Annotated in this window: 101 protein-coding genes, 6 tRNA genes and 2 pseudogenes (2 of these 109 cut by a window edge); 45 read left to right on the forward strand and 64 right to left on the reverse strand. The window is 55.4% G+C overall.

Annotated features, from left to right (window positions below):
- On the forward strand, nt 1-921 hold the 3' portion of the coding sequence (locus AC1RKG_RS18565) for an MFS transporter (protein WP_493183565.1). 318 nt of this gene lie to the left of the window's left edge; the window shows 921 of its 1,239 coding nt (coding positions 319-1,239); its start codon lies beyond the left edge, outside the window; its stop codon occupies nt 919-921.
- A gap of 618 nt (nt 922-1,539) precedes the next feature.
- Here the strand turns inward: AC1RKG_RS18565 and syd are convergent.
- The gene (syd, locus tag AC1RKG_RS18570) at nt 1,540-2,091 is read right to left on the reverse strand and encodes a SecY-interacting protein (protein WP_128865130.1); all 552 of its coding nucleotides are present in this window, start codon (nt 2,089-2,091) and stop codon (nt 1,540-1,542) included.
- Nucleotides 2,092-2,198: 107 nt separating this feature from the next.
- Here syd and queF point away from each other — a divergent pair.
- From queF to xni, 3 genes and pseudogenes are all read left to right on the forward strand, one after another.
- Nucleotides 2,199-2,309 (forward strand): annotated as a pseudogene (gene queF / locus AC1RKG_RS18575) (NADPH-dependent 7-cyano-7-deazaguanine reductase QueF); the annotation flags it as partial.
- A 190-nt stretch (nt 2,310-2,499) separates the two neighbouring features.
- Nucleotides 2,500-3,864, forward strand: a complete 1,365-nt coding sequence (ppnN, locus tag AC1RKG_RS18580) for a nucleotide 5'-monophosphate nucleosidase PpnN (protein ID WP_004952240.1) — start codon at nt 2,500-2,502, stop codon at nt 3,862-3,864.
- A 170-nt stretch (nt 3,865-4,034) separates the two neighbouring features.
- Nucleotides 4,035-4,790 carry a flap endonuclease Xni gene (gene xni / locus AC1RKG_RS18585; protein WP_409325455.1) on the forward strand — a complete coding sequence of 252 codons (756 nt, stop codon included), beginning with the start codon at nt 4,035-4,037 and terminating at the stop codon, nt 4,788-4,790.
- A 30-nt stretch (nt 4,791-4,820) separates the two neighbouring features.
- Here xni and rlmM read toward each other — a convergent pair whose 3' ends face one another.
- The 4 genes from rlmM to AC1RKG_RS18605 form a co-directional block, all read right to left on the reverse strand.
- Nucleotides 4,821-5,924, reverse strand: coding sequence for a 23S rRNA (cytidine(2498)-2'-O)-methyltransferase RlmM (gene rlmM, locus AC1RKG_RS18590; RefSeq protein ID WP_020828379.1), 1,104 nt, complete (start codon nt 5,922-5,924; stop codon nt 4,821-4,823).
- The gene (locus AC1RKG_RS18595) at nt 5,917-6,312 is read right to left on the reverse strand and encodes a DUF423 domain-containing protein (protein WP_020828380.1); all 396 of its coding nucleotides are present in this window, start codon (nt 6,310-6,312) and stop codon (nt 5,917-5,919) included. The genes rlmM and AC1RKG_RS18595 overlap by 8 nt, the downstream gene beginning before the upstream one ends.
- Before the next feature lie 52 nt (nt 6,313-6,364).
- Nucleotides 6,365-7,282, reverse strand: coding sequence for a transcriptional regulator GcvA (locus AC1RKG_RS18600; RefSeq protein WP_044553150.1), 918 nt, complete (start codon nt 7,280-7,282; stop codon nt 6,365-6,367).
- A gap of 383 nt (nt 7,283-7,665) precedes the next feature.
- Nucleotides 7,666-7,890, reverse strand: a complete 225-nt coding sequence (locus AC1RKG_RS18605; protein WP_004952250.1) for a YgdI/YgdR family lipoprotein — start codon at nt 7,888-7,890, stop codon at nt 7,666-7,668.
- A gap of 195 nt (nt 7,891-8,085) precedes the next feature.
- Between AC1RKG_RS18605 and csdA the strand changes: the two genes are divergently transcribed.
- Complete coding sequence (gene csdA / locus AC1RKG_RS18610; RefSeq protein WP_493183607.1) at nt 8,086-9,291, forward strand: cysteine desulfurase CsdA; 1,206 nt, start codon at nt 8,086-8,088, stop codon at nt 9,289-9,291.
- Between the two features lie 23 nt (nt 9,292-9,314).
- Nucleotides 9,315-9,749 carry a cysteine desulfurase sulfur acceptor subunit CsdE gene (gene csdE, locus AC1RKG_RS18615; protein ID WP_493183566.1) on the forward strand — a complete coding sequence of 145 codons (435 nt, stop codon included), beginning with the start codon at nt 9,315-9,317 and terminating at the stop codon, nt 9,747-9,749.
- On the opposite strand, the gene tcdA is transcribed toward csdE, so the two are convergent.
- Nucleotides 9,740-10,546 (reverse strand): tRNA cyclic N6-threonylcarbamoyladenosine(37) synthase TcdA, encoded by an 807-nt coding sequence (gene tcdA / locus AC1RKG_RS18620; RefSeq protein WP_020828384.1) that lies wholly within the window; start codon nt 10,544-10,546, stop codon nt 9,740-9,742. The two genes, csdE and tcdA, sit on opposite strands and share 10 nt — an antisense overlap.
- A gap of 302 nt (nt 10,547-10,848) precedes the next feature.
- Nucleotides 10,849-11,991 (reverse strand): murein transglycosylase A, encoded by a 1,143-nt coding sequence (mltA, locus tag AC1RKG_RS18625; RefSeq protein ID WP_128865132.1) that lies wholly within the window; start codon nt 11,989-11,991, stop codon nt 10,849-10,851.
- A gap of 213 nt (nt 11,992-12,204) precedes the next feature.
- Here mltA and AC1RKG_RS18630 point away from each other — a divergent pair.
- The 5 genes from AC1RKG_RS18630 to AC1RKG_RS18650 all read left to right on the forward strand — a co-directional run bounded on the left by AC1RKG_RS18630 (nt 12,205) and on the right by AC1RKG_RS18650 (nt 12,841).
- A tRNA-Met gene (locus AC1RKG_RS18630) sits at nt 12,205-12,281 on the forward strand.
- Between the two features lie 62 nt (nt 12,282-12,343).
- Nucleotides 12,344-12,420: transfer RNA gene (locus AC1RKG_RS18635), tRNA-Met, on the forward strand.
- A gap of 64 nt (nt 12,421-12,484) precedes the next feature.
- Nucleotides 12,485-12,561 (forward strand) — tRNA-Met (locus AC1RKG_RS18640).
- A gap of 62 nt (nt 12,562-12,623) precedes the next feature.
- Nucleotides 12,624-12,700, forward strand: a tRNA-Met gene (locus AC1RKG_RS18645).
- 64 nt (nt 12,701-12,764) lie between these two features.
- Nucleotides 12,765-12,841, forward strand: a tRNA-Met gene (locus tag AC1RKG_RS18650).
- Between the two features lie 127 nt (nt 12,842-12,968).
- Here the strand turns inward: AC1RKG_RS18650 and AC1RKG_RS18655 are convergent.
- Entirely contained in the window at nt 12,969-14,378 is a 1,410-nt protein-coding gene (locus AC1RKG_RS18655) for an MFS transporter (protein WP_413510702.1), read from the reverse strand.
- Nucleotides 14,379-14,693: 315 nt separating this feature from the next.
- Complete coding sequence (amiC, locus tag AC1RKG_RS18660; protein WP_122080090.1) at nt 14,694-15,950, reverse strand: N-acetylmuramoyl-L-alanine amidase AmiC; 1,257 nt, start codon at nt 15,948-15,950, stop codon at nt 14,694-14,696.
- A gap of 239 nt (nt 15,951-16,189) precedes the next feature.
- Here amiC and argA point away from each other — a divergent pair, with 239 nt between their 5' ends.
- Nucleotides 16,190-17,515 carry an amino-acid N-acetyltransferase gene (gene argA / locus AC1RKG_RS18665; protein ID WP_041414902.1) on the forward strand — a complete coding sequence of 442 codons (1,326 nt, stop codon included), beginning with the start codon at nt 16,190-16,192 and terminating at the stop codon, nt 17,513-17,515.
- A gap of 39 nt (nt 17,516-17,554) precedes the next feature.
- Here the strand turns inward: argA and recD are convergent, their stop codons facing one another.
- From recD to rppH, 12 genes are all read right to left on the reverse strand, one after another.
- Nucleotides 17,555-19,405 carry an exodeoxyribonuclease V subunit alpha gene (recD, locus tag AC1RKG_RS18670; protein WP_046372762.1) on the reverse strand — a complete coding sequence of 617 codons (1,851 nt, stop codon included), beginning with the start codon at nt 19,403-19,405 and terminating at the stop codon, nt 17,555-17,557.
- Nucleotides 19,402-22,953 carry an exodeoxyribonuclease V subunit beta gene (recB, locus tag AC1RKG_RS18675; RefSeq protein ID WP_493183567.1) on the reverse strand — a complete coding sequence of 1,184 codons (3,552 nt, stop codon included), beginning with the start codon at nt 22,951-22,953 and terminating at the stop codon, nt 19,402-19,404. The genes recD and recB overlap by 4 nt, the downstream gene beginning before the upstream one ends.
- Complete coding sequence (ptrA, locus tag AC1RKG_RS18680; protein ID WP_142816366.1) at nt 22,950-25,838, reverse strand: pitrilysin; 2,889 nt, start codon at nt 25,836-25,838, stop codon at nt 22,950-22,952. The genes recB and ptrA overlap by 4 nt, the downstream gene beginning before the upstream one ends.
- Before the next feature lie 189 nt (nt 25,839-26,027).
- Nucleotides 26,028-29,399, reverse strand: a complete 3,372-nt coding sequence (gene recC, locus AC1RKG_RS18685; RefSeq protein WP_493183568.1) for an exodeoxyribonuclease V subunit gamma — start codon at nt 29,397-29,399, stop codon at nt 26,028-26,030.
- A 33-nt stretch (nt 29,400-29,432) separates the two neighbouring features.
- The gene (locus AC1RKG_RS18690; protein WP_122080095.1) at nt 29,433-29,807 is read right to left on the reverse strand and encodes a prepilin-type N-terminal cleavage/methylation domain-containing protein; all 375 of its coding nucleotides are present in this window, start codon (nt 29,805-29,807) and stop codon (nt 29,433-29,435) included.
- Nucleotides 29,797-30,243 (reverse strand): YgdB family protein, encoded by a 447-nt coding sequence (locus AC1RKG_RS18695; RefSeq protein ID WP_046372757.1) that lies wholly within the window; start codon nt 30,241-30,243, stop codon nt 29,797-29,799. The genes AC1RKG_RS18690 and AC1RKG_RS18695 overlap by 11 nt, the downstream gene beginning before the upstream one ends.
- On the reverse strand, nt 30,240-30,818 hold the full coding sequence (locus AC1RKG_RS18700; protein WP_261159467.1) for a prepilin peptidase-dependent protein: 579 nt from the start codon (nt 30,816-30,818) through the stop codon (nt 30,240-30,242). The genes AC1RKG_RS18695 and AC1RKG_RS18700 overlap by 4 nt, the downstream gene beginning before the upstream one ends.
- Nucleotides 30,806-31,312 (reverse strand): prepilin peptidase-dependent protein, encoded by a 507-nt coding sequence (locus AC1RKG_RS18705; protein WP_130016961.1) that lies wholly within the window; start codon nt 31,310-31,312, stop codon nt 30,806-30,808. Before AC1RKG_RS18705 ends, AC1RKG_RS18700 begins: the two co-directional genes overlap by 13 nt.
- 188 nt (nt 31,313-31,500) lie before the next feature.
- A complete protein-coding gene (gene thyA, locus AC1RKG_RS18710; protein WP_020828397.1) occupies nt 31,501-32,295 on the reverse strand; it encodes a thymidylate synthase in 795 nt (264 codons plus the stop codon).
- 7 nt (nt 32,296-32,302) lie between these two features.
- On the reverse strand, nt 32,303-33,175 hold the full coding sequence (gene lgt / locus AC1RKG_RS18715; RefSeq protein WP_020828398.1) for a prolipoprotein diacylglyceryl transferase: 873 nt from the start codon (nt 33,173-33,175) through the stop codon (nt 32,303-32,305).
- A 190-nt stretch (nt 33,176-33,365) separates the two neighbouring features.
- Nucleotides 33,366-35,612, reverse strand: coding sequence for a phosphoenolpyruvate--protein phosphotransferase (gene ptsP, locus AC1RKG_RS18720; RefSeq protein ID WP_020828399.1), 2,247 nt, complete (start codon nt 35,610-35,612; stop codon nt 33,366-33,368).
- 12 nt (nt 35,613-35,624) lie between these two features.
- Nucleotides 35,625-36,152 (reverse strand): RNA pyrophosphohydrolase, encoded by a 528-nt coding sequence (gene rppH, locus AC1RKG_RS18725; RefSeq protein ID WP_012146527.1) that lies wholly within the window; start codon nt 36,150-36,152, stop codon nt 35,625-35,627.
- A 696-nt stretch (nt 36,153-36,848) separates the two neighbouring features.
- Here rppH and mutH point away from each other — a divergent pair.
- The 4 genes from mutH (at nt 36,849) to AC1RKG_RS18745 (ending at nt 39,960) form a co-directional block, all read left to right on the forward strand.
- Nucleotides 36,849-37,535, forward strand: a complete 687-nt coding sequence (gene mutH / locus AC1RKG_RS18730; protein WP_493183569.1) for a DNA mismatch repair endonuclease MutH — start codon at nt 36,849-36,851, stop codon at nt 37,533-37,535.
- A 95-nt stretch (nt 37,536-37,630) separates the two neighbouring features.
- Nucleotides 37,631-38,347 (forward strand): TerC family protein, encoded by a 717-nt coding sequence (locus AC1RKG_RS18735; RefSeq protein WP_020828401.1) that lies wholly within the window; start codon nt 37,631-37,633, stop codon nt 38,345-38,347.
- 173 nt (nt 38,348-38,520) lie between these two features.
- Nucleotides 38,521-38,739, forward strand: a complete 219-nt coding sequence (locus tag AC1RKG_RS18740; protein WP_020828402.1) for a YgdI/YgdR family lipoprotein — start codon at nt 38,521-38,523, stop codon at nt 38,737-38,739.
- Between the two features lie 180 nt (nt 38,740-38,919).
- On the forward strand, nt 38,920-39,960 hold the full coding sequence (locus AC1RKG_RS18745; protein WP_493183570.1) for an NADP(H)-dependent aldo-keto reductase: 1,041 nt from the start codon (nt 38,920-38,922) through the stop codon (nt 39,958-39,960).
- 33 nt (nt 39,961-39,993) lie between these two features.
- On the opposite strand, the gene lplT is transcribed toward AC1RKG_RS18745, so the two are convergent.
- The 3 genes from lplT to AC1RKG_RS18760 all read right to left on the reverse strand — a co-directional run bounded on the left by lplT (nt 39,994) and on the right by AC1RKG_RS18760 (nt 46,169).
- Nucleotides 39,994-41,190 carry a lysophospholipid transporter LplT gene (gene lplT, locus AC1RKG_RS18750; RefSeq protein ID WP_115058129.1) on the reverse strand — a complete coding sequence of 399 codons (1,197 nt, stop codon included), beginning with the start codon at nt 41,188-41,190 and terminating at the stop codon, nt 39,994-39,996.
- Nucleotides 41,190-43,343 carry a bifunctional acyl-ACP--phospholipid O-acyltransferase/long-chain-fatty-acid--ACP ligase gene (gene aas, locus AC1RKG_RS18755; RefSeq protein ID WP_046372752.1) on the reverse strand — a complete coding sequence of 718 codons (2,154 nt, stop codon included), beginning with the start codon at nt 43,341-43,343 and terminating at the stop codon, nt 41,190-41,192. Before aas ends, lplT begins: the two co-directional genes overlap by 1 nt.
- Nucleotides 43,344-43,910: 567 nt before the next feature.
- Nucleotides 43,911-46,169 carry a molybdopterin guanine dinucleotide-containing S/N-oxide reductase gene (locus AC1RKG_RS18760; protein ID WP_493183571.1) on the reverse strand — a complete coding sequence of 753 codons (2,259 nt, stop codon included), beginning with the start codon at nt 46,167-46,169 and terminating at the stop codon, nt 43,911-43,913.
- 219 nt (nt 46,170-46,388) lie between these two features.
- Here AC1RKG_RS18760 and galR point away from each other — a divergent pair, with 219 nt between their 5' ends.
- Complete coding sequence (galR, locus tag AC1RKG_RS18765; RefSeq protein ID WP_020828407.1) at nt 46,389-47,408, forward strand: HTH-type transcriptional regulator GalR; 1,020 nt, start codon at nt 46,389-46,391, stop codon at nt 47,406-47,408.
- On the opposite strand, the gene AC1RKG_RS18770 is transcribed toward galR, so the two are convergent.
- Nucleotides 47,405-47,860 (reverse strand): GNAT family N-acetyltransferase, encoded by a 456-nt coding sequence (locus AC1RKG_RS18770; protein WP_493183572.1) that lies wholly within the window; start codon nt 47,858-47,860, stop codon nt 47,405-47,407. The two genes, galR and AC1RKG_RS18770, sit on opposite strands and share 4 nt — an antisense overlap.
- A gap of 151 nt (nt 47,861-48,011) precedes the next feature.
- Between AC1RKG_RS18770 and AC1RKG_RS18775 the strand changes: the two genes are divergently transcribed.
- The 3 genes and pseudogenes from AC1RKG_RS18775 to AC1RKG_RS18785 all read left to right on the forward strand — a co-directional run bounded on the left by AC1RKG_RS18775 (nt 48,012) and on the right by AC1RKG_RS18785 (nt 49,815).
- Complete coding sequence (locus tag AC1RKG_RS18775) at nt 48,012-49,022, forward strand: LacI family DNA-binding transcriptional regulator (RefSeq protein WP_116691841.1); 1,011 nt, start codon at nt 48,012-48,014, stop codon at nt 49,020-49,022.
- A 139-nt stretch (nt 49,023-49,161) separates the two neighbouring features.
- Nucleotides 49,162-49,507 (forward strand): annotated as a pseudogene (locus AC1RKG_RS18780) (type II toxin-antitoxin system RelE/ParE family toxin).
- 5 nt (nt 49,508-49,512) lie between these two features.
- Nucleotides 49,513-49,815, forward strand: a complete 303-nt coding sequence (locus AC1RKG_RS18785) for a helix-turn-helix domain-containing protein (protein ID WP_149573996.1) — start codon at nt 49,513-49,515, stop codon at nt 49,813-49,815.
- Between the two features lie 30 nt (nt 49,816-49,845).
- On the opposite strand, the gene lysA is transcribed toward AC1RKG_RS18785, so the two are convergent.
- Nucleotides 49,846-51,108, reverse strand: a complete 1,263-nt coding sequence (lysA, locus tag AC1RKG_RS18790) for a diaminopimelate decarboxylase (RefSeq protein WP_046372748.1) — start codon at nt 51,106-51,108, stop codon at nt 49,846-49,848.
- A gap of 126 nt (nt 51,109-51,234) precedes the next feature.
- On the opposite strand from lysA, the gene AC1RKG_RS18795 reads away from it, so the two are divergent.
- The gene (locus AC1RKG_RS18795) at nt 51,235-52,158 is read left to right on the forward strand and encodes a LysR family transcriptional regulator (protein ID WP_493183573.1); all 924 of its coding nucleotides are present in this window, start codon (nt 51,235-51,237) and stop codon (nt 52,156-52,158) included.
- Here the strand turns inward: AC1RKG_RS18795 and AC1RKG_RS18800 are convergent.
- Together AC1RKG_RS18800 and AC1RKG_RS18805 are read right to left on the reverse strand one after the other, a co-directional pair.
- On the reverse strand, nt 52,148-53,302 hold the full coding sequence (locus tag AC1RKG_RS18800) for an MFS transporter (RefSeq protein ID WP_046372746.1): 1,155 nt from the start codon (nt 53,300-53,302) through the stop codon (nt 52,148-52,150). The two genes, AC1RKG_RS18795 and AC1RKG_RS18800, sit on opposite strands and share 11 nt — an antisense overlap.
- A gap of 317 nt (nt 53,303-53,619) precedes the next feature.
- Nucleotides 53,620-54,528, reverse strand: coding sequence for a LysR family transcriptional regulator (locus AC1RKG_RS18805; protein ID WP_142814505.1), 909 nt, complete (start codon nt 54,526-54,528; stop codon nt 53,620-53,622).
- 108 nt (nt 54,529-54,636) lie between these two features.
- Between AC1RKG_RS18805 and AC1RKG_RS18810 the strand changes: the two genes are divergently transcribed.
- Together AC1RKG_RS18810 and AC1RKG_RS18815 are read left to right on the forward strand one after the other, a co-directional pair.
- On the forward strand, nt 54,637-55,521 hold the full coding sequence (locus tag AC1RKG_RS18810; protein WP_020828416.1) for an MBL fold metallo-hydrolase: 885 nt from the start codon (nt 54,637-54,639) through the stop codon (nt 55,519-55,521).
- Nucleotides 55,522-55,598: 77 nt separating this feature from the next.
- Entirely contained in the window at nt 55,599-56,249 is a 651-nt protein-coding gene (locus tag AC1RKG_RS18815) for a DsbA family protein (RefSeq protein WP_116691837.1), read from the forward strand.
- Between the two features lie 49 nt (nt 56,250-56,298).
- Here the strand turns inward: AC1RKG_RS18815 and AC1RKG_RS18820 are convergent, their stop codons facing one another.
- Nucleotides 56,299-57,006, reverse strand: coding sequence for a tetratricopeptide repeat protein (locus tag AC1RKG_RS18820; protein WP_493183574.1), 708 nt, complete (start codon nt 57,004-57,006; stop codon nt 56,299-56,301).
- A gap of 191 nt (nt 57,007-57,197) precedes the next feature.
- Here AC1RKG_RS18820 and AC1RKG_RS18825 point away from each other — a divergent pair, with 191 nt between their 5' ends.
- On the forward strand, nt 57,198-58,934 hold the full coding sequence (locus AC1RKG_RS18825) for an ABC transporter ATP-binding protein/permease (protein ID WP_201896044.1): 1,737 nt from the start codon (nt 57,198-57,200) through the stop codon (nt 58,932-58,934).
- Nucleotides 58,935-58,973: 39 nt separating this feature from the next.
- Here the strand turns inward: AC1RKG_RS18825 and agaF are convergent, their stop codons facing one another.
- From agaF to agaR, 6 genes are read right to left on the reverse strand one after another with little or no spacing between them, the layout of a single operon-like run.
- Complete coding sequence (agaF, locus tag AC1RKG_RS18830) at nt 58,974-59,408, reverse strand: PTS galactosamine/N-acetylgalactosamine transporter subunit IIA (protein ID WP_129941029.1); 435 nt, start codon at nt 59,406-59,408, stop codon at nt 58,974-58,976.
- 10 nt (nt 59,409-59,418) lie between these two features.
- Nucleotides 59,419-60,312, reverse strand: coding sequence for a PTS system mannose/fructose/sorbose family transporter subunit IID (locus tag AC1RKG_RS18835; protein WP_046372743.1), 894 nt, complete (start codon nt 60,310-60,312; stop codon nt 59,419-59,421).
- Nucleotides 60,302-61,081, reverse strand: coding sequence for a PTS N-acetylgalactosamine transporter subunit IIC (agaW, locus tag AC1RKG_RS18840; protein ID WP_020828422.1), 780 nt, complete (start codon nt 61,079-61,081; stop codon nt 60,302-60,304). Before agaW ends, AC1RKG_RS18835 begins: the two co-directional genes overlap by 11 nt.
- Nucleotides 61,082-61,095: 14 nt before the next feature.
- Nucleotides 61,096-61,572 (reverse strand): PTS N-acetylgalactosamine transporter subunit IIB, encoded by a 477-nt coding sequence (agaV, locus tag AC1RKG_RS18845; protein ID WP_116691835.1) that lies wholly within the window; start codon nt 61,570-61,572, stop codon nt 61,096-61,098.
- Between the two features lies 1 nt (nt 61,573).
- Complete coding sequence (locus tag AC1RKG_RS18850) at nt 61,574-62,857, reverse strand: D-tagatose-bisphosphate aldolase, class II, non-catalytic subunit (protein WP_130016953.1); 1,284 nt, start codon at nt 62,855-62,857, stop codon at nt 61,574-61,576.
- Nucleotides 62,858-62,880: 23 nt separating this feature from the next.
- A complete protein-coding gene (gene agaR, locus AC1RKG_RS18855; protein WP_012146552.1) occupies nt 62,881-63,654 on the reverse strand; it encodes a transcriptional repressor AgaR in 774 nt (257 codons plus the stop codon).
- 513 nt (nt 63,655-64,167) lie between these two features.
- Here agaR and AC1RKG_RS18860 point away from each other — a divergent pair.
- Nucleotides 64,168-65,388 (forward strand): CynX/NimT family MFS transporter, encoded by a 1,221-nt coding sequence (locus AC1RKG_RS18860; RefSeq protein WP_493183575.1) that lies wholly within the window; start codon nt 64,168-64,170, stop codon nt 65,386-65,388.
- Here the strand turns inward: AC1RKG_RS18860 and AC1RKG_RS18865 are convergent.
- The 3 genes from AC1RKG_RS18865 to AC1RKG_RS18875 form a co-directional block, all read right to left on the reverse strand.
- Nucleotides 65,378-65,551 carry a YciX family protein gene (locus tag AC1RKG_RS18865; protein WP_187961860.1) on the reverse strand — a complete coding sequence of 58 codons (174 nt, stop codon included), beginning with the start codon at nt 65,549-65,551 and terminating at the stop codon, nt 65,378-65,380. The genes AC1RKG_RS18860 and AC1RKG_RS18865 overlap by 11 nt on opposite strands.
- Before the next feature lie 11 nt (nt 65,552-65,562).
- Nucleotides 65,563-65,676, reverse strand: coding sequence for a YmiA family putative membrane protein (locus tag AC1RKG_RS18870; RefSeq protein ID WP_122080111.1), 114 nt, complete (start codon nt 65,674-65,676; stop codon nt 65,563-65,565).
- A 391-nt stretch (nt 65,677-66,067) separates the two neighbouring features.
- Nucleotides 66,068-67,720, reverse strand: a complete 1,653-nt coding sequence (locus tag AC1RKG_RS18875) for a multidrug ABC transporter permease/ATP-binding protein (protein WP_493183576.1) — start codon at nt 67,718-67,720, stop codon at nt 66,068-66,070.
- A gap of 153 nt (nt 67,721-67,873) precedes the next feature.
- Here AC1RKG_RS18875 and AC1RKG_RS18880 point away from each other — a divergent pair, with 153 nt between their 5' ends.
- The 3 genes from AC1RKG_RS18880 to lldD all read left to right on the forward strand — a co-directional run bounded on the left by AC1RKG_RS18880 (nt 67,874) and on the right by lldD (nt 71,889).
- Entirely contained in the window at nt 67,874-68,794 is a 921-nt protein-coding gene (locus AC1RKG_RS18880; protein WP_201896043.1) for a LysR family transcriptional regulator, read from the forward strand.
- 336 nt (nt 68,795-69,130) lie between these two features.
- Nucleotides 69,131-70,714 (forward strand): L-lactate permease, encoded by a 1,584-nt coding sequence (locus tag AC1RKG_RS18885; protein WP_122080114.1) that lies wholly within the window; start codon nt 69,131-69,133, stop codon nt 70,712-70,714.
- Nucleotides 70,715-70,746: 32 nt separating this feature from the next.
- Nucleotides 70,747-71,889 carry an FMN-dependent L-lactate dehydrogenase LldD gene (gene lldD / locus AC1RKG_RS18890; RefSeq protein ID WP_493183577.1) on the forward strand — a complete coding sequence of 381 codons (1,143 nt, stop codon included), beginning with the start codon at nt 70,747-70,749 and terminating at the stop codon, nt 71,887-71,889.
- Between the two features lie 36 nt (nt 71,890-71,925).
- Here lldD and AC1RKG_RS18895 read toward each other — a convergent pair whose 3' ends face one another.
- The gene (locus AC1RKG_RS18895) at nt 71,926-72,870 is read right to left on the reverse strand and encodes a LysR family transcriptional regulator (RefSeq protein ID WP_130016950.1); all 945 of its coding nucleotides are present in this window, start codon (nt 72,868-72,870) and stop codon (nt 71,926-71,928) included.
- Nucleotides 72,871-73,018: 148 nt separating this feature from the next.
- On the opposite strand from AC1RKG_RS18895, the gene AC1RKG_RS18900 reads away from it, so the two are divergent.
- Entirely contained in the window at nt 73,019-73,408 is a 390-nt protein-coding gene (locus tag AC1RKG_RS18900; protein ID WP_128865150.1) for a tautomerase family protein, read from the forward strand.
- Between the two features lie 42 nt (nt 73,409-73,450).
- Here the strand turns inward: AC1RKG_RS18900 and AC1RKG_RS18905 are convergent, their stop codons facing one another.
- Both AC1RKG_RS18905 and AC1RKG_RS18910 read right to left on the reverse strand, forming a co-directional pair.
- Nucleotides 73,451-75,217: an ABCB family ABC transporter ATP-binding protein/permease gene (locus AC1RKG_RS18905; protein WP_493183578.1), complete on the reverse strand. Its 1,767-nt coding sequence runs from the start codon at nt 75,215-75,217 to the stop codon at nt 73,451-73,453.
- A gap of 254 nt (nt 75,218-75,471) precedes the next feature.
- On the reverse strand, nt 75,472-76,149 hold the full coding sequence (locus AC1RKG_RS18910) for a hydrolase (RefSeq protein ID WP_020828435.1): 678 nt from the start codon (nt 76,147-76,149) through the stop codon (nt 75,472-75,474).
- Nucleotides 76,150-76,393: 244 nt separating this feature from the next.
- Between AC1RKG_RS18910 and AC1RKG_RS18915 the strand changes: the two genes are divergently transcribed.
- The 5 genes from AC1RKG_RS18915 to AC1RKG_RS18935 all read left to right on the forward strand — a co-directional run bounded on the left by AC1RKG_RS18915 (nt 76,394) and on the right by AC1RKG_RS18935 (nt 80,451).
- Nucleotides 76,394-77,290, forward strand: coding sequence for a LysR substrate-binding domain-containing protein (locus AC1RKG_RS18915; protein ID WP_493183579.1), 897 nt, complete (start codon nt 76,394-76,396; stop codon nt 77,288-77,290).
- Between the two features lie 116 nt (nt 77,291-77,406).
- Nucleotides 77,407-77,976, forward strand: coding sequence for an HdeD family acid-resistance protein (locus AC1RKG_RS18920; protein ID WP_493183580.1), 570 nt, complete (start codon nt 77,407-77,409; stop codon nt 77,974-77,976).
- A 155-nt stretch (nt 77,977-78,131) separates the two neighbouring features.
- Complete coding sequence (cbpA, locus tag AC1RKG_RS18925) at nt 78,132-79,064, forward strand: curved DNA-binding protein (RefSeq protein WP_493183581.1); 933 nt, start codon at nt 78,132-78,134, stop codon at nt 79,062-79,064.
- Entirely contained in the window at nt 79,057-79,362 is a 306-nt protein-coding gene (gene cbpM / locus AC1RKG_RS18930) for a chaperone modulator CbpM (RefSeq protein ID WP_020828439.1), read from the forward strand. The genes cbpA and cbpM overlap by 8 nt, the downstream gene beginning before the upstream one ends.
- Nucleotides 79,363-80,322: 960 nt before the next feature.
- Nucleotides 80,323-80,451 (forward strand): hypothetical protein, encoded by a 129-nt coding sequence (locus tag AC1RKG_RS18935; protein WP_493183582.1) that lies wholly within the window; start codon nt 80,323-80,325, stop codon nt 80,449-80,451.
- 109 nt (nt 80,452-80,560) lie between these two features.
- On the opposite strand, the gene AC1RKG_RS18940 is transcribed toward AC1RKG_RS18935, so the two are convergent.
- The 3 genes from AC1RKG_RS18940 to AC1RKG_RS18950 all read right to left on the reverse strand — a co-directional run bounded on the left by AC1RKG_RS18940 (nt 80,561) and on the right by AC1RKG_RS18950 (nt 82,102).
- Complete coding sequence (locus tag AC1RKG_RS18940) at nt 80,561-80,866, reverse strand: type II toxin-antitoxin system RelB/DinJ family antitoxin (protein ID WP_122080120.1); 306 nt, start codon at nt 80,864-80,866, stop codon at nt 80,561-80,563.
- Between the two features lie 204 nt (nt 80,867-81,070).
- Entirely contained in the window at nt 81,071-81,430 is a 360-nt protein-coding gene (locus AC1RKG_RS18945) for an Hpt domain-containing protein (RefSeq protein WP_162302911.1), read from the reverse strand.
- A gap of 45 nt (nt 81,431-81,475) precedes the next feature.
- Entirely contained in the window at nt 81,476-82,102 is a 627-nt protein-coding gene (locus AC1RKG_RS18950) for a response regulator (protein WP_128865154.1), read from the reverse strand.
- Between the two features lie 803 nt (nt 82,103-82,905).
- Between AC1RKG_RS18950 and AC1RKG_RS18955 the strand changes: the two genes are divergently transcribed.
- From AC1RKG_RS18955 to AC1RKG_RS18975, 5 genes are all read left to right on the forward strand, one after another.
- The gene (locus AC1RKG_RS18955) at nt 82,906-87,153 is read left to right on the forward strand and encodes a transporter substrate-binding domain-containing protein (protein ID WP_493183583.1); all 4,248 of its coding nucleotides are present in this window, start codon (nt 82,906-82,908) and stop codon (nt 87,151-87,153) included.
- Between the two features lie 497 nt (nt 87,154-87,650).
- Nucleotides 87,651-88,964, forward strand: coding sequence for an MFS transporter (locus AC1RKG_RS18960; RefSeq protein WP_493183584.1), 1,314 nt, complete (start codon nt 87,651-87,653; stop codon nt 88,962-88,964).
- A gap of 9 nt (nt 88,965-88,973) precedes the next feature.
- On the forward strand, nt 88,974-89,912 hold the full coding sequence (locus tag AC1RKG_RS18965; protein WP_142814491.1) for a 2-hydroxyacid dehydrogenase: 939 nt from the start codon (nt 88,974-88,976) through the stop codon (nt 89,910-89,912).
- Nucleotides 89,913-90,411: 499 nt separating this feature from the next.
- A complete protein-coding gene (locus AC1RKG_RS18970; protein ID WP_493183585.1) occupies nt 90,412-91,041 on the forward strand; it encodes a LuxR family transcriptional regulator in 630 nt (209 codons plus the stop codon).
- 189 nt (nt 91,042-91,230) lie between these two features.
- Nucleotides 91,231-91,710, forward strand: a complete 480-nt coding sequence (locus tag AC1RKG_RS18975; RefSeq protein ID WP_493183586.1) for a hypothetical protein — start codon at nt 91,231-91,233, stop codon at nt 91,708-91,710.
- Between the two features lie 25 nt (nt 91,711-91,735).
- Here AC1RKG_RS18975 and AC1RKG_RS18980 read toward each other — a convergent pair.
- The 6 genes from AC1RKG_RS18980 to xerD form a co-directional block, all read right to left on the reverse strand.
- Nucleotides 91,736-91,809, reverse strand: a tRNA-Gly gene (locus AC1RKG_RS18980).
- 169 nt (nt 91,810-91,978) lie between these two features.
- Nucleotides 91,979-93,496: a lysine--tRNA ligase gene (lysS, locus tag AC1RKG_RS18985; RefSeq protein ID WP_020828465.1), complete on the reverse strand. Its 1,518-nt coding sequence runs from the start codon at nt 93,494-93,496 to the stop codon at nt 91,979-91,981.
- A gap of 9 nt (nt 93,497-93,505) precedes the next feature.
- A protein-coding gene (prfB, locus tag AC1RKG_RS18990; RefSeq protein WP_104410945.1) for a peptide chain release factor 2 occupies nt 93,506-94,604 on the reverse strand; the annotation gives its coding sequence in 2 pieces (ribosomal slippage) (nt 93,506-94,528 and nt 94,530-94,604; 1,098 coding nt in all).
- Between the two features lie 166 nt (nt 94,605-94,770).
- Complete coding sequence (gene recJ, locus AC1RKG_RS18995; RefSeq protein ID WP_493183587.1) at nt 94,771-96,504, reverse strand: single-stranded-DNA-specific exonuclease RecJ; 1,734 nt, start codon at nt 96,502-96,504, stop codon at nt 94,771-94,773.
- Between the two features lie 6 nt (nt 96,505-96,510).
- A complete protein-coding gene (gene dsbC / locus AC1RKG_RS19000) occupies nt 96,511-97,227 on the reverse strand; it encodes a bifunctional protein-disulfide isomerase/oxidoreductase DsbC (protein WP_115058103.1) in 717 nt (238 codons plus the stop codon).
- 27 nt (nt 97,228-97,254) lie between these two features.
- Nucleotides 97,255-98,154 carry a site-specific tyrosine recombinase XerD gene (gene xerD, locus AC1RKG_RS19005; RefSeq protein ID WP_020828470.1) on the reverse strand — a complete coding sequence of 300 codons (900 nt, stop codon included), beginning with the start codon at nt 98,152-98,154 and terminating at the stop codon, nt 97,255-97,257.
- A gap of 107 nt (nt 98,155-98,261) precedes the next feature.
- Between xerD and fldB the strand changes: the two genes are divergently transcribed.
- On the forward strand, nt 98,262-98,780 hold the full coding sequence (fldB, locus tag AC1RKG_RS19010) for a flavodoxin FldB (protein WP_020828471.1): 519 nt from the start codon (nt 98,262-98,264) through the stop codon (nt 98,778-98,780).
- 36 nt (nt 98,781-98,816) lie between these two features.
- Here fldB and creD read toward each other — a convergent pair whose 3' ends face one another.
- The 5 genes from creD to sdhE all read right to left on the reverse strand — a co-directional run bounded on the left by creD (nt 98,817) and on the right by sdhE (nt 103,068).
- Nucleotides 98,817-100,193 carry a cell envelope integrity protein CreD gene (gene creD, locus AC1RKG_RS19015; protein WP_493183588.1) on the reverse strand — a complete coding sequence of 459 codons (1,377 nt, stop codon included), beginning with the start codon at nt 100,191-100,193 and terminating at the stop codon, nt 98,817-98,819.
- 95 nt (nt 100,194-100,288) lie between these two features.
- Nucleotides 100,289-101,707 carry a two-component system sensor histidine kinase CreC gene (gene creC, locus AC1RKG_RS19020; protein WP_046372715.1) on the reverse strand — a complete coding sequence of 473 codons (1,419 nt, stop codon included), beginning with the start codon at nt 101,705-101,707 and terminating at the stop codon, nt 100,289-100,291.
- On the reverse strand, nt 101,704-102,399 hold the full coding sequence (gene creB / locus AC1RKG_RS19025; protein WP_115058100.1) for a two-component system response regulator CreB: 696 nt from the start codon (nt 102,397-102,399) through the stop codon (nt 101,704-101,706). The genes creC and creB overlap by 4 nt, the downstream gene beginning before the upstream one ends.
- Nucleotides 102,399-102,821 carry a protein YgfX gene (locus tag AC1RKG_RS19030; protein ID WP_020828475.1) on the reverse strand — a complete coding sequence of 141 codons (423 nt, stop codon included), beginning with the start codon at nt 102,819-102,821 and terminating at the stop codon, nt 102,399-102,401. Before AC1RKG_RS19030 ends, creB begins: the two co-directional genes overlap by 1 nt.
- Nucleotides 102,802-103,068, reverse strand: a complete 267-nt coding sequence (gene sdhE / locus AC1RKG_RS19035; protein ID WP_020828476.1) for an FAD assembly factor SdhE — start codon at nt 103,066-103,068, stop codon at nt 102,802-102,804. Before sdhE ends, AC1RKG_RS19030 begins: the two co-directional genes overlap by 20 nt.
- A gap of 322 nt (nt 103,069-103,390) precedes the next feature.
- On the opposite strand from sdhE, the gene ygfZ reads away from it, so the two are divergent.
- Entirely contained in the window at nt 103,391-104,377 is a 987-nt protein-coding gene (gene ygfZ / locus AC1RKG_RS19040; protein WP_020828477.1) for a tRNA-modifying protein YgfZ, read from the forward strand.
- Between the two features lie 57 nt (nt 104,378-104,434).
- On the opposite strand, the gene AC1RKG_RS19045 is transcribed toward ygfZ, so the two are convergent.
- Together AC1RKG_RS19045 and trhA are read right to left on the reverse strand one after the other, a co-directional pair.
- Nucleotides 104,435-104,932, reverse strand: coding sequence for a DUF2165 family protein (locus AC1RKG_RS19045; RefSeq protein WP_020828478.1), 498 nt, complete (start codon nt 104,930-104,932; stop codon nt 104,435-104,437).
- 164 nt (nt 104,933-105,096) lie between these two features.
- On the reverse strand, nt 105,097-105,771 hold the full coding sequence (gene trhA, locus AC1RKG_RS19050; RefSeq protein WP_020828479.1) for a PAQR family membrane homeostasis protein TrhA: 675 nt from the start codon (nt 105,769-105,771) through the stop codon (nt 105,097-105,099).
- Nucleotides 105,772-105,954: 183 nt separating this feature from the next.
- Here trhA and AC1RKG_RS19055 point away from each other — a divergent pair, with 183 nt between their 5' ends.
- Complete coding sequence (locus AC1RKG_RS19055) at nt 105,955-106,563, forward strand: HD domain-containing protein (RefSeq protein WP_493183589.1); 609 nt, start codon at nt 105,955-105,957, stop codon at nt 106,561-106,563.
- Nucleotides 106,564-106,603: 40 nt separating this feature from the next.
- Here the strand turns inward: AC1RKG_RS19055 and AC1RKG_RS19060 are convergent, their stop codons facing one another.
- From AC1RKG_RS19060 to AC1RKG_RS19075, 4 genes are read right to left on the reverse strand one after another with little or no spacing between them, the layout of a single operon-like run.
- Nucleotides 106,604-107,929, reverse strand: coding sequence for an MFS transporter (locus AC1RKG_RS19060; protein WP_046372712.1), 1,326 nt, complete (start codon nt 107,927-107,929; stop codon nt 106,604-106,606).
- Complete coding sequence (locus AC1RKG_RS19065; protein ID WP_493183590.1) at nt 107,926-108,579, reverse strand: hypothetical protein; 654 nt, start codon at nt 108,577-108,579, stop codon at nt 107,926-107,928. Before AC1RKG_RS19065 ends, AC1RKG_RS19060 begins: the two co-directional genes overlap by 4 nt.
- 30 nt (nt 108,580-108,609) lie before the next feature.
- Nucleotides 108,610-109,959: an amidase gene (locus AC1RKG_RS19070; protein WP_493183591.1), complete on the reverse strand. Its 1,350-nt coding sequence runs from the start codon at nt 109,957-109,959 to the stop codon at nt 108,610-108,612.
- A complete protein-coding gene (locus tag AC1RKG_RS19075; protein ID WP_116691808.1) occupies nt 109,959-110,672 on the reverse strand; it encodes a DUF2848 domain-containing protein in 714 nt (237 codons plus the stop codon). The genes AC1RKG_RS19070 and AC1RKG_RS19075 overlap by 1 nt, the downstream gene beginning before the upstream one ends.
- A gap of 129 nt (nt 110,673-110,801) precedes the next feature.
- On the opposite strand from AC1RKG_RS19075, the gene AC1RKG_RS19080 reads away from it, so the two are divergent.
- A complete protein-coding gene (locus AC1RKG_RS19080; protein WP_020828484.1) occupies nt 110,802-111,479 on the forward strand; it encodes a GntR family transcriptional regulator in 678 nt (225 codons plus the stop codon).
- Nucleotides 111,480-111,486: 7 nt separating this feature from the next.
- Here the strand turns inward: AC1RKG_RS19080 and AC1RKG_RS19085 are convergent, their stop codons facing one another.
- From AC1RKG_RS19085 to AC1RKG_RS19095, 3 genes are read right to left on the reverse strand one after another with little or no spacing between them, the layout of a single operon-like run.
- Nucleotides 111,487-112,233: an SDR family oxidoreductase gene (locus tag AC1RKG_RS19085; RefSeq protein WP_020828485.1), complete on the reverse strand. Its 747-nt coding sequence runs from the start codon at nt 112,231-112,233 to the stop codon at nt 111,487-111,489.
- Nucleotides 112,234-112,258: 25 nt separating this feature from the next.
- A complete protein-coding gene (locus AC1RKG_RS19090; RefSeq protein ID WP_128865166.1) occupies nt 112,259-113,071 on the reverse strand; it encodes a MipA/OmpV family protein in 813 nt (270 codons plus the stop codon).
- Nucleotides 113,072-113,084: 13 nt separating this feature from the next.
- Nucleotides 113,085-113,318 carry a hypothetical protein gene (locus AC1RKG_RS19095; RefSeq protein WP_187961875.1) on the reverse strand — a complete coding sequence of 78 codons (234 nt, stop codon included), beginning with the start codon at nt 113,316-113,318 and terminating at the stop codon, nt 113,085-113,087.
- A 187-nt stretch (nt 113,319-113,505) separates the two neighbouring features.
- On the opposite strand from AC1RKG_RS19095, the gene AC1RKG_RS19100 reads away from it, so the two are divergent.
- Together AC1RKG_RS19100 and AC1RKG_RS19105 are read left to right on the forward strand one after the other, a co-directional pair.
- Nucleotides 113,506-114,174 carry a response regulator gene (locus AC1RKG_RS19100; protein WP_048760848.1) on the forward strand — a complete coding sequence of 223 codons (669 nt, stop codon included), beginning with the start codon at nt 113,506-113,508 and terminating at the stop codon, nt 114,172-114,174.
- Nucleotides 114,171-115,343, forward strand: partial view of an ATP-binding protein gene (locus AC1RKG_RS19105; RefSeq protein WP_493183592.1) — the 5' portion only. Its footprint extends 234 nt past the window's final position; 1,173 of the gene's 1,407 nt are visible here — the first part of the coding sequence; the start codon lies at nt 114,171-114,173; its stop codon lies beyond the right edge, outside the window. The genes AC1RKG_RS19100 and AC1RKG_RS19105 overlap by 4 nt, the downstream gene beginning before the upstream one ends.

Genomic DNA, 115,343 nt, shown 5'->3' on the forward strand with positions numbered 1-115,343 from the left:
CTCGCCTACCGTACGCTGGCGGGCATCGGGCTGGGCGGGGAGTTCGGTATCGGCATGGCGCTGATCGCCGAAGCCTGGACGGCGGAAAAACGCAATCGAGCCTCGGCCTACGTGGGCATGGGCTGGCAGCTTGGCGTATTGGCGGCGGCGTTTCTCACCCCGTTACTGCTGACGCATATCGGCTGGCGCGGCATGTTCCTGGTGGGCTTGTTGCCCGCACTGGCGTCGTTCCTGATCCGCCGCACCCTGGGAGAACCGGAAGCGTTCGTCCGCCAGCAAAGCACCGGTGAACAGCTCTCTTTCGCCCAACGTATCAGGCTGCTGTTCAAAGACCGCGCCACCAGCAAGGCCAGTATCGGTATTTTTATTTTGTGCTCGGTGCAGAACTTCGGCTATTACGGGCTGATGATTTGGATGCCGACCTACCTGGCCAAAAACTTCGGTTTCTCATTAACCAAGTCAGGCCTGTGGACAGCGGTTACGGTGATCGGCATGACGTTCGGTATCTGGCTGTTTGGCGTCTTGGCCGACCGCTTCAGCCGCTGGAAGATTTTTATCAGCTATCAGATCGGTGCGGTGGTGATGGTAGTGGTCTATGCGCAACTTAGCGACCCGACGTTAATGCTGTTTGCCGGCGCGCTGATGGGAATGTTCGTTAATGGGATGATTGGCGGCTACGGCGCGTTGATCTCCGATACTTACCCGGTACAGGCGCGCGCTACCGCACAAAACATTTTGTTCAATCTGGGGCGAGGCGTTGGCGGCCTGGGGCCATTGGTGATCGGCGCATTGGTGACGCAGGTATCCTTCGCTGCGGCAATCAGCCTGCTGGCGGCGATTTATCTGCTGGATATTTATGCAACGCTGTTCCTGCTGCCTAAAAAACAGGTCGATGGCGATACGCTGGGGGCGATTGGTTAACAACTGAGATGAATTCGAGCAGGGTTAAGCCTGTTGACGGCTTAAAGCATAAATCCGTATAAAAAGTTGAGGGCACTGCGCTAACAGTGCCCTCGGTTCGTTTTATAGCAGTCCCGCTACACAGTGTGCTCCCTGCTCAATCCTTGAAAACTTTTCCTGCGGCCATCCTGACCAAACCATCCTGGCGTTGTCCCGTAACATCATCCTGATGCGGTTCCTCAGTCTTCATGACCCGCCAACCATCCTTTGCCGGCTCTCAATCTCCATCCTGGAGGTGTCCCTGGTTTCAATCCTGAAACATCCTGGCATCTCCTGACGCCGTCCTTCGCTCTTCACTGAGCGCATCCACTTCTTCTTCCTGAAGCTGCATCATCCTGATGCTTTCCAGCTCCGCCGTATCCCTTCCGGTGAACATAAGATCGCTCAATTATCCCGGGTTCACAAGAGCTTACCGGCAGGCTGACGGAAAATTAATGCTAAGAGTTATCCTAAAGAAAAACTAACCAATTGATCTGGATAACAATAAAATCCATCTCAGCGACAATGCGGTGAAAATTAAAAGCGATCTCTCACAGCCCGTGTGCGAGATATCTCACACGGGATACGGTTAAATTAGCGTCAAGCGTCAATCCGCGGGCGCAATGCATCGAGGAAATTGCCCAACGACGCCGCCAGTAAGGTGCGCTTATCGCTGCCAAATTGCTCCAGCACCACATTCCCACTGACGTTGCACAAAGAGACCAGAGTCATTTCTGATTCGGTGGTTGCCAGGAACAGCGTCGGGGACAGTTTCAAACGTTTTTGCGTTACCAGATGACCGATCAGGTTTTCCTGCAGGCGGATAAAATCGTCTTCGCTCCATACCTGCAGCAAGGTCAAATGATGTTCGCCGAACTGCGCACCCATATCGCCAGCATACTGCTGGGTATAAAACAGATTGATGTCCGGCTGCAGACGAAGCTCAAGCGCAGTCTCTACCTTTTCCAGCGTTGCGGCCGGGGTGAAGGGTTGCGGCAACCACAGCGCCTGGTCATCACGGTTTTCGACCAGGCAGGGCGACGGCACGCCGTACAGCTCCTGACTTGCCGGCGCATGACCGCGCTCCTGCTGCCAAAGCTCAACATAACGCTGGGTAAATTCACGCAGGGCGTGCGGTACATCGTGGTCCATATTTTTTCTCGCATACGGTAAACTGGCGACCATTGTACCTATCTCTCACCAAGGTGACAGCAGATGTCCTCCAACCAAGCCCCCTCCCTGTCGGAACTGACGCTGGGCAAAGCCTGACAATCTACGCACGTTGCCCCCGTCGCGGCGGGCAGGACATCAATCCCTGGCGCAGCAAAACGGACTTTGTCCCGTTTCGAGGTCGTCCGACACGCCAATAGTGCGAAACATTGCTCAACAACTGAGCTAACGAGTGGTTTGTGTTGGTAAAAATCGGGGGACGGCGGTAAGGTTAAATCAGGTGCGCCGGGCATTCCGGTCGGGTTTTGCCGCCGTGCCCTGACAATAACGAGATGCTGTTTTGCTGCGTATGGATTACTACTGCCCCGTTCCGGGTGCAAAGGAGTTACCTTGATTACACACATCAGCCCGCTTGGCTCTATGGATTTGCTGTCGCAGCTGGAAGTAGACATGCTGAAGCGTACCGCCAGCAGTGATCTATACCGTTTGTTCCGCAACTGTTCGCTGGCCGTTTTGAACTCCGGCAGCCAGACCGACAACAGCAAACAGCTGCTGTCACGCTACGAAACCTTTGATATCAACGTGCTGCGCCGTGAGCGCGGTGTGAAACTCGAACTGGTTAACCCACCGGAAGACGCCTTTGTCGACGGTCGAATTATCCGCTCGCTGCAGGCCAACCTGTTCGCCGTGCTGCGCGATATTCTGTTCGTTCACGGGCAGATCGACAGCGCCGGCCGTTTCCAGCATCTGAATCTGGAAAACTCGGCCCACATTACCAACCTGGTGTTCTCTATCCTGCGTAACGCCCGTGCGTTGCACCTCGATGAGGATCCTAACCTGGTGGTGTGCTGGGGCGGCCATTCGATCAATGAAAATGAATACCTTTATGCCCGCAAGGTCGGCAGCCAGCTGGGCCTGCGCGAGCTGAATATCTGTACCGGCTGCGGACCGGGTGCCATGGAAGCGCCGATGAAAGGCGCCGCCGTGGGCCACGCCCAGCAGCGCTACCGCAACAGCCGTTTTATCGGCATGACCGAACCTTCAATCATTGCCGCAGAACCGCCAAACCCGCTGGTCAATGAGCTGGTTATCATGCCGGACATCGAAAAACGCCTGGAGGCCTTCGTCCGTATTGCCCACGGCATCATCATCTTCCCGGGCGGTGTTGGCACGGCGGAAGAACTGCTGTATCTGCTGGGTATTCTGATGAACCCGGAAAACAGCGAACAGGTCTTGCCGCTGATCCTCACCGGGCCAAAAGAGAGCGCCGACTATTTCCGCGTGTTGGACGAGTTCATCATGAACACGCTGGGGGACGAAGCGCGCCGCCATTACACCATCATCATCGACGATCCGGCCGAAGTGGCGCGGCAGATGAAAAAAGCCATGCCGCTGGTGAAAGAAAACCGCCGCAATACCGGCGATGCCTACAGCTTCAACTGGTCTATTCGCATCGCGCCGGATCTGCAATTGCCGTTCGAGCCGAGCCATGAAAATATGGCGAATCTCAACCTGTATCCGGACCAGCCGGCCGAACAGTTGGCCGCTGCGCTACGCCGCGCGTTTTCCGGCATCGTCGCCGGCAACGTGAAGGAAAATGGCATTCATGCCATCGAACAGTTCGGCCCGTACAAGCTGCACGGCGAACCGCAGATGATGAAACAGATGGACAGCCTGTTGCAGGGCTTCGTTGCTCAACACCGTATGAAGCTGCCGGGCAGCGCCTATGTGCCCTGCTACGAAATAGTCGCTTAATGAACCCTCCGGGGCGGCTTAATAACCGCCCTTCTTTTTACCTGACTTTTCCGCCTTTACTCTATATGGATTTCAAGTTGCAGCCAGGCGGTAAGCGTGTTCATCCCCGGAGCTTACTTGGGGGGAGTACGTGAAGTCAGCAACGTTGCAGCTTGAAAGACGACGAGTTAATGCCTATACACCTACTGATTGTCGACGCCCTCAACCTCATCCGCCGCATTCACGCCGTGCAGGGGTCTCCCTGTGTCAACGCCTGCCAGCACGCCGTGCAACAGTTGATCCAGCACAGCCGCCCAACGCACGCGGTGGCGGTATTCGACGAGGACGATCGCAGCGAAAGCTGGCGTCATCAGATCCTGCCCGACTATAAGGCCGGACGTTCGCCGATGCCGGAGAATCTGCAGCAGGAAATGCCGCAGCTTCGCCAGGCGTTCGAGGCTCTCGGCGTTGCCTGTTGGCACTCACCAGGCAATGAAGCGGACGATCTGGCGGCAACGCTGACGGCCAAAGTCGCCGGCGGCGGCCATCAGGTCACTATTGTGTCCACCGACAAAGGTTACTGTCAGTTGTTGGCACCCAGCGTGCAAATCCGCGATTACTTTCAAAAGCGCTGGCTGGATATGCCGTTTGTGCAGCAGGAGTTTGGGGTATCGCCACAGCAGTTGGCGGACTACTGGGGATTGGCGGGGATCAGCAGCAGCAAGATCCCTGGCGTAGCCGGCATCGGACCGAAAACGGCAGTGTTGCTGTTGCAGCAGGCAGGTTCGCTGGACGGGCTCTACCAGGCCCTGGAGCAGGTGCCGGAGAAATGGCGCGGTAAACTGCAACAACACCGCGACATGGCTTATGTCAGTAAAAAGGTCGCCACCTTGCGCACCGACCTGACGTTAACCGGTAACCTGCAGCAACTGCGGTTACCGGCATAAACCAGGTCGCTGCAGAAAGCGCCCGCTCAATTAATCACGCTCGTCGCGACGACCAGCCACGGCAGACCACATACGGCGGACGTGCACGGTAACTTCTTCACGATCGTGGTACAGCTGCTTGGCATGGATTTGCGAGCTGATACCCGCCGCATCCAGCGCTTCCCTGATCGACTGCAGGTTCTGCGAAACCTCTTCGTAGCGTTTTTTCATCGGCAACTTCAGGTTGAAGATCGCCTCGCGACACCAGCCTTTCACCAGCCATTGGATCATCAAGCTGGTCACCTTCGCAGGTTTTTCCACCATGTCACACACCAGCCAGTAAATCTTGCTGCTGGAAGGTTCATATCTGAACCCGTCGGCGCGGTGATGGGTTACCTGTCCGGTATCCATCAGGCTTGGCGCCATCGGGCCATTGTCCACCGCGTGCACCATCATGCTGCGTTGCACCAGTTGGTAGGTCCAACCGCCCGGACAGGCCCCCAGATCGACCGCATGCATACCGCTGGCCAAACGCTCGTCCCACTCGTCGGCGGGGATAAACACGTGGAATGCCTCTTCCAGCTTCAGCGTAGAGCGGCTTGGCGCGTCGGAAGGGAATTTAAGGCGCGGAATGCCCATATAGAACGGTGAGTTGTTGTTGCTGAAGGAGTAACCGACATAACAGCAACCCGGCGCGATAAAGAACACGTGCACCACCGGACGGGTTGCATTCTCACGGGCCATCAAGACTTTCTGCTCACGCATCGCGGCGCGTAACGGCACCGTCAGTTTGCGGCAGAACTTCATCAGCTCTTTGCTTTCGTTGGTGTCCGGCACTTCTACTCGCAGCTCACCACCGCGGTCGACCACGCCAATCAGCATGCCGACGATCGGTGATACGCGATCTTCCGGCGGCAAATCACGCAGCAGCTCGCCCACCACCAGCATCTGGCGGGCAAAAATCAGCTCGCGGAACGGAATTTCCCGCGCCAGGCGATCGGCATCGTCCGGTTGGTAGCACTCAAAAAGCACGTAGCCGCTGTTGTCCTTCACTCTGGCGAAGCCAAACACTTCCAGCTCGGCAGCCTTGGCGGTAATTTCCGCCGCACACTCTTTTTCAAAACCCTGGCGGCAATACAACGCAATCTTATTCATGGCGCTCGGCCTTTTTCCTCAGACGCAAAGCGCCAATCAACATCAATACCCAACCGGCCAGGAAACACACGCCGCCAATCGGCGTGATATAGACCCAGACCTTCAGGTGCGACAGCGCCAGACAGTACAGGCTGCCGCTGAACAGTACGGTGCCGAGCGCCAATAACGCCCCGCTCCAGTAAAACCACAGGCTGACACGGCGTTGCATCGCCACTGCCAGTGCCAGGATCGTCAGGGTATGAAAGCCCTGATATTCCAGCCCGGTACGGATCCAGGCCATCTCGTTAGCGCCCAGCGTGCCACTTAATACGTGTGCGCCAAACGCGCCCAGAGCAACAAATACAAAACCGCTGATAGCGGCAAAAATCAGCATTGAACGACTGCTCATCGTTATTTACCTTTATTGAAAAAAACCGGCGGCGACAAAACGGCGACCGGCCTCATTGTTCGTAGCGAAAGCGGAACTTTTCTTGCTCGCTGGCTGCCCGCGCCAGGATCCACTGACGAAAGGCGGCTATTTTACCCAGTTCTGCCTGGCTGTCATGACATACCAGATAAAAAGCATTTTTACTGACCAGGACGTCGTTAAACGGGCATACCAATCGCCCGGCTTCGATCTCGGTCTGTGCCATCACGTTATTGACCAGGGCAATCCCCTGCCCATGCACTGCCGCCTGAACCACCATGGCGCTGTGGCTGAAAATCGGCCCCTGCTGTACATTGATGTGCTGCAACCCCAACTGGCGCGTGTAGGCCAGCCAATCGCGGCGTGAAGTATCATGCAGTAGCGTGTGATAAGCCAGATCGCTCGTCATTTTTAACGCATGTTCGCCGGTAAGCAGGCTGGGAGAGCATACCGGCAGCAGGTATTCCGCGTATAAACGCTCGGCGCGCAACCCAGTCCAGTTGCCGCGACCATAGAAAATCGCCACGTCCACGTCATCCGCCAGCTTGTCTTCTTCACGGTCCACCGCCTGGATACGCACGTCAATTCCCGGATAAGCTGAGTTAAAGCCGGACAGGCGGGGCACCAGCCACTGAATGGCAAAACTCGGGGGTAAACTGACGGTCAGTGCACCCTTGGCGCTGCGCGCCTGTAACTTGCGCGTTGCCTCATTGATCGAGGAGAAGATTTCCTTGATATCCAGATAATAACTTTGCCCTTCTTCCGTCAGCAACAGCGAGCGGTTGCGGCGCCGAAACAGCTTCAGGCCGAGGAAGTCCTCCAGCGACTTGATCTGGTGGCTCACCGCGGCTTGGGTGACAAACAGTTCTTCAGCCGCTTTGGTAAAACTCAGATGACGAGCAGCCGCGTCAAAGACCCGCAGTGCATTCAGAGGTGGTAAGCGTTTAGACATTTATTAGCTACTTTTGTGTAACAATATTCCGAGTGATTCGGCATAAAAAATCAGGCGGCGTGGTGTGCGGTGCAAAAGGCACAGAACAACAAAGCGCTACCATTAGTTTTTTTAATCCGAGCCATTATAAATTGTCCGTTGAGCATGCGCCAGCAAATACCTATAGTGGCGGCACTTCCCGGGCCGGAACGAAAAGGGAGTGGGTGTCGAGGACGCCGATGAACTTTTGGCTTGTGGTTGTGATGTTGTGTTTGCAAATTGTCTGGCAATCCAGACGTGGTAGCTAAGCTACTGTTTTTTCACTTCCTGTACATTTACCCTGTCTGTCCATAGTGATTTTATGCAGCACCGCAAGCTTTGCGGTGCTTTTTTTTGCCTGACGTTTACTGGTTGCTTTCAACCATTTCTTTCACGTCGGAGCGGTTGATCTGCTGCTCAACACCGTTGGCATCTTTATAGCTGATCATCCCGGTGTCGTTGTCCACTTTTGGCTTGCCGTCAGCGACAATAGTGCGCCCATCATTGGTGTGCATCACGTAATTGCTGGAGCAGGCTGCCAGGGTGAACGTAAGCATCAGAGCAGAGATAACTGCGGCTGTCTTCTTCATTGTGGACTCCTTGTAGTTTTAAATGCTGTAAAAAACCCTTTCTATTATTCAACGCCATTATTTAGCGCGTACTTATTAGCATAACAAACTTTCCCAAGATTGCCAGGCGATAAGTCCTAATGGTCGTGATAGCTTGTCTCCAGCCGTAAAATAAGACAGGATCAGTGATTGACTCCAGCCAGTGATAATCAGGGTATGACGCCTTTTAATCCCATCGACTTCCGTAATCAGTTTCCTGCATTGCAGCAGGCGGGCATTTATCTCGACAGCGCCGCCACCGCATTAAAACCTCTGGCGGTCATCGACGCTACGCAGCAGTTTTATCGTGACGATGCGGCAACGGTGCATCGTAGCCAGCATAGGGCCGCACAGGACCTGACTGCCCGTTTCGAGCAGGCGCGCCAACAGGTCGCTACTCTGATCAACGCCCCTTCAGCCGATGATATTATCTGGACCCGCGGCACAACCGAAGCCATCAACCTGATAGCGCAGAGCTATGCTCGCCCACTGCTGCAACCGGGTGACGAAATTCTGGTGAGCGAGGCCGAGCATCACGCCAATCTGATCCCCTGGTTGATGGTGGCAGAGCAAACCGGAGCTCGGGTGGTAAAACTGCCCCTTGGTGCAGATCGCCTGCCGGACCTGACATTGTTGCCTGGCCTGCTCAACGCCAAAACCCGTCTGCTGGCACTGGGGCAAATGTCCAACGTCACCGGCGGCTGCCCGGATCTGGCGTATGCCATCACTTTGGCCCACCGCGCCGGCGCACGCGTGATGATCGACGGCGCGCAAGGCATAGTGCACTGCCCTGCCGATGTTCAGCGGCTTGATATTGATTTCTACGCTTTCTCCGGCCACAAACTCTACGGCCCAACCGGCATAGGGGCGCTGTACGGCAAGAGCGAGTTATTAGCGCAAATGGCACCGTGGCAGGGCGGCGGCAAGATGCTGACCCAGGCATCGTTCGAGGGGTTCACGCCGCAAAAGCCTCCTCACTGCTTTGAAGCAGGCACGCCCAACATCGCCGGCGTGTTGGGGTTAGCCGCCGCACTGGAGTGGCTTGGCAATCAGGACATGTTGGCTGCCGAACGCTACAGCCGTGGCCTGGCCGATAACGCCGAACAAAGGTTGGGGGGATTACCGGGCTTTCGCAGCTTCCGTTGCTCAGGCTCCAGCCTGCTGGCATTCGATATTGCCGGCATCCACCACAGCGACATCGTCACCCTGCTGGCAGAACAAGGCATCGCCGTACGTGCCGGCCAGCACTGCGCCCAACCGCTGATGGCGGCGCTCGGGGTCAGTGGGACGCTGCGCGCCTCCTTTGCACCTTATAACACCCTGGAAGATGTCGATGCTTTGGTCGCAGCCCTGATCAACGCCATCGACCTGCTGGCCGACTAGACTGAATGAACACCGGAGACGCTATGCTTGCCCCTCATCCCTTTGGCCGTGAAATCACCGCCGAGGCGCTAATCGAAAAATTTACCGCGCTGAAACAGTGGGAAGATCGCTATCGCCAACTGATTATGTTGGCAAAGCAGCTGCCCCCGTTGCCGGAAGCATTACGTGCAGCGGAAATGGAATTGAGCGGCTGTGAAAACCGGGTCTGGCTGGGGCATCAGTTGCAGGCGGACGGGACGCTGCATTTTTATGGCGACAGCGAAGGTCGTATCGTACGCGGCCTGTTGGCGGTGCTGCTGACGGCGGTAGAAGGAAAAACGCCGCAACAAATCGCGGCGATGGACCCCTTGAGGTTGTTTGATCAGTTGGCGCTACGCGCCCAGCTCAGCGCCACCCGAGCCAGTGGACTGGAAGCGCTGGCTGCCGCAGTGAAAGCGATCGGCACCCGCTACGCCTGACGCGCGGCTTTCGCTACCATCTTTTTCAGCGCGTGGGAAACGGCGACAAAGCCAAAGGTCGCGGTAACCATGGTTGCCGCACCGAATCCCGCACTGCAATCCATTCGTTTTGGCCCTTCTGCGGTGCTGCGCGACGCGCAAACGCTGCCATCCGGCTGCGGATAAACCAGGGGTTCGCTGGAAAACACGCAGTCGATGCCCAGCTTGCCCTTGCTGTTCTTCACCACGTTGAAATCATTTTTCAGCCGCTCACGCAGCTTGGCCGCCAGCGGATCCTGTATGGTTTTCGCCAGATCGACCACCGCAATCTGGGTCGGGTCTATCTGTCCACCGGCACCCCCGGTGGTGACCACAGGTATTTTGTAGCGTCGACAATAAGCCAGCAGTGCCGCCTTCGGCCGCACGCTGTCAATCGCGTCAATGACGTAGCTGAAATTGTTATCGAGCAGCTCGGCAACGTTGTCCGCCGTAATGAAATCGTCAATGCAGGTCACCCGACACTCTGGGTTGATCGCCAGGATACGCTCCGCCATCACTTCCGTTTTTGACTGCCCGACATGTTGGCGCAGCGCATGAATTTGACGGTTGGTGTTGGTGACGCAGACATCGTCCATATCAATCAGAGTAATAGCGCCGATGCCGGTACGCGCCAGCGCTTCTGCCGCCCAGGAGCCCACGCCGCCGATGCCAATCACGCAAATGTGCGCCTGGGCAAACAGCGCCAGCGCCTGCTGACCGTACAAACGTGCCGTGCCGCCAAAACGCTGCAGATAGGCTTCAGAATAGGCTGTGCTCATAACGCTTTGATTACCTTAACTTTGCAAATGATAAGGGCCGGAGGATCCGGCCCTTAAGATTATTGACAAAGGGGGATAAAAGCGTGGTTTTTCCCCCTTTGTGTTATCAGCCGAAAATCAATAAATTGATTTTCCTGATTATTTTCAAAATCTTTAGCGCCTGCCACCAAACATTATATGTTTGTCTGCAGTCTCGAGGGCCGGAGGATCCGGCCCTTACGAGTCAATTTCGGTATACCCGTCGCCTTTCAAGCCACAGTCATACCACCAGCCTGAAATTTATCGGGTAAAGCCCGATGCCGTTAACGGGTGACCAACAGCGAACCGCCGGAGGCGGAGCTGGTCTGGCTGGTAAACAGCGGCGCGTTTACGTTGGCGCCTTTGAGCACCCAAACGCGGCCATAGTGGTTGTAATAACCCGCCGAGTGACCGGCGTCAGCCCCGATGCCCTGGTACATATCGAAGTGCTGGCCTTTGATCGCCCCACCCACGTCCAGCGCCACCATCAGACGCATCTCATATTTTCCCGTGAATTTACCCTTGTTGTCCAGCAGTGGCACTTCCGCCAGCAGCGTGGTGCCCGCCGGGATCAGTGAACGGTCGGAGGCCACCGAGGCTTTGGCGATCAGCGGCACCGCACTGGCACCCCGTACCGGTGCAAAGGCCTCCGGACGGAAGAAGACAAAGGAAGGGTTTTGTTCCAGCAGCTCACGCACTTCTGCCGCGCTGTGGGTATCCGCCCACTGACGAATCGCCTGCATCGACATATCTGCCTTCGCCACTTCACCGCGATCGATCAGCACCTTGCCAATGCTGCGATAAGCATGGCCGTTCTTGCCGCCGTAGCCGAAGAACACCAACGGTTGGCCGTTGCCGTAATCCACATAGCCACTGCCCTGGACTTCCATCATAAAGTTGTCCATCAGGGAGTTGGTGTACGCCACGATATAACGGTCATCCAACGCGCCTGAGTAAATGCCCGCGCGATCGGGCAGGCGGCCTTTTCCTTTTGGCGGCATGCGGTACAGCGGATAACGGAACTCACCCTGCTGGGTATAGCGCGCCTGCACTACCGGCGTGTAGTAACCGGTAAACTGAACGTTGCCGTAGTTGTCTACGCCTTCCATCTGGTAAGCGCTGAGGCCGTACTGATTCAGATTGCGCGTATCGGCGCCGGAGGCCATCCAGTTCTGTACTGCCTGATAGGTGGTGTTGTTGCGATTAAAAAGTGAAGGAGAAGCGTATTTAATCTCCATCAGCTGATCTGAATAATCCTTGGCATTAACCGGTACACCTTTCGCGTTGGGTTGATTCACCAACTCCAGCGACTGATCCAGGCGTCCATCCTTATATTGCTGTCCCCGATCGGTCGGCTTAGATGAACAGCCTGCCAGTATCGCTACCACTAACCCGCCCAGCAGGTATTTGCCCCAACGTCCTTTCATCGCGCACACTCTCAACTGATATGATCTCTCGGCGAACGATAACAAACGCCCATAGATAAAGGAATCGCCGCCTATAAAAAAAGCCCCTGGCCAGATAATGGTGAAAAAGAACGCAAATTGCGGGCTAATTCGACAGAAAGGCTGTTTTAGTTCAATAAAATGCAAAAAGGGTTGCAACAAAATGCACGGAGAGTATAGTGCGCTTCCATCGGACGCGGGGTGGAGCAGCCTGGTAGCTCGTCGGGCTCATAACCCGAAGGTCGTCGGTTCAAATCCGGCCTCCGCAACCAACCGATACTGCAAGAGCAGTATCAAGTAAGTGTTGGATTCGATGAAAAAAGTATTATACGGACGCGGGGTGGAGCAGCCTGGTAGCTCGTCGGGCTCATAACCCGAAGGTCGTCGGTTCAAATCCGGCCCCCGCAACCAACCGATACTGTACCAGCGGTATCTTATGAAAGTTGGTTTACGATAATACAAGCATTAAGACGGACGCGGGGTGGAGCAGCCTGGTAGCTCGTCGGGCTCATAACCCGAAGGTCGTCGGTTCAAATCCGGCCTCCGCAACCAACCGATACTGCAAGAGCAGTATCAAGTAAGTGTTGGATTCGATGAAAAAAGTATTATACGGACGCGGGGTGGAGCAGCCTGGTAGCTCGTCGGGCTCATAACCCGAAGGTCGTCGGTTCAAATCCGGCCCCCGCAACCAACCGATACTGTACCAGCGGTATCTTATGAAAGTTGGTTTACGATAATACAAGCATTAAGACGGACGCGGGGTGGAGCAGCCTGGTAGCTCGTCGGGCTCATAACCCGAAGGTCGTCGGTTCAAATCCGGCCTCCGCAACCAATCTTAATGACCACAGATAAGCACCTTAACGGGTGTTTTTTTGTATCTGAAATCCACCAATCCCGATTTTACTCCCGCGAACAACGTCCTCTCCATAACGTCAATGAAATCAGGTTAGCACACCCGATCAATCATAATGACTTTCACGTTTTTGCAGCCACATCCCCCCAATGGCTAACGCCGATACCACCGCTGGCACCGCCGCAAGCAGCAGCAAATCGGATGCCATCCAATGGCGGGCAATCAGTGCAGCCCCCAATAGAGGCCCGAGCATCGAAGCGCCCCGCCCTATACCCAGCCCCCAACCTAAACCGGTTGAACGCAAAAATGTCGGGTAACCGCCGGCAGCCAGTGCATTTACCCCCGGCATGCCGCCGACGACGAAAACGCCTGTAACAAAGACCGAGCTGAATAGTATCAGCAGATTTTTCGGCTCAAAACCTATCGCGGCTATTGAAAGGGCCGCAATTGAAAAGCCGGTGATAAGCACACTGTAAGCCCCGAATTTATCAATCAGGCGACCCAGCGCCAGGGTGCCTAAAACCCCGCCAAACTGTAATGCTCCCGTGGCCAAATTGGCGATTTCCAGCGACAGACCCGCGTCCTTGATCAGGGTTGGCAGCCAATTTGCCAAAAAATAGAGATCAATAAGATTCATAAAATTCACCAGCCAAAGCAGCAAGGTGAACGCAGCACGGTTATCTCGAAAGAGATCAACCACCGTGGCTTTGGCGCGCTGCATGCCAATGTGGCTGTTGGAAAGATCGACGCTCATGGCCTGCTGCTCCGGAAACACTTTTCGCAAGGTTGAACGAATTGCCGCTTCTCCCTTTCCGCATCTCAACATCCATTGTGCCGACTCCGGCAGGTAAGCCCACATAGAAATCGCCAGGATAATCGGCAAAAGCCCCCCGAGAATAAAAATAGCCTGCCAGCCGACGAGCGGGATCAGCAAAGCCGCGGTAACGCCCCCCAGCCCACCGCCGATCGCAAAAAAACAGGTTATCGCGGTGATATAGGTCGCTCGCTGGCGTAAAGGGCTGTATTCGACAACCAACGCAATGCAGTTGGGCATCACCCCACCCAAGGCTACACCGGCAAGAAAACGGAACGCCATCAGTTGGTTAACATTCTGGGCGAAGGCGGAACACAGGGTGAATACGCCAAAAATGAGCGTGGCAGAAATGATGGACGGCCTGCGTCCGATGCGATCGGCAAGCCAGCCCAGAGCAAAGGCACCGATGGCAATGCCGGCCAAGCCGGCGCTAAACACCGGGCCCAGCACCGCGGTTTCCAGCGACCAGGCATCCCGAATGGCCGGTGCGGCATAACCCATAGCCTGGATATCGAAACCATCACACAGTAGACAAAGTGCGCACATAGTCAGCAACAGCACTTGGCCGCGACGCGTCCCCGTGCTGTCTACCATTTCCTGAATGCTCTGCATTCCTTCGTTTGCGGACATTGACACGGGATATCCTTTTTTATGCGAATAAAATATATTTTTTAATAGAATATATTTTTTATCTTCTGTCAATTTTCAACGCCAATTTGGCTTGTCAGTGTCTTAGAGTGTGATCGGATCGACAAACGAGCCTCCGCAGCCTTTCCGGTCAGTCGGCACCTCGCTCGCTATTCGCAGAGGGATATGAATGGAAGGTCACTGGCGTTTCTCTCGATCACCGCCAATGAGTGAACAACAAGCGCGGATGGCACAAAGGGATGGGCAGTTACAGGGGTTTCTAAACAGAGAGGATCCTGGCAAAGCATTTGGCGTTAGCGCCAATGGCCGGCCTGAGTCGGGATAGTGCCTTTAATCGGAACAGCGGCAGTTTATTCCTGCCGCCTCAGCTTATCTTTGTCCGCGCGCTATTGCCCCGCCGTTAGCAAAGTACGCCTTAATTCCCGCCAGAATAGATTCCGCCACCTGCTGCTGAAAATGGGTGGTACGCAACTTACGCTCTTCCTCTATGTTACTGATAAATGCCGTTTCAACCAGGATAGAGGGGATATCCGGCGCCTTTAACACCGCAAAACCGGCCTGATCGACGCGATTCTTATGCAAACGGTTGATTTTGCCCATTCGGTTAAGCACTTCCTTGCCGAATTTCAGGCTGTCGTTGATGGTTGCGGTTTGTAGCAAATCAAACATGGTGTGATCCAAATAGCGATCGCCGCTTTTGCTGACACCGCCGATTAGGTCCGATTCGTTCTGGGTCTGCGCCAGGAACTTGGCCGCCGAGCTGGTGGCCCCCTTGGTCGACAGCGCAAATACCGACGAACCGCGCGCGGCACGGTTGGTGAAGGCATCCGCATGGATCGACACAAACAGATCGGCGCGCTGCTTGCGTGCCTTAGCCACCCTCACCTTAAGCGGAATGAAGACGTCTTCATTGCGCGTCATAAACACCTTCATGTTCGGCTCACGCTTGATTAAGGTGCTCAGGCGGCGGGCAATCTGCAGTACGATATCTTTTTCACGCGTTTTGAATTTGCCAATCGCACCGGGATCCTCGCCGCCGTGGCCGGGATCCAGCATGATGACAATAGGCCGATCGCGCCCTGCTTTACCGGCCTGCGGTGCTTCCGCCGGTAAAGTGCGCTCAAGATCGCCCTTGTTGTAATCTTCCAGTAACGCCAACAGCGGATCATAGTCTTCGCCGCTGCCGCCCTTGCTCGGGTACAGATCCATCACCAGACGATTGCGGTATTCCGGCACCGGCGCCAATGTAAACATGTGGGGCGTGACGCTGCGTTTAAGCTCCAGCACCAGCCTGACGGTGTTTTGATCGAACTGGCCGACACGCGCCTGTTTCAGGTAAGGATCGTCGTCGCGTACCTGGCCGACAATGCCCTTAAGCACGCTGTTGAGCTGCACGCCCTCGATATCCACCACCACGCGATCGGGATTGGTCAACGCAAACTGTTTATATTTCAGTTCAACGTTAGATTCGAGCGTCACTCGGGTATAGGTAGACGAAGGCCAGACACGTACGGCGATGACGTGCGACGAAGCGGCGACGCCCACCCGACTCACACTCAGCAACCAGCTAGCGGCAACCCCCTGCAATAAACGACGGCGGCCCAGATTGTGATTTGAGTTTGGCATGCGACTCCGGCAGTGGTAACAGATTAAAACAGATGAAAAAAACACCAGTAAACGGGAATGCCGAAAACTTTAACCAATCATTCCGGCGCTGTCATCAGAAAATCTTTTTATGGTTTTTCAATTTATTAACGATTCAGCGCCCTTAGCAAAGAAATAGAGACAATTTCCCACTTGCCATCAGGCCAATAAAAGAATAAAAATACAAAAATACCGTATAAATATGCAAATGAGGTTTGACCGTGAAGGAACGTAGTACAGAGCTGGTCCAAGGATTCCGTCACTCAGTTCCCTATATCAACGCCCACCGTGGCAAGACGTTTGTCGTCATGCTTGGCGGGGAAGCCATCGAACATGAGAACTTTTCCAACATCGTCAACGATATCGGGCTGCTGCATAGCCTGGGCATTCGTTTGGTGGTGGTCTATGGCGCACGGCCGCAAATCGACGTTAATTTGGCGCAGCATAATTACGAACCGATTTATCACAAACATACGCGCGTTACCGACGCCCACACCCTTGAGCTGGTTAAACAAGCAGCAGGCCTGTTGCAACTGGATATCACCGCCAGGCTGTCAATGAGCCTCAACAACACACCGCTGCAGGGTGCGCATATCAACGTGGTTAGCGGTAACTTTATCATTGCCCAACCGCTGGGTATCGATGACGGTGTGGATTACTGCCACAGCGGCCGCATCCGTCGTATTGATGAAGAAGCCATTCATCGTCAGCTCGACAGCAACGCCATTGTGCTGATCGGCCCGGTTGCCGTTTCGGTTACCGGCGAAAGCTTTAACCTGACGTCAGAGGAAGTGGCGACCCAGTTGGCCATCAAGCTGAAAGCCGAGAAGATGATCGGCTTCTGCTCGTCTCAAGGGGTCACCGATCAGGAAGGCAATATCATTTCCGAACTGTTTCCCAACGATGCGCAGAAACGCATCGAAGAACTGGAAGAGAGCGGTGATTACCATTCAGGCACCGTGCGCTTCCTGCGCGGCGCGGTAAAGGCCTGTCGCAGCGGCGTACGCCGCAGCCACCTTATCAGCTATCAGGAAGACGGTGCGTTGGTGCAGGAATTGTTCTCACGCGATGGTATCGGCACCCAAATCGTCATGGAGAGCGCGGAACAGGTGCGCCGGGCCACGATTAACGACATCGGCGGCATCCTCGAACTGATCCGTCCGCTTGAACAGCAAGGCATTTTGGTTCGCCGCTCACGTGAGCAGTTAGAAATGGAGATCGACAAGTTCACCATTATTGAACGCGATAACCTGACCATCGCCTGCGCGGCGCTGTATCCGTTCCCGGAAGAGAAAATCGGCGAGATGGCCTGCGTGGCGGTGCACCCGGATTACCGCAGCTCATCACGCGGTGAAATGTTGCTGCAGCGGGTGGAGAGTCAGGCGCGCCAGATGGGCCTGCGTAAACTGTTCGTGCTGACCACCCGCAGCATCCACTGGTTCCAGGAGCGCGGTTTCACCCCGGCGGAAGTTGACGTGCTGCCAATGCAAAAACAGGCGCTGTACAACTACCAACGCCGTTCCAAAATTCTGCTGGCCGATCTGTAATCCGTGGCGGGCGCAGCATGCTGCGCCCCAAGCTCTCTCTTAACCCGTTATCTGTAACCGCTCTGCCAACCCACTGCGGCGTTGGGTCGGGGTGCGGATCGCCCGTAGTAAAACGGCTTCGGTGGCATACAGCGAAAGCTGCTTCCTCGCCCGGGTAATCGCGGTATACACCAGTTCGCGGGTCAGCACCGGCAAGAAATGATTGGGCAGTACCAGTACCGTATGATCGAACTCCGAGCCCTGCGATTTATGCACCGTCATCGCATAGGCGGTTTCATGCGCCGGTAAACGGCTCGGCTGCACCGACTTAATGCTACCGTCCGGCAGTTGGAAATGAACGCGCAGCTCGCCGCTCTCATCTCGCAAAGCAATACCGATATCACCGTTGAACAACCCCAGCGCGCTGTCATTACGCCCAATCATCACCGGACGCCCCGGATACCAGCGCCCCGCAGTTCCTGGCTTACGCTGGATCAAACCGGCGCGTTGCAGTCCCGTTTCAATCCGCTCATTCAACCCGGCAATACCGAATGGCCCCTCTCGTAGCGCGCATAGCACCTGGAATTGGCCAAACGCAGCCAGTATCGTCACCGCGTCAGCACCTGTCGCCACCTGCTGCAGATAATCACGATAGCCCGCCACGCACGCATCCAAAAGTGCCTGATAGTCTTGCGTTTCCGCCAACGGGTGCCCCGTAACGTCACTGAAATTGCCGCCCAGCGCCCATGCTGCCTTCTTGCCATCCCCGGCATTTACCGCAAAGGCCAGTTGACCAATGCCCGAGTTGGCATCAAAGCGATAGCTCTTGCGCAGCAGGCACAGGCTGTCGCGCACGGCTGCCTCCGCCTCGGCACTTTGCCCCTGCAGCAGACAACCCGTCAGCCGCGAGAGCTGTTCTGCCCGTGCCACGCTATAACCTTGCTCGGCAAAGCGGCAGATATCGCCCAGCACCGCGCCAGCCTCAACCGAAGCCAGCTGATCGCGATCGCCCAGGAAAATCACCCGCGCCTGAGCAGGCAAAGCGGCAATCAGGCGCGCCATCATCGGCAGGTCAACCATCGAGGCTTCATCGACCACCAGTACATCCAGATGCAGCGGGTTGCCACGGTGATAACGCATACGCTGGCTGTTGGGCTGAGCGCCTAGCAGACGGTGAAGAGTGGAGGCTTCGGTTGGGAACAGCGCACGTTGCTCCGGCGTTAGCGCCAGTTGCCTGCCGGCGCTGCCTAAGGATTCGGTCAGGCGCGCCGCCGCTTTACCGGTGGGTGCCGCCAACTGAATGCGCAAACGTCGGCCTTCGGCAAGCTGCACCAACGCGGCCAACAGCTTGGCCACGGTGGTCGTTTTACCGGTGCCCGGTCCGCCGGAAATGACGGCAATGCGCCGCGTGGCGGCCACCGCGGCGGCAATTTTCTGCCAGTCCGGTTCGTCGGTCGCTTCGCCAAATAATTGATCGAGAATGGTGCGTAGCTCGGCTTCTTCAACCGCCTGATGGAGGCTGTCACCGCTGATAAAATCGGCAACCTCACCTTCGTTCTGCCACATGCGCTGCAGATACAAACGCTGCTGTTGCAACACCATCGGCATCGCCGTGCTGCCATCGCCAACCGCCGCACTGGCGGACAGGCGCTGCTGCCAGTCGGTCAGATCGGGCTGCCCGGCCGCCAACCACACAGCCTGCGCCAGCTCTGGCTGACGTCCGTCAAAAAGATTCTCCGGCAACAACTGTTCCAGCATCAGGCAAACATGGCCGGCACCCGCCTCGGCGCTGAGGCAAGCGGCAGCCAATAAAATATCCGGCTGGTCCGCTGTGGCCACCACGCGGGCAAACTGTAAATCCAGCGGGCGCAGCACGCCGAGTGCCTGCGCCTGTTCCAGTAAAGCTATCATGGCTCATCCTCTGCCGTAATGGCCTCGCCGCTGAACAACCTGTCCATACCTTCGACTAACGCTTGCTCTGGCCGACAGGCGAAGATGCCGTTGCCTGGATGCTGCGCATCCACCCCGCGCAGGAACAAATAAATCACCCCGCCGAAGTGTCGTTGATAGTCGTAGTCCACCAGCCGATGGCGCAGATAACGGTGCAGCGCCAGGGTATATAACTGATACTGCAGATCGTAACGGTGTTCTGCCATAGCCTGCTCCATCGCCGGCCGGGTATAGGCACTGCTGTCCTCGCCCAACCAGTTGGATTTGTAATCCAGCAGGTAGTACTTCCCCTGCCAGCAGAACACCAGGTCAATAAACCCTTTCAACATTCCCTGCACCTGTTGGAAATCCAGTGCCGGGCAGCGAGCAGAAAGCGGATCGTAGTTTTTCACCAGGGCATCGAGCTCACGGGCCTGCAACAGCCTGTCGATAGGCAGATAAAACTGCAGTTCCGCCTGCTTTTGCTGCGGCGCCAATGCCGACAGCACGACACCGGTATCATTGAGCGGAGTGTTGAGCAACACCTGCATCCACGCCAGCAGTATCGGTTGCCAATGTTCGGCAAAGCCTTGTTGTTGCAGTTGCTCCAGCAGCCACTGTTCATCGAGCGGTTGGGTAAAATCGAGCGTTTCAAACAGGCTGTGCAAGAAAGTCCCTGGCGTAGCACCGCGTGGAAAAGTGTGCGGTGTGAGCGCTGGCTCACTGTCCTGAGCTTGCTCGCCTGCGGCATCAACATCCAGCCGCGGCAATAAATCCTGCATCAGGCTTACGCCGTGCTGTTGCAAGCCGGTATAGCTGGTCACTCGCCAAAAATCCTGCACCTGACGTGAAAAACCTTTGGCGGCCAGTTCGCTCAATTCCGGCGTTTGCGGCAACCAGGGCTGTTCATCCAGCGTGTCGACCAGCGACAGCGCAACGCCCTCCCTGACAAGCTGTTGCAGGCATTGCTGCAGATAGGCCGCATCGCCGGCCTGGCCGGCTTGCACCAGATAGCCCAGCGCGCTGCGGTGTAAATCGGTATCCCCCTGCTTCTTGCGGGTGCCTTGGATCAGCGGCGCAATACCGATGCTGCAGTGATACACCGAACGGGTCAACGCCACGTACAACAGGCGTAAATCCTCCGCCAGTCGCTCCTCCTCCGCCCATTCGATACTTTCTTCATCGGCGTTGAGGTCGAGCAAAGCCTGGAAGCTCTGGCGATCGTGATACAGCACCTGCTGCTGTTGGCGGAAATTACCGACGAACGGCAGCCACACCAGATCAAACTCCAGCCCTTTGGATTTATGGATGGTGATCACCTGCACCAGATGGCGATCGCTTTCCAGACGTAGTTGTTGGTTGTCAGACTGACGATTGGGTTGGGCAATCTGCTGTGCCAGCCAACGTACCAGCGCATGCTCGCTGTCGAGCTGGGCTGAGGCTTCCTGCAACAGTTCCCCCAAATGCATCACGTCGGTCAATCGACGCTCGCCACCCTGCGTGGCCAACAGGTTTTCTGCCAGATGGCGCTGCTTCATCACCTCGCGCAACATCGGCAATACTCCCCGACGCAGCCAGAGGGAGCGATAGCCGTCAAACTCGTCGACCAGCCTATCCCAGGCGCGCTCATCCTGATTCAAACTGTCCAGCACCAATGCGTCCAATCCCATCAGCCCGGTCGCCATAGCGCTGCGCAAGGTTCGCTCCTGCTCCGGTGCCAGCACGGCCTGCAGCAACCACAGCAAATCCTTGGCCTCTGGCGTATCAAACACGCTATCGCGGTTGGACAAATAAACCGAAGGAATGGCCAGCGCACTGAGTGCATCGCGAACTAACGCCGCCTCGTTACGGCTACGCACCAGCACGGTAATGTCTGAAGCCTGCACCGCCCGGCGTTTATCGCCATCCACCAGCCAAGCCTGCTGCTGTTGCCCGGCGCTGAGCCAGTCACGGATTTGTGTGGCACACAGGCGCGCCATCAATTGTTGGTACTCACTAACGCCAACACCTTCTCCCTGCTGCAGCCAGAATTGCATTGCCGGTTGCGGTTGGTTTTGCAGTTCAAAAGCCAAGCCCCGGTTTTTTGCGGCGGCGGCCACGTCAATAAAGGGAATTTGGCTGAACAGGAAGGGTTTTTCCACCTGAGCAAACAGATGGTTAACGCTGCCGACCATTGCCGGTGACGAGCGCCAGTTGGTCTCAAGCGTATAGTGGGCGCTTACCTCCGAGCGGGCTCGCATATAGGTAAAGATGTCGGCACCGCGGAAGGCATAAATCGCCTGTTTCGGGTCGCCTATCAGCAGCAGGCCGCATTCGGGGCGGCCAACGTAAAGCTTTTGGAAGATACGGTATTGCTGCGGATCGGTATCCTGGAATTCATCGATCATCGCCACCGGATAACGCTGACGGATCGCCTGCGCTAACCGATCGCCGCCTTCACTGTGCAGTGCGCTATCCAAACGGCTGAGCAAATCGTCAAAGCCCAACTCGGCTCGTTGACGCTTTTCTTGCTGAATAGAAAGGCGAATCTCGCTCAATGCCCGCGCCATGATCAAATCTCGCAGCGTCAGCGGTTCATCAAAAAGTTCGTCGATAGCCACAAACAGCGGATGACGTGGCGGCTCGCCTTTTTTGGTTTTATCCAACAGCACCGACTGGCGGAATTTCTCCAGCTCTTTCGGCAGCTGATAGTCCTGCGTTTCCAGCACCGTCCATTCGCCCACCTTATGCAGCCAGTTGGGCAGATGTTTGGTGCTGTAGCTGCGCTTGTCCACGCCGGACTGGCTGATTAAGACTTCCAGATCGCCCGCGGCCGACACCCACTGCGCTTTAATGGCGTCAATGCGCGCCACGATTTGCTCATGGCGCATCAGCACCGTTTCGTCATCTTTCGGCGGTCGTCGTAACAGCGGCGCTTCGCCATGCAAATAACCGGAGAGATCGGCCAGCAGGGCTTCCGGGCCGCTCCATTCCTGACTTACCGCCCGGGCCACGCCCAGCGGCAACGGGTAACAATGGCGACGCCAAAAATCCGCACAGGCCTGGCGACGCAGCGGCAACTCATCCTGCACCAGAGTCTGCTCAAACAGAATGCCGGACTCGAAGGCGTTGTGGGTCAGCATACGCTGACAGAAACCGTGGATGGTGTATATTGCCGCTTCGTCCATCTGCCGCTCGGCCGCCAACAGCTGCGCAGCGGCGTCGGGCAGATCTTTAATCTCCGCCATCAGCGAGGTAAATAACGGATCCTTGCTGCGGCCACGGACGCAGGCAATACGCAACCCATGGATATTGCTGCGAATACGCCCACGCAACTCCTCGGTGGCGGCCTCGGTAAAGGTCACCACCAGGATCTCCTCTACCGTCAGCGGCCGGGGAAAAGCCGCCGCCTGGCCCAGGCCAAGCAGCAGGCGCAGATACAGCGCCCCGATGGTAAAGGTCTTGCCGGTCCCCGCCGAGGCTTCTATCAGCCGTTCGCCAAACAGCGGCAACGTTAGCGGATCAAGCCGCTGCGGGGTAGTCTCTGTCATGGTGTAGCGACCTTACGCGGCATAGTTTGCTGCAGTGCGGACGCATTAGGATAAGTCACCCACTCCGGCTGCACGGCATAATCCGCCTTCTCCTGGCCGCTGCCGCTCACCTGCGACAATACCGCCAGACCCTGCGGCTGGATCACCGCCTGATGGAAATAGTCCGCCAATTTGACCGGCGTCAGTTGCTTGATCTGTTCAATCAGCTTATGGCGGGTATCAAACGCAAAATTGCCGCGATCGAAGTCATTGGCAAAACGGCCAGCCTCTTCACTCAGGGTTTGCGGGCGCTGTTTCAACTCGTTGATCATCGCCTGCTTATACTGTTCAAAGTCGGCCGGTTTCATCTCACGCAGGCGTTTTTCGGTTTTCGGGTAGAAATCCTGATAGCGCTGGTACAGATATGCCGGCTGCTTGCTGTTGCTTTGCAACAGGAAACCAATCCCCCACTGCCGCCCCACGGACATCGGGAAAGCAAATACCGCATAGCCCAATTGCTCTTGGGTACGCAACTGGCTGTAGAACCACGGCTGAATAATCTGGCCCAACAGCGAGCTGTAGGCCATGCCGGTCACTTCGTCATAGCCGGTCGGCACATAGACCGCTGCCAGCGCCGAGTCGGTGCTGCTGCCGGCACGCTGCAGGTTGGCCAGCTGTTTTTTAGCCACTTCAACGTCTTCGCCGTGCCACCATTCAATACCGGTACACCCCAGACGGTGTTTCAACGTGGAGGCCAGCGTATCCACCTGTTGCTTGCTCATATTGCCCACCACCAGCAACTCCGGTGTCGCATCGGCCAGCAGACTGTCGCGGTAGGCCAGCACGTCTTTCAGCGTCAGGGTTTTCAACACCTCACGGCGCTCGCTGCGTTCGGAGTACGGCACGCGGGAAACCATCTGCACCGGCTGAATCGCCAGTTCGAAGGCTTTGCCCTTTTCGGCAGAATCCAGTTGCTCCAAATACCAGGATTTGGCCTGCGCCAGTTGGTCTTCCGTCGGCGTGAAGCTGGAGTACCCCTCAATCAACGACGTCAGCAACTGCGGCAGACGCTGAGTGAAGCCGTTGGCGTTGAATTGCAGACCGTTGTTCGGTGAAGTAGAGAAACTCAAGCCGCCAACCGAGGCCTGATAGCTCAGTTGATCCAGCGAAATTCCCGCCAGATAGTCGGTCAACGAGAACAGCACCTGGTTGCGCGCCGAGTCCATGGTTTTTGCATTGCGGAATGCCACTGTAACGTCGGCTTTAGGCTCGTCGGCGAAGTAGCGGCTCGGCATATACAACACCCGCAGGCCCGGTTGGTCGACCACCATCTCCGGTTTTTTGAACTCGTGCGAAGGCTTGGTCAGGCTGAAATCATCAGGAATATACGGGTTCAAGGCCGGTAACGACAGGTTGATCCCCTTGCCCAGTTGCTGCCACTGCTCGAAGCGCTGCGGCGTAATCTTATCGACCTGATAAGGCGCATTAACGAAGTAGGCCGTTTTGTTGTGTGGTTCATTCGGGCTGACAAACCAGATGCGTGCGTTTTGCGGCGTCATGGCGTCCAGACGCTCGGCTATCGCTTTGGCGTCGTAGCGGTCGGCCAGGTAAGGCGCATCCAGCGTATGTTCGACCGGCACGCGCAGCATGGTATCCACCAGCCATTCGATATAGTCCATATCACGGGTGATGGAGGGATAACGGAAATCCAGGTTCAGTACGTGGGAGATCTCATCAAAATAGCTTTGCTTGATGCCTTCGCTGCGTAACATCTTCAGGTAATTGAAAATTGCGGCAACCACCTCGTCACGTTTGGCCAGGCCTTTATCGGTCAGCGAAACGCTGATAGAAAACACCCCGCCGTTGCGATCGACCATAGGATCGGCCCCGGCATTGATTGCATCCGCCAACCCTTGCTTCTGCAGCCAGTCCGACAGCGTGTTTTGGCTGCGGTTGCCAATCAGGTAAGCGATATAGGTATCAGTTTTACTGCGGAACTCAGCGCTGTTGTTGTCGATGCGGAACTCGACCTTCAACTGCTTGCGCGGCTGAGCCGGCACATAGTGAATAATGATCCCCTGTTGCTCAGGCGTGACGGCCGGGACGGTTATCGGCGGTACGCTGGCATCATGGTTAGGTACGCGGCCAAAGGTTTTGGCCGCCAGTTCAGCCAATGCCGGCAAGGGTTGGTTGCTGTACAACACCCCCATCATCAGATTGGCGGAATAATAGCGTTGATAGAATGCGGTCAGTTCGTCGTGCAGCTTGCTGCCGGGCTTGTCTTTCAGGGTATCGAGGTTACCGCCGGAAAAGCGCGCACTCGGGTGAGCCGGGTTTAGCGTTTCCGCCCCGACCTGCGCCATGCGCATACCGTCACGCGAACGTGCCATCGTCAGTTCGGCATTCACTGCATTACGTTCGCGATCGGCATTGCCTGGATCCAATATCGGCTCGGCAATGGCATCCGCCATGCGGTCTACCGCCGGGGCCAGCGCATCGTTTTCCACTTCCAGATAGAATGCGGTGCGGTAAGAGGCGGTGCTGGCGTTATGGCTGCCACCGTGTTTCTTCAGAAACTCGGACAGGTTTTCCGGCTGCGGATAGCGCTTGGATCCCATCAGCACCATGTGCTCCAGGTAGTGCGCCAGCCCAAGCTGGCTGTTCGGATCCTCCAGCGAGCCCACCGGCAGCGCCAGCGCCGCCAGCGATTTTGGTGCCTGAGCATCGGACACCAGCAGCACGGTCATGCCGTTCGTCAGTTTGATCGCCTGATACTGACGCGGATCGTGATCGCTTTTGTTGATCTTCTCCGCCAGCGGTTGCCATCCCTGTGCGGCCCAGCTCAACGGTGCCCAAAACATAACCAATAATACTAACCCGGTGATGCGGGCCAACTGTCTGCGCATATCCAAAATAAACCCCTATTCTGACGCCGTCGCGCCAAATCCCTGACGTTGACGGCGTACATCAAAACAACACAACACAATAATATCTATATGCTTGTACGTTATGTAAGACCGGAGCTGACCCCGATAGTTGAATATAACCCTAATTATTTTTACCACCTCCCGGCAATCAGTACCACAGGGGGATTGTTACCCAAGGTTATGTCGCGCAACCGGCAGCAGGTAACGTTCTGTTTCGGCCAGAATTTGCGCTAAATAAGGATTATCCAACTGCCGGAATACCCGCTGCACATAAGGGTCTTCCCCTTCTCCCGGAATGCGCTGATCGCCCTGCCAGGTCTGCAGCAGCTTGGCTCGAGCCTTGATTTGCACCTCTTCATCCCAGTCAATCTGCTGCGTTTCCTGCTGGTAACATTGGCTTAGCCAAGCCCAGCCGCTTTTGTTCAGCAGTAGCAACGGCTGACACAGACCGCGCTGATAACCGGCCACCAATTCGGCCAGTTGCTCATGGGCATCCTCTGTGCTCAGGGCGGCAAAACGCCAGGCTGCCCCTTTGCGACCGTAAATTCGGCTTTCCCCTGTGCCACCGGCGCAGCAGTACACCAGATGCTCCAGCCACAGCAATATCCCATCGACGGCCGACAGGGTGGATGGCCGCCAACGTAACAGCCCGTCTTCCTGAACCTGATGCAACCAGCCGCTAATGCGCACGCCGGCAATGTCGATATCCAGTTCAAGACTGTGCCCTTCGCTACGCTCTGCCCGCACCTGCTCAGCCAATTCAGCTATCTCTTCCTGCTGCTTCTGCCAATAAATTTCACCGAATGGGCCAAAGGGTAATCCGCCGGCGGCACGAACTCGCTGAAACAGGCGCGTGGCGTCCTCACCGTCAATCAGGGTATTCAACAGTTGGCTGTTGAACTGATAACGGCTGAGATTATCCAGGGTAAAGGGCTCTTCATCCGGCAGTTCGGTTTCTTCCAGAATGAAGCTGACCCCCAGACGGAGTTGGAAGAAGGCACGGATAGGGTGGCGATAGAATCGCAGCAAGTCATCCAGCAAAATCTGGGTTTGTGCTTCCGGCAGCAGAGGTTGATTAAACGCCGGATGTGCAGCTCCTTTTCCGTCGGCGGCCGGCAGCCATTCCGCGGCGTAGCTCTGATCTTCGGTACCGGGCAGGAAATTCTCGGCGGCAAACGGCATGCGCGAGTGCCAGTTAAGCAAGTGCTCACCCACGCGTTTTGCGCTGCCATCGGCGTCCAACGCCTCATCCCCCGGCAGGCAGTAGCTCTGTTCAAGGTATTCCAGCAGCTCGGTCACCAACACCGAAGGGTAACGTTCGCTGTTATCCTGAATGGAACGGCCAATAAAGCTGATATACAGCCGTTGCTGCGCCGACAGTATCGCCTCCAGGAATAGATAGCGGTCATCATCACGGCGGCTACGATCGCCACGCTTGACCTGCTGTGCCATCAGATCAAAGCCTAACGGCGGCAGCGTCCGTGGGTAAACGCCGTCGTTCATGCCCAGCAGGCAAACCACGTTGAACGGGATGGAGCGCATCGGCATCAGGGTGCAGAAATTGATTTGCCCGGCCAGGAAACGCTGGCTGATCCGCTCCTGATCGAGGCGTGACGCCAGTTCATCACGCAGGATGGACAGTGGCACCTCATCGGGATAACGGGCCGCCAACCCGAACTCGAACAGCTTGTTCCACTGCTGCTCAATCAGCGCCAGCACCACTTCGGTTTCACCGTCCTGCTCAAAGAAGGTCTCCAGCAGTTGGCGGCACAGCGGCTGCCATTCCTGCAGCGTACGCAGTTGCCCCAGCCGTTGCCGCCAGCGGCTCAACGCCGCCAGCAGTTCAGCTAGCTGCCCAGCCAGCTCGGCGACCAATCCGCTCGATTCGTCGTAGGGCAAGACTCCCTGCCAGTCACCGGCATTGCTGTCCATGGCGTAACCCAACAGCATACGCGTAATGCCAAATTGCCAGGTGTGCTGTCCGGTGGCGGGCAAATCCAGTTCGCGCACGTTGTCGTCATCCAGGCCCCAGCGTACGCCGGATTCCCCCACCCAATGGCGCAACAGACGCAGGCCCTCTTCCCGGATGGAGAATCGCGCCGCCAGTGCGGGAACCTCCAGCAGTGCCAGCACCTGCTCTGAGGTAAAGCGGCTCTGCGGCAGATCCAACAGCGAGATAAAAGCCTGCAGCGCCGGGTGGGCCTGGCTGGCTTTGCGGTCAGAAATGGCAAACGGCAGGTAGCGTTCCGGGGAGGCATTGCCAAATACCGCCTGGATATAAGGCGTGTAATTGTCGATGTCCGCCACCATCACAATAATGTCGCGCGGCGTCAGCTCAGGGTCATCCGCCAACATGCTCAATAACTGATCGTGCAGCACCTCAACTTCACGCTGCGGGCTGTGGCAAGCGTGCAGGCTGATGGAGCGATCGGCAGGATCCAGTCGTCGTTTGGTGGCGCTGCTTTCCAGCGTTTCCGGCGTGGTGCCGATAACCGCACTGTTCTTCAGCTCCAGCATATCGTACTGAATGCCATGCAACAGATTGTCCGCAGGGATATCGACAAATGCGAAAACTTCCTGCGCAGATTCGATCTGCGAAAGCAAAAAGTGGTGGTCGCGTCCCAACTTGCCCCATGAGGCCAGCAGTGGGTTCGGCAGGTCTTGCTCACCGGCTTCATTAAACAGCGCGGCGGCATTTTCAGGATCTTTGAATAACGCATATTCGGTTTGATCCTGATAATGGCGTCGTTTGCGGCTCTGCAATTTCGCCAGAAATGATTGACTCTGAATATCTCCCCAGTAGTAGCGGCAAGGGTTAGTGAACATCAGGTGAACGTCAATGTGCCTGCCCAGCGCCTGGAGGGCCTCCAGATAGACCGGCGGCAATGCCGAAATGCCGCAGATAAAGACCCGTGGCGGCAATCCCGCCGGGGGCTGCTGTGCCTTTTCCAGCTCGTTGATAAAACGGCGATACAGGTTGGCGCGATGCCATTCCGGCTGCCCCAATTCCGCGGTGTACTCTACCAGGCGCGCCCACAGCGGGGCCTGCCATTGCTGCGCTTCCGCCAGTCCGTCAACGCGTTCGCCCTTCTGCCAGCTTTCCAGCCATTGCGGGCGATACACCAGGTATTGGTCAAACAGGTCTGCCACCCGACCGGCCAACTGGTGAATTTTACGTTTGTCGCCGTCGTCGGTGAGGTAATGCTGCAGTGGCGCAAATTCAGGCTGGGTGAGTAAATCGGGCAGCAGCCACATCAGCTTCCAGGTCATGGCGTCTTTGCTGAAGGCACTCTCTTTCGGGATACCCGGTAACACCCGGGTAAACATGTCCCAGATGAAGGTAGCCGGCAGGGGGAAAGCAATGTTGGCGGCGATGCCGAACTGCTCCGCCAGCTGCATCTGCAGCCACTGCGCCATACCGGGGCTCTGCACCAGCACCACTTCCTGTTGGAAAGGATCGGCCAAGGGCTCTCTGGCTATCAAAATGCTGGTCAGCGTTTTTAACACGTCCAACTGATTGGAGTGATAAACCTTAAACATTGGGCGCTCCCTTAAAACAAAATATGTGCCAGCTCACTGGCGCATGCAGTACCAACGACTGAGTTCCGCCCACTGCTGTTGGGGCGTTTGTATTCTTACCACTAACCGCTGACAGGCAGGCTGTGGGCTGCTCAAGCTGGTCTCACGCCGCCAGCCGGGGGCCAGTGGCGGCAGCCCGGCATCCAGGCGACCGCTAGCGGCGAACACTTCCAGATGCTGGTGCGCCAACGACCACGCCTGTCGATACTGCCATTGACGCTGGAACGACTGCAACAGCACCTGATGATACTGTAACAACCCCAGTAGCGACACCGCGAACAGCAACGCGGCAATCAAGACCTCCGGCAAGCTGAAGCCCCGCTGGCGCCATAAGGTTGCGTCAGATGCATCAGTTGGGTTAATCCTCACAGTCCGCCTGCTTTTTTTCAGGGCAAAAATCCAGCCACCCGCCGGTTTCTGCTCTGAGCGCAATCTCTCCGGTTGCGCCCTCAGGTTTGCTCCGTTGATATAACCGCAAAGGCTCTGCGCCATTCATCGGTGCTTCACCACGCACCAGGACAATACCCGCCTGGGAGGATAATTTTGCGCAGGCGCGTAGCGCGTCGGCTTGCCGGCACCACCAGCCACTGACGCTCAATTGCCCGCGAGGCCAAGTCTGGGCCACACCCCAACTGAGCGCGGAAGCGGCCTGATTGTAAGCCCGTAAATAGCGCTTCTCGTCGGCAGCCAGCAGTAAAGCGCTGTCCAGTTGGCGATGCTGGGCATTCAACAGCATCAGCCCCATAACCAACAGCATCATCACGGCCGCCAGGGTACTGCCGCCTCGTTCGGCACTAATGTTCATGGCAGAGAAGCCATATTGACCGCCCAGACCAGGCTGCGCCGTATACTGCTATCCGCTTTCGAACGGCCACTTAGCACCAGCGTAGCCCAGGTTTTTCCGTTTTCACCCAGGTTGGTCTTTACGCTGAAGGCTTCGATACGCACTTCGTCGTTATCGATCAGGCGTTCCCAGCCACCGCCCCGACAATGATTAATACCCCGCTGCCCTTCCAACATCCCCTGGCGCAGGCGATAACCGAAATAGTCGGCATCGGCGCCGAAAGCCTCCCAATGGCCGTTACGACTGATGTCATAGGCGATAATCACGCAACTGCCCGCCGCTTCTCCGGGAAGGTGGCTAAGCAGTATTGGTTGCCCACGGCACTGGCCGGCGCAAAACCCCGCACGGCGCAGATCTTTCTCGATGCCGAAGGCCAATTGCCGCAGTACCGACTCCAGCCGGTAGTGCCTGCCGACATCGACGCTGTGTTGACGTAAAACCGGATAGGTTTTGGCAGCAGCAAGCGCAATCAGGCTGCCGAACGTCAGCGCCAACATCACCTCCGGCAGCGTAAAACCCCGTTCTAAGGCTGACATAGCGCAACCCCCCTGATGCTCACCCCTTCGCTGCACAGTCGCAGTCGCCCCTTGGCAGACAGCACCAACCTCAGGCTGCCTGCACCGTTGCTAAGCACAATATGCCCCGCCTGCGCATTATTGCGCAGGCCATAAAACCCCATCTCTTTTTGGGTATGGCCTGTCAGCCGCACATCAGGGTAATGCGGCTTGAAGATGTCATCGTCGAGTGCAGCGCAATTCGCAGGCGTTTGACCTTCACCGATGCACCAGGCCGTTCCGGGTTTAATCCCCAGCAGCGCCATGCGGTTGTGCCAGTTGGCATCAGCCTGCAACCGGTTGAGAAAAGCCAGCAGTTGTTGTGCAGTGTGTTCCAACCGCAAAGCCTGCTGATAATGACGCCAGTGGCTGACACCCCAGCCCGTCAGCAGACCCGCCAGGGTAATCACCACCAGCAGTTCTATCAGCGTCATGCCGCGCTGGCCATCGGGGTTAAACTTCATCTCGTCGTTCATGGCGGCCAGTGTAATCAGGCGCGCAACAGGGTAAAGGGGAGCTTTTCGGCCTTGAAGCGCACCGCGCAGGCTTTCTATGCAACTGGTGAACAAGCACAACAAAATACGATGCAGTGCGCAGAGAGGGGCGGCAGAAAAAAATAAGGGCGCAACCTGTGCGCCCTCGGGGATAACTTATACGGAGAAAATCAGATAGCAACCGGTGCTTTGATTGGGGGATGCGGATCGTACCCTTCGATTTCAAAATCTTCGAAACGGTAATCGAACAGCGATGCCGGTTTGCGTTTGATCAAAAGCGTTGGCAAGGCACGCGGTTCACGGGTCAGCTGCAGCTGGGTTTGTTCCATATGGTTGCTGTACAGGTGGGTATCGCCGCCGGTCCAGACGAAATCACCCACTTCCAGATCGCATTGCTGCGCCATCATATGCACTAACAGCGCGTAGCTGGCAATGTTGAACGGCAGGCCGAGGAACACATCGCACGAGCGCTGGTACAGCTGACAGGATAATTTGCCGTCCGCCACGTAGAACTGGAAGAACGCATGGCATGGCGCCAGCGCCATCTGATCCAATTCACCCACGTTCCAGGCCGAGACTATGATGCGGCGTGAATCCGGATCCTGTTTCAGCTGGTTCAGCACCGTGGTCAACTGGTCGATCTGACGGCCGTCAGCGGCTCCCCAGGCACGCCACTGTTTACCGTACACCGGGCCAAGGTCGCCGTTCTCGTCCGCCCACTCGTCCCAGATGCTGACCTTGTTTTCCTTCAGGTAAGCCACGTTGGTGTCGCCGTTCAGGAACCACAACAGTTCATGGATGATCGAACGCAGGTGACATTTTTTGGTGGTCACCAACGGGAAGCCTTCCTGCAAATTGAAACGCATCTGGTGGCCGAAAATCGACAGCGTGCCAGTGCCGGTACGGTCGGCTTTAGGGGTGCCCTCGGCGAGCACTTTGTTCATCAAATCCAGATACTGTTTCATTTGTTCCTCACGACAGTTGTTGCTGCGGGCGACGACGATACGCCCAAATCATCATAATAATACCGGCCACCACCATAGGAACGGACAGGATCTGCCCCATGCTGATTACGCCGTCGAACAGGCCGAGCTGTGCATCCGGCTGACGGAAAGCTTCGACGATAATGCGGAATACGCCATAACCAATCAGGAACAGGCCGGAAACGGCGCCCATCGGCCGCGGTTTGCGAATAAACAGGTTCAGAATGATAAACAGCACCACGCCTTCCAGCAGCAGTTCATACAGCTGGGACGGGTGGCGCGGCAGCACGCCGTATTGATTCAGGATCGGCAGCAGTTGCGGATCGGCGGCGGCAAGCGCTACGTCTTCCGCGCGTGAACTTGGGAACAGCATCGCCCATGGGGTATCGGTGGTAACACGGCCCCAGAGTTCGCCATTGATAAAGTTGCCCAAGCGACCGGCACCCAGGCCGAAGGGGATCAGCGGGGCAATAAAATCAGAAACCTGGAAGAAGGTGCGTTTGGTACGACGAGCGAACCAGAACATCACCAGAATAACCCCCATCAGGCCGCCGTGGAACGACATACCGCCATCCCAGACTTTGAACAGATAGAGCGGGTTATCCAGGAACAGCGGCAGGTTGTAGAACAACACATAGCCAACGCGGCCACCGACGAACACGCCGAGGAAACCGGCATACAGCAGGTTCTCTACTTCATCCTTGGTCCAGCCGCTGCCCGGTTTGTTGGCACGGCGCACCGCCAACCACATGGCAAAAACGAAGCCAACCAGGTACATCAGACCGTACCAATGCAGAGAGACCGGGCCGATAGAGAAAATCACCGGATCAAATTTAGGAAACGCCAGATAGCTATTGGTCATCTATCACCACAACATGTCTATTATTCTTCCCCATCCGGGGGCGGCAGGTGCCAAACGCGGTGAAACGCAGCAGGAGCACTTTTTCCGTTGCTTTCAACACAGTGAGGAGGCGGATAATAGCATAAGCTTAAGCGTCTCCGGACTGGACTGCTGGGAAAAGTTCTGTAAAAAAATCAGTCAGCCTGCGGCGTTACTTGCCACCGCGGATTAACCCGCCCATGCCACGCCGCTCCATAAACGCCGCCACCTGATGGCGCACTTCGGTGGTCATTTGGGCACTGAGTACCCGCTGCGCCAGCACTTCGGCATCGGAGAGCTCAATATGCCGCAGCAGATATTTGATCCGCGCCACGCTACGTCCGTTCATGCTCAGGTTGCGGTAGCCCATGCCCACCAGCAGCAAGGCCCCCATGGGATCGCCGGCCAGTTCACCGCACAACCCCACCGGCAGCCCGACGGCCTGGGCCTGAACGACAATCATCTTGAGCACCTGCAGCATGGAAGGATGCAGGCTGTCGTACAGCGAAGCCACTCGGGTATTGTTGCGATCAACCGCCAACAGATATTGGGTCAGGTCGTTGGTACCGACCGAAATAAACTCCACCCGCCCGGCCAGATGCGGGATCAGGAAGATCATCGACGGCACTTCAAGCATTACGCCAAGTTTGGGTTTGGGAATTTCATACCCCAACACTTCTTCCACTTCCCGCCCAGCGCGATCGATCAAGCGTCGGGCCTCGTCGATCTCTTCCAGACTGGTGATCATCGGCAGCAAAATGCCCAGATTGCCGGTACCGGCATTGGCACGCAGCATGGCGCGCACCTGGATCAGGAAGATTTCCGGCTGATCCAGGGTGATGCGGATACCGCGCCAACCCAGACAGGGGTTTTCTTCGCTGATAGGCATATAAGGCAGCTGCTTATCGGCGCCGATATCCAGCGTGCGCAGCGTCACCGGCTTGTTCGGATAGAGCTGCAACATACCCTGATATTGGGCGACCTGTTCCTCTTCGGAAGGGAAGCCACTCTGCAGCATAAATGGAATTTCGGTACGGTAGAGGCCGACGCCATCGACGCGCCCTCCCAGCAATTGCTCGTGTTCCGGGCTAAGACCGGCGTTGAGCATCACCTGCACTCGCTCGCCGCTTTTGAGCTGAGCCGGCTGTTCGACATCGTCTTCCGCCAATCGGCTTAATTCCAGCTCTTCGCTGATCAGACGCTGGTATTCCTGCACCAGCACCGGCTCCGGATCAACCAGCAGCTCGCCGCGATAGCCATCGACAATCAGCAGGCGCTGGCTGAGCAATGCAGGCTGGATATCCGCCCCCATCACCGTCGGCACCCCCATCGCCCGCACCAAAATAGCCGCGTGTGAGTTGGCGGCACCGTCGCGGACCACCACGCCGACCAGCCTGTCCTGTGGCATTTCGGCCAACAGGGTAGCAGTCAGTTCATCGGCTACCAGCACAAAACGCGCCGGCCACTGGGTTGCGCCCTGAGTGGTATCGTCGAGGTGGAATAAAAGGCGCTGACCGAGCGCGCGCAGATCGCTGGCGCGCTCGCGCATGTAGGTGTCTTGCAGGCTGGCGAACTGGGCGGCAAAGACTTCGATCACCTGCTTCACCGCCCATTCGGCTACGGAGCCGGCATCGATCTCGGCGAAGAGTTCACGCTTGAGGCGGGCGTCGTTCAGCAGGTGAGAGTAAAGATCGAAAATCGCCGCGCTCTCTTTTTGCGAGCTGGCGGCAAAGCGCTTGCTGAAACGGCGGAATTCCGCCCCGGCTTCTTCCAACGCCTGGGTCAGGCGTTCACGTTCGCTGGCGGTATCGAGCGTTGAGGCCTTGTAAACCTGATCGAGTGACGGCTGGCTGCTGTCCTGCCAACCTTCAGCCACCGCCACGCCTGGCGATGCCGCCAGCGCACGAATGCGCGTCTGGCGATACTGGCCAAAAAGAGCGTTAAGCTGCGATTGGGATAGGATACCGGCCATTTGCGTGGCCAGCGTCACCATAAAAGACTCTTCGCTTTCGTCGAACTGGCGCAGCTCACGCTGCTGAACCACCAATACGCCCAGCAGTTGGCGGCGATGAATGATCGGCACGCCGAGGAAGGATCGGAACCGATCCTCCTTCACCTGGGGAATATATTTGAAGCTGGGGTGGCTCTGCGCGTCCGCCAGGTTAATCGGCTCCGCACGGCGACCAACCAGGCCGACGATGCCTTCATCAAAGGCCAGTGCGATAGTGCGCCCACGCGGTTTTTTTAACCCGCGTGTCGCCATCAGGTAATAACAGCGGCGGTCATTGTCTGCCAGATAGATGGAACAGACTTCCGTATCCATTGCCAGACAGGTTTCATTAACCAAAAGATCCAGCGCATCTGTCAGGCTGGCCGCCGCGGCCACCTTCTCAACAATTTCTCGCAAGCGCGTGAGCATAGTCGGCTTAACTTAACCTCTCTTCCGGCGATAAGCGGGGGTCTGCCGCTGTGCTGCCTGCTCCTGCATCGGCATCACGGTGACGGCGAATTCTTTCATCACCCGGCGGTAAACGTCGCGTTTGAACGACACCACCTGGCGCACCGGATACCAAAAGCTCACCCAGCGCCAGCCGTCAAACTCCGGCGTGCTGCTGCGTTGCATATTGATATCAGCGTCATTGCACATTAACTGCAAAAGAAACCATTTCTGCTTTTGGCCGATACAAACCGGCTTTGTGTCCCAACGCACCAAACGTTTTGGCAATTTATAGCGCAACCAGTTGCGGGTTGAGGCCAGGATACGCACATCCTTTTTGCTCAGCCCCACTTCTTCGAACAGCTCACGGTACATTGCCTGTTCTGCGGTTTCACCGGGGTTGATCCCCCCTTGGGGAAACTGCCAGGAGTGTTGACCGTAACGGCGAGCCCACAGGACTTGCCCCTGACGATTACAGATTACGATACCAACATTCGGGCGGTAGCCATCATCATCGATCACCGGACTACCTCGATAAGCTTAAATTCGCATAGATACCCTGATTGTTTCACACAAGCTACAGGCGGTAAACCACTGCTTTGCGGCGGTGCAGACCGGATAACATTGGGATAACTCACAGATAATGGCAAAGTTATAAACATGTGAAGCCATTTACACGCGGTTTTATTCACTTTTTCTGTGGATAGGTGTGTGAAGAACTCAAGGGATAAGCCGGTAAAACTCTGGTGAACTCAAAATCACCATAAAAACAAAAACAAAAATACATCATTAAAAACATAAAGTTATTTATTTATCAACAACCCTATACAGAGTAAAAATGTGATCTATATCCGTTTAGGATCTTACCCTGGCGAAAGATCCACCAACGTCGTTTTTATCCACAGATTATCCGTATGAGTTACGCACAAAACGGACAATTTCGCAAAAAAACCCCTGAGTCAAGGCTGTAAATCGAACCAGTGATCGGTAAAAATTTGGGTTATCCCATAAATCTGTGGATAAATAGGTGTAAGATCCTGTTTATTGTCGGTGGCTTCAGGTGCACAAGCGTCGCCCTGAATTTTTCCCCCGTCATGTAGCGGGAAAAAAGTCATGGAAAATCATGCTACTATTATTCTTTTCCCCAGACCTTGCCCACCAAGGTTCGCTGTGTACAAATACAGTACGTTTTTCAACCAAATCTAGCAGGTTCGCATTATGGCGTTTTTATCTCCTCTGCCTCCTCCTCCAGAAAATGAACAGCAACTGTTTGAACGGGCGCAGCAGCTTGCCGGCTGTCAGTTGGGAGAACTGGCGACACATGCGCAGTTGCCTATTCCCAAAGATCTGAAGCGGGATAAAGGATGGGTTGGCATGCTGCTGGAGCAGTATCTTGGCGCCATGGCCGGCAGCAAGCCGGAACAGGATTTTCCCGAGTTGGGCATCGAGCTGAAAACCATCCCGATAGACGCCGCCGGCAAGCCGCTGGAAACCACTTTCGTCTGCGTAGCGCCCTTGACCGGCAACAGCGGCGTCACCTGGGCCAGCAGCCACGTACGCCATAAGCTGGCGCGGGTGCTGTGGATCCCGGTGGAAGGCGAGCGGCAGATTCCGCTGGCACAGCGGCGCATAGGTTCACCACTGTTGTGGAGCCCGAACGAAGAAGAAGAAGAGATGCTGCGCCGCGACTGGGAAGAGCTGATGGATTTGATCGTGCTTGGCCACGTAGAACGGATCACCGCACGACACGGTGAAGTGCTGCAACTACGCCCCAAGGCGGCCAACAGTAAAGCCCTGACCGAAGCCATCGGCGAACAAGGTCAGCCGATCCTCACATTACCGCGTGGTTTCTATTTGAAAAAAAGTTTCACCGCCGCGCTGCTGGCAAGACATTTCTTAATCTGATCGCTTTTGTTTAGGCTGTGTTTAGCTAACAGTGTCGCCGTATCAATAAACGCGTATAATTCAGCCTTTGCTTTTTATTAAGGTGTGGCTAGGCAATGTTCGAATGGATTATGGATCCCAATGCCTGGTTAGCGTTAGGTACGCTGACCATTCTTGAGATCATTCTGGGTATTGATAACATTATTTTCCTTTCCCTGGTGGTGTCTAAACTGCCGAAAGCCCAGCAGAACAAGGCGCGTCGCATCGGGCTGGCCGGCGCAATGTTAATGCGTCTGGGGCTGTTGGCCTCTATCGCCTGGGTGATCCGTCTGACCCATCCGCTGTTTACCATCATGGATCACAGCGTTTCGGCTCGCGATCTGATCCTGCTGCTGGGCGGGCTGTTCCTGATTTGGAAAGCCAGTAAAGAGATCCATGAAACCATCGAAGGGTCGGACGAAGAGCACCACACTAAAGTGCACGGCTTCTTCGGTGCCATCGTGCAGATCATGCTGCTGGATATCATTTTCAGCCTGGATTCAGTGATCACCGCGGTAGGCCTGTCCGATCATCTGTTTATCATGATGGCAGCAGTAGTGATTGCCGTGGGCGTTATGATGTTTGCCGCCCGGCCGATTGGCGAGTTCGTTAACCGCCACCCTTCGGTGAAAATGCTGGCGCTGGCATTCTTGATCCTGGTGGGCTTCACCCTGATGCTGGAAAGCTTCCAGGTGCATGTACCTAAAGGCTACATCTACTTTGCGATGTTCTTCTCGATGTCGGTAGAAGCGCTCAACCTGATGCGCAGCAAGAAAAAACCCGCCTCTGAGTAATCCCCCAACGGGAGCGAGCGTAAGCCGCTCCCGTTAATATTTTTGTATCCCCCGCACAGTTTCAATGTCACTTTCTCTTACAGAGATAAGGACTTATCCGAAACACGATGCATCTATAGTTTGCTAATCTAGAAAGAAGCTTCTTTTTGCATACTTAACTGAGGATCCGCAGGATGAAAAAGTGGGTAATGGCAGTGTCTGCGTTGGTGATGGCCGCCGGGTTGGCGGGATGCTCCAGCGATTACGTGATGGCGACCAAAGACGGCAATATGATCCTGACTCAGGGCAAGCCAGAGATTGACCAAGATACCGGCCTCATCAGCTATAAAGACGAAAAAGGCAACCATCGCCAGATCAACGGCGATCAGGTTTCACAGGTCATCGAACGCTAGTTTCCCGATCGGCTATCGCTCCCGCGTTGCGCGATAGCCCTCCCCGCACTGAATCCACTTCCCCCATCTTCTCGGCTTGGTTATAGTCGGCAAAGGCGATATCACCGCCTTGCAGATTGTTTGGCTCCTGTTTTATCGGGTGTATAGCCCGTAAGCGCTAACACGAAAGGAAGGCCGTTAATGCAATACCACCGTATTCCCCACAGTTCTTTAGAAGTGAGCGTGCTGGGACTGGGCACCATGACCTTTGGCGAACAGAACAGTGAAGCCGATGCCCACGCGCAACTCGACTATGCATTAGCCGCTGGCATCAACCTGATCGATACCGCAGAGATGTACCCGGTACCGCCCCGCCCTGAAACCCAGGGGCTGACCGAACAGTACATCGGCAGTTGGATCAAGGCTCGCGGCAACCGTGAGAAACTGGTGCTGGCCAGCAAAATCGCCGGGCCGGTGCGCGGGACTGACAGCAGTATCCGCCCGCAGCAGGCGCTGGATCGCAAAAACATCCGTGCCGCGCTGGACGCCAGCCTGAAACGCCTCAACACCGATTATCTCGATCTCTACCAGTTGCATTGGCCGCAGCGTGCGACCAACTTCTTCGGTAAGCTCAACTATCAGTACACTGACGAAAAGGCTACCGTCACCCTGCTGGAAACGCTGGAAGCGCTGACCGAGCAGGTGCGCGCCGGTAAAATTCGTTATATCGGGGTGTCTAACGAAACGCCTTGGGGCGTGATGCGTTACCTGCAGTTGGCTGAAAAGCATGAGCTGCCGCGCATCGTCTCAATTCAGAACCCCTACAGCCTGTTGAACCGCAGTTTTGAGATTGCTCTGGCGGAGATCAGCCAGCACGAAGGCGTCGAACTGTTAGCCTATTCCAGCCTGGCGTTCGGCACCCTGAGCGGCAAGTATTTGAACGGCGCCAAACCGGCCGGTGCGCGAAATACGCTGTTTAGCCGCTTTAATCGTTATTCGGCCTCGCAAACGCAGTTGGCGATTGCCGAATACGTCGCATTAGCCAAAAAACACGGACTGGATCCTTCGCAGATGGCCCTGGCCTTTGTTCGCCAGCAACCCTTCGTTGCCAGTACCCTGCTGGGCGCCACCACGCTGGAACAGCTGAAAACCAACATCGACAGTTTCGACCTGGTGTTGAATGAAGACGTGCTTCAGGGGCTGGAGGAGATCCACACCCGCTTTACCATTCCTGCACCCTAAATAATCAGGGGCGCCTAAACCGCGCCCCTTTGATTATTTTGCCCGTCGTTGCGACAACCACAGCGCGCCGATCGCCAGCGCGAAAACCACACCGAAACCGATCCCCACGCCGACCACCGGTACGCTGACTTTCACCGCCAGCGAATAGAGCCCGAGCATCAACAGCATGGCGGTGTTCTCGCCAAGGTTTTGCACCGCGATCGCGTTGCCTGCCCCCACCGATTTTTTGCCTCGTTCTTGCAACAACGCATTCAATGGCACCACAAAGAAGCCGCCCAAGACGCCGATAATCAGCAGTACCGCATAGGCGCTAAGCAGGGTAGTTTGCAGCGCGAATATCGCCACCGCTACGCCAATCAAGATCCCAGCCGGCATACAGCGTTTCACGGTCTCAAGCGTAACGAAGCGAGCCGCGGCACCGGCGCCAACCACAATCCCCACCGCCACCATGGCATTCAGCAACGTCGGCGTGGCGTTATCGGCGATACCCAGCGCCACCGGCACCCACAGCACCAACAGAAAACGCAGCGTGACCCCAGCGCCCCAAAACAGGCTGGTACCAATCAATGAGAAACGGGTTTGCCCATCGCGCCACAGCACCACACAGGCGTTGAAGAAAGCGCGAGTCATGGCACGTGGCGTCCATGACGTCGCCGGATGTGCCGCAGGCAGGCGCGGAATATACAGGTTGGCGATCACCGCCGCTGCGTAAACCAGCGCACATACCGCCAGTGCCGCGACCACGTGCCAGTCTGCCAGGATGCCGCCGGCCACCGAGCCCAGCAGGATCGCCGCGATAGTGGAGGCCTCCATCAGGCCGTTGGCCTTGACCAGTTTCTCACCGCTGGTGATCTCACCCAAAATCCCATATTTGGCCGGTGAATAAGCTGCGGCACCCACGCCCACCAGGCTATAACCGAGGAACGGATCCAACCCGAAACAGATCACCAATGCGCCAGCCAGCTTCAGGCCGTTAGCCACCATCATCACTCGCCCTTTCGCAAAGCTGTCGGCAATCTGGCCGACAAAAGGCGCGAGAATGATATAGGTGGCGACAAACGCCATCTGCAGAATCGGCTGACTCCAGTCGGGATAAAGCTGTTGTTTGATCAGCGCCAGCGTGGCGAACAGCAACGCATTGTCACCGAACGCAGAGAGAAACTGTGCGCAAATGACGGCAATCATGCTGCGCGAAAGCAAGGGTGAATCAGTGTTCGACGACGGGTTCATCAGACAGTCTCCGGCTGTTCAGCCATTTTACGCAGGGTCACAAAATCCGGTTTGCCACTGCCCAGCACCGGCAGCGTTTTCAACAGGCGAATATCACGCGGTACCGCCAGTTCAGGGCTGCCCAATTCACGCGCTGCCCGCAGCAAGGCTTCGCGGGTTACGCTTGCATCGGTTGTGAACAGCACCAGTGCCTCGCCCTTACTGCTGTCACTTTTCACCGTGGCGGCGTGCAGCCCTTCCGGCGATACGCGCTGTGCCAGCAGCTCCACGCTTTCCAGCGAGACCATTTCGCCCGCCAGTTTGGCAAAGCGCTTCACCCGACCGCGGATCACACAGTAGCCCTGTTCGTCCAGCGTGACGATATCGCCGGTATCGTACCAGCCCGGCTGCAGGTTGCCCTGTTCATCCTCTGCCGCTGGCGGCTCCAGCTCGCCCGGATGCTCCACCCGCAGATAGCCTTTCATGATATTCGGCCCACGCAGTTGCAGGCGTCCACCGTTCTCAATACCCGGCACCTTCATTAAACGCGCTTCCATATTCGGCATGATGCGCCCGACGGTACCCACCTTGGCCGCCAGTGGCACGTTGATTGACACCACCGGCGCACACTCGGTCACGCCATAGCCTTCCAGGATGCGAATACCGTATTTGTCCTGATAAATCTGTTTGGTGCTGTCCGCCAGCTTTTCCGCACCGGCTACCACATAGCGCAACCGGGCAAAGTCGTACGGATGGGCAAAACGCGCATAGTTATTGAGGAAAGTGGCCGTGCCGAACAGCACGGTGCAGTTACGGTCATACACCAGCTCCGGCACCACGCGGTAATGCAGCGGACTGGGGTAGAGGAAGATGCGGCTGCCGGTCATCAACGGGGTCAACAGCCCGACCGTCAAACCAAACGAGTGAAACAGCGGCAGCGACGACATAAAACGGTCGCGCGGAGTGAAGTCGGCAATGGTACGGATCTGCTCAACGTTGGCCAGCAGGCTGGCGTGGGAGTGCACCACGCCCTTCGGATTGCCCTCCGACCCCGAGGTGAACAAGATCAGTGCCGCATCGTCAGGCTGCTGCGGCAGCATGGCGCGCGCGGGTTGGAACAGATGACGCAGGATCCACAGCTTGTCCGCCAGGGTCACGGTATCTTTCAGATCCTCCAGATACACCCAGTTGGCCTCCGGCACCTGCTGCGGCAAATGTGTCAGCTTGCCTTTTTCCAGGAACTGGCGCGAGGTGACGATGGTTTTAAGACTGGCGGCGAGCATGGCGCTTTTCAGGCCGTTGGAACCCGCGGTGTAGTTGAGCATCGCCGGGATACGGTTGCGCAGCGAGGCGCCAAAAATCGCCGCGGCGGTAATGGTGGCATTCGGCAATAGCATGCCGACATGTTCGCCCTCGGCGGTAAAGCGCTGCAGGATACGGCTGACGCCCAGCGCTTTTTTGATCAGTGTCTGGTAGCTGTCTTCCTTGAAGTTGATATCTTCAATGCACGGCTTGCTCCGACCATAGCGATGCTGCGCCGCCAGCAAAGCGCGGAACAGGGTCTGTGGCTCGCGCGTGTCCATACGCGCCTTCATCATGATCTGGTGCAAACGATCGCCGGCCAGCATGCGACGTTCTCGGGCGCGTGGCGCGACCGGCATCGGCAATGACGTCGGCGGTAAAATACGGATGCTGATCTGCGGGAACCAACGGATCTTGAATACCCCGGCCATACGCCCAAAAGGGCTGAATTCGGCGCCATCAAGCCGTATCGGCACCACGGTCGCCCCCGATTTGGCGGCAATAAACGCGGCACCATCATAAATTTTCATCAGTGAGCCGGTCACGGTAATGCGCCCTTCGGGGAACACCACGATGGGCCGCCCTTGCTCAACCATGCGCACCAACTGTTTGATGGCCATCGGCTTGGTGGGATCGAGCGAAACGAAATCGATATAAGGCCGCAACCAGCGCATAAACCAGCGATCGCCAATGCTGGCGTAGACGGCAAACACCGGTTTGATCGGCAAAAACAGCGCCAACAGAATACCGTCGAGGAAGGAGATGTGATTGGGCGTAATCAGCAGCTTTTTCTGATCGAAATGTCGGGCGTCGCCCTCAACGCGTACCCGGTACAGCAGGCGGAACAGCACCCGCAGCATTGAAAAGATCATGCCCTTCTCCCTTTGCCCAAGATGAGCGTAAATGGTTGTAGGGAAAAGAATACTATATGGCAGGCAAAAAAAAACCTACGCATCCGCGTAGGTTGGTGCAATTGAAAATGGCTTCAACATACAGAGTATGCTGATTTCTCACCAATCAATACCTCTGGGATCACCTACTCTAGAGAGGTGCCGATTAAGAAACTACCGATCAATCGCAAGAGTTTTGCTCTAAATGCAACCAGCTGTAAATTTCCCGCGATGTACTGAAATAACTCAATGAAATGTAAATAGTCCTGCGGAATAAAAATACAAAATCAGATTTTACGCAGGCGGGACGGAGGGGGATCGGGCAAAAAAAAACCTACGCATCTGCGTAGGTTGGTGCAAATTAATATGGGCTCAACAAACAAGTTGCTGAAACTCACCAATCAATACCTCTGGGACGTTTAATTTACCCCGTTGAGCCGAAAACCAGCCAGCGGCCAATCGAAACATTAGGGCGCAAAGTGTAACCAGCGGTGTATCCCCAAGGCCTTTCAAGCCACAGCGAGCTCGCCTTGCCGTGGGGCTGGATGTTTATCGTACGCTCACTTCTACCAGGCAGCTCATGGCGTTCGGCCCTTGAGTCAATGGTGAGGTACCGATATCCAGCGTTAACACGTTCGGGTTGCCGGACTGTTCCACCTGCAGGCGCTCGGCACCAAAACCTGGGTCAAACCAGGCGCCGGTTGCCATCAGCACTACGCCCTGGGTGACGCCGTCGGTGATCGCAACACCTGCCAGGCAATTGCCACGCGCGTTGCTGACCTGTACCTCCGCCCCCTCGGCAATGCCGCGCCTGGCTGCATCTTCCGGGTGCATATACAGCGTTTCGCGTCCGGCCGTTTTATTGCCCTGCGCCAGCGGCGCCGGATCCATCTGGCTGTGCAGGCGATCGCTCGGTTGGATAGATATCAGGTGCAATGGCCACTCTTTGGCCTCCGGTGCCCCCAGCCACTCGACTGGCGGCTGCCACTGCGGATGCGGGGCAAAATCGGCATAGCGATAACCGGCGATTTTCTCGCTGAACAACTCAATCTTGCCGCTCGGCGTTTGCAGCGGATTGGCCTGCGGATCGGCACGAAAATCGTCGAAGAACACGAATTCTTTCGCCGGTGCCGGCAGCTCGATATAGCCTTTGCGCCAGAAATCCTCAAACTCGGGCCATTCTACGCCGGTCCCCGCCTGCGCCTGGCCGCATTGTTGATAGATAGATTCGATCCAGGCCCGCTCGTCGCGGTTTTCGGTGAACTGCTCGCGGTAACCGAGCCGCTCCGCCAGATCGGCAAAAATATCAAAGTCGTTACGTGCCTGATGCTGTGGCGCAATGGCCTGATGCATCGCCAATACGTAGCGATCGCGCGATGAACCGCCGATATCGTTACGTTCCAGCGAGGTGGTAACCGGCAGCACAATGTCCGCCATCTTGGCCGCCGGCGTCCACCAGATATCCTGCACTATCACCGTATCCGGTTTTTGCCAGCCTTCCACCAGCCGGTTTAACTGCTGGTGATGATGGAACGGGTTGCCGCCGGCCCAGTGCACCAAATGAATATCCGGATACTGGTGCGTCTCGCCACGGAACTGATAGGAGCCGCCGGGTTGCAACAGCATGTCGCAGATACGCGCCACCGGGATGGCTAGCCCGCAAGGGTTGGCGCCGACCGGCATCATGGGTCCCGGCGTATCCACCCGCGGGTTGCCGACCCCGTTCATCGAGCCGTGACCAAAGGAGAAACCGCCCCCCGGCAGCCCCACCTGGCCGAGCATCGCCGACAGGGCAATCATCATCCAGTAGGGTTGTTCACCGCGATGGGCACGCTGAACCGAATAGGAACAGGTGATAAAACTGCGCACGCCGATCAGTTGCTGCGCCAGCAAACCGATACGCGCCGCCGGAATGCCGGTGATGGCACTGGCCCATTCGGGCGTTTTTGCCACGCCGTCGTCGGTGCCGCGCAGATAATCCGCCAACTGGCTATAGCCGGTGCAGTGGCTATAGAGGAAAGCTTCATCCTGAGCGCCACGGCGCTGGATTTCATACGCCAGGGCCAGCATCAGCGCCACGTCGGTATTCGGGCGAATTGGGATCCATTCGGCATTAACAAATTCCGGGCAGTCATCACGCATCGGGCTGATGTTGATCACCGGAGTGCCTTTTTTCACCAGCTTTTGCAGCCAGGGTTTGAGCGAGTGCTCCGCCGCACCGCCGGAAGAGACCTGGGCATTTTTCAACGCCAGGCCGCCGAAGGCCACAAACAGCTCGCAGTGCTCAACCACGCTGGGCCAACTGGTGACACGGCCGGTCAATGGGGTGAAAGTGCCGATCACATACGGCAGGAAAAACTGGGCCGCTCCCCAGCTGTAGTTGCCCAACTGATCGACACCGCCGCCGCCAGCAAAATAAAAACGGCGCACCAGCGAACGAGCGTGGTGCAGGCGCCCGGCAGATGACCAGCCATAGGAACCGGTAAACAAGCCGGAGGGGCCGTAGCGATCGCGCACGCGCCGGTTCTCTTCCGCCACCAGATCGAGCGCCAGATCCCAATCCACTTCGACAAAATCCTCGCGGCCACGTAGCGTACGGTCGCTGCCTTCACGCTTTTGCAGCCAGGAACGGCGCACGGACGGCTTGCGGATGCGCTTGTCGGAATAGGCCATCGGCGCGATGGAGTCGAGCATTGGGGAAGGATCCGGATCGTCGGCAAACGGCTCACAACGGATAAGCCTGCCGTCTTCAACCACGGCGGTGTAGGCGCCCCAGTGAGCGAGTTGCGGATAGCGTTTAATCGACATGGTGTTCTCAGCCAAAAATGGATGCCCAAAAATAGCATTAGCCGACGCGCCACGCCAAAGCACAAATGGCTCTATCACTGAGCGGCGCAGGTCTAAGCTCGGGGTAAATTGCCCATATCTGCAACAGCCGCCACAAGTTACGATCGCCAGCGCTTGCAGCCCCGGGCTTTTTCCGCAAGACTGAGGGATGTAAGCGATTACCCAGGATGTATGACAGATATGGCTACCATAAAGGATGTTGCCAGGCTGGCGGGTGTTTCCGTGGCCACGGTATCCCGCGTAATAAACAATTCTCCCAAGGCTAGCGAAGGCTCACGCACCGCCGTGCTGGCCGCGATGGAACAACTGCAGTATCACCCAAACGCCAATGCCCGCGCGCTGGCGCAGCAATCGACCGAAACGCTCGGGCTGATCGTTTCCGACGTCTCCGATCCCTTCTTTGGTGCCATGGTCAAGGCCGTGGAGCAGGTGGCCTACGCCACCCACAATTTCCTACTGATTGGCAACGGTTACCACGAGGCGGAAAAAGAGCGTCAGGCGATTGAACAGCTGGTACGCCACCGTTGTGCCGCGCTGGTGGTACATGCCAAAAAGCTGACCGACCGTGAGTTAAGCGGGTGGATGCAGCAGATCCCGGGCATGGTGCTGATTAACCGCACGCTGCCGGGCTTTGAATCGCGCTGCGTGGCGCTCGACGATCGCTACGGTGCCTGGCTGGCGACCCGCCACCTGATCCAACAGGGGCACCAGCGTATTGCCATCATCTGCTCCACCCACCAAATTTCCGACGCGGCGGACCGTCTGCAGGGCTATCTCGATGCATTGCAGGAGCACGGCATTGCGGTAGATGAAAAACTGATTGCCTACGGCGAGCCAGACGAGATTGGCGGCGAACAGGCGATGACCGAGCTGCTCGGGCGCGGTAAAAACTTCACCGCGGTCACCTGCTACAACGACTCAATGGCCGCCGGTGCCCTTTCGGTACTGAGCGACAACAGCGTGGATGTGCCGGGGCAGATGTCGCTGATTGGTTTCGATGACGTGCTGATTTCACGCTACCTGCGGCCGCGTCTGACCACTATTCGCTATCCGGTGGTGGCCATGGCGACCCAGGCGGCCGAACTGGCGCTGGCACTGGCCAACAATCAGCCGCTGCCGGAGATCACCAACATGTTCAGCCCGACGCTGGTGCGCCGCCATTCGGTGGCCAGCATCAATAACGTTTACGAGCAGAATTAGATCAACTCCCGGTGATACAGCCGCACCGGGCGATCGGGGTAATCCAGCGCATCGCCAATGTAGCGCCAGCCATGGCGCTCATAATAGCCGCTAAAGTCACTGTAGAGATAAAGCTCACTGAAGCCGGTGCGTCGGGCGTAGTCTTGCACATGCTGCTGCAACCGCAGCCCCAGACCGCTACCGCGCTGGCTTTCGCCGACATACAGCGCCGCCAGCCAGGGCGTCAGATCCTGCCGGCTGATCAAGTCACAGCGCCATAAGCCGACGGTGCCAACCACTTTATCGTCCTGCAGGGCGATAAAAGTAATGGGCAAATCGGCTCCGCACAGCCCGCTATCCACCACGCTGGCGAAAAATGCCCGGCTGCTTTCGCTGCCAAACGCCTGCCACAGCCAATCAATCACCTGACCGCGATGCTGTGGATAATCCGCCAGAAGCTTAATCTCAGTCATCTCTTCTCTCTTTTCCCATTGTCTGGCATCAGTCTACGGACGTTGCGCCACAACACAATCCCGGCGGAAAAATCCCACGCAGCCAAGGGGTAAGCCTATGCTAGACTGAGCGATATTTGCCACAGCGGATGTTGAAAGAGGTAAGCCACTGATGATCACCATGTTGGATGTTTCCATTCGCGCGGGGGTATCCAAAGCCACGGTTTCACGCGTGTTAAATGGCACCGGCCAGGTGAAAAAGAGCACCCGCGATGCGGTGTTCAAGGCCATGGACGATTTGGGTTACCGCCCGAACTTCCTCGCCCAATCGCTGGCAAACAAAAGCTCCAACAGCATTGGCCTGGTAGTGTCCAATTTCGACGGCCCCTACTTCGGGCGCCTGCTTCGTCGCGCAGCCAAGCTGATCGAGGCCAGTGGCAAACACCTGATTGTGACCGACGGCCACGACACGCCGGAAGATGAACTGCAGGCGGTACAGCTACTGGCGGATCGCCGCTGTGATGCCATCATCCTGTATACGCGTTTCATGTCAGAAACTGCGCTGATGAAGCTGCTGGACAGCCTGCCGGTGCCGATTATGGTGATCAATCGGGATCTGCCACAGGCGCGCGCACGCTGCGTGTTCTTCGAACAGCAAAAGGCGGCCTTCCATGCGGTGGATTATCTGATTCGGCAGGGGCATCGCGAGATCGCCTGCATTACCGGCCCCATCGCCACGCCAACAGCACAGGCGCGGCTGGCAGGTTATCAACAAGCGTTAGAGCAGCACCATATTGCCTTCAACGAAGCCCGCGTGGCCTACGGTGACAGCAGCGTGCAAAGCGGATATCAGGGCACCCGGCGTTTGCTGGCCGAGCATATCGATTTCAGCGCGCTGTTCGCCTGCAACGACGACATGGCGGTCGGCGCGATGAAGGCGCTGCTCGATGCGGGCAAACGCCTGCCGCAGGATGTCTCACTGTTCGGCTTTGACGACGAGCCCAGCGCCGCCTATTTGCAACCTGCACTATCTACCGTGTATCTGCCGATCGACGTGATGATCGAAGCCGCCATCAGCCAGGCTTTTCGCCTGATCAATGGGGAAGACACACAGCCACTCACCCCGTTCACCGGCGAACTGCGGCTGCGTGAATCGGTGCTTCCCGGGCCTTACGCCGACTGATCCCTCCGGGCGCTGTCGCAGATTGCGTACAGCGCCGTATTTCTTCAACGCCAATTTCCCTTCCCTGCCACCAATCCGCATATTGTCAAGACAATAACCTTTACGCTATATAGCTTAAAGACTATATTTGGAGTTTGACATGTGGCAGATCGTGACCGTCGAACGATTCGACAGCTGGTTTTTATCATTAAACAGCGATCAACAAAAAAGCGTGCTGGTAGGAATATTCAAAATGCAGGAATTCGCCCCCCTTGTTGGCGCGTCCTCATGCCGACACGCTGAATCACAAAAACCAAATACAGCATCTGAAAGAGTTACGTATTCAGCATCGCGGTCGGCCGTTTCGGATTTTCTTCGCCTTCGATCCGCAACGACAAGCGGTCCTGCTTTGCGGTGGCGATAAAACCGGTAATAAACGCTTCTATCAACAAATGTTGCCGATCGCCATCAGAGAGTTTTCACATTACTTGGCAACCCAGAGGTAACGTAAATGGCCAAACCCTTATCAGATCTGATCGACAAACTCGATCCCACCGTAGTTGAAGCTGCGCAACAGAAAGCGGACAAAGAAATTTTTGAACTGCGGCTGGCAATGCTTCGGGAAGAACTGGCGGTGTCTCAGGTGGAACTGGCCAAGCGGCTTGGTATCAGCCAACCTTCGGTCGCCAACCTGGAAAAACGCGGCAGCGAAATTAAACTCTCTTCACTCAAACGCTATATCGAAGCCATGGGGGGAACGCTGTCGCTGGAAGTTCAGCTCCCGAACGGCCAGCATCGACGGATGACGCTGTAAAATGGGCGCAGCAAACTGCGCCCAAAAGCATCAGATCATTTCCAGCGCAATCAGCTCTTCGATGGTCTGGCGACGACGGATCAGGCGCGGTTCACCGTTCTCAAACAGCACTTCCGGCAGCAGCGGGCGGCTATTGTAGTTTGAAGACATAGACGCGCCATAAGCACCGGTGTCATGGAACACCAGATAATCGCCAACCTGCACCGGCGGCAGCTCGCGGGTTTCAATACCGCCCCCGGCCTGCTGAGTAAAGACGTCTCCGGATTCACACAGCGGTCCGGCAATCACGGTTTCACGCAGTGGCTGGTGTGCGGTATCGCGACCGTCGGCCGGCAGCAGGGATATGTGGTGATAGCTGCCGTACATTGCCGGACGCATCAAATCATTAAAACCGGCATCCACCAGCACAAAGTGCCGGCTGCCCATGTCTTTCACTGCCCGTACCTCGGCGACCAGCACACCGGCTTCCGCCATCAGGAAACGGCCCGGTTCGATCTCCAGCTTCACCGGATGACCCAAATGTGCGGCAATACGCTCGCGGGCGCTGTTCCACAAACCAAAATAGTGTTCGGTATCGATCGCCTCTTCGCCGTACTGATAGGGGATCGACAGCCCGCCTCCGGCAGAAATCGCACTGATGTCCTGGCCGAGGTCGATCACCTGTTGCACCATGGCGTCACACACGCGCTCCAGATGCTGGTAGTCCACCCCCGACCCTATATGCATATGCACGCCAATCAGCTTCAGACCGTATTGCTGAATTTTTTCCACCGCCTGCGGTAAGTCGGCATACCAAATACCGTGCTTGCTGTTCTCACCGCCGGTGTTGGTTTTCTGGCTATGGCCGTGACCGAAACCTGGATTGATGCGCAGCCACACCGGATGCCCGGCAGAGACCTGCCCCAGCTGTTCCAGCATGTCGATCGAACCGACGTTGACCGGGATTTTCAATTCGCTGACGCGAGCCAGAGTCGCGTGATCGAGCACATCGGCGGTAAACACGATTTCGCTTGGTTCGCCACCCGGCTGAAAACCGGCCTGCAATGCACGTTCAATCTCGCCTAACGACACCGAGTCCACCTTGACGCCCTGCTCACGCATCAGGCGCAAAATATGAATATTCGAGCAGGCCTTCTGGGCAAAACGGATCACGTCAAAATGCCGCAATTGGCTGATGCGCTCGCTGATAATCGCTGCGTCATAGGCCCACACAGGGCAACCAAAGCGCTGAGGCAGCGCCAATAGGTTAGCGGCGTTAAGAGCGGTAGAAGTGTCGTGCAAAGCGCGTGGCATAGTGATGTTCCCGGTTCGAAAATGGTATGCCTTCAATATTGCCGCACTCTTTCTCGGGTGGAAAATATCTATTTAGCCAGAGTCTATTCATTTATGATATGGCTTTGTTCATGATGGAATCAGCCGATGCACGCGATAACCCTGCGCCAGATTGAAATCTTCTATGCGGTGATGACGGCCGGCAATCTGACCGAAGCCGCCGCGCTGCTGCAAACCTCGCAGCCCACCGTCAGCCGCGAGCTGGCGCGCTTCGAGAAACTGATCCAACTGCAGTTGTTCAAACGGGTACGCGGGCGGTTATCCCCCACGGTACAGGGCCTGAGGCTGTTGGAAGAGGTTCAACGTTCCTATTACGGCCTTGATCGCATCGTCAATGCCGCCGCCGGTATCCGCCAGTTCCAGCAGGCGCAGCTTTCGATTGCCTGCCTGCCGGTATTTTCACAATCGCTGCTGCCGGCGGTGTGCAAACCCTTTATCGATCGCTATCCGGAGGTCAGCTTCAGCGTGATACCGCAGGAATCACCGTTGCTGGAAGAGTGGTTATCGGCGCAGCGCCACGATTTGGGCCTGACGGAAAATACCCTGACTCCGGCGGGCACCGAGCGAATGACCTTGATGACGCTGAACGAAGTGTGTGTCTTGCCGGCCGAGCATCCGCTGCTGGCGAAAAAGCGGCTGACGCCGCAGGATTTTGCCGGACAAAACTTTATCAGCCTGTCGAACACCGACAGCTATCGCCAACTGCTGGATTCGCTGTTCAGTGAGGAAGGGGTTAATCGCCGGCTGGTGATGGAAACCCACAGCGCAGCGTCGGTCTGCGCCATGGTCAAAGCCGGCGTGGGGGTATCGATAGTCAATCCGCTAACGGCGTTGGACTACGCCAACAACGGTGTGCATATACGGCCATTCAGCGTTGACGTGCCCTTTACCGTTAGCCTGATCCGGCCGCTGCACCGCCCGTCGTCGGCGCTGGTCACGGCCTTTACTCAACATTTGCAGCAACAGGCACAAACGCTGCCCGCCCGTCTGGCCGCCGTGATTACGCGCTAGCCGGGCGCTTGGCGCGGCTGAACGTCACCAGACACAGTACCAGACCCAGCAACGCGATCCCCGCAGCGGCCAGCGGTACGCTGGTCAAGCCCAACCCCTGCGCTATCACGACACCGCCAACCCAGGCACCAATCGCATTACCGACGTTGAACGCGGCGATGTTCAGCGTGGACACCAGATTTGGGGCCTTTTTACCGTAGGTCACCACGTTGATTTGCAGCGCCGGTACGGCGGCGAACGCCGCAGCGGCCCACAGGAACAGGGTAATTTCAGCCGGTACCATCGAATGGCTGGTCCAACTGAACAATGCCGCAAAGCAGGCGATCACCAGGAACGTACAGGTCAGCGTCAACGGCAAGCGCCAGTCCGCCAAACGTCCACCCAGGATGTTGCCCAGCGTCAGACCAACCCCCATCAGCAACAGCGTCCAACTGACGCCATGGGAAGAAACACCCGTCACCTCGGTCAGTAACGGGGCAATATAAGTAAACAGCGCGAACATCGATGCGGCAAAGGCCACGGTCATCAGCAATGACAGCCAAATACCGCCGCCGCGCAACGCCGCCAGCTCTTTTTTCAGATCCGTCGGGGCCTCGTCCTTCACGCTGGGCAGCTTGCTGTACAGCGCCAACAGAGAGAGCACGCCAATGACCGCCACCGCCCAGAACGTCGAACGCCAACCCAGCGCCTGACCCAGTGCGGTACCCAGCGGCACACCGAGCACGTTGGCCAGCGTCAGGCCGGTGAACATCAATGCCACGGCTGAAGCCCGGCGGTTTGGCGGCACCAGATTGGCCGCAACCACCGCGCCAATACCGAAGAAGGCACCGTGGCACAAGGCGGTGATAATGCGCGCCAGCATCAGGAAGTCATAGCTGTACCCCAGGGCGCACATAATATTGCCGAAGATGAAAATCACCATCAGCAGCAACAGCGTTTTTTTACGCGGCAGCTTCGCGGTCAGCAAGGCCATGATGGGTGCACCGATAGCCACGCCAAGGGCATAGCCGCTGATCAGCCAGCCAGCAGAAGGAATGGAGACCTGCAGATCTCCCGCCACCTCAGGCAGCAACCCCATGATCACAAACTCGGTGGTGCCGATAGCGAATGCACTTAATGCCAGTGCGAGCAGAGAAACAGGCATGCGGAAAGCTCCCAGTCAACAAAGCCCCGGTGTCAGGCACTCGGGGCCGGTAAAAACACATAAAATTGACGGGCAGCCCGGCAGGCTGCCCGCGAAAAAGGGTCAGAGAGGGTGTTCAAAGAGCGGGCTTAACTGCTTAACCCTATAATTATTAAGTCTTATTCACGCTTTTCACGTTACAGAAATAGCACGCAATCCCGCGTAAAAACCAGTGGCAAAACGGCCGCTGCGCACAAAAAGCCATGCCTGGCTCGCTAACTGGTTGAATGCGCTGATGATGAAAAATGTGTAAAAATGTTACCCGTGTGTTAACGCTATCAGCGCAGCGTCGCCTGCCAATCCGGATCGTGGGCAAACCACTCCACCAAAAAGTCCAACATGGTGCGCAATGTCGCCGGCATCTGGCGGCGTGAGGTATAGATACCGTAAATCCCCATCGACTGGGGCCGGTAATCCGGCATCAGCTCAATCAGTTCGCCACTGCCCAGTAAAGGGGCTGCAGAATAGTAAGGCTGCATGGAAATACCCGCGCCTTGTACCGTGCCCGCCATCAACACCACCGATTCGTTGGCGCTCAGGTTGCCGCTGACCGCGACCGCCGACTTCACGCCCTGAAGGTCAAAATGCCACAGGCTTTTACCGAAGTAGGAATAAGTCAGGCAGTTATGCAGCGCCAAATCCTGCGGATGACGCGGCGTGCCGTGCGCCGCCAGATAGGCCGGGGAAGCGCAGACCACGGAAGCACAGGAGGATAATGGCCGGGCGATGAGATTGGGATCCAATTCGTTAGTGATGCGTAACGCCAGATCGATACGCTCCTCCACCAGATTCACCGTGCGATTGTTCATTTGCAGATCCACTGCAACCTGCGGATGGCGTTTCAGGTATTGCGCCACCGCGCCCACCAGCGCCGTCTGGCCCAACGATTGTGAACAGGTAATGCGTAACAGGCCACGCAGCTCGTCACTCTGCTCTCCTTCGACCAAATCGATTTCGCCCGCCAGCGCCAGCATCTGTCGACAGCGTTCCAGCGTGCGCTCACCGGCGTCAGTCAGACTAAGCTTACGAGTAGTGCGATGCAGTAAACGCGCGCCGGCCCATTGCTCCATTTGTGCCAGATAACGCGTCACCATCGCCCGCGACATTTCCAACGTTTCCGCGGCGGCAATCATGCTGCCACGGTCGACGATGGTGATAAAAACCTCAGCAGCGGTAATGCGATCCATGATTCGTCCGATTTACGCAATGAATAGTTGCTCATTATCCGGTTTTTCTATCGCTTTATGCAACCTAACATCTATACAACATTAATCGCATCCCAAGGACCTCTACCCATGTTTAAGAAATCATTGTTGACCCTGGCCTTTGCCGGCATCGCCACAGTAAGCACCTTCGCTACCGCCGCCAACACCCTGACGATGGAAGTGTATAACCCAGGTGAGAAAAGCGTGTTCCCGGTGTCTTCCGAAATCATCAGCGGCAAACACGAGGTCGCACTGATCGACGCCCAGTTCCAGCGTAACGACGCGGAAGCCCTGGTGAAAAAGATCAAGGCGACCGGCAAGAAGCTGACCACCGTATACATCAGCCATTCAGATCCGGATTTCTATTTTGGTCTGGACGTCATTAAAGCCGCGTTCCCTGAGGCTAAAATCATCGCTTCACCGGGTACCATTGAAGAAATCAATGCCACCAAAGACGGCAAAGTGGCGTACTGGGGCCCAATCTTGAAGGACAACGCGCCGAAAGCGGTGGTGGTGCCTCAAGCGTTGCAGGGTGACAGCTTCACCGTAGACGGCCAGAAAGTGGAAGTGAAAGGCCTGACCGGCCCGACGCCGGAACGCACCTACGTGTGGATCCCAGCGCTGAAAGCGGTAGTGGGCGGTGTGCCGGTAGCCGGCGACAATATCCATCCGTGGATTGCCGATAACCAAACCGTTGAATCCCGCGCGCACTGGCAGCAAACGCTGGAAGGCATCAAAGCGTTGAAACCGGAAGTCGTGGTCCCTGGCCATTTCCTGCCGGGGGCAGACCAGACGCTGAAGTCCGTCACCTTTACCCAGAACTACCTGACCACGCTGGAAGCTGAACTGCCAAAAGCCAAAGATTCTGCAGCACTGGTGGCGGCAATGAAAAAGCATTACCCGGATCTGAAAGACGAATCCAGCCTGGAACTGAGCGCCAAAGTGCTGAAAGGCGAAATGAAGTGGCCGCAATAAGCACGCCGAAACACCCAGGCCAAGGCGTTACTGCTACCCAGCCGCCGCAAAGGCGGCGGGTATAACGAGGAAAAGACATGACCGGTACGACTCTGCACTACATTTTCGATCCGCTGTGTGGCTGGTGCTATGGCGCAGCCCCGCTGGTGAAGGCGGCCAAAACCATTCCAGGGCTAACCATCGCCCTGCACGCCGGCGGTATGATGACCGGCAACAACCGCCGCCAAATCACGGATGAATGGCGCAATTATGTGATCCCGCATGACAAGCGCATTGCGGAGTTAACCGGCCAACCCTTTGGCGAAGCTTATTTCAATGGATTGTTGCGTGATACCACCGCGGTGATGGACTCGGAGCCGCCGATTACCGCCATACTGGCAGCGCAAGCGCTGGCGGGACGCGGGCTGGATATGCTGCACCGCATTCAGGAAGCGCATTACCAGGAAGGTCGCCGTATCGCCGACACGCCGGTGCTGGAAGCGCTGGCAAAAGAGCTAGGCTTGCCCTCTGCTCCGTTTATCGCCGAAATGCGGTTTAACGCCGGTGCGCCAACCGCGCAGCACATCGCGCAAAGCCGCGCATTGCTTGCCAAGGTTCAGGGCCAGGGGTTCCCAACTTTCGCTCTGCAAGACAGCGAAGGCCAGCTGCGCCAGATCCCGGCGGGCAACTATCTGGGCAACGTTGAGGCCTGGAAAGAGTTATTGAGCGGCGCCGCTACCTGGGCCTAATACCTGTTACGGCTGCCGGGTGTTCAAAGTATTGGATGCCCGGAGCTGATTATTCAACCCGTACAAAGTGTCCTTCCGCACGCACGTTAAAACCGAAACCACAATCCCCCTCGGTGTGCATGTCCAGACCATCGCTACCGAACTGCATCGCCACATCGCACGCCATCACATCTTCCGGTTCCCGCTGACGGTATACTGCTTTGCCGTGCTCTATCGGCAACGTCTGAGTGAACTCCCCCATATTCGGCCCGTAATACAAGCCCATCTGCGGCATGTAATAGCCAGAGTAAACGATCAGCCAGCGGCCATCTTGCGGCTTGATCTCAACCTCGCTCCAGACGCCACGCCCGGCATATTGCCAATACACTCCGCCCGGCCCGATCGGCGGCGTTCGTTTCGCCAGCCGCTCCTGCAACAGCTTGAGATTATGTTGGGACTTGCTGTCTTGTGGTGCCAATTCTAAATAGGCACGCGCCTTAAGCAGCTCGCCGGCGTGTATCAGCGCCAGCGCTACGTTGTTATAAGCAGTGGCCGTTGCCTGGCTATCCAAACCACAGAACTCACTCCAGGCGGCCTGATCGCGGAAAATATCTGCGGCGCGTGGGTAATCGCCACGCTGATAGGCATTTTTGCCCAACTCGGCATAGCTTGCGACCTTGTGACAATCGGCATCAATATCCGGCTCGTCAATCTGCGCCATCGCCTGGTCGCAGGCAAGCGCACCATAGGCCAACAGCAGGGGAACCCACGCCTTCATCACTTATCCTTTCCGCAGTAAACGAGCCAAATTTCGGCGCCAGTATAACCGCCAACCGCCACCGCATCACCCCTGACGATTCAGCCGCGATATTTCAAACGGTTAGCGGCGTTAAAACTGCTTACAGTCAACGTTTGTTTGTTACCTGTCCCCGGCCCATGCTGAAAAAAAGATTAAACCTGCGAGAGTCCATGAACGCTATCCCCACACCCAAACACGCCGTCTGGCAACTGATTAAACCCTTCTGGGTCTCGGAAGAGAAACTGCGGGCCTGGGCGATGCTGATCGCCATCATCGCCTTGTCACTGGGGTTGGTGTACATCAGCGTGCTGATCAACCAGTGGAACCAAGTGTTTTACGACGCGCTGCAAAATAAAAATTACCCGGTATTCAAGGCGCAGCTGTGGCGCTTTACCTATCTGGCGCTGATTTTCATCGTATTGGCGGTGTTTAAAATTTACCTGACACAGGGCCTGCAGATGCACTGGCGGCGCTGGATGACCGAAAAATTCATGGGTAAATGGCTGGCGCATCAGGCGTATTACCATACCGAACAGCAGCAAATCGTCGATAACCCGGACCAGCGTATCGCCGAGGATCTCAACGTGCTGACCCAATACACGCTGTCGCTTTCGTTGGGGTTACTGTCCAGCCTGGTGACGCTGTTTTCTTTTATCGCCATCCTGTGGCATGTCAGTGGCCCTATTACCTTTGTCATCAGCCAGCACGCTATTACCCTACCCGGCTATATGGTGTGGTTCGCTCTGCTGTACGCCGGACTGGGATCACTGCTGATTTGGTGGGTCGGCAAACCCTTGGTACAACTGGGTTTTAATCAGGAGCGCTATGAAGCGAACTTTCGTTTTGGGCTGATCCGCATCCGCGAAAATAATGATGCCATCGCGCTGTATCACGGCGAGCCGCATGAAGCACAGCAGTTGGGCGGGCGCTTTGAAGCCATCCGTGCCAACTGGTGGTCAATCATGCGCATCACCCGGCGGCTCAATATTGCCTCCAATTTCTACAGCCAATTCGCCATTGTCTTTCCGCTACTGGTGGCCGCCCCACGCTATTTTTCCGGCGCCATCCAAATGGGCGGAATGATGCAGATAGCCTCCGCTTTTGGGCAAGTACAGGGCGCTCTGTCCTGGTTTATCGATGCCTTTACCGATCTGGCCACCTGGAAAGCCTGCGTTAACCGTCTGGCCGGTTTTAACGCCGCCGTGGATCAGGTGCACCATCAACAGCGCGGCATTCAATTGCAGCCGGAGAATGAACAGCCGATGGTCCTTGACCGCCTCAGCCTGCAATTGCCGGATGGCCAACGCTTACTGGAGCCGACCTCAATGACGCTCAAACGTGGCGATCGGGTGCTGATCGTTGGCCCATCAGGCTGCGGTAAATCAACCCTGTTGCGCGCCATTGCCGGTATCTGGCCGTATGGTTCCGGTGCGATTGGGCTCGACGCCGCCAGCAGTACGTTATTTCTGCCGCAACGCAGTTATATTCCGATCGGTACGCTGCGAGAGGCGCTGAGCTATCCGCATCTTGCCGCCGAGTACAGCGATGAACAGCTGCTGAAAGCCCTGGATAACTGCCGCCTTAAACACCTTCAACGCTGGCTGGATACCAGCGCCAACTGGAGCCAACGCCTGTCTCCAGGTGAACAGCAGAGATTAGCCTTCGCCCGTGCGATTCTGACCCGCCCGGACATTTTGTTCCTCGACGAAGCCACCAGCGCGCTGGACGACGAAACCGAGCAACTGATGTACTGCCTGTTGGTGGATGAATTGCCGGATGTGACGCTGGTTAGCGTGGCGCACCGCAACAGCGTGGCGAAGTATCATCAGAGCTGCTGGCGCTTTAGCCGCGCGGAAGAAAGCCAACCGGCACGCATGGCACTCAGCCCATTGCCGGTTGCCGGCTAAGTGCTCGGGCGCAGCCTGTACGGTTGCGCCCGGCTTTACTCAGATGCCATCGGCCTGAACGTCCTCGCATTTCACCCGACGCCTTTCGTGCCACAGGCTGGTCAGCCCACGTTTGCCGCACGCCAACGCCACTTCGCGAAACTCATCCAGGCTTAGCCCATCGCGTTCCAGCATCATTTCCGCTGCCAGCTGCATATTTACCCCGGTCAGCACTTCGCAATCACCGCGCTGGTCCGCCAGTTCGCTGGCGCAGCGGAACGGCGATCCGCCGAGCATATCGGTGAGAAACACCACGCCGTCCGCCTGCGCCACTTCGGTTAGCGCCGCATTAAGGGCGCCCCTTAACTGAGCGGTGCTCATCTGCTCCGGGAAATTGACCGCGACGCAATTTTGCTGCGGCCCCACCACCTGTTCTACCGCCTGCAGCAGGCCACTGGCAAAGCTGCCGTGGCCGGTAATCACAATGCCTGGCATCGCCCTTTCCTCACAATAAACCGATAAATTTGCCCACGACGCCAATCACCACCGTCACGCCAATCAGCTTCACTGGCGAGAACCCTCGCTTCATCAGGAAGAAAATCAGCAGCGTAAAGCACAGCGGCAACAGATTGGGCATCAGTTTGTCCAGCACGTCGGTCTGCAACGCCACACTGGCCTTGCCGGCATGCATCACCAACGGGGTGGAAAGATGGACATAGGAAGCCACCAGCGCGCCGATCACCGTCATGCCGACAATCGAGGCGGCGTGTGATATTCGCCGGGTATGGGTTTTCAGCAGCGCCAAGGCGCTGGTGCCGGCCTGATAGCCATAATGCGCCAGCCCGAACCGCAAGCCGAAGTGAAAAACGTTAAACAGCAGCAGGAAGACGATCGGCCCGAACAGGCTGCCTTCCAGCGCCAACGAGGCGCCGATCCCGGCGCAGATCGGCAGCAGCGTCAGCCAGAACAGCGCATCGCCAATGCCGCCCAGCGGCCCCATCAGCGCCACTTTTACCGCACGAATGGTAGAAATCTTCTCCTTGTTCTGTTCCATCGCCAGCACCAGCCCGGACAGGAAGGTGACGTCGAACGGGTGCACGTTGATAAACTCCATGTGCATCTTCATCGAATTGGCCAGATCCTGCGGATTGCGATGGATCTTGCGTAATCCTGGAATTAACTGATAAAGCCAGCCACCGGCCTGCATACGTTCGTAGTTGAACGACGCCTGCAGCAGTAAGGAACGCCATGCCATGCGGTTGATATCGCCACGGGTCAGCGCCTCTGCCGGCTCGCTGTCGACATAATCGTCCTGGTCTACCTGACTGGTCGCCAGGGCCTGCGCCATACGCTGTTCCGCTTTTTGCGCCAGCAGATCGTCGGAATCATTAAATGCCATCTTCAGCATCCTCCTGTTGTACGGACGGTTTGGGCGTGTCCGCCCCGGATCGTTGGCTGTTAAAGAAATCGATCAGTGCGATCGCCAGTGCCCCCAGCGCCACCGCCAGGATCGGCAGTTTCAGGAAGGTGACGGAAATAAAGCCGAGGATGAAATAAGCCACGTAGGTTTTTTTCATCATCACTTTCATCAACAGCGAGAAACCGATCGCCGGCATCATGCCACCCGCCACTGCCAGGCCGTCCAGCAGCCAGGTCGGTGCTTTTTGCACCATGGCGCTGGCCGCATCGGCACCGAAATAAATCGGCAAAAAAGCCACGACAAAATAGAACGCGAACAGGATGCTTATGCCGAGATAATTCACCCGTTCGATACCGCGCCAGTTCAGCTCTTTCACCATCCGATCGCAGCGGTGCATCATCGGTGAAAACAGGGTAAACAGCAGCGTAATACAGCCCTGCACCGCGATAGAAAACGGCACGGCCACGCCGATCGCCACCTTGGGATCGGCCTTGGTCAGGATGGCAAACGCCGTGCCGATCACCCCGCCAATCACCACGTTCGGCGGCTGGGCGCCCGCCAGCGGCACCATGCCCATCCATACCAATTCCAGCGTACCGCCCACCAGCAGACCTGTGTACACATCCCCCAAAATCAGGCCGACCAGCGGCCCCAGCACCACCGGGCGATGAAAGTGGGTCAGGCCGTCAAACAGATCGACCCCCGCCAGCCCGGCCAACAGTGCAATCAATAACGCATCAGTTAACATGATTTCCCCCGAACTCAGAACAGCAGCTTGCCGACCGCCTCACCCGCTTCATCCGGCACCCGGCGTACCTCGCATTCAACGCCAAGCGCCGCCAGTTCGCGAAAAGCGGCGACGTCGCGCTCATCCAGCGAGACCGTTTTATGCACCTGCCGCTTCCCCTCGGCAAAATGCATGTTGCCGACGTTCACGAAGCGGATCGGCACCCCGCCCTGCACCAGCCGCAAAACATCCTGCGGCGTTTTGCACACCAAAAAGATTTTCTGGCGATCCGCCGCCTTGTGGATCACGTCGATGGTTTTCTGCAGCGTGAAGTAGCGCGTCTGCACCCCTTCCGCCACCACCATATCCATCAGGTTCTGCTGCACAGGATCCGCTGCCGCTTCATCGTTGGCCACCACCACCAGATTGGCGCCCAAGGTGTTGGTCCAGGTGACGCCGACCTGGCCGTGCACCAGTCGGTTATCGATACGAGTCATCAAGATATTCGGCATTTCAATGCACCTCCGGATAACAGGCGGCATGGTAGTCGTCGAGCACCTGCGTCACCTTATGCATTACCCAATCCTGCGGGTCGTTGCTCAGTTCACCGGCATTCAGCGCGCGGGCCTGATCTGGCAGATACTGGCTCAACAGCGCTAACGGCACCGGATGGCGGCGCAAGTTGTCGATCAGGCTATCTACCGCCTGCTGCACCTGTGGTTGCGGCCAGTAATAACGTACCCGGTCACTCAGGCTGTAGTGGCGGTCGAGATACTGCTGATGAGGGTTGCCATGGTAGTAACGGCTCCACTGCTGTGGCTGTTCGCGCATGACCTGCTCCAGCGTGGCGCACAGCTGCGCCGACTGATGTTCACCAAGCCATTCACGTTCAATGTGATCCAGTGCGAACAGCGCTTCACGCAGTGCGAAAGTCAGTGCCGGGCCGACTTTCAAGATGGCAAAATGATCGCCCACCAGCTGTCGATAGGCCTGCGGCGGTTGGTAATCCGTCGAGTGCGCCTCGTACACCATGCCCGGCTGCCGTTCGATAAAGCGGCTCAGTTCATGGGCCCGTTGCGGTTGATAGTGCTCCACGCTGTGATGATCAAACTCAACGCCCGGCTGCACCACCAGCGCAATGGTTCGCGTCCAGGCATCGACCAGTTCGGCTTGCTGCCAGGCCAGGCGATGGATTTCAAGCGTTTGCTGCACCGCCCGTGGCGTGGTGACCTGCATACCTTCCAACGCCTCCTGTGCGCCGCCCGGCACCGGCACTTCGGTCCCGATCACATACACCGGCGGCTCACCGCCGCTTTGCTGCCAGGCGCGTTCAGCAATGGCGCACAAACGTGCCGCACGGGCAGCGACGGTTTCATCATTTAGAGGGAAAGGATCGCCAGCGCAGGACATGGAACAATCGAGGTGGATTTTGCGAAAACCGGCGCGAACATAATCGTCGATCAGCGTTTCCGCCAACTGCATTGCTTCTTCTGCCGGCCGATCCTGCCAGGCGTTGGGGCCGAGATGATCGCCTCCCAGCCACAAACGATCGCGTGCCAACCCTTCCTCGTCCGCCAATCGCCACAGGGCGTCGCGGAACTGTTCCGCCGTCTGGCCGGTGTAGCCGCCAAACTGATTGACCTGATTCGAGGTGGCCTCGACCAGTACCGGCGTGCCGCGCGTTTTGGCCTGCCGCAGGGCCGCTTTAAGCACCCAGGGGTGAGCGGAACAAACGGAAAAGATCCCGACCGGTTTACCGGCCTTGTGCTGCTCAACAAGCTGTAACAACTGCTGCATGAATCCCCCATGCAGGCGCCGTACTACCGATCGGCGATGACTACCTCCACGCCCAACTCGGTTAACGCCCGCTCGTAATCGTCCGGAAGAAGGCTGTCGGTAATCAGCCGATGAATTTGTCCGGCTTCGCGAATCATGCAAAAGCTCTTGCGACCAAACTTGCTGGCATCCGCCACGGCGATAATCTCGCGCGCCACCTCGCACATCACGCGGTTGAGGTGTGCCTCTCCAGGGTGAGGCGTGGTGATACCGGCAACCAGATCGAAACCGTCGACGCCCAAAAACAGTTTGTCGAAGCGGTACTGGCGCAATTGCTGCTCGGCAGCCGGACCGTAGAGCGAGTAAGAATTACGGCGCACGCTGCCGCCCAACACCATCACCTCCACCCCATCATTACCGGAAAGCTCATAGGCAATGTTCAGCGCATTGGTCATCACCACCAGATCGCGTCGTCCTTTCAGGAACGGCACTATCTGGGTGGTGGTGGAACCGGAATCGAGGATCAGCGCGTCGCCATCACGCACATAGCTTGCCGCTACGCTTGCGATCTGCGACTTCACATCGCGGTTCAACCGTCCTTTGTCATGCAGTGGACGATCGAAGGCAAATTGCTGATTGAGCATTGCGCCGCCATAGGCCCGTAGCGCACACCCTTTTCGTTCCAGAAAGCGCAGATCGTTGCGGATCGTCACCGTGGATACTGCAAACTGTTTGCTGAGCTGCTCCACACGAACGCTGCCGTGTTCGCATAACAGATCGATAATGTGTTCACGGCGCTTTGCGGTATTCACTGGCATGAGCTGCGGTCCTCAGGTTTCCGGCCAGGCCGGGGAGAAGATGGCTTTCGCTCTACTGCGCAGGCATTACAGCAAAGCGAAAGCAATGAAATTGTGATCGCGGTTACAGCGCTGTTTTAGCAGAAAAAGTGGCTAAAAACCTTTCGAATCGAAATGAAGTGAAAATTAATGGCCGCAGCGAAAGGCAAAATGAAATGTCAGGGCGAGCGCGGTAGCCGGGGTGAGAAGCCTGCCGCAATGCGCAGAACGAAAGCGTCCGCGCAACGGCCAGGTTGGCCGACTTTTAGTTCGCTGGGTGATCGGGATCACATAATCGTAATTATGCGTATTCTGCGTGCCGCTTGCGGCAGGGGAAAGGCTTGCGCACTGCTGAATCGGCCCCTTGTCAGGCCACGGGTTCTTCCCTACACTTGCGCGCAGATATCGGCCCCTGCCGGTACGTAAGCGTTAACGTCAATCAACGCATCATGCCGTGCAGAATTGATTGACTGCATGCCCTGGTGCGAGGAACTGATGCCCCAATCCGCTGTAACCCCAACGCCTGCTGCGACAAAACGCAGCCGTTTACGTCACCCCTTGTTACTGGTTGCCGGCATTATGCTGGTCGCTGCCAACTTGCGTGCCGCGCTGACCAGCGTGGGGCCGCTGCTGGAACAGATCCAGCAGCAGTTGATGCTTTCCGCCACTTCGGCCGGCCTGCTTAATTCACTGCCGCTGATCCTGTTTGCCGTGCTGTCGCCGGTCACGCCCGGTCTGGCGAAGCGCATCGGCATTGAGCGTACGCTGGGCATGGCGTTGCTGCTGCTGGTAATTGGTATTGTGCTGCGTTCAATGCCGCAAACCGGCATGTTGTGGTTGGGCAGTATTTTGATCGGCGCCGCCATCGCGTTTGCCAACGTGGTGTTGCCCACGCTGGTAAAGCGTGACTTTCCAGGGCGCGCCGCCGCCATGATTGCTGCCTATGCAGCGGTGATGTCGCTGGTGGCAGCCACAGCCTCCGGCCTGGCGGTACCGCTGGCGACATTGCACGATCGAGGCTGGCGTTTTTCCCTGCTGTGCTGGAGCCTGCCGGCGCTGTTGGCGCTGATTGTCTGGCTGCCGCAACTGCGTCGCTCTTCAATCCCGACGGCCGGTAACGCAACACCGGCTCAACCCGCCCCGTCACGTTCCCCCTGGGGCAGTGCTCTTGGTTGGCAGGTGGCGCTGTTTATGGGTCTGCAATCCATCACCTTCTACACCATTATCGGTTGGTTCAGCACCTTCGCCGCCAGCCACGGCACGTCGCCGCAACAGGCCGGTTTTGAGCTGTTTATCTATCAGGTGGTGGCGATCGTCGCCAACTTTGTCATGGTGTTTATTCTGCCGCGCGCCCGCGATCAGCGCGCCATCGCGCTATGCAGTTCTCTGCTGATTTTTATCGGCGTCGCCGGTCTGCTGCTGCTGCCGGGTTACTCTTTGGTGTGGTTGATTTTTGCCGGACTGGGGGCGGGGAGTTCTTTGGTGCTGGCGCTGTCCTTCTTTGGCCTGCGCAGCAGCCATCATCATCAGGCCACGCAGCTGTCGGGCATGGCGCAATCGGTCGGCTATCTGTTGGCGGCGCTGGGACCCACGCTGTTCGGTTTGTTACACGATCTGACTCAGGGTTGGCGATTGCCACTGATGGTTCTGCTGTGCCTGACACTGTTGCAAATGCTGTTTGGCATGTTGGCCGGGCGCAATCAGGTTATTCGTTAACCTCAGGGGGAGTGGGGTGTTCCGGCCCGGATTCCCCGGCGTCGTCCTGCCAGAGGTCGTTGATAAAATCCCGTTGCTCGCTCGTCAACTGCCATGACGGGGGGATTTTGGCCGGACTTTCATCCCGGTCGCCCCCTGTGCGCTTTACGCGTTTTTTTTCCATCACCCTACTTCCTAAATAAACAGCCAATAAATCACGGCGGCGACGGCCAACCAAAACACCCCGCAGCCGATAAATACGCACAACCAAGTTTTACGTTTAATATCCGCGTCATCCTTGCCTATCACAGCTACTCCATCCAATAGATTAAACTAATTGATAATCGATTATTGATCTATTTAAACGATCAATAAAGTGGTTTGTTCCTATGGTAATTATAAAAATACATGCTACCCACTTAGAGGGATCCACGTAAATGAAGGGAGAACGCCCGAGGGGCGCGGTTCTCGGCACACAAGAATGCGTCCCGCACGGAACCTCTGGCCGTTTTTTATGATACTGATGACAAGGACAAAACAATGGGTAATGCGAGCTTTATTGAAATAAAAAACTATTAAAAAACCAAATTAATCGCACGATCGACCAAGACCATGATTAACACAGGGTTAAATGGGTTATTGAAAGGGAGTTGAAGGGAAAGGATGGTCCGGGCAGCGACCGCCGCCCGAGTGATATCAATCAGTCAAGATGAGAAACCGAGTCTTTACTGGCAAGTTCACGATCGCTGCCGGTCAATTCGCTAAGGTGCCCATCGCGCATTTGCAACAGGCGGTCCGCATGCTCGAAATAGTGATCGTCATGGCTAATGGCAAACACCGTTTTACCCAGCGCGCGCAGCTGCGGCAGCAGCTCACGATAAAAGATGCGTCTGAATTGCGGATCCTGATCCGCCGCCCATTCGTCCAATAGCAGAATATCCCGCTCTTCGGCCACCGCCAGCAACAGCGCCAGACGCTTGCGTTGCCCCTGGGATAACTGAGGGTTGGTCACCCGAAGACCGTCAAACTCCAGCTTGTTTTTCATGTTCAGGCGATGAAGCCAGCTTTCCACCAGCTCAGCATCCGGCTGCCCGCCCTCAGGCCCCTGCAAAAGCTGGAACGGGTGAAAGTCGGTGAAAATGGCGGAAAACAACCGGCGATAGTCATGCATGTCCGCCGGATTCTGCGCAATGCCGTCCAGCAGTATCTGCCCGCTGACCGGCTGATACAGTCCGGTCAGCAGCATGGCCAGCGTCGATTTTCCGCTGCCATTGCCGCCAATCAGGAACACCAATTCGCCGCGGCGCAGCGTCAAATTCAGCGGGCCCACGGCGAATCCGGCCTTTTCTTCCGTCGCGCCATAATGGAACATCACCTCACGCAGCTCCAATGTTTGCCAGGCCTTGGTCGTTCCCGCCGGAAATTCCTCTTGATAGTCGGCGAGCCGTAAGGATTTGACCTTGTTAAAAGCCACTTCTGCGCTGACAAGCGTAGGGAATGCCCCCACCGCCTGCAGCAACGGCGTGCGCAGGAACAGCAGCGTCAGTGAATAGGTCGCCGCCACGGCGGTATCGGCCCAGCCCAGGCTGTTGGCCATATAGAACACCAGGCCTATCGCGCCCAGCATCATGATATTCGACCAGTTCACCGCGCTGAGGTGGAAGGTATCGGCACGAATAATATGATGGCGATACTCTTCGGCATCCGGCTGGTAGGCCTGGCGGTAAAGCGCTTTGGCACGATCGCGGTTCAATGCCAGCTCTTTGCGGCCGTCAATGGCTGACTGATAGTGCTGATAGAGTCGCTCTTCAGATTCACGCACGTTGGTCAGGTGACGATAGACCCGCGATACCAGACAGCCGCTGCCAAACACCGTCACCGCGACCCAAATGGCCGTCACCGCCAGCATCTGCGGCGACAGCCAGCCCAAATAAGCTGCCGACCCCAACGTCAATATCCCCCCCTGAACCAGTTCGGGCAAACGCACAAAAGCCAGGGTAATGTTGCGAATATCGCTGGCCAGGCTCGCCAGCAATGCCGCACTGCCAAGCTGCTCGATCCGCTCAATATGGGTATCCATGATCCGCTTCACCAGTTGACCGCGGAGCCGAAACACGAAGTGGTGGCCCAAGGCGGTCAGCGCCAACTGCGAACCCAGCGTCACAGCCATCAGCAATGCCAGTAACCCGAGAAACTCCGGCAATACCGCCAGCGGATCGCCCGCCGCCGTCATCAGCCGCAGGTTGATAAAGGCAATGATGCCGATACCCAATGCCGCGCTGGCCATGGTTAACGCCATTACCGCCACAAACGGCCAGCGATATTGGCGGTAAACCACCCGTAGCAACTCCATGAAAAACCCTTACCCTGAAATATTGAGATGGCAGGCATTGTAAGCGGCCAAAAAGTGATATCAATAACAATTCTCATATTGTCGTCGACGATTGATTCCTGCCCGAGAGGATTTACACTGGCTGGAGATCTGGGACAAGGAAAACCAAGACTGATGCTGCCTACACATGAATATGCCAACGATCTGATCCTGTTCGCCTTAATTGTTGACTGCGGTTCTTTCAGCAAAGCCGCAGAAACGGCCGGCATCACCAGCTCGGTGGTCAGCAAGCGTATCGGACGTCTGGAGAAATCCCTCGGCGCGCGCCTGCTTTACCGCACCACGCGCAGCCTGACGCTGACGGAAAATGGCCGCAGTCTGTATCGCCAGGCCAAAGAGATCAGCGCCAAAATTCAAGATGCTTTGAATGTCGTCAGTGAAAACAGCGACGAGTTGACTGGCGTCATCCGCATGTCGGTACCGACGATTTCTGGCGAGCTGCTGCTCAGTGAGAGCGTGGCCGAATTTTGTGCGCGGCACCCGAACCTGAAGGTAGAGATGCGGCTGGAAAATCGCTTTGCCGATCTGGTCAACGAAGGGATAGATTTGGCGATCCGCACCGGCACCCTGCCGGACTCAAGCCTTATCGCACGCCACATTCTTGACTCCCGATGGGTAATAGTCTGCTCGCCCGGTTATCTGCAACAGCATGCCGAACCCCATTCGGCCGACGATCTGCTCAAGCATAATTGCCTGACCTACACCTATCAGGAAAGTGGTACCGACAACTGGCTGATGAAGCCACCGGGCGGCGGCGAAATTTATGAGCTACAGGTTAAAGGCAATTTGTCGGCCAATAACGCGCGGGCCATCCGCAAGGCGGCGATCGGCGGTTATGGCATTGCCATGGTGCCACGCTGCATGGTATTTGAGGATTTGCAGGCAGGAACACTGGTAGAAGTCTTGTCCGGGCACTGTGGCAAGATATTAGGCGTTTACGCGGTTTACCCGTATACCCGCAATTTACCCTTAAAGACCCGGTTGTTGATCGAACATATCATCGCGGGCTATCAAAATATCAGCCAATATTTTTGAGGCCGGTCACAATATTATTCCCACCAGCAGTAAGATGCCGACGGGGGATTACGTCATTTTTGGGGATAATCTATGGTCAATTAACGCCTAATTAATGTGATCCAGTCCCACCCACATCTTAAGTCAAAATTCAATTCATTGATTTTTATATAAATATAACCTCACCTTTCATATACCAATAATCTCATTTCGTAATCATCACGCCTAAGCACTTCGATGTTAAAAAATTGCCGTATAGCACCGCCACCAATGTTGTGATTAGAATAAAAATGTTGCGGCAATTAACTATTTAGCTACATCTCCGTGAAAATAAAAATAATAACCGAAGAGGATCTTATGTCCCTTTTTTTCAGCGTTGCGCCCATCGTCCTGCTGATTTGGATGATGACCAAAAGGAATGGCGTTCCCTCTTACCTCGCTCTGCCGCTGACGGCTGCCGTCGTGTATACCGTGCAGCTACTGTGGTTCGACAGCGCCCCCCTGCTGTTGCATGCCAATATCGTCACTGCATTGGTGGCGGTTTTGACCCCTATCACCATCATCGCCGGTGCGATTTTGCTGAACAAATTGATGCAGATCAGCGGGGCGGAAAACGTGGTACGCCGCTGGTTGGAGAATATCAGCCCCAATCCCGTGGCCCAGTTGATGATCATTGGTTGGGCATTCGCGTTCATGATAGAAGGTGCCAGCGGCTTCGGCACGCCGGCGGCTATCGCGGCCCCGATTCTGGTGGGGTTGGGCTTTAACCCACTGCGGGTCGCCCTGCTGACGCTGGTGATGAACTCGGTACCCGTTTCCTTCGGCGCCGTGGGCACCCCTACCTGGTTTGGCTTTGCCAATCTGGGCCTGTCGGACGCCAGTCTGCTGGAGATTGGCCGCCAGACCGCGCTGATCCACTTTGTCGCCGGGTTTGCGATCCCGCTGCTGGCGTTGCGTTTTATCGTTTCCTGGCGGGACATTCGCCGCAATCTGCCTTTTATTTTGCTTAGCGTCCTGAGCTGTACCCTTCCCTATCTGCTGCTGGCGCAGGTGAATTATGAGTTTCCGGCGCTGGTCGGCGGCGCCATTGGCCTGGCGGTGTCGGTGTTGCTGGCCCGCGCCGGCATCGGCCTGGTACGGGTTGATAAAAACCAGGAACCCGGCCAGCCGGTGCCCTTTATCCAGGTGCTCAAAGCCATGACGCCGACCCTGCTGCTGATTGCTATCCTGATAGTGACCCGCATCCACCAATTAGGCATCAAAGCGCTGCTTAACAGTACGGCACCGCTGTGGCAAGGGAGCCTCGGCTGGTTGGGTGAGCTGCGCGTCAGCGACGCCCTGATTATCGAGCTGCAACAGGTGCTCGGCACGCAGGCCGCTGCCAGCTACAAAACGCTGTACGTGCCCGCGCTGATCCCTTTTCTGCTGGTGGTGGTGCTGTGTATTCCGCTGTTTCGGCTGAACCGTCACCAGGTCAAACAGATGTTTAGCGAAACCGGTCAACGGATAGCCAAGCCCTTTATCGCCCTGTTGGGGGCCCTGGTGATGGTCAACCTGATGATGCAGGGAGAAAACGACGCGCCGGTGATCCTCATTGGCAAAGCGCTTGCGGCACTGACGGGGGAAAGCTGGCTGCTGTTCTCTTCTTTCCTGGGGGCGCTGGGGTCTTTCTTCTCTGGCTCTAATACCGTTTCCAACCTGACGTTCGGCGGCATTCAACAGTCGATCGCCCTGAGCAGCGGACTCAACGTCAATCTGACGCTGGCGCTGCAATCCGTCGGGGGCGCCATGGGCAATATGGTGTGCCTGAACAATATTATCGCCGTCTGTTCGATCCTCGGGATCGGCAACGCCGAAGGAAAAATCATCAGAAAGACCGTGCTGCCGATGCTGGCGTACGGAGGGATCGCCGCCGTCATGGCCCAGATCCTGGCTCTCTGATCCAAAGTACGTTATCGAAAGAAGGTAAAAACATGATCATCTCCGCCTCAACCGACTATCGGGCCGCCGCGCAAGCCAAGCTTCCGCCCTTTCTGTTCCACTATATTGACGGCGGGGCCTACGCGGAGCATACGCTCAAGCGTAATACCGAAGATCTGGCCGATATCGCCCTACGCCAGCGCGTGCTGCGCAATATGTCGGACCTCAGTCTGGAAACCCACCTGTTCGGCGAAAAGCTGGCGATGCCGGTAATACTGGGCCCGGTCGGGTTAACCGGCATGTATGCCCGTCGTGGCGAGGTACAAGCGGCCCGGGCTGCTGCGCAGAAAGACATTCCCTTTACGTTGTCTACGGTTTCGGTATGCCCGATAGAGGAAGTCGCGCCGGCCATCGATCGGCCCATGTGGTTCCAACTGTACGTGCTGAAAGACCGTGGCTTTATGCGCAATGCGCTCGAGCGTGCCAAAGCGGCCGGGGTGAAAACGCTGGTGTTCACCGTTGATATGCCGGTCCCCGGCGCGCGCTATCGCGACGCCCATTCCGGTATGAGCGGCCCTAACGCTTCCCTGCGCCGCGTGCTGCAGGCCGTTACTCACCCGCAGTGGGCCTGGGACGTTGGTCTGCTCGGCAAACCTCACGATCTGGGCAATGTGTCTGCCTATCGCGGTAAACCGACCAGTCTCGAAGACTATATTGGTTGGCTGGGGGCCAACTTCGATCCTTCCATCTCATGGAAAGATCTGGAGTGGATCCGTGAATTCTGGGAGGGGCCGATGATCATTAAAGGGATTCTGGATCCCGAGGACGCCAAAGATGCAGTGCGATTCGGCGCCGACGGCATCATCGTATCCAACCACGGCGGCCGTCAGTTGGACGGTGTACTCTCAACCGCACGCGCCATGCCGGCGATCGCCGATGCGGTAAAAGGCGACATTACGCTGCTGGCCGACTCCGGCATCCGCAGTGGATTGGACGTAGTACGAATGATCGCTCTGGGGGCCGACAGCGTACTGCTGGGGCGAGCCTTCGTTTACGCACTGGCCGCCGCCGGGCAGGCCGGTGTCGCTAACCTGCTGGAGCTGTTGGATAAAGAGATGCGCGTCGCCATGACGCTCACCGGAGCAAAAACCATTGCTGAGATTGGCGCAGGCTCTCTGGTCCACGGACGCGGCTAGCACCTTCTCCTGGCGGCTCCTGAAGCCGCCAGGCACTCAGCGGATGAAAAACCCTTCGGCAAAGGCGCTGCGCAAATAACGGCTGAACTCCGTCACTGCTCGCGATACCTGCGGCGCATAGGGGCGCACTACATAAAGACTGTCGGCAAAAGCACCTATAGGGCGCCAGGCCGGCAGTACCTCAATCAATCGGCCGTCCGCCAATGCCTGCTGCGCACTGAAGTCCGGCAGCAAGGCAATACCCAGCCCTTCTGCCGCCGCATCACGTATCGACTCACTGTTGTTGGTGGCAAAAGGACCGCTGACCGGCACGCGGGTCTTTTCAGCTTGGCCCGGCAGCCCCTGTTTCGCGGCGAAGCTCCACTCCGGCGCTTCGGTACCGCGGGGATAGTAAAGGCACTGGTGCCGTTGCAGCTCCGTCGGTGACGTCGGCATGCCGTGCCGTTTCAGGTAGTCGGCCGACGCCACGGCCACCGTTTCGGTTGAGCACAACCGCCAGGCGACGTGGGTGTCAGGCAAGCTGTCGCTGTGGCGGATCGCCAAATCAAAACCCTCGGTGGCCAACGACACCAGCCGATCCGAAACCTCAAGCTGCACCCGCACCTCAGGATTTTCGCGTAGAAAACCGGTAATACGCGGCACCAGTTGCTGGCGGGCAAACGCCACCGGCGCCGTGACCCGCACCGAACCGCGCAGCGGCCCGGCAGAATCGCAAATGCCGGAAAAGCTCTGTTTGATTTGTGCGAAAGGCTGGCGCAGTTCCTCGACCAGCCTCAGCCCGGCATCGGTCAGCCTGACGCTGCGAGTGGTGCGCTGCACCAACGGCACCCCTGCCAGCATTTCAATCTCTTTGATTTTTTGGCTCATGGCCGCTTTGCTGACGTCCAGCCGCTCTGCCGCACGGGTAAAACTCCCCTGCTCAGCCAATACGGTAAGCCAGTGCAAATGGGTCCACAAGGTTTCTATTTTTGGATTTTTCATCGTCGACTGTTCATTTATATAAACAATGAGTTCAAGTATAGCGCTTCTTCCCGCGCCAGCACTTGGCTAAGATGGATCCTCAAAGGCGATGTCAAAACGCTGCCCTGCGCGCATCAATAACTATTAACCCACTGACAGGATTATTAAAATGCCATTACTCATCTTTGACGTCATCGAAGGTCGCAGCGACGCCCAACTGCAAACGCTGCTCGACGCCGCCCACCGAGCCGTCCTCAGCGCCTTTGAGGTTCCCGTGCGAGACCGCTACCAGATTGTTCATGAAAATAAGGCTAAGCATATGGTGATTGAAGATACCGGCCTTAACCTGACGCGCACCCGCAAGCTGGTAGTGGTTCGAGTGATTACCAGCCCGCGCCCCGAAGAACAAAAACAGAAGTTTTATGCCGAGCTTAGCCGTGAGCTGAAAGAAAGTTGTGGGATTGAAGGCAGTGATTTGATGGTGTCCATCACCACCAACAGCAAGGGAGACTGGAGCTTCGGCAACGGCGTGGCACAATACCTGACCGGTGATCTTTAGCGCGCCGTCCCCCAGACTGAGCATCGACTGGGGGACGCACTTTCAGGGCTGCTGTTCTTCGCTATATTGGTTTTGCCACATTGCAGCATAGCGGCCGTTGGCAGCCAGCAAGGCGTCATGCCGCCCTCGCTCAACAATCTCACCGGCCTTCAGCACGATGATTTCGTCGGCATCCACCACCGTCGACAGCCGGTGCGCAATCACCAACGTGGTATGGTCGCGGCTCACTTCACGCAGATGCGCCTGGATTTCGCGTTCGGTCTGGGTATCCAGCGCACTGGTCGCCTCGTCGAACACCAGGATCGCCGGATTTTTCAGGATGGTGCGCGCAATCGCCACCCGCTGCTTTTCCCCACCCGACAGCTTGAGCCCGCGTTCGCCCACTCGAGTTTCATACCCGTCAGGCAGGCTGACGATAAACTCGTGAATATGCGCCAACCTAGCCGCGCGCTCGATCTCTTCCTGACTCGAACCGGTTTTACCGTAACCAATGTTGTAGCCCAACGTATCGTTGAACAACACGGTGTCCTGCGGCACGATGCCGATTGCCGCACGCAGGCTAGCCTGCTTCAGGCTGCGGATATCCTGGCCGTCAATCGAGACAGCGCCGCCGCTGACGTCATAAAAACGAAACAACAATCGGGATAGCGTGGATTTGCCGGCCCCCGAAGCACCGACGATCGCCACCGTGTTGCCGGCCGGGATGGTGAAACTGACGTTTTTCAGGATCGGCCGACGCTCATCATAGCCAAAGCTGACCGAGTCAAAACGCACCTCCCCTGCGCGCAATTGCAGCGCCGACGCATCCGGCCTGTCGACAATTTCCTGCTCTTCCTGCAGCAGATCGAACATGTTCTCCATGTCGATCAGCGCCTGTCTGACTTCAGCATAAATGAACCCGAAGAAATTCAGCGGCTGATAGAGCTGCAGCAGATAGGCATTCACCAATACAAAGTCGCCGACCGTCATCCGCCCCTGCACAATGCCCTGCGCCGCCATCGCCATCATCACGATCAGTCCGATGGAAATAATGGCGGTTTGTCCGAGGTTGATGGCGGTAAAACTGAACTGGTTTTTGATGGCGGCGTATTCATACAGGCGACGCGACATGTTGAACCGATCGGCCTCAAAGTCCTCGTTACCGAAGTATTTGACCGTCTCGTAATTCAGCAGGCTGTCGAGTGATTTGCTGTTGGTATCAGCGTTGGCTCGGTTGAGCTCACGTCTGAAGCGAGTTCGCCAACTGACGGCCATCACGGTGAACAGAATATAGCAGCCAACCGTCACCACAATCGCCAGCGCAAACCAGCCGTTTAACAGATGCCACATGATCACCGAAACCAAGGTGATTTCGAACAGAATGGGGAAAATGGAGAACAGCAACCGCGAAAGCACCGTCGCCACCGCCTGAGTGCCGCGTTCGATAGACAGCGACAGCCCGCCGGTCTGCCGCTCCAGGTGAAAACGCAGGCTCAACGCGTGCAGTTGTCTGAAGACGCGTAGCCCCAGTAGCCGGGTCGCATTCTGGCTAACGTGCACGAACATCACGTTGCGTAATTCTTCAAATAACGCCCCCCCAACACGCGCCACGCCATAAGCCAGGATCAAACCGATGGGAATGGCCAGCATTTTGGCGGTTTCACCGCTCAAGGCATCGACCATGGCTTTATAAGCCAGCGGCACCAGCGTGATACTGACCTTGGAGACCACCATAAAAACAAAGGCAATCACCAGGTAATAACGCAGCCGGGGGTTCTCTTTGGGCCACAGGTAGGGCAGCAGAAACTTCAATAAGCGGGAACGGTCCATATCAGGTATCTATTGTCTCGGTCAGCAGTGCAGCATGGTTTTTTATATTCTGGCACGTATGCCACGAAAAACCTTCGGCAATTCTCCGATGCGGCTCTTTTGAACCCTGATCACCTGAATGGCACACCTCGGTGGTGAGGAATGACATGATGTTTACATCCCTGCTGCATACATGCGCGGGCCTAATACCCAGCCCGAAGTATCGACGCAATGGCCCCCATGGCATTAGGCTGACCATGGAGGCGCACAGCGGTTTATTTCTCCGAGTCTAAGGTTTCGTGATGCGTGATGACGTCTTGCGCCTTGTTATAGCTCTCGATAAGCAATTGATATGACGGGAAGATCAAGGTGTAGATCTCGGCCCACTGTGCCGCATCCTCACGATTCCAGGTTTGTTGAATCTCTGACGCCACAGCCCCGGTATCCATAGGGACAGCACCGGCCTGAACTACCCGCGCCAGGGTAATTTCCTGAGCCATTTTTGAGTAGGTACCGGACGCATCGACCACGACGAACACCTGATAACCGTCGGCAATTGCGCTAATAGCCGGGAAAGCCATACAGACGCTGGTAATGGTGCCAGCAATAATCAGCTGTTTTTTCCCGGTGGCCTTCACCGCCTGCACGAAGTCGGCATTATCCCAGGCATTAATCTGGCCGGTGCGTGCCACGTATTGCGCATGCGGTGCGTTCGCATGGATTTCCGGGATCAGTGGCCCATTTGGCCCCTGTGGCACCGAAGCCGTGGTAATCACCGGCATGTTGGCCAGCGTGGCAATTTTGGCCAGAGCGGTCGCATGGCGGCGCAGGTCGGGCATCGGCATATCGCCGATGGTTTGAAATAAGCCGCTTTGGTGGTCGATCAGCAGCATTACGGCATCGGCCGGGTTGATTACCGGGCGCTGGTTATTAAAGTTTGCTGGGGCACTCATAGATCCTCACTTGTTCATCCTGAAACGTTAGCGGTCAAAGAGCTGCTTTTCCTGAACTCAGCAGGCTAAAGCGAGTCATTAAATTTAGGCGACTGGAATATGACAGTTCCGATTGTCCAAGGCTTTTCATCGATATAGCATGCACTTATGAATGAAAGCCTCATATTTAACCTAGCAATGAATCAAATCGGCAAACAGGCCAATTATTGGAAATGAGTGTTTCATCAATGGGAAAATGGTCTTTATGATAGATTTCAATGAAATGTTTATGTTTGCCAAGGTTATTGAATGCGGAGGCTTCCTTGCTGCAAGTAAGAAATTTGGTATCCCCAAGTCCACACTGTCCAGAAAAATATCCGCACTTGAACAACGCCTTAATGTCAGACTGATACAACGTTCAACCCGAAATATAATGATCACGGAAATCGGTAAGGAATATTATCAATATTGCGTGCAAATGATCGCTGCGGCAGAAAAAGCAGAAAGCCTGATTAATAACAAAAGTGACCAACCCACCGGTAAAATCAGGATTACCTGCCCCACGATTCTTATGGATCTCGGTCTGTCAAAAACCCTGGCGAAATTTATGCAGGCTTACCCTGAGGTGGTACTTCAGGTAAAAATATTCAATCGTGACGTGGATATTATTGCAGAGGGGTACGACATCTCATTTCAACTGATGGGCAAAGAATCCAAAAACAGCAATCTGATTATGCGGAAAATTGCCGACATTTCCTCTTCTTTTATGCTGAATCCTGCCGGCAGGATCCACCCCAACCAGGTGCAAGAACCGTCAGATCTGCATCAACTCCCCACCGTTGGCTGGCTATCTTCTCATTTTCAATCCGCATGGACGTTCAACAAAGAAGGCCGGGAAGTCAAGATAAGCAATGAGTCCTGCCTGGTGTGTGACGACATCAGACTACTCAAAGAGGCGATTCTTTGCGGCAGGGCTACGGGTTGTTTGCCGCTAAAGCTGGCACGTCAGGAAATTCACGATGGCACCCTGACAACCGTGCTGAATGACTGGCAGCTGGAGCCGCGCAAAATTGTCGCTATTTATCCTTCGCGCCAGGGCCTGCTGCCCGCCGTCAGGGCATTGATCGACTTCGTTGTCGAAGATTTCGCACAGAATGGCTGACTTATTCGATTGAAAACAACGATTACGCACAATTATCCTCCCGCACTTGGCGACAGGTATTATAATTAAAAAGACAATACGAGATAGGATATCCAAACAGTTTAAGGAGATACGTCATGTTAAATATGGGTCCACGCCATTCGCTGATTATCGATGAACAAAGTTTAAAGAAACAACGTACCCCGCTGTTAATCATCTCTATATTGCTGCTGTTAGGCGGTATTTTTTGCCTTTTCAGCCCCTTCGCTTCTGGCGCCGCGCTGAGTATGGTCATGGGCATTTTCTTGCTGTTGAGCGGATTCGGTCTGATTTTCGGCATGATAGCTAACCGGGTACAAAATACCTGGCCGATGATCGGCGGTATTCTGCTAGGGGTCGCTTACCTTATTATCGGCTACGTGTTTATCACCACCCCGGCGGTAGGCATTTTCGCCATGGCGATCTATCTTGCCGTACTCTTCGCTCTGGGCGGCATCGTACGACTGATTGCTGGCTACAAATTACGTGATATCAGCGGCAGTTGGCTGCAGTACGTGATTGGTATTTTGGATCTGATCATTGCCTGGATGCTGTTCAGCGCCGATCCTATGACTTCCGTCGTACTGGTCACCACCATTGTCGGCATCGAAATGCTGTTCAGCTCTTTTGGCCTGTTCCAGGTTGCTCGCCAACTGAAGCGCTCGTGATTTCAGGCGGGGCCACTCGGCTCCGCTTTTCTACTGCACAGCCGACAATTACCCCGATACATCGGCGGCCAAGTGCCCTAATATTAGTAAGGTTTCACGCAAAGCAGGTTCAACTACTCCCCCCTGACGAAAGATTGAAATGAGATGATAACGCTATGGAATTCAAGGACTATTATACCATTTTAGGGGTCAAACCATCAGATGACATCAAGGCGATAAAAACCGCCTATCGTCGGTTGGCGCGAAAGTATCATCCTGATGTCAGCACAGAAAAAAATGCCGAGGCACAGTTTAAAGAAGTGGCCGAAGCCTACGAGGTGCTGAAAGACGACGAGCGCCGTGCTGAATATGATCAACTGCGTCAACATCGTAATGACCCTAACTTCGGCCGCCAAACCCAGCACGCTCATGCAAATGCAAATAATGCCGAAGACTTTTCCGACATCTTTTCCTCCATGTTCGGCGAACATGCGCGCGGCCAGCGTCAGCGCCAAAGCCGAGCCATGCGCGGGCAAGATATTGAAATGGAAGTGGCCGTCTTCCTGGAAGAAACGCTGGCCGAGCAAGCCCGCACCATCCGCTATAGCCTGCCGGTCTATAACGCCTTTGGCATGGTGGAGCAGGAAATCCCCAAAACCCTTAATGTGAAGATCCCTGCCGGCGTAGGCGACGGCGAACGCATTCGCCTGAAGGGCCAGGGCGGCCCGGGGATAGACGGCGGTGCGAATGGCGATCTCTACCTTATCATCCGCATTGCGCCACACCCCATGTTCGACGTCGTAGGCCACGACCTGGAAATTGTGTTGCCGATTGCTCCTTGGGAAGCTGCGCTCGGTGCCAAGGTGCCAGTCCCTACTCTCAAAGACAGTATTTTGTTGACCATCCCTGCCGGTAGCCAAACCGGACAACGTCTGCGCGTTAAAGGGAAAGGCTTGGTCAGTAAAAAAGAAACCGGCGATTTGTATGCCGTGATCAAGGTTGTGATGCCGCCGAAGCCGGACGAAAAGAGTGCTGCACTGTGGCAACAGCTGGCGGAATCTCAGGCGAGCTTTGATCCGCGCAAAGAGTGGAGTAAGCAAAATGGCTAACCTAAAAGTAACCTTCACCATTACCGAGTTTTGTCTGCATACCGGTGTGACAGAAGAAGAGCTAACGGAGATTGTCGGGCTGGGCGTGATAGAGCCGCGCAACCCGGCAACGGAAGAGTGGATCTTTGACGATCGCGCCTTGATCACTTTCCATCGAGCTCAGCAATTGCACCATGAACTGGCGCTGGACTGGCCAGGTATTGCCGTCACCCTGACGTTGCTCGAAGAGATTGAGCAGTTACGTAAAGAGAACAGCCAGTTGCACCAACGGCTGGCGCGATTCGTTACCAGGCCCTGACAGGGCGAAAACAGCCCATTGCATCGCGCCCACCTTCGCTCAGAAAAACAATTTCGTTGCAATAAATCCGCTGAGCGAATGGAGGGCGATAAAAATAGGCTTTAACTACTTAAAATAAGCGTTCATGTTTTTTAATAAGTACTGTTAATAAAGACATGTCATTAAAAACAGTATTGACACCATTTTATAAATCCGTAGATTGGTAATCAACAGCAGCGTAATGATAGCAGCTGTTAATAGTAAAAGTGTTTAGTAAGTTGTTATTAAGTTATTTTGCGATAAAGGCCACGAAGTTTTTTAGTATGGGTCATCGATGCTGAGAAAAGTTACAGTCTTGCTCGATGAAGCTTTAAGGCCACGTTGTAAGTACCGACAATCGCAGGGTGTGTACCAAAACGCGATGATGTAAGGCCATGTTAGAACTGTTTTTTGTTTGCGATCAATGAGTAAGACAGTGAAAACAGATCGCAATAGAAGTGAGGCTATGCATCAAAGAATAGATATCGCGAGGGGAGATGTACGAGTTGAGATGCCATACCTTTGATTATTTTGGTAGGCGGTAATTGTGAACTGGTAAATATAGGGGAGGTTTGAGTTAACCCAATATTATCTGTGATTAACCTGTACATTTAGTGTAGAACTTTAGCAGTAAATAATAGTAAGTTCATTAATGTTAAATCAGAAGTCAATAGTACCTTAAAAGCCCTGGCTGCAACGGTCAGGGCTTTTATCATTTATGGCAACCCTGAGCGTATTAATCAGTAAATTCCTCATCGCAATACCCCTCAGAAAAACCGCAGCAACAATCTCATTGACCGCTCTGCGTAACGGTTCTTTTACGACTCCCCCACACTTATCGTTAGGATTTTTACCTAAAAATACATTTTAAATTCAACGTCGTTAAGATTTATCTTAAAATGCAAGCCGGATATTTATGGATCTTGATGTTCAGGGAATGAAATGGGTGACAAGCAGCGTAAGCAGGATTATCGGGTTGAGTATGGCGAAGAATGGAAGCCTGAAAAAACCTCTAAGTGGTTTTGGTTTGTGCTGTTCGTCATTCTGGGTGTTTTGATTGCCGTTTCCTAAAAGTAGCCAGCAAGAAGGTTTCCTGTATAAAGTCGGCGATATGTCTCAGCGGTCGAAACCGCTGAGCGAGTGAGAAAATATTCTATTTCATTATAGAGAAATGATTAACTTAACGGTGCTTCTCGACATTCAGCATATCCCCTAGCTTTTCTGATTTATATTGAGAATAGTTACGCTGAATTTCAGGATATTCCAGCTGGGACAGAATATCATTATAGGCCTGGTAGCAAAGTTGTTCACGGTTAGTGCTACTGCCATTGAGCAGTTCTTCCGGCATCGCCCCTTCCTTGACTATACGATTAAGGAACATTCGAATACCTTCAGAAACGGTCATGCCCATCTCTTTGAAGACCGCTTCTGCGCGTTGCTTTAAGTTGGTGTCAATTCGCGCCTGAACAATGCTATCGCGTGTCATAAAACCCTCCTGGTGACATTTTTCTCATCCTGTCAGGGCATTATTGCGCTGGAGATAGTGGATAAAAATGAGAATTCAGCTCGGCACCGTAACGCTATTGACGGTTATTGTGAGAGTAATGCCCGTAACTCTCGTAAGGTAAAGATGACATAACCGGGAGTGAGCATTTAAATGCTCTATTATTACCTCATCACCGTGCTTAAACTAGCGCAGATGGATTAAACAATCATTCAGAGAAAATATCATTAACTCTATTATTTTCAAACCACTATAGATTTTATCAGGGTGCATATCCTCCAACCGTCGATTCTCGAATGCCAGGCAGGCTGCTGCGATCTCTTTCGCACAAATGGTTTGCGCAGAGCCTTTTAATCGATGGACCGTTTTGGCAACCCCAACCCGATCACCCTGCTTTGCCAAGGTTTGGGCCAGGGAAATTTCCTTTATATTTTCTTCATTAGCTTTATAAAGTAACGTTTTAATAAAAGAAATGTCGTTGCCAGCAACCTGAAAAAGCCGGTTGATATCCACATGTGCAGATAACGACAACTTGTCATCATCCATTACACTTTCCCCCGCGTTGGCTTTGTGCATTTTTCGCTCAAATCATTAGTCCAAATTATTTTTTATGCAAAACTCATAAGTTTCCATCATACTATTTAGGTCCAGCTTGGCCATGACTCTTCTTTTATAGGTCCCTACCGTTTTATCACTTATGTTCATCTGCAAACCAATATCGACCAATCGCATGCCTTTTGCCAAATAACGTAATACCTGTAACTCCTTTGCCGAAAGCGAAGCAATTGCATTCTTTTGTTTATCTTCTCCGGGCTGCAAAATCTGTTGCCTTGCTTGTTTTAAAGGAAAATAGCCATAGCCGGCGCTAATTGCCGCCACAGCACTATGCAGATCGCATAGGTTATTCGCCTTGCTGATAAAACCATCCGCCCCAGCGCCCACACAGTTTTTAATATAGTAAGGTTCGTCTTTCCCCGAAAGCACCAGAATAGCCCCACTGAACTGGCGTTTGCGCAAACGCTGAACCAGTTCAATGCCGCTGATAGAGTGAATGTCGATATCAACGATAACCAGATCCGGCTTGTGTTTTTCAATTAATGATAGCGCCTCAAAACCATCACCCGTTTCACTAATTACCCTGAGGCCTTCTTTTTCCAACAAAACTTTAATGGCAAAACGTGTGACAGGATGGTCGTCAACAACCAAAACACTCTTCATCGGTCACTACCTCATTATTTTCGTCAATTTACTGCTGCCCTGGAAAGCCCACTAAGATGACAGTGGACAATTGAAACCTGGCTCAACGATACGCGATTCAAGATGGCATGAATGGCTAAGATTATTTTATATTAAGCCCCAAAAACCATTGGCAGTAACAATGAATCATACTATACCCTCTCGGTCACCACCATAGAGATAATTCACTTACTCTTTGTTTTTATTAATGTTATGCGGATGTTGCCTGCCAGCTCCGTTCATTATTTTGTTGTTTAACAGATCATATCATTATTGAGAATTTCGCGCCCAGACCGTTGGAGAAAACCTGGACTCCAGACACAAAGCTTGTGTAAGGGAAATATTACACAAAATAACGTCAATGATTACAAAAAAATCAGGATTACCTTACAAAAATTGAAAGTATGTTCCGATGGGTTAAAGGAAAGCTCCACTATAATCTATCTATATCCTATCTCAACGCCTTACACCCATAATGTCTACACCTCCATTTGACAACATCCCTATAGAAACTGCACTTTATTAAGGTTCAACGGCCTCTGCCGTTTAACTATTTCCAGACTTTATGATTATCAATTAGTGCTAATTTACACCTCGTTAGCCTGGAAATTAAAATCCATGCATTCTACATAAAGCCATTGAGAATCAATGCGTCGTTTTTAAACAAGGTATAAGCCGATATGTTCTTTATAACGCTTAAAAATAATTTAGTCGGCCTTATATTCTGGTTCGCATTAACCCTGTTTACACTGATCATGCCGGCACTTCACGCCGCAGAATTGACCATGGAAGAAAAAGAGTGGATCAGGTCCCACTCGGAACTGAGGGTCGGCACCTATGAAGGCGGATTACCTCCACTGGAAGATAGGGTTAAAAACCAATTAACCGGTTTTGCCCCGGACGTACTCAATGAAGTCACCAGTCGATTGAAATTAACGCTAAAGGTTAAAGAGTATCAAAATCGTCTCGATATGATGCAGGCACTGAGACACGGTGAAATCGATGTGGTGATGAACATGTCCCCTACGTTCTCAGGCGCCAAATATCTGCGCTATAGCCAGCCTTACGGCGAGAACGATCTGATTATTGTCAGCGCCCGCGACAATCGGCACATTCTGGATCATTCAGACCTTGCCAAGGCATCGGTCGCCGTAGTCACCGGCTCACCCGAAGCTGAGCTGATCCCGGACGTTTATCCTGCCATCAGGCTGCATGAATTCGCCAACCAGACCGCGGCTCTGCTCAGCGTCGAGCAGGGCGAAACCGATGCATTCATCGGTAATCGCTACACTATCCGCTACCATATTGCCCTTAACAAAAGCGAAGCTTTCAGAACCGTGGGCAATGCCTATTTACCGCTGCAAACGTTAAGATTCGCCTTTCCACGGGAAAACTCGCTACTGGCCAACGCATTCGATGTGGCCATTACCGATATTGGCTGGCGTGAACAACAGGTGTTATTTGAAAAATGGGTCGCTCCTTTCCCTGCCCGGTTGCCAAAAACTGAACGTATCAATCTTTCTCCCGACCAGATTACCTTGCTGAACCAACTGCCACATCTGCAAGTCAGCAACCTGGAATCCTATCCGCCGTTCTCTTTCCGCAATCAGCATGGCGAACCCAGCGGCCTGGTCGAGGACTATTTCGATCTGATACGCCGCCAGCTGCAGCTTAAATCTGAACGTGTCAGGGTTCGTTCGCTGAATGAATTGATGAAAATGATCAAAGAGGGTGAGATCGATCTGGTCCCCGGTTTGCCGCCAACCGCAGAGCGCATGCAGTTTTTAGCATTCAGCCAACCTTACGCGCGCTTTCCACTGATGATCGCTACGCGTAAAGAAACCAGCAATATCGAAGGTATCGAGAGCCTTGGCAAGGCGCGGGTAGCAATATCCGAGGACGCAGAGCCCATCCCAACGCTACTGCGTAAAAACCCGGAGCTGACGCTGATTCATACCGATACAGCCGAACAAGGTTTGCAGCTGTTAGCCGACCGCCAGGTAGATGCTTACATCGGCAATTTGGTGGTCACCGATCGCATTATTACCGAGCAATATCCCAATATATTAAAGGTCGCGGCTCCGACCGGTTACTATGCCGAACTGGCAGTAGCGGTCACCAAAAAGTACGCTTATGTCATCCCGCTGATCAACCAGGCTCTGGCAAATATCAGCACCGATCGCAAAGAGCAGATCCGCAGCGCCTGGTTCCCGATCACCTTCCATGAAGACCTCGATCTTATGGTTATCATCAGGAAAATTCTGCCCGCCATATTGGCCGTCGGCTTCATCATGGCACTGCTTATCATCGCCTATTGGCGTTTGCGCAAGGAGACCAGCCGTAGGATCCGCGCCCAGATAACCTTAGCCGACCAGCTCAGTTTCCAGCATGCTCTGTTGGAAACCATCCCTTTCCCGGTATTGGGCAAGGACCACCGCGATCGTTATATCGCGGTCAACAGCGCCTTTGAGAAACTGACCGGTCATGCGTCCGCGCATATGTTGGGCAAAACGCCAGAAGAATGCGGCTACATCGATGCCATCGTATCGCTGGAGCGCGAACCGGAAAACCGCGCGGCTTTGTCAGCCGAGGAAGGCATCCACCGTCCACTGCGCTATGCCAATGCCAAAGGAGAAATGCGAGAGGGGTTGTTCTGGCTAAAACCCTTCTTCAGCGTTGACGGGGGGCCTGGCGGCAGCGTTACCGTTTTGGTCGACGTCACGGATATCCGCCGTTCTGAAGAACGAGCTTTGATATCCGAAGCCCTGCTGACCGACGTGACCGAATCGCTGCCGGTTACCGTGTTTCAAGTCTGCCTTTCGGTCAATGGCGATATACATTTTACCTACGTGGCGGGTGCTGCAGAGGCCACCTTTGGCTTATCTGCCGAAACCATGATGGCAGACCATGAAAGCTTCCAGCAGCGGGTAAATGCCGAAGATCGATCCATGCTGCAAGAGAATTTGGTTCGCATGCAAGGTACGCTCGCCCCCTTCCAGAACGAATTCCGCATGCAGGTCAAAAACAATCAATGCTGGATCCGTGTCAATTCAGGCAAGGGCAAACGTGAGAAAAACGGGGATGTGTTATGGGGCGGCTACTTTGAAGATATTACTCAATCCCGCCGCCAGGAACGCATGCTGCTCGAGGCAAAAACCAAGGCGGAGGCCGCTGCCCGAGCAAAAGCGACTTTCCTGGCGACCATGAGCCATGAGATACGCACCCCGGTACACGGCATTCTTGGCTGGCTGGAGCTACTGGAAAGAACCCGACTGGACGATGAACAAAACAGAATGCTGGTTACGGTACAAAGCTCTGCGCAGCATTTGACCCAGGTGATTGACGATATTCTTGATTTCTCCAAGCTGGAAGCGGGCCAGGTCTCGCTGGAAAACCTGGCGATGGATATCCGGGTATTCCTGTCAGAAATGATGCAAACCCTGAACCTGCAAGCGTTGAAAAAGAGTCTGTCACTGCATCTGTATCTGGATAGCAGGGTTGCCCAAAAACTGTTGTTCGACCCAGTCAGGCTACGCCAAATTTTAATGAATTTTCTCAGTAACTCACTGAAATTTACCCATGCGGGTGACATTACGCTGCGGTTGGTTCTGCTCGGCGAGCAGAAGGGTCGGCAGTTTTTGCGTTTCAGTGTTATTGATACCGGGATCGGTATCCCTGCGGATATGCAGCAACAACTGTTCCAGCCTTTTCAGCAGGCAGAGGCTTCCACCACCCGCCGTTTTGGCGGAACCGGCTTGGGGTTGGCTATCTCCAAAGGCCTGGCACAACAGATGAACGGGACGCTCACTATGCACAGTGAGCCGGGCGAAGGGAGCACCCTCAGTTTCGATGTTCATTTCGACGTCTATACACCGTCAGCGGCGCTGCCGGAACTGTCAGGTACCCGAGCGACCCTTTGGTGTGATGACGTCGTTATCAGCCAGAACCTGCGGGAAATGCTGTTGGCATTAGGCGTTACCGTCACCTGCCTGTCAGGTCCACAGACGCCGTCGCTTATCATGACCGGCTGCGATTTACTGTTTATAGAGGAAACCACGCTGACAACGCTTGCGATGCCTTCCACCACCAGGGACAACATGATCGTTTTGACTGAAAAATCACAGCCGGACAATTCGATCGATCCGCATATCCTCGACGTCACGCCATTATCGTGGGAGAAGGTTAAAAAAATCTGCGCCACTCTGCTCGTCGAGCAAAAAAAACAGGCCGTCAACGCCAACAAGCCAACGGTAGAAAATGTGCCAGATATCATCCAGAACCGCGAACATGCCCTGGCGAACGGAAGCCTGATATTGGTCGCCGAAGACCACCCTATCAGCCGAGAACTGATCAAACACCAGTTGCAAATGCTGGGCTATTGCTTCGACCTCGTCGAGGATGGCCGACAGGCTTTGCAGGCGATAGAAACTACCCGTTATGGCCTGGCGATTGTCGACTGCCATATGCCCTATATAGACGGTCTGGAATTAAGCCGCCTGGTCCGCCAAAAAGAGGCGGCGACGAAGAGTGCAAGACTGAAAATTGTCGCACTTACGGCAGGCGTACTGGAAGAACAAGAAGATCAGTGCATTGCCGCCGGCATGGACGCTTACCTGACAAAACCCATTGATATTAAAGGACTGAAGGAAATTCTCACTCGATTTATCACGCCAATAATGGTGACCGCAACAGCCCTTGGCGCAACCAACCCAAATCATTTGTTTAATGTCGACATGGCCTCCTTGAATAAGCGTTATGGTTCAGAAGAAAAAGCCAAAGTGGTCATGAGTATGATGCTGGGCAATCTGGAACATGGGCTGCATCAGTTGGCCGCCAGCCGATCTTCCACGCAGCAAGCTCTGATCGTACGCCATTTGGCATTGGATCTGGGGGCGCTTAATTGCCATATCATGGCCACGCAGGCGACAAGATTGGAGACACGGTTAAATCAGGGAAAAATCAATCTCACCGGCGATCTGCAGGATTTTAAACAGGCTATTGCGCAGTTGATCCTGCAGTTGCACATGCTATAACTGCAAAAAATAGCTTGCCGATGCTATTTTGGGAGGAAATCTCCATCAATACTTAAATGATTGATTGATTGATTGATTGATTGATTGATTGATTGATTGATTGATTGATTGATTGATTGAGATATTTAATTGACAGATATATTGATAACCAAGCAACAATGATAACACAATCATTTGCAGTGTAGATTAATTAATATTTAAAATAACACTAAACGTTATATTCCACCCAACCAATTATTAAATCACTCACTTATTAAAACACCTACCAGATCACTTCAGAAATCAACAAGATAAACTCAACCAGTTAAATAAAAAAACAAACAACAAGAATAACTTAAAAGCTCGACAATCTTGTTTAAGAAAATAATCATAGCACCAGTGATGCAACTGTGATAAATCAGATCATAGAAAACAAGCCCAAAAAACACAGTTACAAAGAAACCCCAAAATTAATTCAAAAAAATCGCCATCATTAATTTTTATACAGGCCAGGTAAAATGGATAATAACCTACATCACTCAACCGTAAAGAAAATAAATTTAAGACTAATTCCATTCATCATGCTGCTGTATTTAATTGCATATATAGATCGTGCAAATATTTCCGTGGCCGCATTACAAATGAATGCCGACTTGGCATTAACTGCAGAAATGTATGGCATTGCGGCCGGCATATTCTTCGTCTCCTACATTCTCTTTGAAATTCCCAGCAATATTATTCTTACTCACGTAGGGGCGAAAATCTGGATCGCCCGCATAATGGTCACCTGGGGCATCATTGCCATGGGAATGAGCCTGGTGCAAACGCCTCTGCAGCTCTACATTATGCGCTTTCTGCTTGGGGTGGCGGAGGCCGGTTTTACGCCCGGGATCATCTATTACCTTTCCTGCTGGTATCCTCGTAGCGATCGTGCCCGCGCCATGTCGATGTTTTATATCGGCGCAGCGCTGGCTTCGCTCATTGGTTTACCGATCTCCGGCGCTATTTTACAGATGAATGATGTGCTGAGTATCGCCGGTTGGCGCTGGTTATTCCTGCTGGAAGGTGCCCCGGCAGTGTTGTTGGGCATCGCGGTTTACTTCTACCTGGATAACAAACCGGAAGACGCCAAATGGCTGAAACCCCAGCAGCGCGCCTGGTTGACAGGCATACTCACGCAAGAAGCCAGGCAGACACCTACCCAGCAAGAGCACCATTGGCAGGCCGCGTTCAAAAACCGCAAAGTATGGCTGCTGAGTCTAATGTGGTTATTGCAAGCCTTCGGTACCATCGGCATTGGCCTGTTTCTGCCATTGATTATCAAAGGCGTGGTCAGCGAGCAAAGCAATTTCATCATTACCCTACTTTCCGCCGTCCCCTTTTTGTTCGCCTGCCTGTTTATGTATTTTAATGGTCACTATTCCGACACCCACCGCGCCCGCGCATTGCCCCTGGGGCTACCGCTAATCTTTTCCGGACTGCTGCTACTAATGGCCATATTCAGCACCAACCTGGCGTTAGCCTATGTTCTGCTGGTGTTCACCATTGCGCTGAACTGGGCGATCATCCCTATCTTCTGGGCAGTAACAACGGAAACGGTGTCCGGCATAGCGGCAGCGGCCTCCATTGCGTTGATCAATGCCGTGGCCAATATCGTTGGGCTGGCGTTACCACCGGTTATTGGCCGAATTAAAGATATGACCAACAGCTATGATGCCGCCTTAATTATGGTAGCTATTGCGTTGGTATTAGGGGGAATTATCGGTTTGCAAGTTGGGCGCCGGAAGCACATCGCCAAACTGCCGGTACATCAGGACATGCCAGAACATTAAGGAGCAAGTATGACAAACGTTATTTTGCAGATGGCACCAGTGCCCATGCAATTGACTCAGCGCCTGCAACAGCATTTCACCTTAGTCAATTACGCCCAACTTACCCCGGAGCAACAGGTTGAACTGTTACCTCAGGTTCGCGTTTTATTAATCAACGGTGAAACATCTTTGAGCGACGCTGCCATGGCATGCTTTCCCAACCTGCAGCTGATTGCCGTTTTTGGCGTAGGGTATGAGCGAGTGGATGCCCACGCGGCCCACAAACGTAACATTCAGATCAGCAATACGCCGGGCGTGCTCACCGACGACGTTGCCGATTTGGCATTTGGGCTGATACTGGCCTGCGCCCGCCAGATTGTCGGCGCACAGCGCTTTATCGAACGCGGTGACTGGGCCGACCAGAGCTTCCGCTGGACACGCAAGGTCAGCGGCAGCCGGCTCGGCATTCTCGGTCTGGGTCGTATTGGCCGTGCTATCGCCCGGCGCGCTTCGGCGTTTAATATGTCAGTGTGTTATCACAGCCGTACTCGGCACGCGGGCTTTGAGGGTGAGTACTGTGCAACGCCGCAAGCACTGGCAGCGCACTGTGATTTCCTGGTGGTGTGCGCCCCTGGCGGAGAAAGCAGCCGCGCCCTGGTCAATGCCGAAGTATTACAGGCTCTGGGCCCCACAGGTATTTTAATCAATATCGCTCGAGGCTCGGTGGTGGATGAAGCGGCTTTGGTGCATGCCATTGAGCATAAGTTGATTGCCGGTGCGGGGCTGGACGTGTTTTGCGATGAGCCCCGAGTCCCAGGCGCGCTGTTGCAACGCGATAACGTGGTGATCACTCCCCATATGGGCAGCGCCACGCAGAGTACCCGCAAAGCAATGTCGGAACTGGTTTACGAAAATATTAGCGCCTACTTTTCCGGCAAGTCTTTGCTGACTCCAACAGATAAGCCTTAATTTCGACGGGAGGCAACACGGGTTCAATTCTAATATGCGAAAGGAATTGTTCCCTGGTCACTCAGCATTAAAACCCTTCCGGATTGTACAACCCGCACTCAATTCAGGTATGCCACTGATAGTACAAGGTTACATAGTTTTACTTAAAACACTTAAATATTACCATAACAAATAATAATTACCTGAGTTAGCACATACAAAATATAAAAAAAAACACACAACATTGTAATTTTCAATTAACACAATAAAAAACCATCCTTGTAATACAACAAGTTGATTTTCGAGCGCGATTACCAATAAACATGGCATATTAAGTCGAAAACTCTGTTTTATTCCATTAACGCAAAACCATATCCATAATTATCATAATTAACGATATAATCATCCAACAAAAGCATGGATCAGGCTTATCACCCATATCCGCCTTCAATCGCCTTACGCGATTATAGTTCAACGTGAATATGGCGTCTAAATACGATTTAGAGGGAAGGAACCACTTATGCTCAAAGAATCAATAACCGTATTATTATCAGACAAAAATCGATTTTTTATAGATGGCCTCCAGCAAGCACTGGAGATCTACTTCCACTCAAAAAATGTGAATGTGCGCTTTACCGAAAATACCTTCGAATACAGGACCGCCGACATCATCTTTCTGGCAGCGAATCCAAGCGAAAGCACCTTGCCTCATTATCTGTATTCGCAAGCGAAGGCTTGTTGTCCATTGGTTTTCTTGATTGAGGAGGAACGAGGTTCAACGCCGGTAGCCAACAGCGCCAGCCGGATGAAATTCACTTATATCTCGCGTAACAAAAGTGTAGAGGCTCTATTTGAAGCTATTGAACGTGTTATTTTCTCTAAAATAATTCAAAATAAAAGAAATCGCTGCAGTTTTAATAACGCCTCCAGATTCGCCAAGTTCTCTACCAGAGAGTACGAAGTCATTCATTATCTTTCCTTGGGCCTACCCAACATTTCGATTTCACGAAAATTGAATCTCAGTGAAAAGACCATCAGCCAACATAAACGTAACGCGATGCGAAAACTGAATTTCAAACGTAATGCTGAACTGCATTTTTGGTTGTTGTGTGGTGGTTTGAAGGACGTTGGGAAACATATTCTGATGTAACCTTCTCACAGGGAGATCCATCATTACTTTCAAGCATCTATTTCTCCAAAGGCAGGCTAAACATGGGGATAAATACATTTTCTCTATTCGATTTACAGCATGCCTTATCGGTGTTTTCGATTGTCCGGTCAACAATAAATTACGGGTAATCGACAACTCAGCGACTGCACAACGAAAGGAAACCGCAAAGTGATACTAAACCGTGCAACCCTGCTTGGTTTACTCAGCATGCTGCTATTGCTGCTGGCGCTACTGCCATCACTTTTGAGAATCATTAACGTTTCCAATATTCCTGCGATTTTGCACTCTACGCAAGATGATAACCGGTCGCCTAATAGCCATCAGATCGGGGATATAAATCAACCGGCCAGCGGAAAGCATCAAGGGCATTTAACCGACAATTCAGCCCTGACGCCGCAAGCCGAGGTCAAAATCAGCCGGGGGGATACCGGAGTCAGATCGGTGTCTAAGCTACGCATAAAATCACTTACGCAAGAGAGCAAAAACCCAAGGATGAATCTGGCAGATTTGCAAAAAAGTGATTCTGGCTTACCGGCCGAAAACACTTTGGCCAAATTCAATTTTCAAATCATCCAGCAGGAAGTGAAAAAATTTATCCGGAAAAGAATACTGTCACGCAAAAAACTAGCGGGTTCGAATTTGGAGTAAATGGAGATGTCTGCAGAAGTGTGCTTGGAGCGGGTGAAGGGAATCGAACCCTCGTATGCAGCTTGGGAAGCTGCCGTTCTACCATTGAACTACACCCGCATCGGTGTGCGGCAGTCATTATAACCGGTTATCCCTGCCGGGCAAGCAGAGATAGCATGTAACTGCTGATGTTTTAAGCAGTTAGCAGCCATGGGCTTCTTATCCTACCCAACGGGCAAAAAAAACCGGCGCAGTTACCTGCACCGGTTGATATTTACTCTGTGAAACGTTATTTCTGCGGGCGCATGGCCGGGAACAGGATCACGTCACGGATAGTGTGACTGTTGGTGAACAGCATAACCATACGGTCGATACCGATACCCAGGCCTGCAGTTGGCGGTAAACCGTGCTCCAGCGCAGTGACGTAGTCTTCGTCGTAGAACATGGCTTCATCATCGCCGGCGTCTTTCGCATTAGCCTGGTCAGCGAAACGCTGCGCCTGGTCTTCTGCGTCATTCAGCTCGGAGAAGCCGTTACCGATTTCACGGCCGCCGATAAAGAACTCGAAGCGGTCGGTGATTTCCGGGTTGTTATCATTACGACGTGCCAGCGGGGACACTTCCGCCGGGTATTCAGTAATGAAGGTCGGTTGAATCAGATGGCTTTCCGCCACTTCTTCGAAGATCTCGGTCACTACGCGACCCAGGCCCCAGCTCTTCTCAACCTTGATGCCAATGGATTCGGCGATAGCCACCGCTTTGCCCATGTCAGCCAGATCGGCCAGATCGGTTTCCGGACGGTATTTTTTGATCGCTTCGGTCATGGTCAGCTTTTCAAACGGCTTACCGAAGTCGAACACTTCATCACCGTACTGTACCTGAGTGTTACCCAGCACTTTCTGGGTCAGGGTACGGAACAGGGATTCGGTCAGTTCGATCAGATCTTTGTAATCCGCGTAAGCCATGTAGAGTTCCATCATGGTGAACTCTGGGTTATGACGCGGAGAAACGCCTTCGTTACGGAAGTTACGGTTGATCTCGAACACACGCTCGAAACCGCCGACGACCAGACGCTTCAGGTACAGCTCTGGCGCGATACGCAGATACATATCGATGTCCAGCGCATTGTGGTGTGTCACAAACGGACGTGCGGAAGCACCGCCAGGGATCACCTGCATCATAGGGGTTTCGACTTCCATGAAGCCGCGTTCCACCATGAAGTTACGCATTGCCGCCATGATCTGAGAGCGCACCTGGAAGGTCTTGCGCGATTCGTCGTTGGCGATCAGATCCAGATAACGCTGACGGTAACGGGTTTCCTGATCCGCCAGACCATGGAACTTGTCCGGCAGCGGGCGCAGGGCCTTGGTCAGCAGACGCAGTTCGGTGCAGTGGATGGACAGCTCGCCGGTCTTGGTCTTGAACAGCTTGCCGCGTGCGCCAACGATATCGCCCAGGTCCCACTTCTTGAATTGTTCGTTGTAAACGCCTTCCGCCAGATCGTCGCGCGCAACGTACAGCTGGATACGACCGCCAACGTCCTGCAGCGTGACAAATGACGCTTTACCCATGATACGGCGTGTCATCATGCGGCCGGCTACTGTGACTTCTACGCCCAGCGCTTCCAGCTCTTCGTTGTCTTTTTCGCCGTACGCTGCATGCAGCTTGTCTGACGTGTTGTCACGACGAAAATCATTCGGGAACGCAATGCCGTTCTCGCGCAGCGCAGCCAGTTTCTCACGGCGTGACTGCAACTCGTTATTGAGATCCAACGCCTGATCGGCGCCTTGTGGTTGTTGCTCAGACATTTCTGTTCCTTATAACCCGGCTTTCAAACTTGCCTCAATGAATTTATCCAGGTCGCCATCTAATACGGCCTGCGTGTTGCGCGTTTCAACGTTAGTGCGCAAATCCTTGATGCGGGAATCATCCAGCACGTATGAACGGATTTGGCTGCCCCAACCGATATCCGACTTGTTGTCTTCCATCATCTGTTTATCAGCATTTTTCTTTTGCATCTCAAACTCATACAGCTTGGCACGCAGCTGTTTGAACGCTTGATCCTTGTTCTTATGCTGAGAACGGTCGTTCTGGCACTGCACTACGATGTTGGTCGGTAAGTGGGTAATACGCACCGCCGACTCAGTTTTGTTTACGTGCTGACCACCCGCACCGGAAGCGCGATATACGTCGATACGCAGATCCGCCGGATTGATTTCAATATCAATGTCGTCTTCCACTTCCGGGTAGATAAACACCGAACTGAAGGAGGTATGACGACGGCCACCGGAGTCGAACGGGCTCTTGCGCACCAGGCGATGTACGCCGGTTTCAGTACGCAACCAGCCAAACGCATAGTCGCCGATAATCTTGATGGTGGCGGATTTCAGCCCCGCGACGTCGCCGTCGGACTCTTCAATCACTTCCGTTTTAAAGCCTTTGGCTTCGGCCCAACGCAGGTACATGCGCAGCAACATGCTGGCCCAGTCTTGCGCTTCGGTACCGCCGGAGCCTGCCTGGATGTCCAGGTAGCAATCAGCACTGTCGTATTCACCAGAGAACATACGACGAAATTCTAGTTGCTCCAGCTTGGCAGACAGTTGATCAAGCTCAATGACGGCTTCGTTAAAGGTTTCTTCATCGTCGGCTTCCACCGCTAATTCCAGCAGGCCGGTGACATCTTCGCCACCTTGCTCCAGTTGGTCGATGGTTTCAACGATGGCTTCGAGCGCCGCGCGCTCTTTACCCAGCGCCTGTGCGCGCTCGGGTTCGTTCCAGACGTCAGGCTGTTCCAGCTCCGCGTTGACTTCTTCTAGGCGTTCTTTCTTGGCATCATAGTCAAAGATACCCCCTAAGAACGGCAGTCCGCTCGGACAGGTCCTGAATACGGTTTTTTACCGGATTAATTTCAAACATGGTTTTTAGCGTTCTTTTTCGTTAGATGTCGTCGATGGCGAAATGCCATTAGAACCGGTAATTCTATCGGATCCAGGCGTCAGTTTATAGCGAGTTGCTCAGTTTTTGTGGGCAAGAAATGTGGCCGGGGCGAGGCAGGCTAACCCCGGCTAAAGGGAAGTGCGAATCAACGCGGCCAGAGATGCTGAATCAACAGCTGCACGTTGCGGTTGCCGCGAAACTCATTGACGTCGAGTTTGTAAGCCAGTTCGACCTCACGCACGCTGCTGTCTGGCCACAGCGTGGTATCCACGTTGAAGGCGATACCGTCAAGCAGCGGTCCGCCACCGAGCGGCTCGACCATCAGCTTCAGGTGTTTTTCACCCACCAGCCGCTGTTGCAAAATGCGAAACTTGCCGTCAAAGGTCGGCTCGGGGAAAGCCTGCCCCCAGGGGCCGCCCTCACGCAACAGCTCGGCGGTTTCCAGCGAAAGCTCTTGCAAGGCCAGCTCACCGTCAGACCAGATAACCCCTTCCAGCATCGCCGGATCGAGCCATTCTCCGACCAGATCGCCAAAGCGCTGGCGGAACTCGTCGAATTTGGCCTCTTCCAACGACAGTCCGGCCGCCATGGCGTGGCCACCGAACTTCATCATTAGCCCAGGATTGAGCGTATCCAGCCGTTCCAGCGCATCGCGCATGTGCAGACCGGCTATCGAACGGCCGGAGCCTTTCAAAATGCCCTCGCCCGCCGGCGCGAACGCGATCACCGGGCGATGGAAGCGTTCCTTGATGCGTGAAGCCAAAATCCCCACCACGCCCTGATGCCATTCCGGATGGTACATCGCCAGCCCGTAGGGCAAGGTGGTGCTGCTGCGTTCCAGTTGGTCGCACAGCTGCAAGGCTTCAACCTGCATGCCTTGCTCAATCTCGCGCCGCGTCAGGTTGAGCGCATCCAGATCGTTAGCCAGCATACGTGCCTGCGCAATATCGTCGCTCAGCAGCAGCGCCACGCCAATCGACATATCGTCCAGTCGCCCGGCAGCATTGAGGCGCGGGCCCAATGCAAAACCAAGATCGTTGGCCGCCAGTTGGCGCGCGTCGCGGTTAGCCACTTCCAGCAGCGCACGAATGCCCGGTCTGCACTTGCCGGCGCGAATACGGTTCAGGCCCTGATACACCAAAATACGGTTGTTGGCGTCGAGCGGTACCACGTCGGCAACCGTACCTAGCGCCACCAGATCCAACAGTTCGGCCAGATTTGGCATCGCCAGCGCCCGTTGTTCAAACCAGCCGCTGTCCCGCAGCCGGGCACGCAGCGCCAGCATCAGGTAGAAAGCCACCCCGACGCCGGCCAGGGATTTGGACGGAAACTCGCAGCCGCGCAGGTTCGGGTTGACGATCGCCTCCGCTGCCGGCAGGGTTTCTCCAGGCAGGTGGTGGTCGGTCACCAGCACCTGTATGCCTTTAGCGTGCGCCACATCGACGCCCGCGTGAGAAGAGATGCCGTTATCCACGGTCAGGATCAGCTCGGCACCGCGCGTCGCCGCTTGCTCCACCACTTCGGGGCTCAGGCCGTAGCCGTCCTCAAAGCGATTGGGCACCAGATAGTCGACGGCACTGCCACCCATACTGCGCAGCGCCAGCACCGTCAGGGCGGTACTGGTGGCACCATCGGCGTCGAAATCCCCCACCACCATGATGCGACGATGATCGGCCAATGCCTGTTGCAGGATCCCCACGGCGGTATCAATGCCGTACAGCTGCTGCCAGGGCAGCATGCCTTTGACGCTGCGCTCCAGCTCCTGCTCCGCCTTTACACCGCGCAGCGCGTATAAACGGCGCAGTAGCGGATGCAGGCTGGCAGGCAGATGGCTGCCGTCCGCCGTTTCACGGCGGCGAAGTTGTGTTTTGATGCTCACCGGCGATTAACCACCGGTTTTAGTTGCGGTCTGATGTGCGTCCAGCATGGCGGCCATCTCTTTCGGTCCCTGATAACCCGGGATCATCATGCCGTTTTCCAAAATGATCGCCGGGGTACCCTGAATGCCGAACTGCACGCCGAGCGCGTAGTGTTTGCTGATGTCGGTTTTACAGGTTGCCGGGGATACTGCGTCGCCTTTCATTGCCTGGTCGAAAGCTTTGGCTTTATCAGCGGTACACCAGATGGACTGCATGTCTTTTTCGGCCTGGGAATTCAACCCCTGACGCGGGAACGCCAGATAGCGGACGGTAATGCCCAGATCGTTATACTCTTTCATCTGCTCGTGCAGCTTGTGGCAATAGCCGCAGGTGATATCGGTAAACACGGTGATCACGTGCTTTTGCTTCGGCGCTTTATAAACGATCATCTGATCTTTCAGCGCTTCCAATTTGCCGGTCAGCAGTTGATTGGTGACGTTGACCGGCTCTTTGCCACTGACGTCGTACAGCGGGCCTTGCAGAATGTGTTTGCCGTCTTCGCTCACGTACAGAACGCCGTTATCGGTCAGCACGGTTTTCAGGCCGCTCACCGGTGAAGGCTGCACGTCCGCCTGCTGAATGCCCAGGCTGCCAAGCGCTTTTTGAATTGCCGCATCGTCGGCATGGGCCGCGCCGGTTACAGAAGCCACCAGCAGAGAGAGCAGCATTAAACCTTTCTTCATTCTTCCAATCCTTTTGAACCCGGCGTGTCAGGCACGCGGGTGGTGCTGTTGATGTAGCTGTTTAAGCCTTTCGGTCGCTACATGCGTATAAATTTGCGTGGTCGAGAGATCGCTATGTCCCAGCAACATCTGTACGACACGAAGATCCGCCCCATGGTTCAGCAAATGGGTGGCAAATGCGTGACGCAACACGTGCGGCGACAGCCTCTCGCTGTCTATACCCGCTAGGATCGCATAGTGTTTGATACGATGCCAGAACGTCTGTCGGGTCATTTGCTGGCAACGATTGCTGGGAAACAACACGTCCAGCGCCTGGCCGTTGACCATCCATGGGCGGCCGTGTTCCAGATAATTTTCGATCCAGTACACCGCCTCTTCACCCAGCGGCACCAGCCGTTCCTTGTTGCCTTTACCTATCACCCGCACCACGCCCTGGCGCAGACTGACGTCGCTGATGGTCAATCCGACCAGTTCGGAGACCCGCAACCCGGTGGCGTACAACACTTCCAGCATCGCCTTATCACGCAGTTCCAGGGGCTGATCGACACAGGGGGCCTGCAGCAACGCATCGACCTGCGCTTCGCTGAGATCTTTCGGCAACCGCTGCGGCAGCTTAGGTGAGGCAAGCAGCGCGGTGGGATCGTCGGTGCGCATATTTTCACGGTACAAATATTGGAACAGGCGGCGCATCGCGCTCAGCAAACGCGCGGAGCTGGTAGCTTTGTAGCCGCCCTCCACCCGTTCGGCGAGAAACGCCTGCAGATCCAGCGCCTGCGCCTTTACCAGCGAAATGTTTTGTTGGTTCAGCCAGGCGACCAGCGCCTGCAGATCCAGCCGGTAAGAGGCCAGCGTATTCTCTGCCAGATTGCGTTCGAGCCACAGCGCATCCAGGAATTGCTCAATCAACGCATGATCTTGCTGTTGCACGCGGTCCTCTCTTTGTTACGTTTATGCCACAGGCATTATGCCTTAAACCGGTACAAATCGGGTATACTCGACGCAATTCTACCTACGGCAATATAAACGGTTTACACATGAAGATTGGTCTGTTTTACGGCTCCAGCACCTGCTACACCGAGATGGCGGCAGAAAAAATCCGTGAGATTCTGGGTGAAGACCTGGTCGACCTGCACAACCTGAAAGACGTCTCTCCCAAGCTGATGGAAGAGTACTCCATCCTGATCCTCGGCATCCCCACCTGGGACTTCGGTGAGCTGCAGGAAGACTGGGAAGCAATTTGGCCGCAGTTGACCACGCTGGATTTGAAAGGGAAAATCGTTGCCATGTATGGCATGGGCGATCAACTCGGTTATGGCGAATGGTTCCTCGATGCACTCGGCATGCTGCACGATCATATCGCCCCGCTCGGCGTGCAGTTTATCGGCTTCTGGCCCATCGACGGCTTCGAGTTCACCAGCCCTAAACCGCTGAGCGCCGACGGCAAACACTTTGTCGGCCTGGCGCTGGATGATGTGAACCAATACGACATGAGTGAAGACCGCATGCAGCAGTGGTGCGAACAGATCCTATTGGAAATGGAACCCCTGCTGTAATGCCTTTGGGCGCGGTTGCCGCGCCCAATTGCTTGCCTATTTCCACAACCGGAAGCGGTTTTCCTCTTCTCCTGCTGGTTCTCCTGCTGGCGTCTCGCCGCTCAAACGTGCCGGGTCGGCCACCTGATACCAGTCCAGCTTGCGCGTCAGCAGCATAATCCCCGCCAAAATCGCAAACAGCAGCCCCGCGCCCAGCACCAATGCGTTATCTTCCGACTGCAGCAGCAGGTACAGCACGCCATACAGCATCAGCAGGCTGGCGGCGAACAGCGTACCGCGTAACCGGCCGCGCAGAACCGCACTGAGATAAAAGGCGATCAGTCCACTGCAGGCGAGACTGGCCAGCAGATAGGCAGTGGCGAAACCGAAATGCTCAGAGAACGCCAGCAGGATCAGGTAGAACAGCACCAGCGCCGCACCGACCAACAGATATTGAATCGGATGCACCCGCAGCCCGGTCAGGGTTTCGAACAGGAAGAACGCCATAAACGTCAGGCCGATAAACAGCACTGCGTATTTCACCGCGCGTTCGGTCAGTTGATAGTGATCTACCGGCTCGATCAGGCTGGTGCTAAAAGCCGGCAGTTTGTCTTCGTCGAGGATCCCGTCATCGTAGTGAAAAGCACTGTTGATATTGTTAGCGAACCAGGTGCTGCGCCAGCGGGCGCTAAATCCTTTCTCCGTTACTTTGCGCTCGTCCGGCAAGAAGTTGCCGAGGAAGTTCGGATGTGGCCAGTTGCTCTGCAGCGTCAATTCGCTGCTGCGCCCAAGCGGCACCAATGACAGGCTGCTGGTTCCCGCCAGCGTAAGGGTGAAATCGGCATCCAATCCGGATTTCTGCAGCGAAGCCAATGTTAGCGGAGCATGGATCCCCTGCGGCAACACGTTTACCTGAGTGCCCGGTTCGAAGGTCGTCTGCGACTGTGCGCTGATAAGCGGCGAGATGCTCTTGATACCACGTGAATCACTCAACGAGACCAACAGGAAAGGTTGGCCAATCACGACATTGCTGCGTTGCAGGTCACTCAGATCCGGCTGACCGAACTTCACCTGAAACTTCAGCGGCCCCTGATACACCTGCGTTTGGTAAATCCCCAGCTTGCGCACTTCCACGTTCGGCTTGCCGTTCACCTGCAGGTTTTCCGGCAGCAGATAGCGATGATGTCTGACCATTTGCACCACTTTCTGCCCCTTATCGTCGGTCTTTTCTTCCCTTTCGGTGTAAGGAATGACAATCAACGGCCCCAAAATACGCTGTGCGCGGCTGGTGCTTTCACTTACCGGCCCCACCACGCTCTGGCGGTAGCCGCTGCGCTCTTCAATCACATTCATTAACTGCGTCACCGGGATAATCATCAAAATCATCAATCCCAGCAGGGTGGCTATTTTCCAAAACAGTACCGATTTCATCATCGCTGCGCGCTCCTTGTAGGTAATGGCGCCACGATAATGGCCTTCGGTGAAAGCAGGATGTGGTTATGTGAAGGGAAGGTGAAGGGAAGGTGAAGTCAGAGAGATAAGGTGAAAATAGCCGCCACGCCGTGCGGTTGACGATTGTGCAACCGGATAGATCCCCGGTGCAAACGCGCCACTTCCTGTACAAAGCTCAGGCCCAGGCCGCTGCTTTTCGGCTTGTCGGCCCGTGCTAGCGAATAGAAACGCTCGAACACTTTGTCCAACGCGTAATCCGGGATACCGCTGCCGTCGTCGCTGACGGTGATCCGGTAATGGCCTTCATCGCGTTCGCCACGCACGCTGATCGTGCCGCCCGCGGGGGTGAAATCCAGCGCATTGTCGAGCAAATTGGTTAATGCCTGGCCGATCAGTAACCCATCGCCGGTCAGGGTGATCTCTTCTAGAGCGTCTACCTGCAATAAAATACCGCGCCGTACCGCCTGCGCTTCCTTGCCGGCTACCGCCTGACGCACCAACGCCGCCATCGCGATCGGCGCCGGTTCCAGCCCGGGGCGGCTTTCCAGCCGCGCCTGAACCAGCAGCTTGTCCACCAGTTGCTGGATGCGCGTACTCTGTTGTTCGATATTGGTCAGAAAGCGCTGAGCGGTAGCCGGGGGTGGGAACTCCTGCAACAGCTCCGCTGCGCCGCGGATCGCAGCCAAGGGGCTTTTTAACTCGTGGGTCAGAGTGTGCACATACTGTTCGATGTAGGCTTTGCCCTCCAGCTTCACCCGCATGCTTTCGAGCGCCTGCGCCAGTTGCGTCAGCTCATGGCCGCCCATTTTTGGCAGCGGCACGCTTTCACCTTGCGCGACGCCATCGGCGTAACGCACCAATCGACCAATCGACCGGTTAATCCACCAGACAAAACCCAGACCAATCAGCAATGCAATGCCCAGCAGCAGCGCCCCAGCCCAAAGAATGCGGCGTTCGCTGCGTTTGATCACCGGCGCCATGGTGCTGTTGGGTTTTCCGACGCTAAGCACGCCGATTATCTTGCCTTGCTCCAGCACCGGCGCGGCGACATACATCACCGAGCTGTTTTCATCCTGTGGATCACTTCGCGTACTGCGGGCACCGTACTGGCCGCGCAGCGTCAGATACACGTCATTCCAGCGAGAATAATCCTGACCCAGAGCCCTGCCGCTAGAGTCAAAAATGACCTTACCCTGCCGATCGGTAAGATAGACATGATATTCGCTGCGATCTTTTCGAATACCGGCAATATTGGCGCCAATGGGTCGTTGATTGAGTTGGGCGAATGCCTGCGCCAGCTGGCCGTGTGCGACGTCAGTACGCTGCATGTCCAGACGCGCGATTTGCGCCAGCAGGTTGGCGGTATCCACCAGCGTGCCTTCGGTTGCGCGCCGCACGCCAGGCTTCACTTCCTGCACGAAAATGCTCAGCACGAAATAGCCCGCGACCGCCACAATCAGGAAATACCCCAGCAGCAGGCGCAGGCCTATTCTCATGGTTGGCGGCTCACGCTATAGCCCAAGCCACGATGCGTATGAATGGGCGGTTCGCCCGGATCGATCTGACGTAGCTTGGCGCGCAAGGTTTTGATATGGGTGTCGACAGTGCGGTCCAGGCTCTCTTCCGCCTGGGCCCAAACGCTGTCCATCAGCTGTTGACGGGAAAATACCCGGCCGGGCGCCAGCAGTAAGGTTTTTAACAGCAGGAACTCATAGCGGGTCAGCGGTAACGGCTGCTGATGGTAATAAATGGTCGCCGCCGGTTCATCCAGCCCAAAGGGGCCGAAGCTATACAGCGTGGGCTGCTGCAAGCGCTGTTGTTTTTGCAAACGACGTAAAATGGTACGAACGCGGGCGCTGACCTCTCGCGGGGAAAAAGGCTTGGCGACGTAGTCGTCGGCACCGATCTCCAGCCCGATCAGGCGATCGAGCTCGTCGCTGCGAGCCGTAAGAAAAAGAACGGGCAAATCCGCCGCCTGCGACAGCAGACGGCGACACAGTTCAAAACCGTTGATATCCGGCAAGCCGACATCGAGGATAGCCAACGCGGGCGCCCCTTGCGCCAATGCTTGCAAGGCCGGTTCGCCACGTTCGAACCAGCGCACCTGAAAGCCTTCGCTCTCGAGGGTATAAATCAGCGTATCGGCAATGCTGGGTTCATCCTCCACCAGCCACAGCGTCGGCTTCATCAGGGTTCCTCATCATCACTGGCCGGCGGATACAACAGCTGTTGGCGCAAATGTCGCCATTCGGCCTTGGCCATGCTGTCGGAAGCCAACCATAAGCGACGACGCTTTTTCCCCTGCATCGGTTGCAACGTCAGCAGAATACCGAAGCGCAGCATCCAGGGTTGCTTGACCAACTGCCATTCCTGGCCTTGCCAGCCCACACGCTGGTTCTCCAGCAGGCGTAACTCCCCCTGACGCGACGCAATGCGTTTTTGGCTACGTATGCATTCAAACACCACCAGCGTCAGCAACACCAGCCAGATTGGCCCGTAGCCTTCCGGCCAGGGTGAAATCAGGATCAGCAGGATCAGAACGCCATGCGTCAACAGCGAAAGTAACTGGGTGCGCCAGGAAATACGAACATCACATCGCCACTGGGCCACGGTCTTTATTTCGCGTCTGGATCAGTGTCACCATTCTCTGCAGTTCACTGTCCTGCGGAGCGCCATGATTCATCAGCCAGTTGAACAAATCGGGATCGTCACTCTCAAGCAGGCGGATAAACAGCGCTTTGTCTGTGTCATTCAACCGATCGTACTCATATTCGAAGAACGGCATGATCGAGATGTCCAGCTCACGCATGCCACGGCGACAAGCCCAGTGAATACGTGCTTTGTTATTAATATCCATGTTGTTATGACTAACCTCTTTTCAGCGTGGCAACGCCATCGCAGGGTTCAACCGACACACTGTATGGCAACACCGGCGCGATATAATTCCATCAGCCAAAGATCTGTCTGCAAGGGTAACCTTTGGCCGCAAGCCTATAGAGTAACAATTTGACATACTCGCCGGGAAGGACGTTCTCTGCCTAAAACGTAATTAAGCGCTAAATGTCAAAAAAAGCGCTGCTGCAGCGACAAGCGTGAATAACAGTTTGCAAAGCCCGCAGCCTCTTTTACCATGGGGCCAACACACCTTCAGGTAAGCTAACGTTAAGCAGGATCTTACTATGGCGTATAAAATTCCATTTCCACCCCGTCAACCTTCCGCCTCTTCCCATCTGCCCCTGACCTTAATCTCGCTGGAAGATTGGGCACTGGTGACGCTGAACGGGCCCGACACGGTAAAATACCTTCAGGGCCAGGTGACCGCTGACATCGAAGCGCTGGCGGCGGACCAGCACGTGCTGTGCGGCCACTGCGACGCCAAAGGCAAAATGTGGAGCAACCTGCGTCTGTTCCACCGTGGCGAAGGCTTTGCCTATCTGGAACGCCGCAGCGTGCTGGACAGCCAACTGGCTGAAATCAAAAAATATGCGGTGTTTTCCAAACTCACCATCGCCGCCGATAACGAAGCGGTGCTGCTGGGCGTAGCCGGTTTTCAGGCGCGTGCGGCGCTGACGGGTATTTTCAACAGCCTGCCGGACGCGGAACATCCGGTGGTGCAGGACGGTGAAACCACCCTGCTGCACTTCACTTTACCGGCGGAACGTTTTCTGTTGGTTACCACCGCCGCGGTAGCCGAACAACTGGTCGCCAGGCTGCACGAACAGGCGGAACTCAACGACAGCCAGCAGTGGCTGACGCTGGATATCGAAGCCGGTTATCCGGTCATTGACGCCGCCAATAGCGGGCAGTTGATCCCGCAGGCCACCAATCTACAGGCACTGGAAGGCATCAGCTTTAGCAAAGGTTGCTACACCGGTCAGGAAATGGTGGCGCGCGCCAAATTCCGCGGCGCCAACAAGCGGGCGCTGTACTGGCTGGAAGGCAAAGCCGGACGGGTGCCGCAGCCGGCCGAGGATCTGGAACTGCAGTTGGGTGAAAACTGGCGCCGTACCGGCACGGTGTTGAGCGCCGCCAAACTTGCCGACGGCACGCTGTGGGTACAGGTGGTGTTGAATAACGATCTGGAAGCCGACAGCAAGCTACGCGTGCGCGATGATGCCACCAGCGAATTGGCGATCAAACCGCTGCCGTATTCACTGGAAGCCTAGAGTACATCTCGGCTTTATCTGGGGGCGCAACCTGTTGCGCCCCTGCTGACATATCCGTTACTCGTCTAACTCCCCATCGCGTTGCACCAGGTAAATCAGCACCAGAATAATGGTGACAAAGAACCGAAAGGCGTCCGGCACTCCGTTCCATTGTTTCGACATCCACATGCCGAACCATTCGCCCCCCACCGACATAAACCCCACCTGCCAGGTCAGAAAACCGAGCGTCAGCCCCACCACCGCCAGTTTTTTCTTTCTGTTGAACGCCACGGCGGGCAGTTTCAGACCACACAGCAGGCGCACACCGCCCACCCAGCAGAGCAGTGCCGTTAGGCTTTCCAAGAAAATAATGCCGATGTAACCGGCATGATGCAGCCAGGGGGACTGTATGGAACGGTAGGTGATGGTGGCATCTGGGAAAATGGTGTCCATCATAAAGACATGACGCACAAAGGCGAAGTTGGAACCGTAATCCGTAATATTGCCGAAAGCGACCAGGGTGGCAAATAGCGCAATCGCGCACACCAGCAGCGCTTTGGATAAGCGAATAATCATATTGATGAGTCCTGAAAGATTAACGTAAACACCGAAGGTGCAAAGTCGGGCTCAGGAATAAACAGAAAAATGGGCTTGCTGGATACCCGAAAGAAACAAGCGCCTCTTTTTTAACTTAAAAGAAACGCTTAATCAACATGATACTAACGCTGCAGGGGTGCACGTCAGACGTAAAGATAAATCGCCATAAAGTGGCACAGACTGCCGCCGAGCACGAAGCCATGCCAGATGGCGTGTCCAAAGCGGAATCGCTTCGAGGCGTAGAAAATCACCCCCAGGGTGTAAACCACGCCGCCGACCGCCAGCAGCGTCACGCCGCCTAAGGCCAGACGCGTCGCCAACTGATAGATCACGATCAGCGACAGCCAGCCCATGGTCAGATAGGTCACCAGCGACAGCGCTTCAAAACGGTGGGCGAACGCCAGTTTGAACAGCACGCCCAGCAGCGCCAGGCCCCAGATAACCGCCATCAACCCTTTGGCCAAGGGTGAGTTCAACCCCACCAACAGAAACGGCGTGTAGGTACCGGCAATCAAAAGGTAAATGGCGCAGTGGTCAAACTTTTTCAGCCAATGCTTGGCCTTTTGATGGGGGATCGCATGGTACAGCGTGGAGGCCAGGAACAGCAGGATCATGCTGCCGCCATAAAGACTGTAGCTGGTAATGGCCGTGACATCGGCACCGCTGTCGACCGCCTGCACCAGTAGCAATACCAAACCGACAATGCCAAAAACCAACCCGATACCGTGGCTGATGCTGTTGGCTATCTCCTCCGCCCACGGATAGGCCGCAGCGGCGATTTTTTCAGTCCCGGCTTTCACTACGCCCGTTTTTCCCATAAAGCACAACCCCTCAAAACGCTCAACATTGTTCGAAATTACCGCAAAGCAGCTTAACTGAGAATAATTTCAGTGTACACGTGTACGCTAAAATAAAACTGTGTACGCGTGTAACCATCGAAATCCCCCGCTCACTGGTCTACAATCGATCCGCTTCAACCCATCTACCTTGAGGTTTACACCATGTCATCCGCTGTACCCGCGTTAGATTTCGGCTCCATGACCCAGGTCATCCAGTTCCTGATGGAAATCGACAAGTTGAAAAGCGTGCAACGCCGCACCAAGGTGCTGGGCACCCAACGCCAGGAAAACTCCGCCGAACACAGTTGGCACTTTGCCGTAGGCGCCATGAGTCTGGCTCCTTACGCCGGTAAAGACGTAGATATTCAGCGGGTGATCCAAATGGCTCTGCTGCATGACGTCGTTGAGATCGATGCCGGCGACGTGCTGGTATACGATCTGGCGGCACGTGCAGCGATCCACGATCAAGAGGTTGCCGCGGCACGGCGCCTGTTTGGCATGCTGCCGGACGCTCAACGCGAGTATTTCACCGCTTTGTGGCAGGAATATGAAGATGGCGAGAGCGCTGACGCACGCTTTGCGCTGGTGCTGGACCGCACCATGCCGATGCTGATGAACCTGCATAATGAAGGCCAAAGCTGGGTCGAAAACGGCATCAGCCTGGAACAGGTGTTGTCACGCAACACGATGATTGAAGAAGTTTACCCTGAGCTGTGGAAACACCTGCTGCACCACCTGCAGGACGCCCAGCGCAAGGGCTGGTTGAAGTAACTCGATGCAGGCCGGGTGCATCCCTCACCCGGCCCCACCTTCACAGCGGCTTGTGCGCCGTTTCCTTTGCGGCAATCACCGCCCACAACGTGATCAGCAACGCCACCACCACGTAGGCCGAGATCGCCAGCGTGCTGTCGTAGGACTTGAACAGCGAAGCGATAATCAGCGGCGCAAACCCACCGCCGATAATTCCCGCCAGCGTATAGGCCAACGACGAACCGGCGTAGCGCACCCTTGTCGGAAACTGTTCGGTGATAAATGCCGCCTGCGGGCCGTACATCGCCGCATGGATCAACAAACCGACCACCACCGCCAGGCAGATCAGCACCGGCTGGCTGCTGTCGAGCAGCACGAAGAACACAAACGCCCATACCATCGCCGCCAGCGCTCCGCCGATATACACCGGCCTGCGGCCAAAACGGTCCGACAGTGCGCCAAACATGGGGACGGTAATCGCATTGCCGATCGCCCCCAGCATGGTGGCAGTCAGCGCCAGCGGGCGCGGCAGGTTCAGCACCGTAGTGACGTAGGTCAGCGTGAAGACCACCACCAGCGCATAGAGCACGTCGGAGCCGATACGTGAACCTCCGGCAATCAACAGCGGACGCCGATGTTGGGTGAAGACCTCACGGATTGGCGCATGCGTAACGTCCTTCGAAGCTTCCAGTTTCAGAAACGCCGGCGTTTCCCCTACCCCACGGCGCAGCCACAGGCCAAACACCACCAGCACCAGGCTCAGCAGGAAGGGGATACGCCAGCCCCACTGTTGGAAATCTTCTGCCGACATCGCCACCGTCACCAGCGTGATCAGGCCGGTGCCAATCAGCGTGCCGCAGGAAGGACCGACCTGAGCAAAGGAGGCATTGCGCCCCCGCTGGTGCGGTTTGCCGTGCTCCATCGACAGCAGTACCGCACCGGCCCATTCGCCTCCCAACGCAATCCCCTGAATAAAGCGCAGCGTCACCAACAGCAGCGGGCTCCAGATGCCCCAACTGGCGTAACCGGGCAACAGCCCCATCAGCGCAGTAGTCACGCCCATGATCACCAGCGTCGTCACCAGCACAAAGCGCCGTCCCAGCACGTCGCCGAGATGACCGAACACGATGCCGCCAATCGGCCTTGAAACGTAACCGACCGCATAGGTGGAAAACGCCAGAATGGTACCCACCAGCGGGTCGAAAGACGGGAAAAATACGTGATTGAAAATCAGCGCCGCCATGATGTTGTAAACGGTGAAATCGTACCATTCCAACGCGGTGCCGATAGAGCTGGCGGCCGCCAGCCTGCCGGTTTTCGGTGGGTGAGCGGCAGAGTCGTCAGCGGACAGGTTCAAGGTCGGCGTTTCGGTGGTTGAAGTGCTCATGATGACAGCTCCTGAGTGGTCAGTTGCCAGCCAAGGGCATAATGCAGGGCTTCGGCAGCGGGGATTTTCAGTTGGTGGCAGGCCAGTTCGCTCAGCCGCTGGCCAGCCTCGGCGCTGCTGCTTTCGATCAGCAGCATCGGCAACAGATGGCGATTCTCACGCGACTCTTTCGGCAACGGCGAACTGAGCTCTGCGTCCGGCGACAGCAGGCTACTGCGCACAAAGCCTGGTTGCTCAGCCAGCAGAGCCCCCAAATGGCTGATGCTGGCTTTCAATACCCCCGGCTGCGCCGGTGCAAGGTTAACGATAGCCAGGTAACTGCCGCAGCCCTGACCGGTCACTGCCTCCACCGCACACACCCGGCGCATCGGGTCACGCATTTTATCGAGGCTCGCCACCGACCAGGGCGTTTGCTGGGTAAACGCAGCGCGGTAGGCCGCTGAGGTAAAACTGGCCAGTGATTCGGTTTTGTACAAGCCAAGATATTTACGCCCGCCGTGCAGCGCCTGATAACGGGTGCCCGACAAAAAACCAGGCACCCGCACTCGCTCTTCCACGTGCTCGCGGTCGTACCACTGATTGAAATCCGCCTCATCCTGCGTGGCGATATCTGTTGCGACAAACAGCATTCCGTTCGGGGAACCGGTCATGGGGACTCTCCTGTTAGCTCAAAGTAAAAATTACGCGCCGGCAAGGCAGCGTTCGATTGCCAGCGCCCACCCCAGCAGCGCTTCGTCATGCAAATGCAGTGCGGCCACCATCAGGCCAACCGGTGCCGCATCGGCCTGCTGGCACGGCAGTGACAATGCGCAGCCGTCGAGGAAATTGATCACCGAAGGATTACGCAGCACGGCGCCATTGATACGAAAATAGGCTTCTTCATCCGCTTCCAACTCGGCAAGGGTCGGGGCAACGAAGGGCACCGTCGGCATCAGCAACGCATCGAATCCTTGCACTGCGGCACTCACCCGCCGCTGCCAATCGGCGCGCTGTGACCGTAATTGCTGCAGGTTGTTTTCATCCAGCGTTTGGCCGCGACGAATGCGTGACAGCACCCGAGGGTCATAAGCATCGGCATGTTCGGCAATCAAAGCCCGGTGCCAGTGCCAGGACTCCAGCGCGCTAAAACCGCCGTCGGCATTGATCGCCGCCAGCTCGGCGAACTCCTGACAGGGAATAAATTCAATTTGCGCCCCAGCCTGCGTCAAACGTTGCAGGCTGAGATGAAACGCGGTGGTGACCTCCCGATCCAGGCCATCCAGCACCAGGGTTTGCGGGACGGCGAAGCGGGCCTGGCTCAAATTTTTCTGCTGCGGTTGCAGCGGCCGATCGGCTATTGCCGTATCCAGCGCCAGGCACCCGGCAACGTCATGAGCAATTACGCCTATCGAATCCAGTGAAGGGGAAAGTGGCAGCAGGCCGCCGCTGCTAATGCGGCTGGCGGTGGGCTTATAGCCGGTCAGGCCGCAGAAGGCCGCCGGGATCCGCACCGAACCGCCGGTGTCGCTGCCTATCGAGCCGAAGCACATGCCGTCGCTCACCGCCACCGCAGCCCCCGAGGACGAACCGCCGGGAATACGACGAGCGCTGCGATCCCAGGGATTAGCGGGCGTGCCGTAGTGGGGATTGATCCCCAGCCCGGAATAGGCAAATTCGGTCATGTTGGTTTTGCCCATCACCACCGCGCCCGCTTGCAACAAACGCGCCACCACGGCGGCATGGGCATTAGCCACTGGCGCACTGGCCAGTACGCGCGACCCGGCCGCGGTGGCTTCCCCTGCAACATCAAACAGGTCTTTGACCGACACCGGTACGCCGTCCAGCGCCGACAACGGGTTACCCGCGGCACGCCGCCGATCGGCCGCCAGGGCCTGCTCCTGAGCCCATTGAGCATACACATGAGTAAAGGTGCGCCGCCCCTCTCCCTGCTCGTCCGCAATTTGTGACAATGCGTCAGCGGTTAACCGCGCGGCGGTAAATTCGCCGTTGGCCAGGCCTGAAGCGGCCTGGGATAACGTCAGCTTTTTCATCAGGCCACCACCGGCAGCTCAATGCTGCTGTAATGGTGGCTGATGGTCCGCCCCAGCACCTCATCTACCAGTTCCATACGGAATTCGGTCGCCGGCCGGATGCCGCCAATCGCCGCCACCGTACCGCAGGCCATCGCCAGACCGTCTTGCGGCTGCGGCACTGTCAGCCCACTTTCCGGTAACTGTTGGCCGCTCAGGTAGCGATCCAGCAGATCGCCCGGAGTACGCAGGCTGGCCAGACGGCCCTGCTGATAGAGCTGGAATTCGCCGTTTTCCTTGATCCACGAGCGCAGGATCAACGAGTCCCAGTGCGCGCTCACCTCACGCAACGGCCAGGCGGCACGAGCCACCGGCTTGACGCAGAGCTGTTTGGACAGGGCCACGCTGTGCGCCTCCAACTGACGATCGGTATGATCCGAGGCCAGCGAGACATACAATTCACCGCGATGTGTGAAGATCAGCGGTTCCGCTTCGCCGGAGCTGGCATTGCCGATAACTTCGATACGTTCGCTCTGGCTGAGCTGGTTAACCGCCACCCGGTAAAACAGAGGAATTGCACTGGGTTGGGGCACGCCGAGCTCGGCCAGCTCCCTGATATGGTGCAGGATCGCCTCGCGATCCCGGCCGGTCCAGCCGGCAATCACCAGGTGATCGATCTCGACATCCAACACCCCAGTGCCGCTGGATTCGGGTAAAGTAAAGGTCAGTCTCATGGCGTTTGTGCCTCTTTGGTTAAAATACTGTGAAATTTCACTATATCTTTAGTTACCAAATAAGCGATTTCCGTGCCATGTTTTTGTGTACTATGTCTAAAAACTTTCGTCTTGCAGGAGCAGAACGTGATGACCCTTGACGCAGAGAGCCCGGAACTCCCGACGGCAGAGGAAGCCGGGCTGTCACTGAATGAACTCGCCTACCGACGCTTTAAGCAGGCGCTGGTGACGTTAAGTTATAAACCTGGTGAATATCTCAATACCGCTCAGGTGATGAGCGAGCTGGACATGGGCAGAACGCCGATCAATCAGGCGATCCACCGGCTGGCCAATGAAGGATTGCTGCAGGTGATCCCGCGTAAAGGGGTGATGGTTGCGCCGCTTTCGATGGATGATGCGCTGGAATTGATTGAAGTACGTTTGGCCAATGAAATGCTGTGTATGCGGTTGGCGAGCAAGAGAATTACGGCCCCCCAGATCGCCGAGCTTACGGAGCTCAATCAACAAATCGAAGCCGCCAGTCAGCAACGCGATCGAGTAAAAATGATGACGTTGGATCATCAATTCCACCAGCAGCTGGCGCAAATCGCCGGTAATAATATGCTGGCGGACATTCTGAGCGTACTGCATGCCCGAGCACAGCGCTTTTGGGCCAGCACGCTATCACGCGAAGGCCACATGCGAGAGGTGATAGAGGAGCATCGGGCGATTATCGCCGCACTGGCCGCGCAGGACGATGATGCAGCCGCCAATGCGGCGCAGGCGCACATACTCTCATTCCGCAGTGCGCTACTGCACGAGGGATAAGCCGCCGTCAGCGGCCGCCGGCGGCTTCAATAAAGCTGCCGGTGACGTAAGAAGCGGCATCGGACAGTAACCAGACGATGATTTCCGCCACCTCTTCCGGGGTGCCGCCACGCTGCATCGGCAGGCTGCTTTTTACCCGATCAACGCGCCCCGGCTCGCCGCCGCTGGCATGCATTTCGGTATAAATCAGCCCTGGCCGCACGGCATTTACGCGGATGCCCTGCGCAGCCACCTCCAGCGCCAGCCCGGTGGTAAGCGTGTCTACCGCCCCTTTGGAGGCGGCATAGTCGATGTATTCTCCCGGAGCGCCGAGGCGCGCGGCAGCGGAAGAGACATTGACGATCGCCCCGCCCTGGCCGCCATGACGCTGCGCCATGCGCTTCACCGTCTCACGGCAACAGAGAAAATAACCGGTAACGTTGGTACTCAATACCTTATTGATACGCTCGGCGGTCAGTTGCTCAATCCCCGTCTGCTGAAACAAGATACCGGCGTTGTTAACCAGCGCGCTGATCGGGCCAAGGCCGACATCCAGTGCATTGAACATCGCCACCACCTGATTTTCATCGGCGACATCCGCCCGTAGTGCCAGCGCACGACCGCCCATGGCTTCAATTTCCGCCACCACCTGCGCCGCCGCGGCCTCATCTTTCAGATAGTTAACGCCCACCGCATAACCCTGTCGGGCCAATAACAACGCCGTGGCGCGGCCAATGCCGCGGCTGGCGCCGGTAACCAATACAACTTTCGTCATGTCGTTCCTTTCTCTGGTTGGGAAGTCAGAAACTGTAGCTGGCGCTCAGGAAGGCGATGCCGGCCGTTTTTTTCTCGACGATCGGGCTTTTGGCCGCGTCGCCCAACAGAGTATAGAGACTCACACCGCCCTGAAAGGCAATTTCTGGCGTCAATTGGTAGTTCAGCACGCCGGTAAGCGTGGCTTGCTTAAAGCCGCTACCCGGTCGATACGCGGCGAATGACGTTTGCTTCGCCTGTTGCTGCGTCACGCCAAAATAACCACGCTGGTAACCCTTGTTGGCCCAGGTGGTGCTCAAATCGGTTGAAAACGTCAATGCCTCGCTCAGCGGATAAACTGCCGCGATACCCAGATCGACGTATGCAGTATGCCCCAGGTCCTCATCCCCATAACGCCGTGCTTTGGTGGCCTGCATTCCCTTAACGTAAGTGCGAAAAGGGTCAAATTTATAGCTCAGCTCAATACCGGCTTCAAAAGCGCCACCCAAATCGCCCATGCCTTTCAGCCGCTTGTTGTGACCCCGCAGCGTTTTCACCTCTTCATCACGTCCACCGTCATAACCAGCCAATAGGGCTATACCGAAGGGCCCGGATAACGGCAGCTGCCAGCGAGCACCGTTTTGCAGCCCGAGGCTGAAGTCACCCCAGGCAGACTTCTCGTAACCGGCCTCAATATCGTACAGCGGCACCGCACTGTAGTCGGAAGCTCCCTGATAGTCCGGCGCCACGGCCATGCCGCCGCTGAATTTCAATGACGCCTCTGCGCCATCTTGCGTAAGCCCCTGCAGAGGGAATAACACCAATAACGTGGCCGCGGAATAACCCAGGGTATTTTTCACCGTATCTGCCTTATTATTTAATAAAGGGTTGTAGCGCCACCAGGCGCCGCAATTGTTTTTTAATGCGTGGTTTTAAGCTTTTATAAAAATCCGATGACTCCGTATGCTGAATAAGAGGCAGGGTGGATAACAATGGGCCGCCACGATCCCCATCTTGCGCATCGACGTGGAAAGACAGCATGGTCAATACCAACAATAAACTTGCGCCTAAGCGGGCAGCCTTCATTGAAAGATTGTCGATACGCATTTTTTCCACCTGAATGATTTATTCAGAGTCGAGCGTACTTGAAAAAGGACGGGGCTCCCTTAACGTCAAATTAATCCCAGATTAAGGTTTGCTTAAGAAGGGGTGAACAAACAGGAGTGCGCCGTTGTCTTCCCCTTGCGGTTGTAGTTATATAGCCGCCAGCGCCGTGACATAAACCGGATATCAAGTGAACATATTGCTTGTGGAAGACGATCTGCAATTGGGCAAAGCCCTGTGCCGTGCTTTGGAGCTGGCCGGGTTTGATTTGTGCTGGGTGCGGCTAGTCCATGATGCACAACATAAATTGTCTGAGGGCAGCTTTGATTTAATGCTGCTGGATCTCACCCTGCCAGACGGCGATGGCTTGAAAAAACTGATCGAATGGCGCGCTGCCGGCCAAAATATTCCGATCATTATTCTCACCGCCCGTGACCGCATTGAAAGCCTGGTCAACAGCCTGGATTCCGGCGCAGATGATTTTCTGGCAAAGCCTTTTGCCCTGCCTGAGCTGATATCCCGCGTAAAGGCGGTAAACCGACGCATGGCGGGGTTTGCCTCCCAAACCTGGAGCCTGGGCAACCTGTATCTGGACCCGATGAACCACCAGGTCACGCTGGACGACGAACTGCTGCTGCTGTCGAAAAAAGAGTACCGCCTGTTGCACGAACTGATGCGTTGCGCCGGTACCGTGGTGCGTAAGGCCGCCCTGGAACAGCGTCTGTTCGGCAATGGCGATAATGTAGAAAGTAATTCTCTTGAGGTGCACATGCATAATCTGCGACGAAAAATTGGCAAGGAGAGAATTATTACCGTACGCGGCATAGGGTATTTATTGAAAAAAGAGTCTCAGGGATGATTAGCTACAAATCCTTTTTCATGCGAACCATTGTTTTCCAGGTAATGGCCATACTGGTGCTCTGGGGAATATTGCTTGGCTGGGTAAAATACCTTTATTATCCAGATGCTGAAAAGTACCTGGATAATCAGCAACGCATTGTCGCACAAGGCATCGCCAATATTCTCGATAAGACTGATATCACCGACAAAAATTACACCGATATCATTAAAGATATCGAAGTCATGTATATCGACTCGATTAAAAACGGTATGCAAGACGAGATAGATTATCGCCCGTTATTCGTTGTTTACGACAGCAGTAATCGGATGATCTACGCCTCGCCGCAACAGGACAAAGCATTATTCCTGCCCCCTTCAGTGCTGTCCGGCACCATCAGTTACGCCAACGTGAAGTGGCATATCGCCGGCAGTTGGAGCGATAAACAAAAATATCGGGTGATTGTCGGCGAATCCTTTGACAACCGGACCACCATTTTCGGCAATCCGGCGGAAAGCACCGCGATCCCTTTGCTGGTGATCCTGGCGGCGATCATTGTCACGCTGCTGATCACCGCCTACTTCAGCCTGCGGCCGCTGCGGCAAATTGCCCGTACCATCTCTGACCGTAAACCAGGCAATTTATCGCCGATCAATGTACGCGCGCAGTATCAGGAAATTCGGCCTGTGGTGCTGGAAATCAATAAGCTGATGACGCGTATCGATGCCGCCAACCAGCGGGAAAAACGCTTTATGGCGGATGCCGCCCACGAACTGCGCACCCCGATTGCCGCCGTGCTGGCACAGCTGCACCTGCTGACCCAGGTGGCGGATAAAACCGAACGGCAGGAAATTATCGGCGACATGCAACAGGGGCTGGATCGCGCCGCATCGCTGTCGCGCCAGCTGATTGATCTGGCCAAGCTGGAGTCGGAAGACTTCCCACTGAAGATTGAAGCAGTGGATATCTACGCAGAAATCAGCAAATGCATTGCTCAACACGTGCCCTACGCAATGGAGAAGAACGTTGAGCTTTCGCTCGAGGGTAGTGAAAACGTGGTGATCGATACCGATCGCCATTCGCTGATTACCATCTTTACCAACCTGCTGGAAAATGCCATCAAATACGCACCGCCCGGCGGCAGGATCGAAGCCAACATCCGTTCGTTGTGCCCCTTGGGCTGCTATATT

This window comes from Serratia sp. GW822-FHT06D09 (assembly GCF_058799515.1).

Coding starts and splice junctions, on each gene's coding strand:
- syd (WP_128865130.1), bottom strand. CDS start 2,091: ATGGACCACGATGTACCGCACGCCCTGCGTGAATTTACCCAGCGTTAT.
- xni (WP_409325455.1), top strand. CDS start 4,035: ATGCCTATACACCTACTGATTGTCGACGCCCTCAACCTCATCCGCCGC.
- rlmM (WP_020828379.1), bottom strand. CDS start 5,924: ATGAATAAGATTGCGTTGTATTGCCGCCAGGGTTTTGAAAAAGAGTGT.
- AC1RKG_RS18595 (WP_020828380.1), bottom strand. CDS start 6,312: ATGAGCAGTCGTTCAATGCTGATTTTTGCCGCTATCAGCGGTTTTGTA.
- AC1RKG_RS18600 (WP_044553150.1), bottom strand. CDS start 7,282: ATGTCTAAACGCTTACCACCTCTGAATGCACTGCGGGTCTTTGACGCG.
- AC1RKG_RS18605 (WP_004952250.1), bottom strand. CDS start 7,890: ATGAAGAAGACAGCCGCAGTTATCTCTGCTCTGATGCTTACGTTCACC.
- csdA (WP_493183607.1), top strand. CDS start 8,086: ATGACGCCTTTTAATCCCATCGACTTCCGTAATCAGTTTCCTGCATTG.
- csdE (WP_493183566.1), top strand. CDS start 9,315: ATGCTTGCCCCTCATCCCTTTGGCCGTGAAATCACCGCCGAGGCGCTA.
- tcdA (WP_020828384.1), bottom strand. CDS start 10,546: ATGAGCACAGCCTATTCTGAAGCCTATCTGCAGCGTTTTGGCGGCACG.
- mltA (WP_128865132.1), bottom strand. CDS start 11,991: ATGAAAGGACGTTGGGGCAAATACCTGCTGGGCGGGTTAGTGGTAGCG.
- amiC (WP_122080090.1), bottom strand. CDS start 15,950: ATGCCAAACTCAAATCACAATCTGGGCCGCCGTCGTTTATTGCAGGGG.
- recD (WP_046372762.1), bottom strand. CDS start 19,405: ATGATAGCTTTACTGGAACAGGCGCAGGCACTCGGCGTGCTGCGCCCG.
- recB (WP_493183567.1), bottom strand. CDS start 22,953: ATGACAGAGACTACCCCGCAGCGGCTTGATCCGCTAACGTTGCCGCTG.
- ptrA (WP_142816366.1), bottom strand. CDS start 25,838: ATGCGCAGACAGTTGGCCCGCATCACCGGGTTAGTATTATTGGTTATG.
- recC (WP_493183568.1), bottom strand. CDS start 29,399: ATGTTTAAGGTTTATCACTCCAATCAGTTGGACGTGTTAAAAACGCTG.
- AC1RKG_RS18695 (WP_046372757.1), bottom strand. CDS start 30,243: ATGAACATTAGTGCCGAACGAGGCGGCAGTACCCTGGCGGCCGTGATG.
- AC1RKG_RS18700 (WP_261159467.1), bottom strand. CDS start 30,818: ATGTCAGCCTTAGAACGGGGTTTTACGCTGCCGGAGGTGATGTTGGCG.
- AC1RKG_RS18705 (WP_130016961.1), bottom strand. CDS start 31,312: ATGAACGACGAGATGAAGTTTAACCCCGATGGCCAGCGCGGCATGACG.
- thyA (WP_020828397.1), bottom strand. CDS start 32,295: ATGAAACAGTATCTGGATTTGATGAACAAAGTGCTCGCCGAGGGCACC.
- lgt (WP_020828398.1), bottom strand. CDS start 33,175: ATGACCAATAGCTATCTGGCGTTTCCTAAATTTGATCCGGTGATTTTC.
- ptsP (WP_020828399.1), bottom strand. CDS start 35,612: ATGCTCACGCGCTTGCGAGAAATTGTTGAGAAGGTGGCCGCGGCGGCC.
- mutH (WP_493183569.1), top strand. CDS start 36,849: ATGGCGTTTTTATCTCCTCTGCCTCCTCCTCCAGAAAATGAACAGCAA.
- AC1RKG_RS18735 (WP_020828401.1), top strand. CDS start 37,631: ATGTTCGAATGGATTATGGATCCCAATGCCTGGTTAGCGTTAGGTACG.
- AC1RKG_RS18740 (WP_020828402.1), top strand. CDS start 38,521: ATGAAAAAGTGGGTAATGGCAGTGTCTGCGTTGGTGATGGCCGCCGGG.
- AC1RKG_RS18745 (WP_493183570.1), top strand. CDS start 38,920: ATGCAATACCACCGTATTCCCCACAGTTCTTTAGAAGTGAGCGTGCTG.
- lplT (WP_115058129.1), bottom strand. CDS start 41,190: ATGAACCCGTCGTCGAACACTGATTCACCCTTGCTTTCGCGCAGCATG.
- aas (WP_046372752.1), bottom strand. CDS start 43,343: ATGATCTTTTCAATGCTGCGGGTGCTGTTCCGCCTGCTGTACCGGGTA.
- AC1RKG_RS18760 (WP_493183571.1), bottom strand. CDS start 46,169: ATGTCGATTAAACGCTATCCGCAACTCGCTCACTGGGGCGCCTACACC.
- galR (WP_020828407.1), top strand. CDS start 46,389: ATGGCTACCATAAAGGATGTTGCCAGGCTGGCGGGTGTTTCCGTGGCC.
- AC1RKG_RS18770 (WP_493183572.1), bottom strand. CDS start 47,860: ATGACTGAGATTAAGCTTCTGGCGGATTATCCACAGCATCGCGGTCAG.
- AC1RKG_RS18775 (WP_116691841.1), top strand. CDS start 48,012: ATGATCACCATGTTGGATGTTTCCATTCGCGCGGGGGTATCCAAAGCC.
- AC1RKG_RS18785 (WP_149573996.1), top strand. CDS start 49,513: ATGGCCAAACCCTTATCAGATCTGATCGACAAACTCGATCCCACCGTA.
- lysA (WP_046372748.1), bottom strand. CDS start 51,108: ATGCCACGCGCTTTGCACGACACTTCTACCGCTCTTAACGCCGCTAAC.
- AC1RKG_RS18795 (WP_493183573.1), top strand. CDS start 51,235: ATGCACGCGATAACCCTGCGCCAGATTGAAATCTTCTATGCGGTGATG.
- AC1RKG_RS18800 (WP_046372746.1), bottom strand. CDS start 53,302: ATGCCTGTTTCTCTGCTCGCACTGGCATTAAGTGCATTCGCTATCGGC.
- AC1RKG_RS18805 (WP_142814505.1), bottom strand. CDS start 54,528: ATGGATCGCATTACCGCTGCTGAGGTTTTTATCACCATCGTCGACCGT.
- AC1RKG_RS18810 (WP_020828416.1), top strand. CDS start 54,637: ATGTTTAAGAAATCATTGTTGACCCTGGCCTTTGCCGGCATCGCCACA.
- AC1RKG_RS18815 (WP_116691837.1), top strand. CDS start 55,599: ATGACCGGTACGACTCTGCACTACATTTTCGATCCGCTGTGTGGCTGG.
- AC1RKG_RS18820 (WP_493183574.1), bottom strand. CDS start 57,006: ATGAAGGCGTGGGTTCCCCTGCTGTTGGCCTATGGTGCGCTTGCCTGC.
- AC1RKG_RS18825 (WP_201896044.1), top strand. CDS start 57,198: ATGAACGCTATCCCCACACCCAAACACGCCGTCTGGCAACTGATTAAA.
- agaF (WP_129941029.1), bottom strand. CDS start 59,408: ATGCCAGGCATTGTGATTACCGGCCACGGCAGCTTTGCCAGTGGCCTG.
- AC1RKG_RS18835 (WP_046372743.1), bottom strand. CDS start 60,312: ATGGCATTTAATGATTCCGACGATCTGCTGGCGCAAAAAGCGGAACAG.
- agaW (WP_020828422.1), bottom strand. CDS start 61,081: ATGTTAACTGATGCGTTATTGATTGCACTGTTGGCCGGGCTGGCGGGG.
- agaV (WP_116691835.1), bottom strand. CDS start 61,572: ATGCCGAATATCTTGATGACTCGTATCGATAACCGACTGGTGCACGGC.
- AC1RKG_RS18850 (WP_130016953.1), bottom strand. CDS start 62,857: ATGCAGCAGTTGTTACAGCTTGTTGAGCAGCACAAGGCCGGTAAACCG.
- agaR (WP_012146552.1), bottom strand. CDS start 63,654: ATGCCAGTGAATACCGCAAAGCGCCGTGAACACATTATCGATCTGTTA.
- AC1RKG_RS18860 (WP_493183575.1), top strand. CDS start 64,168: ATGCCCCAATCCGCTGTAACCCCAACGCCTGCTGCGACAAAACGCAGC.
- AC1RKG_RS18865 (WP_187961860.1), bottom strand. CDS start 65,551: ATGGAAAAAAAACGCGTAAAGCGCACAGGGGGCGACCGGGATGAAAGT.
- AC1RKG_RS18875 (WP_493183576.1), bottom strand. CDS start 67,720: ATGGAGTTGCTACGGGTGGTTTACCGCCAATATCGCTGGCCGTTTGTG.
- AC1RKG_RS18880 (WP_201896043.1), top strand. CDS start 67,874: ATGCTGCCTACACATGAATATGCCAACGATCTGATCCTGTTCGCCTTA.
- AC1RKG_RS18885 (WP_122080114.1), top strand. CDS start 69,131: ATGTCCCTTTTTTTCAGCGTTGCGCCCATCGTCCTGCTGATTTGGATG.
- lldD (WP_493183577.1), top strand. CDS start 70,747: ATGATCATCTCCGCCTCAACCGACTATCGGGCCGCCGCGCAAGCCAAG.
- AC1RKG_RS18895 (WP_130016950.1), bottom strand. CDS start 72,870: ATGAAAAATCCAAAAATAGAAACCTTGTGGACCCATTTGCACTGGCTT.
- AC1RKG_RS18900 (WP_128865150.1), top strand. CDS start 73,019: ATGCCATTACTCATCTTTGACGTCATCGAAGGTCGCAGCGACGCCCAA.
- AC1RKG_RS18905 (WP_493183578.1), bottom strand. CDS start 75,217: ATGGACCGTTCCCGCTTATTGAAGTTTCTGCTGCCCTACCTGTGGCCC.
- AC1RKG_RS18910 (WP_020828435.1), bottom strand. CDS start 76,149: ATGAGTGCCCCAGCAAACTTTAATAACCAGCGCCCGGTAATCAACCCG.
- AC1RKG_RS18915 (WP_493183579.1), top strand. CDS start 76,394: ATGATAGATTTCAATGAAATGTTTATGTTTGCCAAGGTTATTGAATGC.
- AC1RKG_RS18920 (WP_493183580.1), top strand. CDS start 77,407: ATGTTAAATATGGGTCCACGCCATTCGCTGATTATCGATGAACAAAGT.
- cbpA (WP_493183581.1), top strand. CDS start 78,132: ATGGAATTCAAGGACTATTATACCATTTTAGGGGTCAAACCATCAGAT.
- cbpM (WP_020828439.1), top strand. CDS start 79,057: ATGGCTAACCTAAAAGTAACCTTCACCATTACCGAGTTTTGTCTGCAT.
- AC1RKG_RS18935 (WP_493183582.1), top strand. CDS start 80,323: ATGGGTGACAAGCAGCGTAAGCAGGATTATCGGGTTGAGTATGGCGAA.
- AC1RKG_RS18940 (WP_122080120.1), bottom strand. CDS start 80,866: ATGACACGCGATAGCATTGTTCAGGCGCGAATTGACACCAACTTAAAG.
- AC1RKG_RS18945 (WP_162302911.1), bottom strand. CDS start 81,430: ATGGATGATGACAAGTTGTCGTTATCTGCACATGTGGATATCAACCGG.
- AC1RKG_RS18950 (WP_128865154.1), bottom strand. CDS start 82,102: ATGAAGAGTGTTTTGGTTGTTGACGACCATCCTGTCACACGTTTTGCC.
- AC1RKG_RS18955 (WP_493183583.1), top strand. CDS start 82,906: ATGGAAGAAAAAGAGTGGATCAGGTCCCACTCGGAACTGAGGGTCGGC.
- AC1RKG_RS18960 (WP_493183584.1), top strand. CDS start 87,651: ATGGATAATAACCTACATCACTCAACCGTAAAGAAAATAAATTTAAGA.
- AC1RKG_RS18965 (WP_142814491.1), top strand. CDS start 88,974: ATGACAAACGTTATTTTGCAGATGGCACCAGTGCCCATGCAATTGACT.
- AC1RKG_RS18970 (WP_493183585.1), top strand. CDS start 90,412: ATGCTCAAAGAATCAATAACCGTATTATTATCAGACAAAAATCGATTT.
- lysS (WP_020828465.1), bottom strand. CDS start 93,496: ATGTCTGAGCAACAACCACAAGGCGCCGATCAGGCGTTGGATCTCAAT.
- dsbC (WP_115058103.1), bottom strand. CDS start 97,227: ATGAAGAAAGGTTTAATGCTGCTCTCTCTGCTGGTGGCTTCTGTAACC.
- fldB (WP_020828471.1), top strand. CDS start 98,262: ATGAAGATTGGTCTGTTTTACGGCTCCAGCACCTGCTACACCGAGATG.
- creD (WP_493183588.1), bottom strand. CDS start 100,193: ATGATGAAATCGGTACTGTTTTGGAAAATAGCCACCCTGCTGGGATTG.
- creC (WP_046372715.1), bottom strand. CDS start 101,707: ATGAGAATAGGCCTGCGCCTGCTGCTGGGGTATTTCCTGATTGTGGCG.
- creB (WP_115058100.1), bottom strand. CDS start 102,399: ATGAAGCCGACGCTGTGGCTGGTGGAGGATGAACCCAGCATTGCCGAT.
- sdhE (WP_020828476.1), bottom strand. CDS start 103,068: ATGGATATTAATAACAAAGCACGTATTCACTGGGCTTGTCGCCGTGGC.
- ygfZ (WP_020828477.1), top strand. CDS start 103,391: ATGGCGTATAAAATTCCATTTCCACCCCGTCAACCTTCCGCCTCTTCC.
- AC1RKG_RS19045 (WP_020828478.1), bottom strand. CDS start 104,932: ATGATTATTCGCTTATCCAAAGCGCTGCTGGTGTGCGCGATTGCGCTA.
- trhA (WP_020828479.1), bottom strand. CDS start 105,771: ATGGGAAAAACGGGCGTAGTGAAAGCCGGGACTGAAAAAATCGCCGCT.
- AC1RKG_RS19055 (WP_493183589.1), top strand. CDS start 105,955: ATGTCATCCGCTGTACCCGCGTTAGATTTCGGCTCCATGACCCAGGTC.
- AC1RKG_RS19060 (WP_046372712.1), bottom strand. CDS start 107,929: ATGAGCACTTCAACCACCGAAACGCCGACCTTGAACCTGTCCGCTGAC.
- AC1RKG_RS19065 (WP_493183590.1), bottom strand. CDS start 108,579: ATGACCGGTTCCCCGAACGGAATGCTGTTTGTCGCAACAGATATCGCC.
- AC1RKG_RS19070 (WP_493183591.1), bottom strand. CDS start 109,959: ATGAAAAAGCTGACGTTATCCCAGGCCGCTTCAGGCCTGGCCAACGGC.
- AC1RKG_RS19075 (WP_116691808.1), bottom strand. CDS start 110,672: ATGAGACTGACCTTTACTTTACCCGAATCCAGCGGCACTGGGGTGTTG.
- AC1RKG_RS19080 (WP_020828484.1), top strand. CDS start 110,802: ATGACCCTTGACGCAGAGAGCCCGGAACTCCCGACGGCAGAGGAAGCC.
- AC1RKG_RS19085 (WP_020828485.1), bottom strand. CDS start 112,233: ATGACGAAAGTTGTATTGGTTACCGGCGCCAGCCGCGGCATTGGCCGC.
- AC1RKG_RS19095 (WP_187961875.1), bottom strand. CDS start 113,318: ATGCGTATCGACAATCTTTCAATGAAGGCTGCCCGCTTAGGCGCAAGT.